This window comes from Aureimonas pseudogalii, from assembly GCF_014196835.1.
Taxonomy (GTDB): domain Bacteria; phylum Pseudomonadota; class Alphaproteobacteria; order Rhizobiales; family Rhizobiaceae; genus Aureimonas; species Aureimonas pseudogalii.
Map to the genome: position 1 here is coordinate 1,193,015 of NZ_JACIEK010000001.1, position 113,758 is coordinate 1,306,772.

General features: G+C 69.8%; 100 protein-coding genes (1 of these 100 only partly in view). 44 read left to right on the forward strand and 56 right to left on the reverse strand.

The features are described from left to right. Positions 1-2,010, reverse strand: partial view of a pyruvate carboxylase gene (gene pyc, locus GGR04_RS05730; protein ID WP_183198717.1) — the 5' portion only. It extends 1,449 nt beyond the left edge of the window; the window shows 2,010 of its 3,459 coding nt (coding positions 1-2,010); its start codon is at positions 2,008-2,010; the stop codon falls past the left edge of the window. A gap of 137 nt (positions 2,011-2,147) precedes the next feature. Between pyc and GGR04_RS05735 the strand changes: the two genes are divergently transcribed. Next, on the forward strand, positions 2,148-2,441 hold the full coding sequence (locus GGR04_RS05735; RefSeq protein ID WP_183198719.1) for a ribbon-helix-helix domain-containing protein: 294 nt from the start codon (positions 2,148-2,150) through the stop codon (positions 2,439-2,441). An 82-nt stretch (positions 2,442-2,523) separates the two neighbouring features. Here the strand turns inward: GGR04_RS05735 and GGR04_RS05740 are convergent, their stop codons facing one another. The 11 genes from GGR04_RS05740 to GGR04_RS05790 all read right to left on the reverse strand — a co-directional run bounded on the left by GGR04_RS05740 (position 2,524) and on the right by GGR04_RS05790 (position 17,573). Then, on the reverse strand, positions 2,524-2,973 hold the full coding sequence (locus GGR04_RS05740) for a pseudoazurin (RefSeq protein WP_183198721.1): 450 nt from the start codon (positions 2,971-2,973) through the stop codon (positions 2,524-2,526). A gap of 269 nt (positions 2,974-3,242) precedes the next feature. Then, entirely contained in the window at positions 3,243-4,811 is a 1,569-nt protein-coding gene (locus GGR04_RS05745; RefSeq protein WP_183198723.1) for a GMC family oxidoreductase, read from the reverse strand. Positions 4,812-4,918: 107 nt separating this feature from the next. Further along, on the reverse strand, positions 4,919-5,461 hold the full coding sequence (locus GGR04_RS05750) for a gluconate 2-dehydrogenase subunit 3 family protein (RefSeq protein WP_246392673.1): 543 nt from the start codon (positions 5,459-5,461) through the stop codon (positions 4,919-4,921). 77 nt (positions 5,462-5,538) lie between these two features. Further along, complete coding sequence (locus GGR04_RS05755) at positions 5,539-5,934, reverse strand: VOC family protein (protein ID WP_183198726.1); 396 nt, start codon at positions 5,932-5,934, stop codon at positions 5,539-5,541. 189 nt (positions 5,935-6,123) lie between these two features. Next, complete coding sequence (locus tag GGR04_RS05760; protein ID WP_183199032.1) at positions 6,124-7,014, reverse strand: DMT family transporter; 891 nt, start codon at positions 7,012-7,014, stop codon at positions 6,124-6,126. An 810-nt stretch (positions 7,015-7,824) separates the two neighbouring features. Continuing rightward, entirely contained in the window at positions 7,825-8,898 is a 1,074-nt protein-coding gene (locus GGR04_RS05765) for a Gfo/Idh/MocA family protein (protein ID WP_183198728.1), read from the reverse strand. After that, positions 8,895-9,680 (reverse strand): ThuA domain-containing protein, encoded by a 786-nt coding sequence (locus GGR04_RS05770; RefSeq protein ID WP_183198730.1) that lies wholly within the window; start codon positions 9,678-9,680, stop codon positions 8,895-8,897. Before GGR04_RS05770 ends, GGR04_RS05765 begins: the two co-directional genes overlap by 4 nt. Positions 9,681-9,786: 106 nt before the next feature. Continuing rightward, positions 9,787-12,495, reverse strand: a complete 2,709-nt coding sequence (gene treY / locus GGR04_RS05775) for a malto-oligosyltrehalose synthase (protein WP_183198732.1) — start codon at positions 12,493-12,495, stop codon at positions 9,787-9,789. Continuing rightward, positions 12,492-14,351, reverse strand: coding sequence for a 4-alpha-glucanotransferase (gene malQ, locus GGR04_RS05780; RefSeq protein ID WP_183198733.1), 1,860 nt, complete (start codon positions 14,349-14,351; stop codon positions 12,492-12,494). Before malQ ends, treY begins: the two co-directional genes overlap by 4 nt. Then, a complete protein-coding gene (gene treZ / locus GGR04_RS05785; protein ID WP_183198735.1) occupies positions 14,344-16,227 on the reverse strand; it encodes a malto-oligosyltrehalose trehalohydrolase in 1,884 nt (627 codons plus the stop codon). Before treZ ends, malQ begins: the two co-directional genes overlap by 8 nt. Before the next feature lie 206 nt (positions 16,228-16,433). Further along, positions 16,434-17,573 carry a zinc-binding metallopeptidase family protein gene (locus tag GGR04_RS05790; protein WP_183198737.1) on the reverse strand — a complete coding sequence of 380 codons (1,140 nt, stop codon included), beginning with the start codon at positions 17,571-17,573 and terminating at the stop codon, positions 16,434-16,436. A 201-nt stretch (positions 17,574-17,774) separates the two neighbouring features. Here GGR04_RS05790 and GGR04_RS05795 point away from each other — a divergent pair, with 201 nt between their 5' ends. The 4 genes from GGR04_RS05795 to GGR04_RS05810 all read left to right on the forward strand — a co-directional run bounded on the left by GGR04_RS05795 (position 17,775) and on the right by GGR04_RS05810 (position 25,711). After that, a complete protein-coding gene (locus GGR04_RS05795) occupies positions 17,775-21,089 on the forward strand; it encodes a transglutaminase family protein (RefSeq protein ID WP_183198739.1) in 3,315 nt (1,104 codons plus the stop codon). After that, positions 21,079-23,535 carry a circularly permuted type 2 ATP-grasp protein gene (locus GGR04_RS05800; protein ID WP_246392674.1) on the forward strand — a complete coding sequence of 819 codons (2,457 nt, stop codon included), beginning with the start codon at positions 21,079-21,081 and terminating at the stop codon, positions 23,533-23,535. The genes GGR04_RS05795 and GGR04_RS05800 overlap by 11 nt, the downstream gene beginning before the upstream one ends. 7 nt (positions 23,536-23,542) lie before the next feature. Then, positions 23,543-24,430, forward strand: a complete 888-nt coding sequence (locus GGR04_RS05805; RefSeq protein ID WP_183198740.1) for a transglutaminase family protein — start codon at positions 23,543-23,545, stop codon at positions 24,428-24,430. Positions 24,431-24,538: 108 nt separating this feature from the next. After that, entirely contained in the window at positions 24,539-25,711 is a 1,173-nt protein-coding gene (locus GGR04_RS05810) for a GGDEF domain-containing protein (protein ID WP_183198742.1), read from the forward strand. A gap of 34 nt (positions 25,712-25,745) precedes the next feature. Here GGR04_RS05810 and glgB read toward each other — a convergent pair whose 3' ends face one another. The 4 genes from glgB to GGR04_RS05830 form a co-directional block, all read right to left on the reverse strand. Then, positions 25,746-28,034, reverse strand: a complete 2,289-nt coding sequence (gene glgB / locus GGR04_RS05815) for a 1,4-alpha-glucan branching protein GlgB (protein ID WP_183198745.1) — start codon at positions 28,032-28,034, stop codon at positions 25,746-25,748. Further along, positions 28,031-31,366 carry a maltose alpha-D-glucosyltransferase gene (gene treS, locus GGR04_RS05820; protein WP_183198746.1) on the reverse strand — a complete coding sequence of 1,112 codons (3,336 nt, stop codon included), beginning with the start codon at positions 31,364-31,366 and terminating at the stop codon, positions 28,031-28,033. Before treS ends, glgB begins: the two co-directional genes overlap by 4 nt. A gap of 74 nt (positions 31,367-31,440) precedes the next feature. Continuing rightward, positions 31,441-33,495: an alpha-1,4-glucan--maltose-1-phosphate maltosyltransferase gene (locus GGR04_RS05825; RefSeq protein WP_183198748.1), complete on the reverse strand. Its 2,055-nt coding sequence runs from the start codon at positions 33,493-33,495 to the stop codon at positions 31,441-31,443. Between the two features lie 146 nt (positions 33,496-33,641). Continuing rightward, positions 33,642-34,490, reverse strand: coding sequence for a fumarylacetoacetate hydrolase family protein (locus GGR04_RS05830; protein ID WP_183198750.1), 849 nt, complete (start codon positions 34,488-34,490; stop codon positions 33,642-33,644). Between the two features lie 160 nt (positions 34,491-34,650). Between GGR04_RS05830 and GGR04_RS05835 the strand changes: the two genes are divergently transcribed. Beyond that, on the forward strand, positions 34,651-35,067 hold the full coding sequence (locus GGR04_RS05835) for an ABZJ_00895 family protein (protein WP_183198752.1): 417 nt from the start codon (positions 34,651-34,653) through the stop codon (positions 35,065-35,067). Positions 35,068-35,199: 132 nt separating this feature from the next. Here the strand turns inward: GGR04_RS05835 and guaD are convergent, their stop codons facing one another. The 10 genes from guaD to uraH form a co-directional block, all read right to left on the reverse strand. Then, complete coding sequence (gene guaD, locus GGR04_RS05840) at positions 35,200-36,615, reverse strand: guanine deaminase (RefSeq protein WP_183198754.1); 1,416 nt, start codon at positions 36,613-36,615, stop codon at positions 35,200-35,202. A gap of 24 nt (positions 36,616-36,639) precedes the next feature. Beyond that, the gene (locus tag GGR04_RS05845) at positions 36,640-37,899 is read right to left on the reverse strand and encodes a urate hydroxylase PuuD (protein WP_183198756.1); all 1,260 of its coding nucleotides are present in this window, start codon (positions 37,897-37,899) and stop codon (positions 36,640-36,642) included. Positions 37,900-38,138: 239 nt separating this feature from the next. Beyond that, entirely contained in the window at positions 38,139-39,239 is a 1,101-nt protein-coding gene (locus tag GGR04_RS05850; RefSeq protein ID WP_183198758.1) for a BMP family ABC transporter substrate-binding protein, read from the reverse strand. Positions 39,240-39,268: 29 nt separating this feature from the next. After that, the gene (locus tag GGR04_RS05855) at positions 39,269-40,192 is read right to left on the reverse strand and encodes an ABC transporter permease (RefSeq protein ID WP_183198761.1); all 924 of its coding nucleotides are present in this window, start codon (positions 40,190-40,192) and stop codon (positions 39,269-39,271) included. Beyond that, entirely contained in the window at positions 40,189-41,331 is a 1,143-nt protein-coding gene (locus GGR04_RS05860; RefSeq protein ID WP_183198762.1) for an ABC transporter permease, read from the reverse strand. Before GGR04_RS05860 ends, GGR04_RS05855 begins: the two co-directional genes overlap by 4 nt. Next, positions 41,331-42,857 (reverse strand): ABC transporter ATP-binding protein, encoded by a 1,527-nt coding sequence (locus GGR04_RS05865; RefSeq protein WP_183198763.1) that lies wholly within the window; start codon positions 42,855-42,857, stop codon positions 41,331-41,333. The genes GGR04_RS05860 and GGR04_RS05865 overlap by 1 nt, the downstream gene beginning before the upstream one ends. Next, positions 42,841-43,743, reverse strand: coding sequence for a xanthine dehydrogenase accessory protein XdhC (gene xdhC / locus GGR04_RS05870; protein WP_183198765.1), 903 nt, complete (start codon positions 43,741-43,743; stop codon positions 42,841-42,843). Before xdhC ends, GGR04_RS05865 begins: the two co-directional genes overlap by 17 nt. A 2-nt stretch (positions 43,744-43,745) precedes the next feature. Next, a complete protein-coding gene (gene xdhB / locus GGR04_RS05875; protein WP_183198767.1) occupies positions 43,746-46,148 on the reverse strand; it encodes a xanthine dehydrogenase molybdopterin binding subunit in 2,403 nt (800 codons plus the stop codon). Continuing rightward, positions 46,148-47,587 (reverse strand): xanthine dehydrogenase small subunit, encoded by a 1,440-nt coding sequence (gene xdhA, locus GGR04_RS05880; protein WP_183198769.1) that lies wholly within the window; start codon positions 47,585-47,587, stop codon positions 46,148-46,150. Before xdhA ends, xdhB begins: the two co-directional genes overlap by 1 nt. A 3-nt stretch (positions 47,588-47,590) precedes the next feature. Then, on the reverse strand, positions 47,591-47,962 hold the full coding sequence (uraH, locus tag GGR04_RS05885) for a hydroxyisourate hydrolase (RefSeq protein ID WP_183198772.1): 372 nt from the start codon (positions 47,960-47,962) through the stop codon (positions 47,591-47,593). A 155-nt stretch (positions 47,963-48,117) separates the two neighbouring features. On the opposite strand from uraH, the gene GGR04_RS05890 reads away from it, so the two are divergent. The 6 genes from GGR04_RS05890 to GGR04_RS05915 all read left to right on the forward strand — a co-directional run bounded on the left by GGR04_RS05890 (position 48,118) and on the right by GGR04_RS05915 (position 54,582). After that, positions 48,118-48,336, forward strand: a complete 219-nt coding sequence (locus GGR04_RS05890) for a type II toxin-antitoxin system PrlF family antitoxin (protein ID WP_183198774.1) — start codon at positions 48,118-48,120, stop codon at positions 48,334-48,336. A 10-nt stretch (positions 48,337-48,346) separates the two neighbouring features. Next, positions 48,347-48,679 (forward strand): type II toxin-antitoxin system PemK/MazF family toxin, encoded by a 333-nt coding sequence (locus GGR04_RS05895; RefSeq protein ID WP_312857414.1) that lies wholly within the window; start codon positions 48,347-48,349, stop codon positions 48,677-48,679. A 94-nt stretch (positions 48,680-48,773) separates the two neighbouring features. After that, positions 48,774-50,210: an allantoinase PuuE gene (gene puuE, locus GGR04_RS05900; protein WP_183198776.1), complete on the forward strand. Its 1,437-nt coding sequence runs from the start codon at positions 48,774-48,776 to the stop codon at positions 50,208-50,210. Next, positions 50,207-51,223 carry an allantoicase gene (alc, locus tag GGR04_RS05905; protein WP_183198779.1) on the forward strand — a complete coding sequence of 339 codons (1,017 nt, stop codon included), beginning with the start codon at positions 50,207-50,209 and terminating at the stop codon, positions 51,221-51,223. Before puuE ends, alc begins: the two co-directional genes overlap by 4 nt. Continuing rightward, positions 51,220-51,714: an ureidoglycolate lyase gene (locus GGR04_RS05910; RefSeq protein ID WP_183198781.1), complete on the forward strand. Its 495-nt coding sequence runs from the start codon at positions 51,220-51,222 to the stop codon at positions 51,712-51,714. Before alc ends, GGR04_RS05910 begins: the two co-directional genes overlap by 4 nt. Before the next feature lie 282 nt (positions 51,715-51,996). Then, on the forward strand, positions 51,997-54,582 hold the full coding sequence (locus GGR04_RS05915) for a glucose/quinate/shikimate family membrane-bound PQQ-dependent dehydrogenase (protein WP_183198783.1): 2,586 nt from the start codon (positions 51,997-51,999) through the stop codon (positions 54,580-54,582). A gap of 54 nt (positions 54,583-54,636) precedes the next feature. On the opposite strand, the gene ureG is transcribed toward GGR04_RS05915, so the two are convergent. The 5 genes from ureG to ureC are packed head-to-tail and all read right to left on the reverse strand — an operon-like array spanning position 54,637 to position 58,801. Beyond that, positions 54,637-55,302: an urease accessory protein UreG gene (ureG, locus tag GGR04_RS05920; RefSeq protein WP_183198785.1), complete on the reverse strand. Its 666-nt coding sequence runs from the start codon at positions 55,300-55,302 to the stop codon at positions 54,637-54,639. Then, the gene (locus tag GGR04_RS05925; protein ID WP_183198787.1) at positions 55,299-56,033 is read right to left on the reverse strand and encodes an urease accessory protein UreF; all 735 of its coding nucleotides are present in this window, start codon (positions 56,031-56,033) and stop codon (positions 55,299-55,301) included. Before GGR04_RS05925 ends, ureG begins: the two co-directional genes overlap by 4 nt. Next, positions 56,026-56,511 carry an urease accessory protein UreE gene (locus GGR04_RS05930; protein WP_183198790.1) on the reverse strand — a complete coding sequence of 162 codons (486 nt, stop codon included), beginning with the start codon at positions 56,509-56,511 and terminating at the stop codon, positions 56,026-56,028. The genes GGR04_RS05925 and GGR04_RS05930 overlap by 8 nt, the downstream gene beginning before the upstream one ends. Positions 56,512-56,551: 40 nt before the next feature. Further along, positions 56,552-57,046, reverse strand: a complete 495-nt coding sequence (locus GGR04_RS05935) for a DUF29 domain-containing protein (protein ID WP_183198792.1) — start codon at positions 57,044-57,046, stop codon at positions 56,552-56,554. Positions 57,047-57,088: 42 nt separating this feature from the next. Further along, positions 57,089-58,801 carry an urease subunit alpha gene (gene ureC, locus GGR04_RS05940; protein ID WP_183198794.1) on the reverse strand — a complete coding sequence of 571 codons (1,713 nt, stop codon included), beginning with the start codon at positions 58,799-58,801 and terminating at the stop codon, positions 57,089-57,091. 151 nt (positions 58,802-58,952) lie between these two features. Here ureC and GGR04_RS05945 point away from each other — a divergent pair, with 151 nt between their 5' ends. Both GGR04_RS05945 and GGR04_RS05950 read left to right on the forward strand, forming a co-directional pair. Beyond that, on the forward strand, positions 58,953-59,405 hold the full coding sequence (locus GGR04_RS05945; protein WP_183198796.1) for a hypothetical protein: 453 nt from the start codon (positions 58,953-58,955) through the stop codon (positions 59,403-59,405). 127 nt (positions 59,406-59,532) lie between these two features. Then, positions 59,533-60,030 carry a hypothetical protein gene (locus GGR04_RS05950; protein ID WP_183198798.1) on the forward strand — a complete coding sequence of 166 codons (498 nt, stop codon included), beginning with the start codon at positions 59,533-59,535 and terminating at the stop codon, positions 60,028-60,030. 112 nt (positions 60,031-60,142) lie between these two features. On the opposite strand, the gene GGR04_RS05955 is transcribed toward GGR04_RS05950, so the two are convergent. Continuing rightward, positions 60,143-60,454 (reverse strand): urease subunit beta, encoded by a 312-nt coding sequence (locus tag GGR04_RS05955; protein ID WP_183198799.1) that lies wholly within the window; start codon positions 60,452-60,454, stop codon positions 60,143-60,145. Next, complete coding sequence (locus GGR04_RS05960; protein ID WP_183198800.1) at positions 60,455-61,030, reverse strand: HupE/UreJ family protein; 576 nt, start codon at positions 61,028-61,030, stop codon at positions 60,455-60,457. A gap of 626 nt (positions 61,031-61,656) precedes the next feature. Between GGR04_RS05960 and GGR04_RS05965 the strand changes: the two genes are divergently transcribed. Continuing rightward, positions 61,657-61,872, forward strand: coding sequence for a hypothetical protein (locus GGR04_RS05965; RefSeq protein ID WP_183198802.1), 216 nt, complete (start codon positions 61,657-61,659; stop codon positions 61,870-61,872). A 178-nt stretch (positions 61,873-62,050) separates the two neighbouring features. Here the strand turns inward: GGR04_RS05965 and GGR04_RS05970 are convergent, their stop codons facing one another. From GGR04_RS05970 to pncB, 8 genes are all read right to left on the reverse strand, one after another. Next, positions 62,051-62,353: an urease subunit gamma gene (locus GGR04_RS05970; protein ID WP_183198804.1), complete on the reverse strand. Its 303-nt coding sequence runs from the start codon at positions 62,351-62,353 to the stop codon at positions 62,051-62,053. Positions 62,354-62,398: 45 nt separating this feature from the next. Beyond that, complete coding sequence (locus GGR04_RS05975) at positions 62,399-63,268, reverse strand: urease accessory protein UreD (protein ID WP_183198806.1); 870 nt, start codon at positions 63,266-63,268, stop codon at positions 62,399-62,401. A 54-nt stretch (positions 63,269-63,322) separates the two neighbouring features. Further along, on the reverse strand, positions 63,323-63,970 hold the full coding sequence (locus tag GGR04_RS05980; protein WP_210291628.1) for an amino acid kinase family protein: 648 nt from the start codon (positions 63,968-63,970) through the stop codon (positions 63,323-63,325). A gap of 128 nt (positions 63,971-64,098) precedes the next feature. After that, a complete protein-coding gene (locus GGR04_RS05985) occupies positions 64,099-64,971 on the reverse strand; it encodes a dihydroneopterin aldolase (RefSeq protein WP_183198810.1) in 873 nt (290 codons plus the stop codon). Positions 64,972-65,013: 42 nt separating this feature from the next. Next, complete coding sequence (locus tag GGR04_RS05990; RefSeq protein WP_183198812.1) at positions 65,014-65,262, reverse strand: Lrp/AsnC family transcriptional regulator; 249 nt, start codon at positions 65,260-65,262, stop codon at positions 65,014-65,016. A gap of 67 nt (positions 65,263-65,329) precedes the next feature. Then, on the reverse strand, positions 65,330-66,178 hold the full coding sequence (locus GGR04_RS05995) for an alpha/beta hydrolase (RefSeq protein ID WP_183198814.1): 849 nt from the start codon (positions 66,176-66,178) through the stop codon (positions 65,330-65,332). Positions 66,179-66,267: 89 nt separating this feature from the next. Further along, positions 66,268-67,104 carry a ferredoxin--NADP reductase gene (locus GGR04_RS06000; protein ID WP_210291630.1) on the reverse strand — a complete coding sequence of 279 codons (837 nt, stop codon included), beginning with the start codon at positions 67,102-67,104 and terminating at the stop codon, positions 66,268-66,270. Positions 67,105-67,237: 133 nt separating this feature from the next. Beyond that, a complete protein-coding gene (gene pncB, locus GGR04_RS06005) occupies positions 67,238-68,542 on the reverse strand; it encodes a nicotinate phosphoribosyltransferase (protein ID WP_183198816.1) in 1,305 nt (434 codons plus the stop codon). Positions 68,543-68,753: 211 nt separating this feature from the next. On the opposite strand from pncB, the gene GGR04_RS06010 reads away from it, so the two are divergent. The 9 genes from GGR04_RS06010 to GGR04_RS06050 all read left to right on the forward strand — a co-directional run bounded on the left by GGR04_RS06010 (position 68,754) and on the right by GGR04_RS06050 (position 77,259). Next, entirely contained in the window at positions 68,754-69,797 is a 1,044-nt protein-coding gene (locus GGR04_RS06010) for a M23 family metallopeptidase (protein WP_183198818.1), read from the forward strand. A gap of 125 nt (positions 69,798-69,922) precedes the next feature. Continuing rightward, on the forward strand, positions 69,923-71,668 hold the full coding sequence (gene ggt, locus GGR04_RS06015) for a gamma-glutamyltransferase (RefSeq protein WP_183198820.1): 1,746 nt from the start codon (positions 69,923-69,925) through the stop codon (positions 71,666-71,668). A gap of 320 nt (positions 71,669-71,988) precedes the next feature. Next, the gene (locus GGR04_RS06020) at positions 71,989-72,675 is read left to right on the forward strand and encodes a GGDEF domain-containing protein (RefSeq protein ID WP_183198822.1); all 687 of its coding nucleotides are present in this window, start codon (positions 71,989-71,991) and stop codon (positions 72,673-72,675) included. A gap of 213 nt (positions 72,676-72,888) precedes the next feature. Next, positions 72,889-73,578 (forward strand): DUF2161 domain-containing phosphodiesterase, encoded by a 690-nt coding sequence (locus tag GGR04_RS06025; protein ID WP_183198824.1) that lies wholly within the window; start codon positions 72,889-72,891, stop codon positions 73,576-73,578. Between the two features lie 161 nt (positions 73,579-73,739). After that, complete coding sequence (locus GGR04_RS06030) at positions 73,740-74,342, forward strand: YciE/YciF ferroxidase family protein (protein WP_183198826.1); 603 nt, start codon at positions 73,740-73,742, stop codon at positions 74,340-74,342. A gap of 89 nt (positions 74,343-74,431) precedes the next feature. Continuing rightward, entirely contained in the window at positions 74,432-74,983 is a 552-nt protein-coding gene (locus GGR04_RS06035; RefSeq protein ID WP_183198828.1) for a sigma-70 family RNA polymerase sigma factor, read from the forward strand. Continuing rightward, positions 74,973-75,749, forward strand: coding sequence for an anti-sigma factor (locus GGR04_RS06040; protein WP_183198830.1), 777 nt, complete (start codon positions 74,973-74,975; stop codon positions 75,747-75,749). Before GGR04_RS06035 ends, GGR04_RS06040 begins: the two co-directional genes overlap by 11 nt. 58 nt (positions 75,750-75,807) lie before the next feature. After that, positions 75,808-76,524, forward strand: coding sequence for a Bax inhibitor-1/YccA family protein (locus GGR04_RS06045; RefSeq protein WP_183198832.1), 717 nt, complete (start codon positions 75,808-75,810; stop codon positions 76,522-76,524). An 81-nt stretch (positions 76,525-76,605) separates the two neighbouring features. Next, the gene (locus GGR04_RS06050) at positions 76,606-77,259 is read left to right on the forward strand and encodes a DUF2076 domain-containing protein (RefSeq protein ID WP_246392675.1); all 654 of its coding nucleotides are present in this window, start codon (positions 76,606-76,608) and stop codon (positions 77,257-77,259) included. A 408-nt stretch (positions 77,260-77,667) separates the two neighbouring features. Here the strand turns inward: GGR04_RS06050 and GGR04_RS06055 are convergent, their stop codons facing one another. The 3 genes from GGR04_RS06055 to GGR04_RS06065 all read right to left on the reverse strand — a co-directional run bounded on the left by GGR04_RS06055 (position 77,668) and on the right by GGR04_RS06065 (position 79,485). Beyond that, the gene (locus GGR04_RS06055) at positions 77,668-77,856 is read right to left on the reverse strand and encodes a ribosome modulation factor (protein ID WP_183198836.1); all 189 of its coding nucleotides are present in this window, start codon (positions 77,854-77,856) and stop codon (positions 77,668-77,670) included. Positions 77,857-78,046: 190 nt separating this feature from the next. Beyond that, positions 78,047-78,313 carry a hypothetical protein gene (locus tag GGR04_RS06060; RefSeq protein WP_183198838.1) on the reverse strand — a complete coding sequence of 89 codons (267 nt, stop codon included), beginning with the start codon at positions 78,311-78,313 and terminating at the stop codon, positions 78,047-78,049. Positions 78,314-78,480: 167 nt separating this feature from the next. Further along, positions 78,481-79,485: a hypothetical protein gene (locus GGR04_RS06065; protein ID WP_183198840.1), complete on the reverse strand. Its 1,005-nt coding sequence runs from the start codon at positions 79,483-79,485 to the stop codon at positions 78,481-78,483. A gap of 233 nt (positions 79,486-79,718) precedes the next feature. Here GGR04_RS06065 and GGR04_RS06070 point away from each other — a divergent pair, with 233 nt between their 5' ends. Then, a complete protein-coding gene (locus tag GGR04_RS06070) occupies positions 79,719-80,390 on the forward strand; it encodes a response regulator transcription factor (RefSeq protein WP_183198842.1) in 672 nt (223 codons plus the stop codon). A gap of 65 nt (positions 80,391-80,455) precedes the next feature. Beyond that, entirely contained in the window at positions 80,456-81,958 is a 1,503-nt protein-coding gene (locus tag GGR04_RS06075; RefSeq protein WP_210291631.1) for a sensor histidine kinase, read from the forward strand. Between the two features lie 149 nt (positions 81,959-82,107). Here the strand turns inward: GGR04_RS06075 and GGR04_RS06080 are convergent, their stop codons facing one another. Both GGR04_RS06080 and GGR04_RS06085 read right to left on the reverse strand, forming a co-directional pair. Beyond that, positions 82,108-83,460, reverse strand: a complete 1,353-nt coding sequence (locus GGR04_RS06080) for an anion transporter (protein WP_183198846.1) — start codon at positions 83,458-83,460, stop codon at positions 82,108-82,110. 13 nt (positions 83,461-83,473) lie between these two features. Beyond that, positions 83,474-84,742, reverse strand: a complete 1,269-nt coding sequence (locus tag GGR04_RS06085) for an MFS transporter (RefSeq protein ID WP_183198849.1) — start codon at positions 84,740-84,742, stop codon at positions 83,474-83,476. 325 nt (positions 84,743-85,067) lie between these two features. Here GGR04_RS06085 and GGR04_RS06090 point away from each other — a divergent pair, with 325 nt between their 5' ends. Genes GGR04_RS06090 through GGR04_RS06100 form a run of 3 tightly spaced genes read left to right on the forward strand, consistent with a single transcriptional unit; the run spans position 85,068 to position 87,963 of the window. After that, positions 85,068-85,877, forward strand: coding sequence for a (Fe-S)-binding protein (locus GGR04_RS06090; RefSeq protein ID WP_246392676.1), 810 nt, complete (start codon positions 85,068-85,070; stop codon positions 85,875-85,877). Further along, entirely contained in the window at positions 85,874-87,325 is a 1,452-nt protein-coding gene (locus GGR04_RS06095; RefSeq protein ID WP_183198851.1) for a lactate utilization protein B, read from the forward strand. The genes GGR04_RS06090 and GGR04_RS06095 overlap by 4 nt, the downstream gene beginning before the upstream one ends. Further along, positions 87,322-87,963 carry a LutC/YkgG family protein gene (locus tag GGR04_RS06100; protein ID WP_183198853.1) on the forward strand — a complete coding sequence of 214 codons (642 nt, stop codon included), beginning with the start codon at positions 87,322-87,324 and terminating at the stop codon, positions 87,961-87,963. The genes GGR04_RS06095 and GGR04_RS06100 overlap by 4 nt, the downstream gene beginning before the upstream one ends. Positions 87,964-88,020: 57 nt before the next feature. Here the strand turns inward: GGR04_RS06100 and GGR04_RS06105 are convergent, their stop codons facing one another. Further along, positions 88,021-88,419 (reverse strand): response regulator transcription factor, encoded by a 399-nt coding sequence (locus tag GGR04_RS06105; RefSeq protein WP_183198854.1) that lies wholly within the window; start codon positions 88,417-88,419, stop codon positions 88,021-88,023. Between the two features lie 119 nt (positions 88,420-88,538). Here GGR04_RS06105 and GGR04_RS06110 point away from each other — a divergent pair, with 119 nt between their 5' ends. The 12 genes from GGR04_RS06110 to galE all read left to right on the forward strand — a co-directional run bounded on the left by GGR04_RS06110 (position 88,539) and on the right by galE (position 101,359). Further along, a complete protein-coding gene (locus GGR04_RS06110) occupies positions 88,539-90,182 on the forward strand; it encodes a histidine kinase famiy protein (RefSeq protein WP_183198856.1) in 1,644 nt (547 codons plus the stop codon). Positions 90,183-90,270: 88 nt separating this feature from the next. Continuing rightward, positions 90,271-91,677 (forward strand): anthranilate synthase component I family protein, encoded by a 1,407-nt coding sequence (locus tag GGR04_RS06115; RefSeq protein ID WP_183198858.1) that lies wholly within the window; start codon positions 90,271-90,273, stop codon positions 91,675-91,677. Beyond that, positions 91,674-92,333 carry an anthranilate synthase component II gene (locus tag GGR04_RS06120; RefSeq protein WP_183198860.1) on the forward strand — a complete coding sequence of 220 codons (660 nt, stop codon included), beginning with the start codon at positions 91,674-91,676 and terminating at the stop codon, positions 92,331-92,333. The genes GGR04_RS06115 and GGR04_RS06120 overlap by 4 nt, the downstream gene beginning before the upstream one ends. A gap of 96 nt (positions 92,334-92,429) precedes the next feature. Beyond that, on the forward strand, positions 92,430-92,891 hold the full coding sequence (locus GGR04_RS06125; protein ID WP_246392677.1) for a MarR family winged helix-turn-helix transcriptional regulator: 462 nt from the start codon (positions 92,430-92,432) through the stop codon (positions 92,889-92,891). Positions 92,892-93,138: 247 nt separating this feature from the next. Continuing rightward, on the forward strand, positions 93,139-94,785 hold the full coding sequence (locus tag GGR04_RS06130; RefSeq protein ID WP_312857403.1) for an OpgD/OpgG family glucan biosynthesis protein: 1,647 nt from the start codon (positions 93,139-93,141) through the stop codon (positions 94,783-94,785). Further along, the gene (locus GGR04_RS06135; RefSeq protein WP_183198862.1) at positions 94,782-95,159 is read left to right on the forward strand and encodes a hypothetical protein; all 378 of its coding nucleotides are present in this window, start codon (positions 94,782-94,784) and stop codon (positions 95,157-95,159) included. Before GGR04_RS06130 ends, GGR04_RS06135 begins: the two co-directional genes overlap by 4 nt. Positions 95,160-95,228: 69 nt before the next feature. Continuing rightward, entirely contained in the window at positions 95,229-97,031 is a 1,803-nt protein-coding gene (gene mdoH / locus GGR04_RS06140) for a glucans biosynthesis glucosyltransferase MdoH (RefSeq protein WP_312857404.1), read from the forward strand. Positions 97,032-97,046: 15 nt separating this feature from the next. Continuing rightward, entirely contained in the window at positions 97,047-98,243 is a 1,197-nt protein-coding gene (locus GGR04_RS06145; RefSeq protein ID WP_183198866.1) for an OpgC family protein, read from the forward strand. Between the two features lie 205 nt (positions 98,244-98,448). Next, positions 98,449-99,750, forward strand: coding sequence for an OFA family MFS transporter (locus tag GGR04_RS06150; RefSeq protein WP_246392853.1), 1,302 nt, complete (start codon positions 98,449-98,451; stop codon positions 99,748-99,750). A 13-nt stretch (positions 99,751-99,763) separates the two neighbouring features. After that, positions 99,764-99,886, forward strand: a complete 123-nt coding sequence (locus GGR04_RS24250) for an MFS transporter small subunit (RefSeq protein ID WP_281383031.1) — start codon at positions 99,764-99,766, stop codon at positions 99,884-99,886. A gap of 149 nt (positions 99,887-100,035) precedes the next feature. Then, positions 100,036-100,272, forward strand: a complete 237-nt coding sequence (locus tag GGR04_RS06155; protein ID WP_183198870.1) for a DUF3329 domain-containing protein — start codon at positions 100,036-100,038, stop codon at positions 100,270-100,272. A 97-nt stretch (positions 100,273-100,369) separates the two neighbouring features. Next, positions 100,370-101,359: a UDP-glucose 4-epimerase GalE gene (galE, locus tag GGR04_RS06160; RefSeq protein WP_183198872.1), complete on the forward strand. Its 990-nt coding sequence runs from the start codon at positions 100,370-100,372 to the stop codon at positions 101,357-101,359. Positions 101,360-101,445: 86 nt separating this feature from the next. Here the strand turns inward: galE and GGR04_RS06165 are convergent, their stop codons facing one another. Beyond that, positions 101,446-102,987 carry a GGDEF domain-containing protein gene (locus tag GGR04_RS06165; protein WP_183198874.1) on the reverse strand — a complete coding sequence of 514 codons (1,542 nt, stop codon included), beginning with the start codon at positions 102,985-102,987 and terminating at the stop codon, positions 101,446-101,448. Positions 102,988-103,206: 219 nt separating this feature from the next. On the opposite strand from GGR04_RS06165, the gene GGR04_RS06170 reads away from it, so the two are divergent. Together GGR04_RS06170 and GGR04_RS06175 are read left to right on the forward strand one after the other, a co-directional pair. Continuing rightward, complete coding sequence (locus tag GGR04_RS06170; RefSeq protein ID WP_183198876.1) at positions 103,207-103,722, forward strand: hypothetical protein; 516 nt, start codon at positions 103,207-103,209, stop codon at positions 103,720-103,722. 260 nt (positions 103,723-103,982) lie between these two features. Next, a complete protein-coding gene (locus GGR04_RS06175) occupies positions 103,983-104,126 on the forward strand; it encodes a DUF1127 domain-containing protein (protein ID WP_183198877.1) in 144 nt (47 codons plus the stop codon). 248 nt (positions 104,127-104,374) lie between these two features. Here GGR04_RS06175 and GGR04_RS06180 read toward each other — a convergent pair whose 3' ends face one another. Further along, positions 104,375-104,596, reverse strand: coding sequence for a hypothetical protein (locus tag GGR04_RS06180; RefSeq protein WP_183198879.1), 222 nt, complete (start codon positions 104,594-104,596; stop codon positions 104,375-104,377). Positions 104,597-104,630: 34 nt separating this feature from the next. Then, a complete protein-coding gene (locus GGR04_RS06185) occupies positions 104,631-104,903 on the reverse strand; it encodes a hypothetical protein (RefSeq protein ID WP_183198881.1) in 273 nt (90 codons plus the stop codon). Positions 104,904-104,966: 63 nt separating this feature from the next. Here GGR04_RS06185 and GGR04_RS06190 point away from each other — a divergent pair, with 63 nt between their 5' ends. Then, positions 104,967-106,247 (forward strand): MFS transporter, encoded by a 1,281-nt coding sequence (locus GGR04_RS06190; RefSeq protein WP_183198883.1) that lies wholly within the window; start codon positions 104,967-104,969, stop codon positions 106,245-106,247. A 13-nt stretch (positions 106,248-106,260) separates the two neighbouring features. Here GGR04_RS06190 and sthA read toward each other — a convergent pair whose 3' ends face one another. From sthA to GGR04_RS06220, 6 genes are all read right to left on the reverse strand, one after another. Continuing rightward, positions 106,261-107,706, reverse strand: coding sequence for a Si-specific NAD(P)(+) transhydrogenase (gene sthA / locus GGR04_RS06195; RefSeq protein ID WP_183198885.1), 1,446 nt, complete (start codon positions 107,704-107,706; stop codon positions 106,261-106,263). A 110-nt stretch (positions 107,707-107,816) separates the two neighbouring features. Continuing rightward, positions 107,817-108,503, reverse strand: coding sequence for a glutamine amidotransferase (locus GGR04_RS06200; protein ID WP_246392855.1), 687 nt, complete (start codon positions 108,501-108,503; stop codon positions 107,817-107,819). Between the two features lie 82 nt (positions 108,504-108,585). Further along, positions 108,586-109,050 carry a tellurite resistance TerB family protein gene (locus GGR04_RS06205; protein WP_183198889.1) on the reverse strand — a complete coding sequence of 155 codons (465 nt, stop codon included), beginning with the start codon at positions 109,048-109,050 and terminating at the stop codon, positions 108,586-108,588. Between the two features lie 16 nt (positions 109,051-109,066). Beyond that, positions 109,067-110,548, reverse strand: a complete 1,482-nt coding sequence (locus tag GGR04_RS06210) for a heme biosynthesis protein HemY (RefSeq protein ID WP_246392678.1) — start codon at positions 110,546-110,548, stop codon at positions 109,067-109,069. A gap of 1 nt (position 110,549) precedes the next feature. Beyond that, positions 110,550-112,106, reverse strand: a complete 1,557-nt coding sequence (locus tag GGR04_RS06215) for a COG4223 family protein (protein ID WP_183198891.1) — start codon at positions 112,104-112,106, stop codon at positions 110,550-110,552. 422 nt (positions 112,107-112,528) lie between these two features. Then, entirely contained in the window at positions 112,529-113,590 is a 1,062-nt protein-coding gene (locus GGR04_RS06220; RefSeq protein WP_183198893.1) for a Na/Pi cotransporter family protein, read from the reverse strand. Positions 113,591-113,758 lie beyond the last annotated feature (168 nt).

Sequence of the window (113,758 nt, forward strand, 5' to 3'; positions counted from 1 at the left end):
CAGCACCGCGTCGATGGAGACGCGCATGTTCTCCACCCAGTTCAGGCAGTCGAACACCCGGAAGAGATCGACGCCGCCCTTGGCTGCCTCGTGGACGAACTGCTTCACGACGTTGTCGGGATAGTTGGTGTAGCCGACGCCGTTGGAGCCGCGCAGTAGCATCTGCAGGAGGATGTTGGGGGCGCGCTCGCGGATCAGCGCGAGGCGCTCCCACGGATCCTCGGTGAGGAAGCGCATGGCGACGTCGAAGGTGGCGCCGCCCCAGCATTCCAGCGACAGAAGCTCAGGCAGCGCGCGGGCGTAGGCGTCGGCGATGCCGGCGATGTCGTGGGTGCGCACGCGGGTGGCGAGCAGCGACTGGTGCCCGTCGCGCATCGTCGTGTCGGTGACGAGGACGGGCTTCTGCGCGAGCATCCAGGCGGCGAAGCCCTTCGGCCCGAGTTCGTCGAGGCGCTGGCGCGAGCCCGGCCGGACGGGCGCGTCGAAGACCGGCGCCAGCGGGCGGCGCGCGTCGGCCGGGGGCTTGGGGCGTCCGCGCGTCTCGGGATGGCCGTTGACGGTGACGTCGGCGAGATAGGTCAGAAGCTTGGTGGCTCGGTCGCGGCGCTTCACCTGCGCGAAGAGCTCGGGCGTCGTATCGATGAAGCGCGTCGTGTAGCTGTTGTCGGCAAAGGCCGGGTGCGTGATGATCGCTTCGAGGAAGGTGAGGTTGGTCGCCACGCCGCGGATGCGGAACTCGCGCAACGCCCGGTGCATGCGCGCGATCGCCTCCTCCGGCGAGGGCGCCCACGCCGTGATCTTTTCCAAGAGCGGATCGTAGAAGCGCGTGATGATGGCGCCCGAATAGGCCGTGCCGCCGTCGAGCCGGATGCCGAAGCCGGTGGCGCCGCGATAGGCGGTGATGCGCCCGTAGTCGGGAATGAAATTGTGCTCGGGGTCTTCGGTGGTGATGCGGCACTGGAGGGCGTGGCCGTTGAGGCGGATGTCCTCCTGGCGCGGCACGCCCGATCCGGCCGTTCCGATCGCGTGGCCGTCGAGGATGTGGATCTGCGCCTTGACGATGTCAATGCCCGTCACCTGCTCGGTCACGGTGTGCTCGACCTGGATGCGCGGGTTCACCTCGATGAAGTAGAAGGCGCCGGTATCGGCATCCATCAGGAACTCGACCGTGCCGGCGCCGACGTAAGCCGTGGCCGCGCAGATCTTGCGCGCATAGGCCGAGAGCTCGCGGCGCTGGGCGTCGTCGAGATAGGGCGCGGGGGCGCGCTCCACGACCTTCTGGTTGCGGCGCTGGATCGAGCAGTCGCGCTCGAAGAGATCGACCACCGTGCCGTGCGTGTCGCCGAGGATCTGCACCTCGACGTGGCGGGCACGCTCCACCAGCTTTTCGAGATAGACCTCGTCCTTGCCGAAGGCGGCCATCGCCTCGCGCTTGGCCTCGGTCACCTCTCGGGCGAGATCTTGCGGCGCGCGAATGGCGCGCATGCCGCGCCCGCCCCCGCCCCAGGAGGCCTTCAGCATGATGGGGTAGCCGACGGTCCCGGCGAGGCGGCGCACCTCCTCCATGTCGTCCGGCAGCGGCTCGGTGGCGGGCACCACGGGCACGCCCACCTCGATCGCGAGATTGCGCGCGGCGACCTTGTTGCCGAGGCGGCGCATCGTGTCGGGCGTCGGGCCGATGAAGGTGATGCCGGCTTCTGCGCAGGCATCGGCGAATTCCGGGCTCTCCGACAGGAGGCCGTAGCCGGGATGGATGGCGTCGGCGCCCGAGAGCTTCGCGACCCGGATCACCTCCTCGATCGACAGGTAGCTCTCGATCGGCCCGAGATCGCGCTTGAGATGCGCGCCGCGCCCGATCGGGTAGCTCTCGTCGGCCTTGAAGCGGTGGAGGGCGTATTTGTCCTCCTCGGCCCAGATCGCCACCGTCTTGATGCCGAGTTCGTTCGCCGCGCGGAACACGCGGATGGCGATTTCCGACCGGTTGGCCACCAGAATCTTGCGAATCGCCATGTCGTTCCCCCGATTGCCGAACCCGGGGTGGGAGTGAACGCGAACTCGCTCGCCGTTGCAATGCAGCACGAGACGCCGATTGTATCGAGCCGCAAAGTTCCCATACTGGAATGATTCCAGGGCGGAAGGGATCGACCATGTGCCATCTGTTTTCGGGGATCCCGGTGGCGGAATACGAGAGCGAGACGCGCTCGGTGCGGCTCGGCGGCCACGCGACCTCGATCCGGCTCGAAGCGGTGTACTGGCGGGCTCTGGAGGAGCTGGCGCGCTCGCAGGGCATGTCGCTGCCGCGCTTCCTGACCGTGCTCTACGACGAGGTGCTCGACCTTCATGGCGAGGCCCGCAACTTCACCTCGCTGCTGCGCTGCGCCTGCCTGCAGCAGGCCGAGCGCCAGGGCGCGGTGCGCGCCCCCGTGCGCGTCGCCGCCTGATCGTCGCGCATAGAGCGACGGGCCGTCCCGACCGTGGGCTCCCGAGTCTCCGGCTCGGCCCCCTTGCTGTCCGAAGCCGACGTCAGTTCGCGCCGGCCTGCGCCAGCAGTTCGGCGAAGACCGGCTGCGCCTTGCCGGGATGCTTCACCGCCTTCGCGGCATCGAGGTTGGCGGGTGCGCCGACCACGACCAGCGCCACCATGCCCATCCCGTAATGCGGCGTGCACTTCACGCCGTAGAGCCCCTCCGTGGTGACGCTGAGCGTGTAGGGCTTGTTGAAGTCGCCGCGAAACGGTGCGACGCCGTCCGGCAGCATGCCCTTGATGCCCTCGACATTGTGGCCGGGCTGGGTCGGCACAAAGGTGACGGTGTCGCCGGGCGCGGCCGTCACGAAGTCGGGCTCGAACACCATCGGCCCCTTCGCGCCGAGATTGAGCATCTTCACGACGTGGTCGGCGGCGTCCGCGCCGCTGGCGGACGCGCCGAGCAGAAGAGCGGTCGCGGCGACGAGAATGCGGGCCTGCGGGATCATGGGTCGTTCCGGGTTTCGTGCGGGAATGGGATGAGGACTGGCGATGAGCGCGCGGCCGTCTCCGCCTTGCGCCCGTTGCGAGGTTCGGGCGACGACGACCGGGGCCGCAGGCGGGGAGGAGCCGCGCACGGTCCCGGCACGGCGAGCGGACACCGACCGTCGTCGTCGCGGAGCCCGGCCGCCGCGAGCGGCGACCGGGATCGAGGGCCCGGCGTGCAACACGGCGAGCGACGCTGCCGCCCGCGTTGCGCGGGCCGGCAGAATGCCGCCTACAACTCGCCGCGCCCGATGCGCCCGGCGATGTGGTCGGCTTGGCGCAGCGCCAGCGCCACGATCGTCAGCGTCGGGTTCTCGGCGGCGCCCGTGGTGAACTGCGAGCCGTCGGACACGAAGAGGTTGGGGATGTCGTGCGTCTGGCCGAAGCGGTTGACGACGCCGTCCTGCGCCCGCTCGCTCATCCGGTTGGTGCCCATGTTGTGGGTGGAGGGATAGGGCGGCGTGTGGATGGTGCGGATCGCACCCACCGCATCGTACATGGCGGTGCCCTGCCGGTAGGCGTGGTCGCGCATCGCCGTGTCGTTCTCGTGGTCGTCGAAATGGACGGAGGCGACGGGCATGCCGAAGGCGTCCTTCTCCTCGGCCAGCGTGATGCGGTTGTCCTCGCGCGGCATGTCCTCGCCGACGATCCACATGCCCGCGAGGTTCTTGTAATTGTCGAGCGCGTCGGAGAAGTCGCGCCCCCATTTCAGCGGGTCGAGGAAGGCGGCCATGAAGGGCAGGCCGAGCGACAGCGTCTCGAACTCGTAGCCGCCGGCAAAGCCGCGGCTCGTGTCGTGGCGCGCCTCGTCGCGCACGATGCCGGCCATCGTGGTGCCCCGGTACATATGCACCGGCTTGTCGAAGAGGCCGTAGACCGTGCCCGTGGTGTGGCGCATGTAGTTGCGCCCCACCTGCCCCGAGGAGTTCGCGAGACCGTCGGGAAATTTCGCGGAATGCGAGTTGAGGAGGAGGCGCGGGCTCTCGATCGAGTTGCCAGCCACCGCCACGGCACGCGCCTTCTGGCGCTGCTCGACGCCGTCGGCATCGGCATAGACGACGCCCGTCACCTTGCCTGACTCGTCGTGTTCGATGCGCAGCACCTGGCAGCTCGGGCGCACCTCCAGCCTGCCGGTCGCCTCGCCCTTCGGGATCTCGGCCACCAGCGTCGACCATTTGGCGCCGGACTTGCAGCCCTGGAAGCAGAAGCCGAGCTGCATGCACGAGCCGCGATCGTCGCGCGGCTCGGAGTTGATCGCCATGTTGCCGGTGTGGACTTCCTTGTAGCCGATCTTGCGGGCGCCGGCCTCCAGCACCTTGAAGTTGTTGTTGCCGGGCAGTCCCGGAATGCCGTTGGTGCGCGTCACGCCCATGCGCGTCTCCGCTTGCGCATACCAGGGCTCCATCTCCTGGAGGTCGACGGGCCAGTCAAGGAGGTTGGCGCCGGCGAGTTCGCCGTAATGGGTGCGCGTCTTGAACTCGTGCTCCTGGAAGCGCAGCGAGGCGCCGGCCCAATGAACCGTCGAGCCGCCAACCGCCTTGACGATCCAGGCCGGCAGGTTCGGGAAGCTCTTGGTGATCTCCCAGGAGCCCGACGTCATCCGCTTGTCGGTCCAGGCGAGCTGGGCGAAGCTGTCCCACTCGTCATTGATGAAGTCCCAGGTCTCGTGCCGCTGGCCGGCTTCGAGGATGACGGTGTCGATGCCCTTGAGGGCGAGTTGCGTGCCGAGCGTTCCGCCGCCGGCGCCGGAGCCGACGATGACGAACACGGCGTCGTCGTTGAGATCGTAGGGTGCGGGCATGGTCGAACTCCTCCCCGCCCGTCGGGGTCCGTCCTCGTCTTTTTCGTCTCACGAGGTTGGGTCTGCGGGCGCTTGCTGGATGAAAGATGGAAACGGCGGCGGGCCGCTCAGGCGAGCCAGTCGATGTCGTCGAAGCCGCGTTCGAGATAGCCGCCCTTGTCGAAGGACGAGCCCTCGTAGCCGAAGACCGGCCAGAGATCCTTCTGGTTGTAGAGCCCGACCACGAGATTGCCGCGCACCTTCTGGAAGAAGGGCTCGGGCTCGATGGCCTTGAGCAGCGCCACCCGGTCGGCCTCGGCCTTCACCTGCGCGTAGGGCACGCCGTGGGCGGCCGCTGCCGCCCGGTTCAGCGCCGCCATGCCGCTTTCCAGAAGGTCGAGCTGGTCGGGCGAGCCGCGCGCGGCCTCGTCGATGATCTCGACGGCGGTGGCGTAGTGCTTGTCGGGAATCTGGTCGTGCGGGTAGCAGTCGCGCGACATCTGCACGAGCGAGGCGAAGGTCTCGGGCTTCGTCGCCTTCGGCATCTGCGCGAAGGCCTCCCCCGTCACGAGGCCGCTCGGCAGGATGGTCATCGCGACGAGCCCGGTCGCCGCGCCCTTGAGGAACCCGCGGCGGGAGAGCCCGCCGGCGGTCTGCTGCATCTCGATCATGCCCGTCCTCCCGTTCGGGGGCCGGCCGGATCGACGCCTCCCGGCGCCGGCGGCCCCTCGCCTCGTGGTCGACGCCGCTAGCGGAAGCGCCAGCCGCGCTCGAGAACCTCGATCTTGTAGCCGTCGGGGTCCTCGATGAAGAAGAAGCGCGCCACGCCGCCACCGGGGGCGTTCAGCACCTTGATGTCCTTCGGCGTCAGGCCGGCGGCGCGAAGCCGCGCGTGCTCGGCCTCGAGATCCTCCACCGACACCGCCAGATGGCCGTAGCCATTGCCGAGATCGTAAGGGCCGGACTGGCCCCCGTTGACGGTGAGTTCCAGCTCGAAGCCGCTCTCGGCGTTGCTCATGTAGATCAGCGTGAACCCGTCGAACGCGATGCGGTCGGCGACCTCAAGCCCGAAGGCCGCCTCGTAGAAGGCGAGCGAGCGCGCCTCGTCGAGAACCCGGATCATCGAATGGATGAGCTTCGCCACGCTGTCTGCTTCCCTGCCTTGGCCGACCCCATCTGGCGGGCGCCCGTCCCTGACCCTCAGCCTAGGGCGCGACGCAAACGGCCGGGTAGTAGCTGGATACGACAGCGCAAGCAGGCCGTGCGGCAGTGCAAAAACGAAGGGCCCGCCGCAGATGCGACGAGCCCTTCAAACCCCGGAAGACGCGAGAGATCAGGCCTTGCGCAGCCGCAGGAAGCGGTTTCGGGCGGGCTTCGCCGCGGCCGCGTCGCCGCCACTGAGCGTCATTACGCCGCAGAAGCCGACGAGCGCCATGCCCGCCACCGCGATCGGATCGGGAAACTCGCCGAAGATCGCGGCGCCGAGGATCGCGGCCCAGACGATCTGGCTGTACTGCGCCGGGGCGATGCGGCTCGCCGGCGCCAGACGCGCCGCCGTCACCATCGCGATGTGCCCGATGCCGGCCGCGAGACCCCCGGCGACGAGGATTGGCCAGTGCGCGGCCGTCGGCGCGACGAAGCTCGGGATCATCAGGACGCCGTTCACCACCGTCGCCGCGACCAGCACGGCGCCGACCAGCGTCAGGCGCTTCTCGGTCGGCCCGAGCTGGCGCAGCAGGATGGACGTGAGCGCGCCGGAAAAGGCGCAGGCGAGCGCCGCGAGATGGCCGAGCGTCAGCGCGTTGAAGCCGGGCCGCACCACGAGCATCACGCCCGCCAGACCGCCGAGCAGCGCCACCCAGCGCGACAGGCCAACGACCTCCTTGAGGAAGAGGCCGGACAGAACCGCCACGAAGACCGGCAGGAGGAAGATCAGCGAATAGGCCTCGGCCATCGGCAGATGGGTGAAGGCGTAGACCGCCGAGATGCCGCCGAACGTGCCGGTGCCCATGCGCGCCAGCACGAGTAGCGGGCGCTTGGGGGCCGCGAGCGCGCGCCAAGTCTCGTCGGCGCGCTTCAGAAGCAGCGCGGGCGCCAGCGCGATGAGCGACATGAAGAAGCCGATCTCGAAGATCGGGAGCTGCGCTCCCAGCATCTTCCCCGCGGCGTCGGAACAGGAATAGGCGAGATACGCCGCGAAGGCGAGGAGGATACCGGACTGCATGGCGAGCGACTTTTCATCGAATTTTGACAAGCCGGCATCGCGATCGGGCGATCGTTTGCTCTCAGGAGAGCGCGTCTTCGTGTGGAGGCGGTCGGCAGCGCACCATCGCGCAGAACGGTTGATAGAACCTTTAAGCCTGCCCGATCAATCGGACCAACCCGCTGATTCCGATCATATTCTCTTACCGAAGAGACACCGGCGTGATCGTGCTGCGTCGCGAAGAGATTGCGTCGATTTCGTGGACGATCGGGCGGCGAAAATAAGAATTAGCCGGTGTCGCCGATCGGCACGAGCATTTGTGTTCGCAGAGATGCCGGTGCCTCTTCGACCGACGACAAAGGCCGGACGGGTTGCCGGCGAGACGACGCCGAAAGGTCAGGGGCGCTCGTCGCCCGGCCTCTCAGGCGTCGGCTTGAGACCATCCGCACCAGGCGAGGAGGGCCTCCCTAACGGTCTCGGATGCCACGTCCGCCGCGATCGACGCCATGTCTCCAGAGAGCGGAAGACGTGGACGGCGGCACGCAGGCCGAAGAGGACGACGGCGATACGGCACCAGAAGGTCAGGGCCTCCCATAGGGGAAGGGTCTCCACTTGGCCGGAGAGCCAGGGCGCGAAGGGGATGACCCCGACGAGCAGCACGATCTTGACCCGGGACAGCCAACGCCTGCGTCGCATATGTCGTGCGAAGCCCGTGGGCGCGTCGCGCATTCCTTCGACCCTTTGTCCGTCTGCTCGCCCGCGAGACTGACAGGAGGCGGGATCGCGGAGAAGAGCCAGCGGGACGAAACCTGCGAAGGTTGTTAACCCCGCTTAGTCCACGATCAGCATCCGCCCCTCGCGGTCCGAGACGAAGCAGAGGTCGAGCAGCTTCTGGATCTCGGCGGCGCGCCGGAAATCCGGCTGGCCGTTGTCGCCACTCATCATCGCCATGGCGAAGCGGTGCTCGTTGCGCGGGGTCACCGGGCATTCCACACGGGACCAGGTGGCCGTCTCGATGTCGGCGCCCAGACACACCTCCAGCCGCGAATCCAGCTGGTTGGCCCAGATCCGCAGCGCCCCTCTCTCGCCGTAGAGAATGAGATGCAGATCGTTGAGATTGCCGGTGGCGTAGCGGCTCATGTGGATGACTCCGAGCGCGCCGTTCGTCATCTCCACCGTCATCGCCACGCTGTCGTTGACGTCGAGCGTGTAGTCGCCGATCCGCCCGCCCTCGGCCTTGTCGAACACCTTCATGCGCGCCTGCAACGCGGCGATGTCGAGACCGGACCCGAAGGTCGCGAAGTCGAGGATGTGGATGCCGATGTCGCCGAGCACGCCCTTCGAGCCGTGGTCCGAGGACAGGCGCCAGAGCCAGCGCTCTTCGGTGCGCCAGTCGCCCCAGTGCTGGCCGGTCAGCCAGCTCTGCAGATAGCTCGCCTCGAAGTGCCGGATGGTGCCGATCCGGCCCTCGTCCACCATGCGCCGCGCCATCTGCAGCGCGTGGGCGTTGCGATAGGTGAGGTTGACCATGTTGACGAGCCCGGCGGCCTCGGCGGCCTCGGTCATCTCGAGGGCGTCGGGATAGTCCACCGCCAGCGGCTTCTCGCAGAACACCGGCTTGCCCGCCGCCATCAGCGTCAGCGTCGTCGCCTTGTGCACGCCGTCCGGCGTCGAGTTCACGGCAGCGTCGAACCGCCCCCAGGCGATGGCCTCGTCGAGGCCTGTGAAGGCCTCCGCGATCCCATGCTCAGCGGCGAACGTCCGGGCGCGCTCGATGTTGGTGTCCACCGCCGCGACGACGCGGCAGCCCGGGATGGAGGAGAAATGCTCGGCGTGGCGATGGGCAATGCCGCCCGTGCCGAGAATGAGGATGCGAAGCTCCTTCTTCACCGCGTCCGGGCTCATCGGTATCCGGCCTCGCCGGCCTTGTGCAGCGAGCCCCCCTTGCGCTCCAGCTTTTCGCGCGCCGTCTCGATCGGCACGTTGGGCGCCTCCGACACGTCCTTCCAGGGCTTGGCCGGATTGTAGGCCCATCGCACGGCGTTACGCAGCACCGTCTGGATCTGCGGGTCGTGATAGATCGGGTAGGTCTCGTGGCCGGGCTCGAAATAGAAGATGCGCCCCGCCCCGCGCTGGTAGGTCAGCCCCGATCGAAACACCTCGCCGCCCTCGAACCAGGAGACGAACACGGTCTCCAGGGGCTCGGGCACGAGGAAGGGCTCGCCGTACATCTCGGAGTTCGGCAGCTCGATCGCCTTGTCGATGCCTTGCGCGATCGGATGGCTGGGATTGATCACCCAGAGCCGCTCGCGCTCGCCCGCCTCGCGCCAGCGCAGCGAGCAGGGCGTGCCCATCATCCGCTTGAAGATCTTCGAGAAATGGCCGGAATGGAGGACGACGAGGCCCATGCCCTCGTTCACCCGCTGTTGCACGCGGTCGACGACGGCGTCGGACACCTGCCCATGCGCCTTGTGCCCCCACCAGAGCAGTACGTCGGTCTCGTCGAGCCGGTTCTGGCTCAGGCCGTGCTCGGGCTCCTCCAGCGTCGCGGTGGTCGCCGTGATCTCGCCGTCTTCGCGCAGCGCCCGCGCGATCGTCTCGTGGATCGAGTCGGGATAGACCGCTTGGACGACGGCGTTCTCCTTCTCGTGGATGAACTCGTTCCAGACGACGGCGCGAATGGTCATCGGGGCTTCCTCCTGCCTGTCCTGATGTCTCATGTCAGAGGTGAGATAGGGCCCCGGCCGGCAACCTCCCGTGCCGGCCGAGACCTTAAGGTCGAGCAATTCCTCGTCAGTCGGCGAGAAGCAGCGCCACCGGCAGCGTCGCCAGAACCTCGGACAGGCGCAGGGTCGCGCCGCCCGTCACCGGCCGCTCGCCGAGGATGTCGTCGAACCGCGCGCCCGCCAGATGCGAGGGCAGGCGCACCGCCGTGTCGCCCCAGCCGGCGGGATCGAGCATCGGCACCGTGGCGTCCTCGCCCAGAAGCTGCAGCGCGAGGCGCGGCACGATGGTCACGGCGGCGCGACCCTCGCCGTCGGTGCGCGCGAAGGCGACGACGTGATCCTTCTTCGCGCCCTCGACCTCCAGCGGCAGGTAGCGGCCGGTGGTGAAGAGCGTCGGCGAGGCGATGCGCGCCTTCAGCGCCGCCGCGGTGAGCTTGGCCTTCACCGCGCCGTCGCGCCAGTCGGGCAGCGCCTCGGCCACCTTGCGCCCGTCGCTCATCGCCCGCTCGCGCGCCGCGAAGTCCACCTTGCGGCGGTTGTCGGGATCGACGAGGCTGAGATCGTAGAACTCGGTGCCCTGGTAGATGTCGGGCACGCCCGGCGCGGTCAGCTTCACCAGCGTCTGCGCCAGCGAGTTGAGGGCGCCCGCCACCACGAAGGGCTGCGCGCTCTTCCAGAAGCCGGCGAGGAAGTCGCCGGTCTCGCGCTCGGACATCACCGCCTCGACGAAGCGCTTCAGCGCGGTCTCGTAGGGCTCGGCCGGCGAGGTCCAGGAGGTGAAGCGCTTGGCCTCGCGCACCGCCTTTTCGGCGAAGGCCGTGAGACGCGCCGCGATCTCCTTGCGCGCCTCGGCGTCCGCCGGGTCGAAATCGGCCGGCAGCACGCCGAGGAGCGACTGGTAGAAGCCCCATTCGGTGGCGGGATCGGGCGAGACGTGCCCCTCGCCCACCGGCTCGCGATACGCCTTCAGCGTCTCGGCGGCCTTCGTGACGATCGCAGTCCAGGCGTCCGGTGCCTCGCTCAACGTGTAGAGCCGGGCGCGGGCGTCCTCGCCGCGCTTGGTGTCGTGAGTGGAGGAGGCCATCAGCCCGTCCGGCTGGTCTTCCAGCCGGATCGCCATCTCCGCATGGAAGGCGCTCGCGTCGGTGCCGTAGTGGTCGGGCTCGCCGCCCACCTCGTTCAGCGCCACCAGCCGGTTGTAGCGGTAGAAGACGGTGTCCTCGACGGCCTTGGCCATCACCGCGCCGGTGGTCTGCTGGAAGCGCCGGGTGAAGTTCAACGCGCCGGTGATGTCGCGCCCGTCCTCGAAGGCGAGCTTCAGGAGGCGGCCGACGAAGGCCACGGGCTCCTTGGCCTCAACCGCGCGGCCTGCCTGCGCCATCGCCACGGCGTCGTCGATGACCTCGACGTCCTTCTCCGGCACCCCGTCGACGCCGACATAGGTGCGGTAGACCGGCAGGTTCGCGGCGACCTCGACGATCGAGCGCGAGAGGTCGTCGCGGCCGAAGTCGCGCGTGGCAAGACCCCGTTCGGCCACCGCCATCGCCTCGTCGGTGAGGACGGTGAGTTCGCCCGCGAGATTGTGCGTGAAGATCGCCCGCTTCTGCTCGGCGATCATGGCGCGCAGGTCCTCGCTCTCGCCGAGGAAGCCCTCGTAGGCCGCCGTCATCGCGTCTTCGCGGCGGCCGTCGACGAAGAGCCCGGCGACGGCGGTGATGAACTCGTAGCCGGTGGTGCCCTCGATGTCCCACGATTTGCGCAGACGCTCGGGGCCGGTCAGGATCTTCTCGACATGAATGGTCACGTCGCGGCGCAGCGACTGGAAGGCTTGGTCGAGCTCCTGCAGGTAGCCCTTGGGGTCGGCGACACCGTCGACATGGTCGATGCGGATGCCGTCGAGACGGCGCTCGCGCGCCAGCCGCAGCACGGTGCGGTGCGACTCGCGGAAGACGCGGCGCATCTCCTGGCGCACGCCGATGAGGTCGGCGATCTCGAAGAAGCGGCGGTAGGACAGCTTCTCGCGCGCCAGCCGCCACCAGGCGAGGCGCCAGGCCTGCGCCTCGTGCAGCGCGTGAAGGGCTTGGTGGTCGGTGTTGACGGCCTCGATGCCCTGCTTCATCGCCGCCAGGAAGGTCGGGTCGGCGATATGCTCGGCGAAGCGTTCGCCGAGCTCCTCGCCGTCGGCCGGCACCGCGGCCGAGAAGCGGCGCACCAGCCGGTCGCGCTCGCCATGCTCGACGAAGGCGAAGACGTGAGAGAGCGTGCGCGGGTCGAGCGGCAGCTCGTAGCCGGCAGCCGAGAAGCGGATCTCGGAGCGCGACGCGTCGAACACCACGGAGAGATCGCCCTCCTCCAAGGCCTGCCCATAGGGCTTGCCGAGCGTCGGAATGAGGATCTTCTCGGCGTCCCAGGAGATGTCGAACGTGTCGGCATGCCGGCTCTCGCGGCCCCAGCGCAATACGTCCTCCCACCAGAGATTCTCCGGCGAGACGCCCATGTGGTTGGGCACGAAGTCGAGGATGAGGCCGAGATCGGCCGCCATCAGCTTGTCGCTCATGGCGTTGAAGCCGGCGTCGCCGCCGAGGTTCTCCTCGAAGCGGTTGTAGTCGACGACGTCGTAGCCGTGGGTCGAGCCGGGCGAGGCCGAGAAGATCGGCGAAGCGTAGAGATGCGAGACGCCGAGCGTCTTCAGGTAGGGAACGAGCGCCTCGGCCTCGGCAAAGCCGGTGCCCTCGCGGAACTGCAGGCGGTAGGTGGCGACAAGCGGTCGGCTCATGGGGTCTCCGGTCTCTCGTCGCGCATCGCGCGGGCCATCGCCTGGAATCGTTCGTCGGCTTCGAGGTCCTCGAGCCGGATGTCGGAGCGCACGCGCCAGTTCGGATATTCGTCGGTGGTGCCCGGCAGGTTGGGCTGCCGGTGCGAGAGGATCATGTCCTCCACCTGCACCGCGAAGAGCATGGAGCGGGTGCGCGCGCCGAAGCGGTGGACGGCGATCGCCAGCTCGCCGGAAATCTCCGTCGGCAGGTCGCGCTCGCCCTTCGCCATCGCCTGGAAGTCGGGCGCGAGCAGGTTCTCGTGGTGGAGCGCGGCCAGCAGCGTGCGCCGGTCGCGGTCGCGCTCGGCCAAGTCGCGCTTCGTCGCCGCTGCATTCTGGCGCCCGGTCTCGGCGCGCAGCCGGATGTCGGAGCCATGCCACCAGCCGGCGAGCGTCGCGAGATCGTGGGTGGAGACGCAGGCGAGCGACAACTCGGGATACGCCGCCGTCTCCTTGAACAGCCCGTCCTTCCAGCGCTCGAAATAAAGCACCTTGTAGGAAAGGATCCGCGCCTCCTCCATCGTGTCGCGGAAGCCCTCGGGCACCGTGCCGAGATCCTCGCCGATCACCAGGCAGCTGCGGCGCTGCGAGACGTCGGCCACCGCATCCACCATCGCGCCGAGGGGATAGCGCATGTAGCCCCCGCCGCCGGACCGGGCGCCCTCGGGAATCCACCAGAGCCGGGCGAGGCCCATGGCGTGGTCGATGCGCACGGCGCCGGCATGCTCCATCAGCGCGTCGTAGGCCTCCGACAGCGGCCGGTACTGGCGTTCGGCCAGCGCCCGCGGCGAGAGCGGCGCGAGGCCCCAGTCCTGCCCGTCGGAATTGAACATGTCGGGCGGCGAGCCGACGCGCGCGTCGCGCACGGTGAGCGCGGGATCGGCCCAGGTCTCCGCGCCGTCGGGCGAGACGCCGACGGCGAAGTCGAGATAGAGGCCGATGGGCATGCCGGCCGCGCGGGCGCGGCGCTGCGCCTCGGCGAGCTGGCCGTCGGCGACATATTGCAGCCATTCGTGGAAGCGCACGGCCTCGGCGTTCTCGCGCTCGAACGCGAGCACCTCGTCACCGTTGCGCTTGTGGAAAGCCTCCGGCCAATTGTGCCAGCCGGCGCTGCCGCCCTCCTTCACCATCGCCGCCGAGATCGCCTCGAACAGGGCGAAGTCACGCAGGGGCGCGCCGCCCTTCTCGGTGAACTCGGCAAAGGCGGCATCGGCGTCGAGCGAGGTTTTCGCCGTCTCGAAGAGCGTACGCAGCAGCCGCGCCTTCAGCGCCCCAGCGGCCGCATAGTCCACGAGTTCGCCGCCGAGTTCCTCGAAGAGCGACGGGTCTTCCCCTCGCAGGGCTTCGACCGCCGCCGCGCCGCCGCCCAGCGCGTCCACCGCGATGTAGAACGGGTTGAGAAAGCGCCGCGTGGACGGCGAATACGGGCTGTAGCGGCCGGGATCGGAGAGGAAGAGCGCGTGCAGCGGGTTGACGCCGACGAAGGCCGCTCCGACGGCACCGCCGATCTCGGCGAGCCTTGCCAGATCGGCGAAGTCGCCGATGCCGAGCGTGCGATCGGAGCGCAGCGCGTAGAGCTGGCAGGTGATGCCCCAGCTTCGCTGGCCCGACAGGCTTTCGGGCATCGCGCAGCGATGCGCCGGCACCTGCTGGCTCGACCCGAAGTCGCCGGGCTCGCCGTCCGTCCCGTCCACGCCGAGAACGGCGAGCAGCGCGTGCTTGGCCTCGTCCTCGATCGCCTGCGCCTCGCCCATCTCGGAGACGTAGCGCGTCTGGATGCCGTGGCTCGTGGCGAGGTCGTCGAGCCGGTCAGTCATGGGCGGGCTCCTCGATAAGCTGAGTGTCGGACAGGAGGAAGACCACGGACGTGCCCGGCAGCACGCCGTTGCGCAGATCGTCGGTGGCGCCCTTGTGGTTGGAGTAGACGCGGGTGGCCTCGGCGATGGCGGGCGAGAGGAGCCCGTCCTCGATCTCCCAGGGCGCATCCTCCAGATTGGCGAAGAGGTGGTAGAACCGGCCGGGCTGCAGCTCCCAAGCCACGGCGAAGGCCCGGTCCTCGACCAGCGCCATGCCGCAGTTTCCCTGCGCTCCGTCGAGCAGCGGCATCAGCATCTCGCGCCGCGTCTTGAGGAGATGGCTCGTCACCTGCAGCCGCCGCTTATGGATGGGCTGGGCGAGCTGCGACCAGTCGAGGCGCGAGATCTCGAAGGTCATGTCGTCGTTGGGATCGGGGAAGATCGCCTGCGCCTCCTCGTCCTCGAAGGCAGCGAAGTTCTTGAACTCCTTCTTGCGCCCGCGCGACACGGCGTTGGCCAGTTCGCCGTCGAAGTCGGTGAAGAAGCAGAACGAGTTGCAGTCGCCGAACTCGTCGCCCTGGAACATCAGCGGGATCTGCGGCGACAGAAGCAGGATCGCCTGCAGGCAGTCGTAGATGCGCCCCGAGGCGAGCGAGCGCAGCCGGTCGCCGAAGGCCCGGTTGCCGATCTGGTCGTGGTTCTGGATGAAGTTGACGAAGGCGGTGGGCGGCAGATAGGCCGATTCCGAGCCGACGTCTCGGTCGCGATGCTCGGAGCGCTGCCCCTGGAAGACGAAGCCGGTGGCCAGCGCCGTCGCCATCTGCTCGGCCGAATGCGGGTCGTAGTCGCGGTAGTAGCCTTCCTGGTCCATCGTGCCGAGAACGTGGGCGCAATGGTGGAAGTCGTCGTTCCATTCGCCCGAGACGAGCGGGATCGTCCCGTCGCCGGCACGATCGATGTGCCAGGTGATGTTGCGGTCGTCCTCGGTGGTGATGTGGACGTGTCGGCCGGCGAGCTGGACGCGCACGCGCTCGGCCAGTTCCTTCACGAAAGGCGTGTCGGTCGTGTCCTTGATCGAGTCGATGGCGTCGAGCCGCAGGCCGTCGATGCGGTACTCGGTCAGCCAGTAGAGCGCGTTCTCGATCATGAAGTCGCGCACCGGCTTCTCGTCATAGGCGATCGCTGCACCCCAGGGGGTGTGGATCTCCTGATGGAAGAACTCCGGGATGTAGGAGGGGATGTAGTTCCCGTCGGGTCCGAAATGGTTGTAGACGACGTCGAGGAACACCATCAGGCCGCGCTCGTGCGCGGCGTCGACGAGATGCTTCAGCCCCTCCGGCCCGCCATAGGCCTGATGCGCGGCGTAGAGCAGCACGCCGTCGTAGCCCCAGCCGCGCTGGCCGCCGAACTGCGCCACTGGCAGCAGTTCGATGGCGGTGATGCCGGCGTCGCGCAGATGGTCGAGCTTGGCGATCGCCGCCTCGAACGTGCCCTCCGGCGTGAACGTGCCGACATGCATCTCGTAGAAGACGCATTCGTGCCACGGGCGGCCCGTCCAGTCCTTCGCCTTCCACTCGTAGGCGTTGGGATCGACGAGGCGCGACAGCCAGTGGACGTCGCCGCCCTGCGCACGCGCCGCCGGGTCCGGCACCACCTTCTCGCCGTCGAGCCGGAAGCCGTAGCCGCCGCCCGGCGCCACGGCGTCGGTGCGGATCTCCCACCAGCCGTCGGCGGTCTTCGTCATCGGCTGGAAGATCTCGGGCATGTAGCGCTCGGGCTCGGCGATCGCGAGATCGATCGCCTTGGCGCTGGGCGCCCAGAGCCGGAACAGCGTCCCCGCGGGATCGTAGCGGGTTCCCCAGCTCAGGTCGAACAGGTCAGTCTGCGCACCGTCCATGCGGCAAGTCTCCGAGGGGAAGAGGAGGAAGGCCCCCGGTCCTCGTCACCTGCCTTCGCCGGCCCGGGGGGAGGAGGCCGGGGGGCGAAGAGGATCGGGGACCGGGAAATTCACGAAATGCGTAAGTGGCGCGGCGAGCGGGCGCGGGCAGTGCAGGAGAGCCTTTAATTTCACGAGCCGCGCATCGCTGCATGGCCGCAAACGGCTCAGGCGTTCTCGGTCTGGCGCGCCAGCACGCGGGCGTCGTTCGAGGTCTTCTCGGACGGGTGGGAGTGCCGCCTCTGTCCGGCCCGGCCGTGCACGAGATCGTGGATGAAGCCGAGCTTGGCGATCACCGCCGGCGAGAGCACGAACGGATAGAGATCGCCGAGGCCCATCGCGCGGTTCATCGAGTTCAGCGCCTGCGAGATCGCCAGCCAGGAATCGGCGATCTCCTCGATGGTGGTGCGGGGATCGTAGACGTCGAAGGCGAGGTCGGCGGTCAGGATGCCGTCGAGGTCGAGCTGCGGCCGGATCGTCATGCCGAACGAGCCGCCGACCTCCAGCGTGTCGACGATGTGGAGATAATGTGCCCAGGTCTCGGCGAAATCCTCCCAGGCATGCGAAGCCGCATAGGCCGAGACGTAGTCCTCCTGCCAGTTGGGCTTCGGCCCGTTGGCGTAGTGGCGCTTCAGCGCCTCGCCGTAATCCTGCGTGTCGTCGCCGAACACGGCGCGGCAGGCTTCGAGCGCGCCGCCGTCGCGCACGAGAATGTTCCAGTACCAGTGGCCGACCTCGTGGCGGAAATGGCCGAGCAGCGTGCGGTAGGGCTCGCCCATCGCGTTGCGCCGCGTCTCGCGCTCCAGATCGTCCGCCTCGGCCAGCGCCACGGTCACGACACCCTTGTCATGCCCGGTCATCACCTTCTTGGTGGAGTTCGGATTGTCGGCCAGGAACTTGAAGCCGAGGCCTTCGGGGTGCTCGTCTCGCGTGTAGAGCGGCAGCTTGAGGCGCAGCAGAGTGTAGAACAGCCGGTGCTTGGCGGCCTCCATCTTGCCCCAGAGCTTCTGGTTGAGCGGATTACTGAGGTCGGGCACCATCAGGTTGTGACGGTCGGCGAGGCAGTATTTCGCGTCGCTGCCAGCCGGAATCAGCCAGTTGCACACACCGTAGCGATAGTTGTCGCAATAGGTCCACCGGTCGCCCTGGCTCCTGCGGCCCACCGACACCCAGCCGTCGTCCGCCTTTTCCAGCGCCAGCACGCGGTTCTGGCGCGGCTCGTAGCCGAGCGCGTGGCCGCAACGCTCGCACGTGACGTTGCTGAAGAACACGACCTGATCGCAGGCCGGGCAGGAAAAGAGCTTCATCGCGGGTTTCCCCTTTTGCGCATCGCAGCGCGAAGTCCGGTCGCGCGGAGAACTGAAGGGACCGCAAAGGGTTCCTTTTTGCCCGCCGAAACCCGCGTCGCAGCTGGCAGACGGGCGATGCCGCATTGCAGTGGTTTCTTGCCGCGTTTCGAGCGACTATGCTCGCGTTCGCTCTTTCCTCGTGACAGCGTCTGGGACCCGATGCCGATCCTCGCAGCCCTCCATCACGTCACCCATTACCACTACGACCGCCCGGTGACGCTGGGGCCTCAGACCATCCGCCTGCGGCCCGCGCCGCATTCGCGCACCCGCACGCCCTCCTATTCGCTGAAGATCCTGCCCGAGAACCACTTCATCAACTGGCAGCAGGACCCGTTCGGCAACTGGCTGGCGCGGATCGTCTTCCCCGAGAAGGCGACCGAGCTGCGCATCGAGGTGGACCTCCTCGCCGACATGACGGTCTACAATCCGTTCGACTTCTTCACGGAGGACTACGCCGAGAGCTTTCCGTTCCGCTATTCGGACGAGCTGGCGGGCGACCTGAAGCCCTATCTGGCGACCGAGCCGGCCGGGCCGGCGCTGCAGTCCTTCCTCGAAGCCGTGGACCTGACGCCGCGACGCACGATCGACTTCCTCGTCGGCCTGAACCGGCAGGTGGTCGAGACCGTCGACTACACGATCCGCATGGAGCCGGGCGTCCAGACGCCCGACGAGACGCTGGAGAAGCATTCGGGCTCGTGCCGCGACTCGTCGTGGCTTCTGGTGCAGGCGCTGCGCCATCTCGGCCTCGCCGCCCGCTTCGTCTCGGGCTACCTGATCCAGCTGAAGCCCGACCTCGTGGCGCTCGACGGCCCGGCCGGCACGGCGGTGGACTTCTGCGACCTGCACGCCTGGGTCGAGGTCTACGTGCCCGGCGCCGGCTGGATCGGCTTCGACCCGACCTCCGGCCTGATGACCGGCGAGAGCCACGTGCCGCTGGCCGCGACGCCGCACTACCGCTCGGCCGCGCCGATCGCCGGCGGGGTGGACTACGCGGAGGTGACGTTCGCCTTCGAGATGGACGTGCAGCGCGTGGCCGAGGCGCCGCGCGTGTCGCATCCGTTCTCGGACGAGAGCTGGCTGGCGCTCGACGCGCTGGGCGAGGCGGTGGACGCCGACCTCACCGCGATGGACGTGCGCCTGACGATGGGCGGCGAGCCGACCTTCGTCTCGATCGACGATTTCGAGGCGGCCGAGTGGAACGCCGACGCCACCGGGCCGGCCAAGCGCGGCCTCGCCGACGATCTCCTGCGGCGCCTGCAGGCGCGCTTCGCACCCGGCGGCTTCCTGCATCACGGCCAAGGCAAGTGGTATCCCGGCGAGACGCTGCCGCGCTGGACCTATTCGATCTTCTGGCGCAAGGACGGCAAGCCGATCTGGCGCAACCCGGCGCTCATCGCCGGCGAGACGCGGCCCGAGCCCGCCACCCCCGACGACGCGCAGCGCGTGCTCGAGGACGTGGCCCGCCAGCTCGGCGTCGATCCCGCCAACGCCCTGCCCGCCTTCGAGGACCCGTCCTACTGGCTGGCGCGCGAGGCCAAGCTGCCGACGAACGTCGCGCCCACCGATTCCAAGCTCGACGATCCGGAGGAGCGGGCGCGTCTGGCCCGCGTCTTCGACCGTGGCCTTGCCCACCCCGTCGGCGTCGTGCTGCCGGTTCAGCCCTGGCAGGCGCAGGGCGTCAAGTGGATCTCGGAGCGCTGGGAGACACGGCGCGGCTCGCTGTTCCTGACGCCCGGCGACAGCGCGCTCGGCTATCGCCTGCCGCTCGCCTCGCTCGATCACCTGCCGCCGGCGCAATACCCCTACACGCATCCCGCCGACCCGATGCAGGCCTTCCCGCCGCTGCCCGAGCCCGCCGCGGCCGCGCCGCCGCAGCGTCGCATCGAGGCCTTCGATGCCGAGACCTGGTCGCCGCCGGCCGCTGGCCCCGAGACCGAGATCCTCGGCCACGTTCGCACCGCGCTCGCCATCGAACCGCGCGACGGGGTGCTGCACGTCTTCATGCCGCCGGTGGAGACCGTGGAGGCCTATCTCGAGCTTCTCGCAGCCGTCGAGGACGCGGCCGAGGCGCAGGCGCTGCCGGTGCGCATCGAGGGCTATCCGCCGCCGTTCGACCCGCGGCTCAACGTGGTGCGCGTCGCGCCCGATCCCGGCGTCATCGAGGTGAACGTCCACCCGGCGGCGTCCTGGCGCGAGGCGGTGGACATCACCGCCACCGTCTACGACGAGGCGCGCCAGTCGCGGCTCGGCACCGACAAGTTCATGATCGACGGCAAGCACGCGGGAACGGGGGGCGGCAACCACGTCGTGGTCGGCGGCGCGACGCCGTCCGACTCGCCGTTCCTGCGCCGACCCGACCTCCTGAAGTCGCTCGTCCTCTACTGGCAGCGCCACCCCTCGCTCTCCTATCTCTTCTCGGGCATGTTCATCGGCCCGACGAGCCAGGCGCCGCGCATCGACGAGGCGCGCCACGACCAGCTCTACGAGCTGGAGATCGCGATGGCGCAGGTGCCCCTGCCCGGCGAGGGCGAGGCGCCGCCACCCTGGCTGGTGGACCGCCTGTTCCGCAACCTCCTCGTCGACGTCACCGGCAACACGCACCGCTCCGAGATCTGCATCGACAAGCTCTACTCGCCGGACGGGCCGACCGGGCGCCTCGGGCTGGTGGAGTTCCGTGGCTTCGAGATGCCGCCCGAGGCGCGCATGTCGCTCGCCCAGCAGATCCTCATCCGCGCGCTCATCGCCAAGTTCTGGCGCGAGCCCGAGACCGGCCGCTTCGCGCGCTGGGGCACGACGTTGCACGACCGCTTCATGCTGCAGGCCTTCGTCTGGGAGGATTTCCTCACCGTCCTCGCCGATCTCGCCCGCTCCGGCTATCCCGTGCGGCCCGAGTGGTTCGTGGCGCAGGCCGAGTTCCGCTTCCCGTTCTGCGGCGAGATCACGCGCGAGGGCGTCAAGCTGGAGATCCGCCAGGCGCTGGAGCCCTGGCACGTGATGGGCGAGACCGGCGCCATCGGCGGCACCGTGCGCTTCGTCGATTCCTCCGTCGAGCGCGTGCAGGCCAAGCTCACCGGCTTCGACCCGGCGCGCCATCTCGTCACCTGCAACGGCCGCGTCGTGCCAATGACCGCGACGGCCACCGCCGGCGAGGCCGTGGGCGGCGTGCGCTTCAAGGCCTGGCAGCCGGCCTCGGGCCTGCATCCGACGATCCCCGTCCACGCGCCGCTGACCTTCGACATCTACGACAAGTGGTCCGGCCGCTCGATCGGGGGCTGCACCTACCATGTCGCCCATCCCGGCGGGCGCTCCTACGACACGTTCCCCGTCAATTCCAACGAGGCCGAGGCGCGCCGCCTCGCCCGGTTCGAGGAGATCGGCCACACGCCGGGCCGCACGCAGCCGATGCAGGAGATCCCCGATCCCTCCTTCCCGATGACGCTCGACCTCCGGCGGCCCGCCTTCCTTGCGCTCTGAGACGCTCGCGGCGCCCGAGGCGCAGGCGCCGATCCGCGAGCCCGTCCCGGCGGGAGCAGGCTCGGCGGCGCTCGTCGCCACCTATGCCGCGGCGCGCGCCGGCCTCGCCGGTCCCGACGAGATGCTCGGGGCCGACGGCGCGGTGCGCCCGGCCTATCGCGCGCTCGTGGACGGGCTCGCCGGCATCGCGCCGACGGAGCGCGAGGCGCGGGTCCGCAAGGCCGAACAGTATCTGCGCGAGGCCGGCGTCTTCTACCGCGCGGGCCGGGACGCGAGCGAGCGGCTATGGCCGCTGGCCTTTCCTCCGCTGGTGATCGAGCCCGGCGAGTGGCGCGCGCTGGAGGCGGGGCTGCGCCAGCGCGCCGACTATCTCGAGCGCCTTCTCGCCGACCTCTACGGCGAGCGACGTCTGGTTCGCGAGGGCATCCTGCCCGGGCGCCTCGTCGGCGCCAACCCCGAGTTCCTGCGTCCCCTCGCCGATCAGGCCGCGGGCGGGCGCACGCTGCTGCGCTTCATCGCCGTCGATCTCGGGCGCGACGCCGACGGTCGCTGGCGCGTGCTGGCGGACCGCACGCAGGCTCCCTCCGGTGCGGGCTTCGCGCTGGAAAACCGGGTCGCCACCTCGCGCGCCTTTCCCGACCTCGCCAACACGCTGCGGGTGCGCCGCCTCGCCGGCTTCTTCGGCCGCTTCCGCGAGACGCTGAACGCGCTGAACGGCACCGAGGGCGCGCGCGTCGGCCTGCTGACGCCGGGGCCGCTCAACGAGACCTATTTCGAGCATTCCTACCTTGCCCGCTATCTCGGCTTCCACCTTCTGGAAGGCGGCGACCTCGTGGTGCACGACGACGAGGCGAGGATCCGCACGGTGGACGGGCTGCGCCCGGTGCGCGTTCTCTGGCGCCGCCTCGACGCCGACTATGCCGATCCGCTGGAGCTCTTCGCGCGCTCGCGCATCGGCACGCCCGGCCTCGTGCGCGCCATCCGCGCCGGTTCGCTCGAACTCGTCAACGCGCTCGGCTCGGGCATTCTCGAAACCCCGGCCTTCGCCGCCTTCGAGGACGCGATGGCGATGGCGCTCATGGGCGCGCCGCTCTCGCTCGGCTCGGCACAGACGCATTGGGGCGCCCCCGGCGGCAATGGTCCCACGGCCGACGCGCCCGGCTGGCGCTACGCCCCGGCGCTGCCGCTGCCCGCCGGCCCGCATGCCGCGCCGAGCGAGGCCGCGATGCGCGCCGCCTTCGCGCGCCGCGACTTGCGTGCCGTGGCGGTGCGCCAGCCCGCCCTGTCGAGCGTTCCCGTCTTCTCGGCCGAGGGACTCGTGCCCCGCCCGGTGACGCTGCGCGTGTTCGTTGCCCGCGGCGAGGGCGGCTGGGAGGTGATGCCCGGGGGCTTTGCCCGCGTCGCCGACAGCCCCCGTGCCGATACGATGGCGATCGCCGGCGGCGGACGCTCGATCGACGTCTGGATTCCCGGCGAGGCGGAGGAGGCCCGCCCGGTAACGCTGCTCGGCAAGCCCGACCCGCAAGGGTTCCAGCGCCGCCTGCCGGGCTCGCTGCCCGCGCGCGCCGCCGACAACCTGTTCTGGCTCGGCCGCTACACCGAGCGCACGGAGGCCGCGACGCGGATCTGGCGCGCCGCGCGCGAGCGCAGCGGTGTCGGCGAGGTGCCCTCGCCCGTCGATCTCGCCCGCGTCGCGCTGCTGGCGCGCTCGGGCGTGGCGATGGCAGCGCCCGGCGAGGCCGGCGATCCCGCGAGGGGCCTGCGCGATCTCGCCGCCATCGCCTTCGGCATCGCCTCGCGCATCCGGGACCGCTTCTCGCCGGATGGCTGGCGGGTGCTCGCCGAGATCGTCGAGGTGCTGGACGAAGCGATCGCCGCACCGACGGAGCGGGACGACGGGGCGGTGGCGAGCCGTGTGCTGACCCGCCTCGCCGGCTTCTCCGGCCTCGTCCACGAGAACATGTACCAGTTCTCGGGCTGGCGCTTCCTCGAATGCGGGCGCCGGATCGAGCGCGCCTTCGCCACCGCGAGCACCGCAGCCGCGCTGCTCGAAGCGGGCGGCGACGGCGTCTTCGAGGCGCTGCTCGACTTCACCGACAGCCGCATGACCTATCGCCGGCGCTTTTCGGTGGAGCTCAGCTCCGAGACGGTGCTCGACCTCGCGATCCTCGATCCGCTCAATCCGCGCTCCCTCGCCTATCAGGTGGCGCAGCTGCGCCAGGTCATCGCCACGTTGCCGGGGAACCTCGCGGGCGAGAGCCTCGACAATGCGGCGCGCCGCACCGCGCGGCTGCTCGTGCGCCTGCAGACCGCGGATCCCGCCGAGGTGGACGCCGCCTTCCTCACCCGTATCGCGGGCGATGCGTGCGACATCTCCGATCTCCTGACCGAGCGCTACTTCACCGTCGGGCCGCAGGGCACGATCGAGCGCTTCGGCGCGGAATGACGACCCCATGACCCGCTACGACATTCGCCTGCGCATCGCCTACCACTATCCCGGACACGTGAAGGACGCCCGCCACATCCTGCGCGTCACGCCGCGCGAGATCGGCGGACAGCGGCTGGAGCGCGCCAGCCTCGAGATCGATCCCGTGCCGGCGGAACTCGCCAGCGAGCCCGACTTCTTCGGCAATGCCTGCGAGCATCTCTTGATCCACCAGCCGCACGACGAGCTGGCGATCGAGCTAAAGGTGCGGCTCGCCGTCGAGCGGCCGGCGCCTGATCTCGGCATGACGCCCTCGGTGGCTGCGATCTCGGCTCTCGCCGCCGCTGCGCGCGATCCCGGCGGCGACAGCCCGATCCATTTCCTCGGCGGAGGCCGCCTCGTCGCCCCCTCGCCCGAAATAGGCGCCTATCTGCGTGAGACCCTTGCGCCGGACGCGCCCGTAGCCGAGGCGATGCTGGCGCTCGCGCGGCGCATCAAGGCCGAGTTCCGCTTCCAGTCCGGCGTCTCGACCATCACCACCACCGTCGCCGAGACCTTCGAGCAGCGACGCGGCGTCTGCCAGGACTTCTCGCATCTGATGATCGCGGGTCTTCGGGCCTGCGGGCTGCCGGCGCGCTACGCGAGCGGCTTCCTGCGCACCGAGCCGCCGCCCGGCCGCCCACGGCTGGAAGGCGCCGACGCGATGCACGCCTGGGTCGAGGTGTGGACCGGCGAGGACGTCGGCTGGATGGGCTTCGACCCGACGAACGGGTGCCTGGCCAGCGAGGATCACGTGCTCGTCGCCGTCGGGCGCGACTACGGCGACGTCGCGCCGATCGACGGGGTTCTCATCACCTCCGGCCCGCAGAAGCACCGCCATTCCGTCGACATGGTCGAGGTGGTCGATCCCCGATGAGCTTGCGGCGTTAACCCGCGCTTCACCATCTGCGTCAAAGGTGCCGTGTGGTAAGGGAACATTGGCGATTGAACGCGCAGGTTGTCGGGGTCAACGGCGAAGCGGCTCATGCAGATCGATGTTCCCACCCTCTACTGCCTGATCATCGGCACCACGGCGACGGCGGCTGCGCTGACCTACTGGGAGCGCCGGACCAATACGGCGCACCGGCGCGAGCTTGGTCTCTGGGCGCTCGGCTACCTGCTGATCTCGGTCGGATGCGCGCTCCGCATTTCCGCCGTCGCCCTGCCGATCTTCCTGGGGATCGGCCTGTCCAACGTGGCGGTCTGCGCCGGATACGCCGCCATCGCTGCGGGCACGCTGAGCTTTCTCGACAGGCCCGCGCATCGGCTCTGGACGGCTGTCTTCGCTGTGCTCGTGGCGGCTTGGCTCGCGAAGGGAACGGATCTCTCCATCGCCACGCGAATCGTCGTGACGTCGCTGCCCGTCGCGGTCGTGATGCTCGCGGTGAGCGCAGCGTTGCTGCGCCGACACGCCGACGTCAAGCCCCTGCCCTCGCAGCGCCTCGCCGCGACCCTCTTCGCATTCCACGGTACGTTCTTCGCGGTCCGCGCCCTTGTCACCGCCCTCTGGCCGGGCACCGAGATCGCGCTCTGGAGCACCAACATCATGCTCACGATGTTCGAAGGTGTGCTCTGGTCGGTGTCGGCGCCGATGACGCTGCTCGTGCTCGTGCGCGAGAAGACGGAGCGCCAGCTCCTGGAGGCCTCGCAGATCGACTACCTGACCGGGCTCGACAATCGCCGCGGCCTCGTGCGCAAGGCCGAACGCGCCTTTGCGCAGTCTCTTGCGGCAGACCGACCTCTGGTCCTCGTGATCTTCGATCTCGACCACTTCAAGTCGATCAACGATCGCTACGGACACCAGACCGGCGACCGCGTCCTCGAACTCTTCAGCCGCGTTGCGGAAGCCGAGATGCGCCCGCAGGACATTCTGGCGCGGCTCGGCGGCGAGGAGTTCGCCGTCCTGTTTCCGGCCACCGAGCCCGACGCGGCCCGCAGCATTGCCGTGCGCATCTGCCGGCAGTTCGCCGCAACGGTGGCGGAGCCGGACGGCATGAACATCAAGGCGACCGCGAGCGCCGGCCTCGCCGGCACGCAAGCCGCGGCGCGCACGCTCGACGACCTGATGATGGCGGCCGACCGGGCGCTCTACCGCGCCAAGGAACTCGGGCGCGACCGGATCGAACAGGCCGCTCCGCGCGAGGCGATCGCGGCCTGAGTCCGTCCGCGTTTCCGCGGACGGACGACCCGTCTCAGACGGCGCCTTCCGCCACCGCGCTCTCGCGCGGCGCAACCGTGGTCTCCGTCGGCTCGTGCGTGATGCCCGCGCTGGCCGCACGGCGTGGCACGAAGACCACCGTCGCGAGCGGGGGCAACGTCACGGACACCGAATAGGGCCGGCCGTTGGCATGGATCGCCTCGGCTTCGACGCCGCCCATGTTGCCGACGTTGGAGCCCGCATAGATCTCGGCGTCGGTATTGAGCGCCTCCTCCCAGAAGCCCCCATGCGGCACGCCGATCCGGTAGCCGTGGTGGACGTTGGGCGTGAAGTTGCAGACCACGAGCGCCGCGCCCCCATGCTTGTCCTTGCGCAGATAGGCCAGGACCGACTGATCGACATTGGACGTGTCCACCCATTCGAAGCCGTGCGGATCGCAATCGTTCTCGTAGAGGGCGGGAACGCCGCGATACAGCGTGTTGAGATCGCGCACGAGGCGCTGCACGCCCTTGTGCTCCGGCTGGTCGAGCAGGTGCCAGTCCAGCGACTGGTCGTGGTTCCATTCCGCCGCCTGCCCGAACTCGCCGCCCATGAAGAGCAGCTTCTTGCCGGGATGGGTCCACATGAACCCGTAGTAGCAGCGGAGGTTGGCGAACTTCTGCCACCGGTCGCCCGGCATCTTGCCGAGGATAGAGCCCTTGCCGTAGACGACCTCGTCGTGGCTGAGCGGCAGCAGGAAGTTCTCGGAATAGGCGTAGACCATTCCGAACGTCATGTGGTGCAGGTGGTACTTCCGGTTGATCGGGTCTTCCTGCATGAAGTGCAGCGTGTCGTGCATCCAGCCCATGTTCCACTTGAAGTGGAAGCCGAGCCCGCCCGCATAGGTCGGACGCGAGACGTTCGGGAAGGACGTCGATTCCTCGGCATGGGTGGTGGCGTTCGGAAAGAGCGAGCCGACCTGCTCGTTCGTCTCCTTCAGGAAGGCCATCGCCTCGAGATTCTCGCGCCCGCCATGGATGTTGGGCTCCCACTCGCCGTGACTGCGCGAGTAGTCGAGATAGAGCATCGAGGCCACCGCATCGACGCGCAACCCGTCGACATGGAACCGGTCGAGCCAATAGAGGCCGTTGGCGACGAGGTAGTTCTTCACCTCGGTCCGCCCGTAGTCGTAGATCAGCGTGTTCCAGTCCTTGTGGAAGCCGCGGCGTGGGTCGGCGTGCTCGTAGAGCGAGGTGCCGTCGAAGCGGCCGAGACCGTGGACGTCGGTCGGGAAATGGCCGGGCACCCAATCGAGGAGCACGCCGATATCGGCCCCGTGCAGGGCGTCGACGAGGCGCGCGAAGCCTTCCGGCGTGCCGTAGCGCGCGGTCGGCGCGAAGAGGCCGATCGGCTGGTAGCCCCAGGATCCGTAGAACGGATGCTCGGAGACCGGCATGAACTCCACATGGGTGAAGCACATCTCGCGGACGTAATCGACCAGCTCCTTCGCAAGTGCGTCGTAGTCGAGGAAGCTGTCGCCGTCGCCCCGCTTCCAGGAGCCCAGATGCACCTCGTAGACCGACACCGGCTTCGAGGCGTCCTGCCAGTCGGCGGACTTGGCCCGGAAGGCGTCGTCCTGCCACTCGTGCTGCACGAGACCGTCAACGATCGAGGCGGTGGACGGCGCCAGTTCCTGACGGAAGCCCACGGGATCGGCCTTCAGCGGCAGGATCTCGCCATGCGGACCGACGATCTCGAACTTGTAGACCTCGCCGCGCGCCAGCGAAGGCACAAAGAGCTCGAAGACGCCGGCCTCGATGCGCTTGCGCATCACGTGACGGCGCCCGTCCCAGGCGTTGAAATTGCCGACCACCGAGACGCGACGCGCGTCGGGCGCCCAGACCGCGAAGGCGACGCCCTCGACGCCGTCCAGCGTGCGCGGATGCGCGCCGAGCTTCTCGTAGAGTTTGTAGTGGGTGCCCTCGGCCATCAGGTAGGCGTCGAGATCGGAGAGGATCGTGCCGAAGCGGTAGGGATCCTCCTCCTCCCAGGTCACCTCGCCATGGGTGAATCGGAAGCGGTGGACGGGCATGTCTCCGGCAACGAAGCCGGAGAAGAGACCTTCGGTGCCGCCTTCTTCCAGCGTGCCGAGCACCGCGCCCTTCGCGTCGATCACCTCGGCGCGGGTCGCGCCGGGCCGGAACGCGCGGACGATCGATCCGCCCTCGGTGGCGTGGCGCCCCAGCACGCCGAACGGATTCTCGTGCCGCCCGCCGCTGAGCGCCGCCGCTTCGTCCCCGTGAAGCCGGTGATCGACGGACGCGTGAGAGGAGGTCTGGCTCATGCGAGCACCTGTCGTTTCTGGAGGAGGGAGACGATGCCCCGAAGCGGGATCGACAGCCAGGCCGGCCGCATCGCGGCCTCGTAGCGCAGTTCGTAGAAGGCCTTCTGCAGCAGGAAGAGATCGAGCAGCGTCGAGTTCCCCTCGTCGGCGAGATCGACGCCCGAGGCGGCCTCCCAGGCCTTGAGGAATTCCGCGCTCGTCGCCTCGCGCCAGCCTTCCGCCATCTCGCGGATGCGGGTCAGCGTCGCCTCGTCGGCCGGGCCGACCTTGTCGCGCGCGGCGAAGGCCGCGTAGTCGTAGGAGCGCAGCATTCCCGCGACGTCGCGCAGCGGCGAGGTCTTGGCGCGGCGCTCTTCGAGCGGACGGCCGGGCTCGCCCTCGAAGTCGAGGATCGCGACGTCGTTGCGCGACACGAGAACCTGCCCGAGATGGTAGTCGCCGTGAATGCGCGTGCGCACCCCCGAAGGCTTGGCGGCGGCGAAGCCGTCGAACCAGCGCCCGATGGCATCGCCAGCGCCTGTCAGCGCCGCGATGTCGTCGGCGAGCGCGGGATCGACGCCGACGGCGCCCTGCCGCAGCACGTCGAGCGCGGCCATGGCCTCGGCCTTGGCTTCCTCCACGATCGCTTTGAGCGAGGCCGCGTCGAGCGGCTCGGGATCAAAGGCGGGATCGCCGGTCACGGTGGCGAGCGCAGCGTGCATCTCGCCGGTGCGCCGGCCGATCGTCTCGCCGGGATCGAACTGTAGGATCAACTGCGGGTCGCTCGACGCGGTATCCTCGCTCACCGGCTCGGCCGTTGCCGACCCCTCGCCATAAGCGTTGTCGCGAAGATGGCGAGCGAGCGACTCGGTGACGCGGCTCCAGGCGTCGCCCTGGTTCTCGATGCGCTCGAAGAGTGCCGCCACCGCCGAGCGGCTGCCGTCGGCGCGGTGCAGTTCCATCGAGCCGAGCAGGGCGGGCGCGGCCTCGAAGCTCGTCTTCTCGGTGAGGAACTGGGTGACCTCGAGCTCGGGCTGCATGCCGTCGCGCAACTGCCGGTAGAACTTGAGGATGCCGACGGTGCCGACCGTGATCGAGGTGTTCGACTGCTCGCCCGAGAGAGGCGAGATTTCCTCCACCGGAACCGCGGCCGCGGCGGCGAGCGCGTCGGCGCGGGCCGACGAGCGCTCCACCACGATGCGCTGCCCGTCGAACTCGAGCGTCTCGCCCTTGGCGATGAGATCGACCATCAGCTTGTCGAACTCGGGGTCGCGCGCGGCGTCCACCACCGCGCCGATCTGCGATCCCAGGCGAATCTTGGCGAGCGTGAAGGGCAGCGTCGGCGCGCCCGAGCGGAGGTGCTCCTCGCCCCATTTGGCGGCGAGCGGCAGGAAGTAGCGCTGCTCGCCCGCGGCGGTGCGGATGATCGTCTCGCCGAGGAGATGCTTGCGCGAGTTCGGCGTCGGGCCGCCGACGATCTGGTAGCTGGCGCCCTCGGGCTTGTCGTTCTTGCCGGCGAACCAGCGCTGGCGACCGACGAAGGACGGCAGCACCGCCTCGATCTCGCGGCGGTTGCGGCCGGGGATCGTGTCCTTCAGGTCGCCGGTGATCACCAGCGTCGAGAATTCCGGCAGCGGCTGGGGGATGTTGGCGCGCTCGCGCACCGTGTCGTCCGTGCCGAGCGAGAACCAGAAGAAGCCGTAGGCCTGAAGCGAAAGGTTGTAGGGGTTGGTTCCGATCGTCGGGAAGGCCGACAGGCCCAGCATCTCCACCGGCACTGCGCCGGCAAAGGCCGAAAGGTCGAGTTCCACGGCCTGCGCGGAGGCCGAGAGATTGGCGATGCAGAGAATGCGCTCGCCCTCGTATTCGCGAAGATAGGCGAGGATCTTGCGGTTCGAGGGATAGAGGAACGAGATCGTGCCGCGCCCGAAGGTCTCGCGGGTGGCGCGCACCTGCACGAGGCGGCGCATCCACGCGAGGTAGGAGGCCGGGTTGGCCGACTGCGCCTCGACGTTGATCGCCTGGTAGCCGTAGATCGGATCCTGGATCGAGGGCAGGTAGAGGCGCTGCGGATCGGCGCGCGAGAAGCCGCCGTTGCGGTCGGCCGACCATTGCATGGGCGTGCGCACGCCGTCGCGGTCGCCGAGATAGATGTTGTCGCCCATGCCGATCTCGTCGCCGTAGTAGACGACGGGTGTGCCGGGCATCGACATCAGCAGTGCGTTGAGAAGCTCGACCTTGCGCCGGTCGTTGCCCATCAACGGCGCCAGGCGCCGGCGGATGCCGAGATTGATGCGGGCGCGCTTGTCGGCCGCATAGGTCGACCAGAGATAGTCGCGCTCCTCGGCGGTCACCATCTCGAGCGTCAGCTCGTCATGGTTGCGCAGGAAGATCGCCCACTGGCAATTGGCGGGAATGTCCGGCGTCTGGCGCAGGATGTCGGTGATCGGGTGCCGGTCTTCCTGCGCCAGCGCCATGTACATGCGCGGCATCAGCGGGAAGTGGAACGCCATGTGGCATTCGTCGCCCTCGCCGAAATAGGGGCGCGTGTCCTCGGGCCACTGGTTGGCCTCGGCGAGCAGCATCCGGTCGGGATAATGGGCGTCGATCTCGGCACGGATCGTCTTGAGGACGTCGTGCGTCTCCTTCAGGTTCTCGTTGTTCGTGCCCTCGCGCTCGATCAGATAGGGGATCGCATCGAGCCGCAGCCCGTCGACGCCCTTGTCGAGCCAGAAGCGCATGGTCTTCAGCACCTCGTCCATCACCTTCGGATTGTCGAAGTTGAGGTCGGGTTGGTGCGAATAGAAGCGGTGCCAGAAATACTGGCCGGCCACGGGGTCCCACGTCCAGTTCGAGGTCTCGGTGTCGAGGAAGATGATGCGGGTGAGGTCGTAGCCCTTGTCGTCGTCGGCCCAGACGTAGAAGTCGCGCTCCGGCGAGCCCTTCGGCGCGTTCCGCGCGGCCTGGAACCAGGGATGCTGGTCCGACGTGTGGTTGATCACGAGCTCGGTGATGATGCGCAGGCCCCGCTTGTGGGCCTCGTCCACCAGCCGCTCGAAATCCTCCATCGTGCCGTAGCTCGGGTTGATCGATTCGTAGTCGGAGATATCATAGCCGTCGTCGCGCAGCGGCGAGGGGTAGAAGGGCATGATCCAGATCGCGGTGACGCCGAGTTCCTTCACGTAGTCGAGCTTCGACAGCAGACCGGCGAAGTCGCCGATGCCGTCGCCGTTCGAATCCATGAAGGTTTTGATGTGCAGCTGGTAGATGATCGCGTCCTTGTACCAGTCCGGCGCCTCGCGGTTGGGACCGCTGGAGGCCTCGGTGGACGAGATGGCAACCTGTTCGTTCATGATGGTCTCTTTCGCGTCGGGGATCCCCTGGCGGGATCGGGCGAAGCTTGCGGAAGGAAGGGGGCGCCGAGGCGTCAGACCGAGATGCGGAACACCGCATAGGGGACGTTCTCGGGCTCGAACCACCAATGCTGGACCTTGCCTGCCCAGACGAACTGCCGGTCCGCCACGAGATCCTCGACCTTCACGGTGCCGGTGTCGGGCAGGCCGAGTTCCCAGAGCGGCACCTCGAAATGCCCGCCTTGCGGGTTGTGCGGATCGAGCGAGACCATGACGAGGATGTAGGAGGAGAGATCCGCCGTGCGCTTGGCGAAGTAGAGGACGTTGTCGTTCCAGAATTCGAGGAACTGCAGGTTGCGGAAGTCGCGCAGCGCCGGCTCGGAGCGCCGGATGCGGTTGAAGAAGGCGATGTCGTCGCGGATGTTGCCTTCGCGCTTCCAGTCGAAGGCGCGGACCTCGTATTTCTCGGAATCCTTGTACTCTTCCTTGCCGACGACGAGAGGCTCGCTCTCGCACAGCTCGAAGCCGGAATAGACGCCGTAATTGCCGGCCAGCGTCGCCGCCAGCGCCAAGCGCAGTCGGAAGCCGGCGCGTCCACTCGTATGCAGGAAGAGCGGGTTGATGTCGGGCGTGTTGACGAAGAAGTTAGGGCGCATGAACTCGCCGCACTCCTCTTTCGTCAGCTCCTCGAGATACTGGCGAAGCTCCCACTTGGCGTTGCGCCAGGTGAAGTAGGAATAGGACTGGTTGTAGCCGACCTTGGCGAGACGCTTCATGAGCTTCGGCCGCGTGAAGGCCTCGGCGAGGAAGATCGCGCCGGGATCGACCGCGCGAACCTCCGCGATCATCCATTCCCAGAAGGGGAAGGGCTTGGTGTGCGGGTTGTCGACCCGGAAGATGCGAACGCCCTTGGCGAGCCAGAAGAGGACGACGTCGCGCAGCTCGATCCAGAGCGAGGGCACAGCGTCGCCCGCGTAGAAGTCGACATTGACGATGTCCTGGTACTTCTTCGGCGGGTTCTCGGCATATTTGATCGTGCCGTCCGGTCGCCAGTCGAACCAGCCGGGATGCTCCTTGATCCAGGGATGGTCGGGCGAGCACTGGATGGCGAAGTCGATGGCGATCTCCAGCCCGTGGTCGGCGGCGCGGGTCACCAACCGCTGGAAGTCGGCGAACGAGCCGAGCTCGGGATGCAGATCCTTATGGCCACCCTCCGCCGAGCCGATGGCGTAGGGGCTGCCCGGCTCGCCGGGCTGCGCCGTCACCGAGTTGTTCCGGCCCTTGCGGTTCGACTGGCCGATCGGATGGATCGGCGGGAAATAGAGGACGTCGAACCCCATTTCCTGAATGTCGGGCAGACGGGCGATCACGTCGTCGAACGTGCCGTGGCGCGTCACGTCGCCGGACTGCGAACGCGGCATCAGCTCGTACCACGAGGAGAAGCCCGCGGCCTCGCGATCGACCCAGACGGGAACCTCGGTCTCGTAGCGCGAGAGGTTCTCGCGCAACCCGACGTCGCGCATCAGCTCGGCCGTCTCGGCTTCCGCGAAGGCCGCGTAGAGCGCGTCGGCGTCGCGCTTGGCGGCGAGCTTCTCGACGCGAGCCCGCAGGGCTTTCAGCGCCTTGCCCTGGTCCTTCGTGCCGCGACCGGAGTCGGCCGCCTTTTCCAGCAGCGTCGCGCCCTCGCGCAACTCCAGCGCGATTTCGACGCCGGCGTCGCGCTTCTTCTTCGTGTCGCTGGCCCAGGTCGCGAACGTGTCTCGCCAAGCGACGATCGTGTAGCGGTAGGGTCCGGGACGCGCGAAGGCGACGCTCGCCGTCCAGCGGTCGTTCGCAAGATAGGTGAAGGGCGTCTCGCGCCAATCCTCCTCCCCCGCGCCCGCCGTGAGCAGAGCCGCGGCGATGATCTCGTGACCGTCGGAGAAGATGTCGGCCTCGACCGCCAGCGGCTCGTTCTCGGTGCGCTTCACCGCGAAGCGGCCCCCATCGATCAGCGGCGCGACCCCCTCGATCACGACGCGATCGCGTGCGAGCGCCTTCAACCGCTTCAGCGAGCCTTCCGAGACGGTGGGCTCGGCCGGCGGACGGCTCTTGCGGGACTTGGTCGCGGCGGCGTCGGACTGGGCCATGGGCGAACCTTCTCGGGTCATGGTGACGGATCGGGCCGGCGGTCATTCACAAGAATGGCCGCCGGCTGCCTTAAGGCTAGGAGGGACGACGCGGGAATCCAGTCGCGCGAAGGGGTTTCACGTGACGGCGCCCGCACGAGGTGCGGTCAGCGCGACTGCGCGCTCACCATCTGGCGCTGTTCGCCGAGATGCTCGCTGCCGAGCGTGACGATGTCGCCGTCCTTCAGGAAGACCGGCGGCTTCATGCCGGCGCCGACGCCCGCCGGCGTGCCGGTGGTGACGACGTCGCCGGGCTCGAGCGCCATGAACTGCGAGACGTAGGAGACGATCGTCCTGAAGTCGAAGATCATGTCGGCCGTGGAGCCGGCCTGCATCCGGCGCCCGTTCACGTCGAGCCAGAGGTCGAGCCTGCCGGGGTCGGACAAGGCGTCGGTCGTCACGAGCCAGGGGCCGAGCGGGCCGAAGCCGGGCGCGCTCTTGCCCTTCAGCCACTGGCCGCCGCGCTCCTTCTGCCAGTTGCGCTCCGACACGTCGTGGCAGAGCGTGAAGCCGGCGACATGGTCGAGCGCCTCGGCCTCCGACACCTGGAAGCAGCGTTCGCCGATGACGACGGCGACCTCCACCTCCCAGTCGAGCTGCGTCGAGCCGTGGGGAATGACGATCTCGTCGCGTGGGCCGGCGATCGAGGAAGTCGCCTTGGAGAAGAGCACCGGTTCCTCCGGCGGCTCGGCGCCGGTCTCGCGCGCATGGTCGGCATAGTTCAAGCCGACGGCGATGAAGTTGCGCGTGCCGCCCACGGGTGGGCCGAGGCGCTGGTTCGGATCGGTCTTCGGCAGGCTCTTGGGGTCGAGCGCCCGGATCTTGGCAAGGCCGGCCCGCGACAGGGCCTCGCCCGCCAGATCGTCGATCTCCCCGGAGAGATCGCGCAGGCGGAATTCGTCGTCGATCAGACCCGGCTTCTCGGCGCCCACTTCTCCAAACCGCACAAGCCGCATCGTCCGCCCTCCGTTGCGAGCCGCCCCCATGACGCCCGCGACATGGGGGGATAAGCCGGAGCCGCGCGCCTCGTTCCCCGCAGCGCATGCCTTTTTGGTGTTGACTTCGGGCGCACGGGCCATTGAACTGACGATCTGACCCTGACGGAACCCATCCGATATGGCGCTGAGTGATCTTGTGAGGTACGGCCTCAGATATGGTCTTTACTATCTCGCGTTGTGGGCTCTGATCGTCCTCGGAGAACTTCTCCTGCCGGGGCTGAAGAATTCCAGCGCGAACATCCTCACGATGGCGGCCAGCGCACTTGGCACATTCCATTTCTTCGTCAAAAGTGAGATGCGACTTCCAACGAGTTCTGAATACTGGAGTTTGGTTGGTGTTAGCGTATTGGTATCGCTCATCATTGAAGTCGCGATTGCATTCGGAATTCTCACTTGGTTTATCGAGCCTTTGCCTGATACCAGTTTCTGGATCATTGTGTTTGGCCTTGGCGCCGTCTTCAACTCGATAGTCGCAATGACCTGCTACTCCAAGTTCTTCGGGCGGAAGGTTCTGAAACGCGTTCAAAAGGCATAGCTGATGATGCATCGGACTCGGTTGTAGAAGCCGGATAGGATGCCGGGTCGATGACGACGCCGAAGAGCCGGTCGTCCATCGCGAGTTCGTAGAACAAGCTTCTTCGGAACCTGCTCCTGGGTTCGACGCGCGTCAGGGCGCCTGGACGCTTCCGCCTTCGCCTCTTCCGGATGCGCCCAGCGCCGGCCCCGGCTCGGCGCGCGGCGGCAGGTCGATGCCCCCGGTGCCGCGCGCATGCACCTTGCGGCCCGCCGCGTAGGTCGAGACGATGGAGCGATCGTCGCCCATCGTCATCAGCACGAAAAGTTCCTCCTCCAGCGTCTCCACCCGCTCCATGCGGCGGCGCAGCGCGGGCGTGGCGTGGGTGTCGAGGACGACGAGATCGGCCTCGAAGCCCGGCGCCACCTGCCCGATGCGGTCGCCGTAGCCGATCGCGTCGGCATTGCCGGCCGTCAGCATGTAGAAGGCGGCGTGGCCCGGCAGCGTCTGTCGGCGCAGCGCCAGCACCTTGTAGCCCTCGGCCGCCGTCGTCAGCATGGAATAGGAGGTGCCGCCGCCGATGTCGGTGGCGATCCCCGTGCGAAGGCCCGCCTCGAGCGCGGCGTCGCGGTCGAAGAGGCCGGAGCCGAGAAAGAGGTTGGAGGTCGGGCAGAACACCGCCGTCGCGCCGGCCTCCGCCAGCGCGCCCCGCTCGCGCTCGGAGAGATGGATGCAATGGCCGAACAGCGCCTTGCGCCGCACCAGCCCGTAGCGCTCGTAGACGGCGGTGTAGTCCTTCGACCAGGGAAACAGCTCGGCGACGAAGGCGATCTCGCCGGTATTCTCGCAGAGGTGCGTCTGGACGTGCATCGCCGGGTATTCGGCGGCGAGCGCCTGCGTCGCCTCCAGCTGCGCCTCGGTGGAGGTCGGGGCGAAGCGCGGCGAGATCGCGTAGGCGAGGCGCCCGTTGCCGTGCCAGCGGGCGATCAGCGCCTTCGATTCGTCGTAGCCGCGGCGCGGCGTGTCGAGCAGGGCCTCGGGCGCGTTGCGGTCCATCATTACCTTGCCAGCGACCATGCGCAGGCCTATCCGCTGGCTCTCGGTGAAGAAGCTCTCCACCGATTGCGGATGCGAGGTGCAGAAGGCGACCGCCGTGGTGGTGCCGTTGCGCAAGAGCTCGTGCAGCAGGAAGCGCGAGGCGGCGTCCGCCACCGCCGGGTCGCCGTAGCGCGTCTCCTCGGGAAAGGTGTAGCGCTGGAGCCATTCCATCAGCTCGGTGCCGTAGGAGCCGACGACCTGCGTCTGTGGCAGGTGCAGATGCGGATCGACGAAGCCGGCGGTGACGAGGAAGGGCCGGTAGTCGGCGACCGGACAGTCGAGCGCGAGATCGGGCAGGAGCGCGCCGGCCTCGCCCACCGCCTCGATCAGCCCGTCGCTGATCACCACGAGCCCGTCCTCGATGTAGCGGTGCGAGCCACCCTCGCCGACGCCGAGCGGATGGGCGTGGTAGGTGAGGACGCGCGCGCGGATGGCCAGCGTGCCGCCGGCGTCGGAAGAGAGGTTCGTCATGTGGCGAAGTCTAGCGGCTTGAGGTTATGGGCGGTAGACGGCATCGCCGGAGCGGATCCAGAGCGCCAGCGCGAGGCGCTCCTCCGGCTCCAGCCCGGTGAGGTTGCCGGGCGGCATGGCGTGCGAGCGCACCGCCTGCCGGTCGATGAGCGCGGCGTTGAGGACGATGTCGCGCTCGGTCTCCAGCAGCACCGCCTTCGGCGCATGGGCGATGCCCGGCCAGTGCGGCTGGCGAGCATGGCACATGGAGCAGCGCGACTGGACGATCGAGGAGGCCTCCGTGAAGAGCGGCGAGCGGGCGAGCGCCAGCTGCGGATCGGCGGGAAAGTCGAGGCTCTGCGCCGCCGCTGCCGGCTCCGAGCCCGGCACTGTTCGCCAGCCGGGCGCGCCCGACAGCGTGATGACGAGGGCGAACAGAAGGCCGGCCACCGCCCAGCACCACCAGAGCTGGCGCCCCGTCTTGTGCATCGTGTTGAAGAAATGGCGCACGAAGGCGCCGATGAGCAGCACCAGCCCGGCGATCGCCCAGTTCCACTGCGTGGCGAAGGCCAACGGATAGTGGTTGGAGAGCATGAGGAAGATGACGGGCAGCGTCAGGTAGTTGTTGTGGAGAGAGCGCTGCTTGGCCGCCGCGCCGAGCCGCGGGTCGGGCGTGCGCCCGGCCTTGAGGTCGGCCACCACGATCGTCTGGTTGGGGATGATGAGCATCGCGACGTTGGCGCTCATGATCGTCGCGATCATCGCGCCGGTGTGCAGCATGGCGCCGCGCCCGGAGAAGAGCTGGGAGAAGACGAAGCTCGCCGCCACGACATAGAGGAAGAGCGCGCCGAGCAGCGCCGAATCGTTATTCTTCAGCGGCGACTTGCAGATCGCGTCATAGACCACCCAGCCGAGCGCCAGCCCGGCGACGCCGATCAGCACCGCGCCCCAGGCCGGGAGGTCGGCCACAGTGGGGTCGATCAGATAGAGATCGGCGCCGAGATAGTAGACGAGGAAGAGGAGCGCCGCGCCCGACAGCCAGGTGGAATAGGCCTCCCATTTGAACCAGGTGAGGTCTTCCGGCATGTGCGGCGGGGCCACCATGTATTTCTGGATGTTATAGAAGCCGCCGCCATGCACCTGCCAGGCCTCGCCTCCCACGCCCGCCACTGGCGTGCCGTGCGGCTTGCGGAGCCCGAGGTCGAGGGCGATGAAGTAGAAGGACGACCCGATCCAGGCGATCGCGGTGACGACATGCACCCAGCGCACGCCGAACTGCAGCCATTCGGAGAAATAGGTCCACATGGGATGGCTCCGAAGCGCCGCCCCCTTGTCGCGGACGCTTCCTCTGGTGATCCGATGCGCCTTCGTCGCGCCCTCCGCCGTTCAGGAGACGGGAAGGAGGGCAGGCTGTTTCGAGGGGAACGCCGCGCGGGCGGCGGTCCCGATGCTGATGGGATGAGAGCCCGTCTAGCAAGATCGCGACGGCGGGGTGAGCCGCCAGCGGACCGGCGAGTCGCCTCGCCGGCGTCAACGGGGCGCTGCTAGTTGCGCACGCCCTCGACGTACCAGTCCATCTTCAGGAGGTCGGCGTCGGGGATGACGACGCCTGCCGCCACCTTCTCGGCGCCCGCCTGATCCTTGATCGGGCCGGTGAAGACGCTGTAGGTGCCCGCCGTCGTCTCGTCGACCACCTTCTGCGCGGCGGCCTTCACGTCGGCCGGCATCTTCTCGTTGAAGGGCGACATCTTCACCTCGCCCTCCTTCATGCCGAGCCAGACGTCGTCCTGTTTCCACGAGCCGGCGGCCACCGCCTCGACGCGGCCGACATAGTAGGGCCCCCAATTGTCGACGATCGCGGTCATGTGGGCGTTCGGCGCGAAGCTCTGCATGTCCCAGGCCTGCCCGAAGGCGACGGCGCCGCGCTTCTCGGCCTCCTGCAGCGGGCCGGGGCTGTCGGTGTGCTGGGTGATGACGTCGGCGCCCTGGTCGAGAAGCGCCGAGGTCGCCTGCACCTCCTTGGCAGGGTCGTACCAGGAATTGACCCAGACGACCTGCGTCTCGAAGGCGGGGTTCACCTTGCGCGCGGCGAGCGTGAAGGCGTTGATGCCCATCACCACTTCCGGGATCGGGAAGGACGCGACGTAGCCGGCCTTGCCCGACTTCGACATATGGCCCGCGATGGTGCCGAGCACGGCGCGCCCCTCGTAGAAGCGGGCGTTGTAGATGCCCATGTTGGCGGCCGTCTGGTAGCCGGTGGCGTGCTCGAACTTCACCTTCGGAAACTGCTTGGCGACCTTCAGGGTCGGGTTCATGAAGCCGAAGGAGGTCGAGAAGATGATGTCGTTGCCGTCCTGCGCGAGCTTGCGGATGACGCGCTCGGCGTCCGGCCCCTCCGCCACGTTCTCGACGAAGGTGGTGACGACCTTGTCGCCGAGTTTATCGGCCAGGAACTTGCGGCCCTGGTCGTGAGCGAAGGAATAGCCGAAATCGCCGACCGGGCCGACATAGACGAAGGCGGCCTTCACCGGCCGATCCAGCGCCTGCGCGAAGGCGGGATGACCGAAGGGCGTCGAGGCGAGAAGCGCGCCGCCGGCGAGGGCGGCGGCTCCGAGGAGAAGGCGGCGGCGGTTGATGGCGATCATCGAGGGCTCCTTGGGATGCGGATGGGAGGTCAGGCGGTGGCGCGGAACGGCTTGCCGAGGCAGGCCGGCGCCGCCGATCGCGTGCGGGTGCGCCCTGAGATGAGGGCGAGCACGAGGATCGTCGCGAGATAGGGAAGCGCGGTGAGGAACTCGGGCGCGAGGAACGACCAGCCGGCGGCCTTGGCCTGCAGCTCCAGCGTGATGACGGCGCCGAAGAGATAGGCGCCAAGTAGCAGCCGGCCGGGCCGCCACGAGGCGAAGACCACGAGCGCGATGGCGATCCAGCCGCGCCCGGCGGTCAGCCGCTCGGCCCACATCGGGGTCAGCACCAGCGAATAGAACGAGCCGCCGAGACCGGCCATCGCCCCGCCGAAGAGGACGGCGAGATAGCGCACCTTGAGCACGGGATAGCCGATCGAATGGGCCGAGGCGTCGTTCTCGCCGACCGCCCGCAGCACGAGCCCAGCCCGCGAATGCTTGAGGAACCACCAGACGCCCAGCGTCAGCGCGAGCGAGGCGTAGACGATGGGCGAATAGCCGAAGAGGACGCGCCAGAACGGATCGTTCGCCAGCGCCGCCGGGAAGATCGAGGTGAAGCCGGGCGTGGTGATGCCCACGAACGAGGCGCCCGCCAGCGCCGAGACGCCGGTGCCGAAGATCGTCAAGGCCAGCCCCGTCGCCACCTGATTGGCCGTCAGCGTCAGCGTCAGATAGGCGAAGATCAGCGAGGAGGCCGCCGCCGCCGCCATCGCGGCCAGTGCGCCGAGCGCGGGAATGCCGGTCGTGACGGAGACCACGAAGGCGGTGACGGCGCCGATCAGCATCATGCCCTCGACGCCGAGATTGAGGACGCCCGACTTCTCCACCACGAGTTCGCCGAGCGCGGCGATGAGGATGGGCGTCGCGGCGGTGACGATCGCGACGATGACGGCAACGGTGAAGTCCGGGCTCATGCCGCCACCTCGCCGGCCGGGCGCGCGGGAAGGGTGGGCGGCGGCGTGGGATCGGGAACCAGCGGCGCGGCCAAGGCGGGACGCCCGCCCGCCCGCAGCCGGTAGCGCACGAGAATGTCCACCGCGAGGAGGAAGAACAGCATCATCGCCTGGAACACGCCGACCGCGGCGGCGGGCAGGCCGATCGTCGTCTGCGCGCTCTCGCCGCCGACATAGGTCAGCGCCAGCACGAGCGCCGCGAGCACGATGCCGATGGGGTGCAGCCGCCCGAGAAAGGCGACGATGATGGCGGTGAAGCCGTAGCCGGTCGGGAAGGCCGGCACCATCTGGCCGAACGGCCCGGCGGCCTCGAAGATGCCGGCGAGCCCGGCGCAGCCGCCGCCGAGCAGCAGCGTCATCCAGACCACGCGCGCCTCGCGAAAGCCGGCATAGCGCGCGGCCTGCGGCGCGAGGCCGACGACGCGCACCTGAAAGCCCGCCACGGTGCGCGCGACGAGACCCCACGCCGCCAGAGCCAGCGCAAGCGCTGCGGGAATGCCGAGATGGATCAGCGTCTCCGGCACCACGATCGGCAGGGTCTGCGAGGCCGTGAACATCGCCGTCTGCGGGAAGTTGAAGCCGGCCGGATCCTTCCAGGGGCCGCGCATGAGATAATAGAGCGTCTGGATCGCGACGTAGTTGAGCATCAGGCTGGCGAGGATCTCGGAAACGCCGAGCCGGGTGCGCAGGAAGGCGGGGATCGCGGCCCAGGCCATGCCGCCGAGGACGCCGGCCACGATCATCGCCGGCAGGATCCAAGCGCCCTCGCCGTCCATCGTCAGAAGCGCGACGCCGGTGCCCGCCAGACCGCCGAGGACGTATTGGCCCTCGGCGCCGATGTTCCAGACATTGGCGCGAAAGCCGACGGAGAGGCCGACGGCGATGATCGCGAGCGGCGCGGCCTTCACCAGAAGGTCCTGCCAGCGATACCAGTCGAAGAGCGGGGTGACGAAGATCTCGCGCACCGCGCCGAACCCGTCGTAGCCGAGGAGCGTGAAGACCACGGCGCCGACCACCAGCGTCAAGACGACGGCGAGAACGGGCGTCGCGAAGAGCATCGCGCGGCTCGGCTCGCGCCGGGGCTCGAAACGCCAGGCCATCAGGCCGCGGCCTCGTGCGGGGCATCGCCGTGGACGCCGCCCATCAGCAGGCCGACGCGCTCGATGGAGATGCCCTTCACGTCCATCGCCTCCGACAGGCGTCCCTCGTTGATCACGGCGAGTCGGTCGCAGAGCTCCAGCAGCTCGTCGAGATCCTGGCTGACCACGACGATGGCCGCGCCGCGCGCGGCGAGATCGATCATCGCCTGCCGGATGAAGCCGGCGGCGCCCGCATCCACCCCCCAGGTCGGCTGCGAGACGACGAGAACCGTGGGCTCCTGCCCGATCTCGCGGCCCATGATGAACTTCTGCAGGTTGCCGCCCGAGAGGCTGCCGGCGGTGGCCTTCGGGCCGGTCGCCTTCACCGAGAAGGCGGCGATGACGCTCTCGGCGTAGCGGCGCGCGACACCGAAACGGATCAGCCCGCCCGAGGCCAGCCCCTTGCGCACGCGCGCCGAGAGGATGGCGTTCTCGGCCAGCGACAGCGCGGGCACGGCGGCATGTCCGTTGCGCTCCTCGGGCACGCAGGCGAGCCCGAGGCGGCGGCGCGCCGAGACGCCGAGCCGCTCCACCGCGCGACCCTCGATCGCGATGGTCCCCGAGACGCCCTCGCTCGTTTCGCCCGAGAGCGCGGCCAGCAGTTCGTTCTGCCCGTTGCCCGCGACGCCGGCGATGCCGAAGATCTCGCCCGAGCGCACCGTGAAGGCGACGTCGCGAAGGCTGGTGCCGAAGGGCGGCTCGCCGACCACCGAGAGGCCCGCCACCGCGAAACGTTCGCCGCCGTAGGTGCAGGCGGACTTGTCCGACAGATCCTTCAGCGAGCCGCCAATCATCAATTCGGCCATGGAGCGGGCGGTTTCCGCCGCGGGGTCGCAGGTGCCCGCGAGCCGGCCGCCGCGCAGGATCGTCGCGGTGGAGCAGAGCGCTTTGATCTCGCCAAGCTTGTGCGAGATGTAGAGAATGGAGCAGCCCTCCGCGGCGAGCTTGCGCAGCACGGCGAAGAGCCCGTCCACCTCCTGCGGCGTCAGGACGGAGGTCGGCTCGTCCATGATGAGGAGCTTCGGGCGGCCCAGCAGCGCGCGCACGATCTCGATGCGCTGGCGCTCGCCGACCGAGAGCGTGTGCACCTCGCGATGCGGGTCGAGCACGAGGTCGTATTGCGTCATCACGGCGCGGATGCGCGCCTCCAGCTCGCGTCGGGGCGGCGGCTCGTCCATGCCGAGGGCGATGTTCTCCAGCACCGTCATCGCCTCGAACAGGCAGAAATGTTGGAACACCATGGCGATGCCGAGCCGGCGCGCCTCGCGCGGCGAGGCGATGCGCACGGGCACGCCGTCGAAGCGGATCTCGCCCTCGTCGGCGGACTGCACGCCGTAGATGATCTTCACCAGCGTCGACTTGCCGGCCCCGTTCTCGCCGAGCAGCGCATGGATGCGGCCGGGCTCGACGGCGAACGAGACGTCGTCGTTGGCGACGACGCCCGGAAAGCGCTTCGAGATATGGCTCAGTTCAAGACGTGGCGGCATGCGGCTCCGTCCAGCGGGGATGGTTCGTCAATTTATTGCACTGAGATTGCACAGGCGCAAAGCCTGTGCAGCGGTTTTCCTCAAGGTTGTACGCGAACGTGACGAGAAGCTCGGCCGCCACCAGCGCGGCGATGACCTCCGGCCGCTTGTCGCGGATCGCCGCGCCGCCGATCGGCAGCACCAGCCGGTCGATCTCGCCGGCGCGGCCCTCGCCGGCGAGATGGCGCCGGAAGCTCTCGCGCTTCGTCGCCGAGCCGATCATGCCGACGTAAGCGGCATCTGGCCGGGCGAGCGCGGCGCTCGCAATGAGGAAGTCGAGCGCATGGTCGTGCGTCGCCACCACGAAGGCCGAGCCGGCGGACGCAGCGGCCACCTCGGCTTCGGGGATCGCCGCTTGACGGCGGGCGGTGCCGGGCGGGAGATCCGCCAGCCGGTCGGCGCGCGGGTCGATCACGAGGGTGCGCAGCGGCAGCGGCGCGAGGGCGCGGGCGAGTGCCTGCCCCGTGTGCCCGGCGCCGAAGACGAGGACGCTCGGATGGGCGGCTTTCGCGGCGGCGTCCCCGGCCTCGATCTGCGCCAACAGCGCCGGCGAGGCGCGGGCGAGATCGAGGACGACGCGCCCGCCGCAGCACTGGCCGATGGCGGGTCCGAGCGGGATGTCGAGCTTTGAAACCGCTTCGCCGGCCGCGAGCAGGCGCCGCGCCTCGGCGATGCCCTCCATCTCCAGCGCCCCGCCGCCGACCGTGCCGACGGCGCGCGCTGCCGTCACCACCATCGCCGCGCCGGCCTCGCGCGGCGTCGAGCCGCGCGCCTTGGCCACCGTGACAAGGATGGCGGGCTCGCCCGCTTCGAGCGCGGCGCGAAGGGCGGCGACCGGAGCGTCCATCCTCACCCGCCTCGCACCGCATCCACCGCCGCGAGCAGGCGCTCGGGTGTGGCGGGGGCGTCGAGATCGGGGAAGCGCCGATAGTCGCCGGCCGCGCAGACGGCGTCGTTCAACGCCGAGAACACCGAGAGCGCCAGCATGAAGGGCGGCTCGCCCACGGCCTTGGAACGGTAGATCGTGGCGGCGGGGTTGCGGCCCTTCTCCCAGAGCTTCACGCGCAGATCGTCCGGCCGGTCGTTGGCGGTGGGGATCTTGTAGGTGGAGGGCGCATGGGTGCGCAGGCGCCCCGCCTTGTCCCACCAGAGCTCCTCCGTCGTCAGCCAGCCCATGCCCTGAACGAAGCCGCCCTCGATCTGCCCGAGGTCGAGGGCCGGGTTCAGCGACTGCCCGGCATCGTGCAGGATGTCGGCGCGCAGCAGCCGGTTCTCGCCCGTCAGCGTGTCCACCACCACCTCGGCGCAGGCCGCCCCGTAGGCGAAGTAGTAGAAGGGCTTGCCGCTGGCGCTCTCGCGGTCGTAAGCGATGCCGGGCGTCGCGTAGAAGCCGGTGGAGGAGAGCGAGACGCGGGCGAGATAGGCTTCGCCGACGAGATCGCGGAAGCGCTTCTCCTCGGCTCCAATGCGCACGCGGCCCGGCAGGAACACCACCTCCTCGCGTGCCACATGGTAGCGCTGCATGGCATAATCGATCAGCCGACCCTTGATGGTGCGCGCCGCCGCCTGCGCCGCCATGCCGTTGAGATCGGAGCCCGAGGAGGCGGCAGTGGCCGAGGTGTTCGGCACCTTCGCCGTCGTCGTCGCCGTGATCTTCACGTTCGAGACGTCGATCTGGAACTCCTCGGCCACCACCTGCGCCACCTTGGTGAAGAGGCCCTGCCCCATCTCCGTGCCGCCGTGGTTGAGGGCAACCGAGCCATCCTTGTAGACGTGGACGAGCGCGCCCGCTTGGTTGAGATGGCTGGTGGTGAAGGAGATGCCGAACTTCACCGGGGTGAGCGCCAACCCCTTCTTGAGGATCGGGCTTTCCGCGTTGAAGGCGCGCACCGCCTCGCGCCGGGCGCGGTAGTCGGACGAGGTCTCGAGATCGCCGACGATCTCGGCGACGACGCAGTCCTCCACCGTCTGATGGTAGGGGGTGCGGCCGAAACGGCCCCCGCCCATCGCCGGATAGAAGTTGCGCCGGCGCACGTCGAGCGGGTCGAGCTTCAGATCGAAGGCGATGCGGTCGATCGCGCGCTCGATCGCCACCATGCCCTGCGGCCCGCCGAAGCCGCGAAAGGCGGTGTTGGAGACCGTGTGCGTCTTCAGCCGCCGCGAGTGGATGCGCGCGGCCTTGAGGTCGTAGGCGTTGTCGGCGTGAAACATCGCGCGGTCGGCGATGGCGCCCGAAAGATCCTTGGAGTAGCCGCAGCGCACGACATGGCGGAACTCGGCGCCGAGGATGCGCCCCGCCGCGTCGTGGCCGACGCGGTAGTCGGCACGCATCTCGTGGCGCTTGCCGGTCATCTCCATGTCGTCGTCGCGGTCGAGACGGCACTTGGCGGGACGCCCGGTGGCGCGCGCCACGAGCGCGCAGACGCTCGCGAAGAGGGCGGGCTGCGATTCCTTGCCGCCGAAGCCGCCGCCCATGCGCCGCACCTCCACGGTCACCGCATGGTCGGCGAGGCCGAGGGCCTTGGCGACGTTGTGCTGAACCTCGGAGGGGTGCTGCGTCGAGGAATGGACGAGCATGTCGCCGTCCTCGCCGGGGATCGCATAGGCGATCTGGCCCTCGAGGTAGAAATGATCCTGTCCGCCGGTTTCGACCGAGCCTTCGACCACATGCGGCGCAGCAGCCAGCGCAGCCTCGGCGTCGCCGAGCCGCATCTCGTGCGGCGGCAGGAGATCCTCGCCGAACTCGTCGGCGAGCCGGATCGCCTGGGGAATCGTGATCGCCGCCAGCAGGTCCTCGTAGTCGACCCGAGCGAGCTTGGCCGCCATCCGCGCCGCGTTCAGGTCGGCGGCCGCCACCGCGAAGAGCGGCTGCCCCACATAGGAGACGAGGTCCTCCGCGAAGATCGGGTCGTCGCCGAAGACCGGCGAGTAGTCGTTGACGCCGGGGATGTCGCTGGCCGAGAGCACGCAGACGACGCCCGGCGCGGCGCGCACCGGCGAAAGGTCGATCGCGCGAATGCGGGCGTGGGCGCGCGCGCTCATCGCGATGAAGACCTGCAGCGTGCCCGGCAGCTCCGGCTCGTCGTCGATGTAGCGTGCCGCGCCGGTGACGTGCTTGGTGCCGCTGTCGTGAGCGATGCCCTGCCCGACGCCACCCTTCAGCCGCGCCTGTTTCACCGGCGGGCGCTCGTCGAGGCTCTCGGGCGAGACGGTGCCCGCCATGCCCCGGTCCTGGATGCGGGTCTCGTCCATCACGCGACCTCCGCAATGCGCGTCGGCACGCCGCCGAGAAGCTCCAGCCGGAAGCGCTCGACGAGGTTGGCGGCGGTCTTCAGCCGGTAGTCGGCGCTGGCGCGCAGGTCGTCGAGCGGCTGGAAGTCGTCTTCCAGCGCAGCTGCCGCACGTGCCGTGGCGGCAGCGTCGAAGGGCCGGCCGACGAGCGAGCTTTCCGCGTTGAGGGCGCGCTTCGGGGTACCTGCCATGCCGCCGAAGGCGAGGCGCGCGGCCACCACGATTCGCCCCTCGAAGCGCAGCTTGAAGGCCGCGAGCACGGCCGAGATGTCGGAATCTGTGCGCTTGGAGATCTTGTAGGCGGCGAAGCGCTCCTCCGGCTCGATCACCGGCACCTCGACGGCGGCGACGAACTCGCCGGGCGCGCGGTCCTGCCGGCCGTATTCGAGGAAGAAGTCCTCGAGCAGCAGCGAGCGCGCCTCGTCGCCGCGCCGCAGGTGCAGCACCGCGCCGAGCGCGATGAGAACGGGGGGCAGGTCGCCGATCGGCGAACCGTTGGCGATGTTGCCGCCCACCGTGCCGGCATTGCGCACCTGCGGCCCCGCGAAGCGGCGCATCACCTCGCCGAGATCGGGATGCAGCGCCGTCCAGTGCGCCATGGCCTGCGAATGCGTCACGGCGGCGCCGAGGACGAGGCGGCCCGGCGCTTCCTCGACATGGGAGAGGTCGGCGACGCGCGAGACGTCGATCATCACGGGGAACTCGCGGTGCTGCTTGGTCACCCAGAGCCCGACGTCGGTGGCCCCGGCCACCAGCGTCGCGTCCGGGTGCTCGGCATAGGCGTCGGCGAGCGCGTCGACGTCGCCGGGCGAGAGCCAGAGCCGGCCGCCCGCCTCGTAGCGGAAGGTCTCCGCCCCCCGCATCGCGCCGAGCCGCGCCGCCGTCGCGGCATCGGCCACGCTCGTGTCGGGCTGCGCCTGCGCCGCGACGGCCACACCGGCATCGACGATCGGCCCGTAGCCGGTGCAGCGGCAGAGATTGCCGGCGATCTCGTCCTTCACCGATTGCCGGTCGGTGAGCGAGCCCGCCCGCCAGGCGGCATGAAGCTGAACCACGAAACCCGGCGTGCAGAAGCCGCACTGGCTGGCATGGCGCGCCACCATCTCGCGCTGGATCGGCGCGGGCGTGTCGCGGCCGAGATGCTCCACCGTCTCCACGGCGCGCCCGTGCAGCGCCGGCAGGAAGGTGATGCAGGCATTCACCGCGCGCCGGGCGAGGCCGCCTGCGCCGTCCGGTTGCTCGACGAGGATCGTGCAGGCGCCGCAGTCGCCTTCCGCGCAGCCCTCCTTCGTGCCGGTCAGGCGCTCGGGCCCGCGCAGATACTGCAGAACAGTGGTGGTCGGCGCGAGGCCCTCCACCGAGCGGTCCTCGCCGTTGAGCACGAAGCGGATCGGGGCCATGGCTCAGCTTCCCCGGTAGGTTGAGTAGCCGAAGGGCGAGAGGAGTAGCGGCACGTGGTAGTGCCGGGCCTCCGCGATGCCGAAGCGCAGCACCACCTCGTCGAGGAACTTCGGCTCGGGCAGCGCCAGTCCGCAACCGTCGAGATAGGCGCCGCAGTGGAAGGTGATCTCGTAGCGGCCGAGCCGGAAGGCCTCGCCCTCCATCAACGGCCGGTCGCAGCGCCCGTCGGCATTGGTGCGCGCCTCGGCCACGAGCTCGCGCCCGCCCTCCGACAGACGATGGAGCGACAGCGCCAAGCCCGCCGCGGGCACGCCGCGGGAGGTGTCGAGCACGTGCGTCGTCAGCCGGCCGGTGCCGGACGTCGTTCCTGCCATCAGGCCCTCGCTCGCTGATTTGACCATCCGGTCAGGGAGATTGCACCGCTTGGCCACGGTGCGTCCAGCGGAAAGCTCGGAACGGTTCCAGACGCAAGGGCTCGGCTTGCCGCCGGTAAGGAACTCTCTTACCTTCGAGGAGAAGGAGCACGACGATGATCACCAGCCGGTTGAGCTCGAAGTCGCAGACCACGATTCCCCAGGCCGTGCGCAAGGCGCTGAAGCTGCGCGAGGGCGACGAGTTGATGTATCTGATCGACGAGGATGGACGCGTGGTCTTGACCCGCGTTCCCGAAGGCCTGTTCGACGATCCGTTCGCCACCTTCACGGAATGGAACAGCGAGGAAGACGAGAAGGGCTACGCCCATCTTTGAGCGCGGCACGATCGTTCGGGTCCCCTTTCCGTTCGTGGAGACGAACAACCAACGCTATCGACCGGGACTCGCCGTGTCGCCCGGCGTGATCGGTGGCCGGTACCCGCTTCTCTGGGTCGTGATGATTACAGGCGCCGGCCACGAGCCCTGGCCGGACGATGTGGAAGTGGGCCCCCGGCATCTGGAATTCGGCCTTCCCATTCCCTCCCGTATTCGCGTGGCCAAGATCACCACCGCCGAGGCGCGCCAGGCCGAAAGGGTAGGGAACATCGATCCCGGCATCCTGGAGATCGTCATGGCGCGGCTGGCCCGGGTTCTCGGCATGCATCGGCTCGAAGCCTGAACGTGCGAAGCCGTCCGCGTCCCCGCTCTCTCGCCCCGCCGTCTCGTGCCCGCCGTTCCCCAGTCCATTCGCAATCCCCAGCGAGACACCGCCCATGACCACGCCCTACCCCCGCGATCTCCTCGGCTACGGCCGCCACGCGCCCGATCCGCGCTGGCCCAACCCCGGCGGCACCGGTCCGGCCAAGATCTGCGTGCAGTTCGTGGTGAACTACGAGGAAGGCGGCGAGAACGCCGTGATCCACGGCGACAAGGCCTCCGAGGCCTTCCTGTCGGAGATCGTCGGCGCGGCGCCTTGGGTCGGCCAGCGCCACATGAACATGGAATCGATCTACGAGTACGGCGCGCGCGCCGGCTTCTGGCGGCTCTGGCGCCTGTTTACCGAGCGCGCGCTGCCCGTCACCGTCTACGGCGTCGCCACCGCGCTCCAGCGCTCGCCAGAGCAGGTGGCGGCCATGCAGGAAGCCGGCTGGGAGATCGCCTCGCACGGGCTGAAATGGATCGACTACCGCGACCACACGATCGAGGCGGAGCGCGCCGACATGGCGGAGGCGCTCGCCGTCCACGAGGCGGTGACGGGCGCGCCCCCCGAAGGCTGGTACACCGGGCGCTCGTCGGAGCACACGCTGGAACTCGCCGCCGAGCGCGACTTTCTCTACGCCTCCGACGCCTATGCCGACGACCTGCCCTACTGGCAGGAGACGCGCACGAAGCCGCTGCTGGTCCTTCCCTACACGCTCGACACCAACGACATGCGCTTCGCGACGCCGCAAGGGTTCAACTCCGGCGACCAGTTCTTCGCCTATCTGAAGGACAGCTTCGACACGCTCTATGCCGAGGGCGAGGCGGGCGCGGCCAAGATGCTGAACGTCGGGCTCCATTGCCGGCTCGTCGGGCGTCCCGGCCGCGCCGCCGCGCTCGCGCGCTTCCTCGACTACGTCCGCTCCAAGCCCGACGTCTGGGTGGCGACGCGCGCCGACATCGCCCGGCATTGGCGCGAGCACTTCCCCTATCGCCCTCGCGTCCAGCCGAGCCGGCTGGAGCGCGAGGTCTTCCTCGCCATGTTCGGCGGCGTCTTCGAGCATTCGCCCTTCATTGCCGCCCGCGCCTTCGACGCCGGCCTCGGTCCCGCGCACGACACCGCCGGCGGCCTCTCGTCGGCGCTGACGGCCGTCTTTCGCCGCGCGAGCACCGAGGAGCGGCTCGGCGTCCTCCGGGCTCATCCCGATCTCGCCGGGCGCCTCGCACTCGCCGAACTCACCGAGGATTCGCAGGCCGAGCAGCGCTCCGCCGGGCTCGACCGGCTGACGGCCGACCAGCTCGCCCGCTTCACCGCGCTGAACGAGCGCTATCAGGCGCGCTTCGCCATCCCCTTCATCATCGCCGTGCGCGGGCTCGACGCGGCTACGATCCTCGCAGCCTTCGAGAGGCGGATCGAGGCCGAACCGGACGCCGAGCTTGCCACGGCGGCGCATGAGGTCGAAAAGATCGCGCGGCTTCGCATCGCCGCGATTCTCGGAGAGACCGCATGAGCGAACGCTCGATCACCGCACCACCCGCGCCCGAAGCCGAGACGCTGCTCAAGCGCTTCGTCGATCTCGCCCATCCGCGCCTCGGTACCGAGGTGACCTTCGCGACCGACGACTTCTTCGCCGACAAGAGCCGGATGCTGCAGCCGGGCCCGGCGATCTTCTATCCCGACCGCTTCGACGACAACGGCAAGTGGATGGACGGCTGGGAATCGCGCCGCAAGCGTGTCGCCGGCCACGACCATGCCGTGATCCGCCTGGGACAGCGTGGCACGATCCACACGATCGACGTCGACACCGCCTTCTTCACCGGCAACTTTCCACCCGAGGCCGAGATCGAGGCCGCCGACACCGAGGGCGAGCCGGGCGACGCCGACTGGCAGGTCGTGGTGCCGCGCTCGGCCCTCAAGGGCGACAGCCACAATCTCTTCGAGCTGAAGGCCGACGCGCCGTTCCGCTGGCTGCGCCTCCACATCCATCCCGATGGGGGCGTCGCGCGCCTGCGCGTCTACGGCACGATCGCGGTGGACTGGTCGCGGATCTCCGCGGGCGAGGAGATCGACCTCGCCGCGCAGGTGAACGGCGGCACCGCGCTCGCCTGGAACGACGCCCATTACGGCCACCCCGCCAACATGCTGGCGCCCGGCCGCGCGCCGGTCATGGCCGACGGCTGGGAGACCGCGCGCCGGCGTCGGCCTGGCAACGACTGGGCGGTCCTCAAGCTTGGCGCGCCGGGCACGATCGAGCGCATCCTCGTCGACACCCATCATTTCAAGGGCAACTACCCCGACCGCTTCACGCTTCGCGCCAAGCATCTCGGCACCGAGCCGAGCGCCGAGGTGCTGGAGGAGGCCTCCGCCGACTGGCCGCTCCTCGTCACCGAGACCAAGCTCGAGGCCGACACGGCGTTGGAGATCCGCGACCTCCAGGCACTCGGCCCCGTCAGCCACGTGCGGCTCGACATCTTCCCCGACGGCGGCGTCTCGCGCCTGCGCCTCTTCGGCCGCCGGGCATGACGACCCTGCGGGCCCGGCCGCTGACGGCGGAGGCGTTCCGCGCCTTCGGCGAGGTGATCGAGCCCGACAATTGCGCCGAGATCCGGCTGATCAACAACGGCACCACCACGCGCTTCCACGACATCGCGCCGGTGGACGTGGCGGCGGGAGGCGGCCATGCGCTGATCTCGATCTTCCGCGGCAAGCCCTTCGCGCTGCCGCTGCGCATCGCCATGCTGGAGCGCCATCCGCTGGGCTCCCAAGCCTTCATGCCGCTGGAGGGGCGCCCCTATCTCGTGGTGGTGGCGCCCGACGAGGGCGGCCGGCCCGGCGCGCCGCTCGCCTTCCTCGCCTCAGGCGCGCAGGGCGTCTCCTACCACCGGGGCACCTGGCACCATCCGCTGGTGGCGCTCGGGGAGCGCTCCGACTTTCTCGTGGTGGACCGCGGCGGCTCCGGCGACAATCTCGTGGAGTTCATGTTCGAACAGGAAATCCAGATCACCTCGGACTAGGTGCCGCGCTCTGCCGAACGCTTGCGCGCCGGACGGAGCCGACGCGAGGAGCCGCGAGCGCTTCGGTTCGCCGGGGGTGCTGCGGGCGCGGTTCCGCTTGGAAAAAACCCGACCGGAAGGCGCGCCGCGACGTTTCGGCGCGCCATCGTTCCCGCGACGGGTTGAAGACACGGGGCGGTGCAACATCTCCCCCGTGTGCCGGCCACGACACGAACGAAGCCGCTGCGCTCCCGCGCCGGCTTCGTTCGTGTCGTGGCCGAGCCGGGGACAGAAGGAACGGTCATGACGCGTCGACAGCGGCTCCCAACCCTCATCATGGCGGCGCTCCTCGCCGTCATCGCCGCGGCGCTGCTGATCGGCGGCCTCTGGCTCGCGCTGGTGGGCGGCTCGCGTTACTACGTCGTCGCCGGCGTCCTGTTCCTCGTCACCGCCATCCTTCTCTACCGCCGCAAGCCGGAAGCCCTCGCCGTCTATGCCGCGCTCGTCATCGGCACGCTGATCTGGGCGCTCTACGAGGTCGGCTTCGACTGGTGGCCTTTGGCGGCCCGCGGCGACGTGGTGTTCGTCCTCGGCGGCCTTCTCCTCCTGCCTTGGGTCACGCGCCCGCTCGGCCGGCGCAGCGTCGCCGACGCGCTCGACGGACGCGAGGTCTCGCCGACGCCGCTGCGTGGCTCCGGCGCTCTGCTCGCCGGCTCGCTCGTCGTGGCGCTCGCCGTCGCCGTCACCTCCTGGTTCGTCGATCTCCATCGCGTCGAGGGCGCGATGCCTGGCACGCGGCAGGCGCCCGGCACGGGCGAGGGCGTACCGCCCGGCGAGTGGCACGCCTACGGCCGTACCGAGCTCGGCCAGCGCTACTCGCCGCTGGCGGAGATCACGCCAGCCAACCTCTCGCAGCTCGAAGTCGCTTGGCAGTTCGAGACGGGTGACGAATCCCAGCCCGGCGATCCCGTGGAGACGACCTTCGAAGTGACGCCGCTGAAGATCGGCGACCGCCTCTTCCTCTGCACGCCGCACCAGAGCGTCATCGCGCTCGACGCCACCACCGGCGCCGAGGTGTGGCGCTACGATCCCAAGATCCAGGGTGAGCTCGCGCTCCAGCACCTGACGTGCCGCGGCCTGTCCTACCAGCCGCCGGGGGACACCACTCAGACCGCCGTCCCGGCGGCGGCGACCGAGGCTCCCGGCGTGTCGACCGAGCCGCAGGCGACCGCGAGCGAACTGTCGGCGGCGGGAGCGCTCACCGCCCCGCAGGCGAGCGGCGCGCCCGCCGCCCCCGGCACCCCGCCGGCCAGCGACGCCGCCGACCCGAACCTTCCCGTCGCCGCGGCCAGTGCCGCCACGGCGACCTGCGACGCCAAGCTGTTCATGCCGACCGCCGACGGCCGGCTGATCGCGCTCGACCCCGCCACCGGCTCGGTCTGCGCCAATTTCGGCGGCGGCGACGGCCAGATCGACCTCTGGGACCGGATGCCCAACGTCAATCCGGGGTCCTACTACTCGACCTCGCCGGCCGTCATCGCCGGCAATCTCGCCATCGTCGGCGGCACCGTCCTCGACAACGTCTCCACGAAGGAAGCCTCCGGCGTCATCCGCGCTTTCGACATCACCACCGGCGCCCTCGTCTGGAACTGGGATTCCGGCAATCCCGACCAGACCGCGCCCCTGCCGGCCGGCCAGACCTACACGCCGAACTCGCCCAATTCCTGGTCGATCATGAGTGCCGACACCGCGCTCGGCATGGTCTACGTGCCGCTCGGCAACCAGCCGCCGGACCAGTGGGGTGCCAACCGTTCGGCCGAGGTCGAGCGCTTCTCCTCCTCTGTGGTGGCGCTCGACATCGCCACCGGGCAGGTGCGCTGGGTGTTCCAGACCGTCCATCACGACCTCTGGGACTACGACGTGCCGGCGCAACCGAGCCTCGTCGATCTCACCGTCGGCGGCCAGCGCGTGCCCGCCCTCGTGCAGCCGACGAAGCAGGGTGAGATCTTCGTGCTCGACCGGCGCACCGGCGACCCGATCCTTCCCGTCACCGAGCGCCCGGCGCCCGGCGGGGCCGTCAGCCCCGACAGGACGGCGCCGACGCAGCCGAAATCCGCGCTCTCCTTCGAGCCCCCGCGCCTTCGCGAGCGCGACATGTGGGGCGCCACGATGTTCGACCAGTTGGCCTGCCGCATCGCCTATCACGGCTATCGCTACGAGGGCCGCTTCACGCCGCCCTCGCTGGAGGGGTCGCTGATCTACCCCGGCAATTTCGGCGTCTTCAACTGGGGTTCCGTCGCCGTCGATCCTGCCCGCGGCGTGATGTTCGGAACGCCCACCTACCTCGCCTTCGTCTCGACGCTGAAGCCGCGTTCGAACGACAGCGAGCTCGTGGTCAACGCGCAGCCGCCGCAGGGCGCGCTGCCGGCGCTGAACGAGAATTTCGGCGCGCCCTACGCGGTGGACCTCAAGCCTTTCGTCTCGCCGCTCGGCCTGCCCTGCCAGTCGCCGCCCTGGGGCTATGTCGCGGGCGTCGATCTCACCACCGGCGAGGTCGCCTGGCAGCACAAGAACGGCACGGTGCGCGACTCCTCGCCGGTTCCCCTGCCCTTCCGCATGGGCGTGCCCAATCTCGGCGGCCCGATGATGACGGCCGGCGGCGTCGCCTTCCTGTCGGGCACGCTCGACTATTACATCCGCGGCTACGACGTCACGACCGGCGAGGAACTCTGGAAGGCCCGCCTTCCCGCCGGCGGCCAGGCGACGCCGATGAGCTACGAGGGCGCGGACGGGCGGCAATACGTGCTCGCCATCGCCGGCGGCCACGGCTCGCTCGGCACCAAGCGCGGCGACAGCGTCATCGCCTACGCGCTGCCGAAGGAGCACTGATCCGCTCTACTAAGGGATAACTGACGGCGGCGGTGCAACAATGCGCCGCCGCCGTCAGGCCGCTGCCTCCGCGGCGAGCGCCGGCAGTCCGCCGAGGCGGGCCAGCGTGTCGAGGATTTCGGGCAGGCCCTGGCGCCGCGAGAGATCGGCGAAGATCGTCGGCAGGTCCTTGCGACCGCGAGCGGCGTCCACCTCCATGCGGGCGAGGTCGGCGCCGACATGGGGGGCGAGATCGGTCTTGTTGACGACGAGAAGGTCGGAGCGGGTGATCGCCGGCCCGCCCTTGCGGGGAATGTCGTCGCCCTGGCAGACCGAGATCACGTAGACCGAGAGATCCACGAGATCGGGCGAGAAGGTCGCCGCCAGATTGTCGCCGCCCGATTCCACGAGGATCAGGTCGAGATCGGGATGGCGCTCGTTGAGCGTGGCAATGGCGCGAAGGTTGAGCGAGGCGTCCTCGCGAATCGCCGTGTGCGGGCAGCCGCCCGTCTCGACGCCGATGATCCGGTCGGCGGCGAGCGCTTGCCGGCGCACCAGCGCCTCGGCATCCTCCACCGTGTAGATGTCGTTCGTCACCACCGCGATCGACCAGCTCTCGCGCGCGGCGAGGCAGATCTTCTCGCAGAGCGTCGTCTTGCCGGAGCCGACGGGCCCGCCGATGCCGACGCGCAGCGGCCCGTTTCGACGGCGACGGGGCGCGGAGGAAGAAAGCTCGCTCATGTGCGGAACAACCTCGTGGACAGGGTTTCGTGGCGCATCGCCGCGATCTCCGACAGGATCGCGGCCGAGCCGAGATCGTCGAGGGAACTCGACGCTGCGGCCCTCGCCGCATGCGTGACGAGGGGTTCGAGAGCGTGGAGCGCGGCCACGGCGTCGCGCTGGCCGAGCGGCACGAGCCGCACCGCGGCACCGAGGAGGTTGGCGGCAAAGGCCTGCGCGAAGGCGGCGAGCGCGGGTTCGAGGAGAAGCGCGTGGCGTGCGGCGAGCGCGCCGATCGCGACGGGATAGGGGAGACCGCCCTCCCCGCCGGCGGGATCGAACGCGGCACCGATGTCGCTTCGATCGTCCCCGCCGGACCAGGGCTCGGCAGCGGCCGCGAACGCGAGCCCGAGATCCAGTGTCTCGATCCGTCGCTCCGCCGAGCCGGCGAGCGCCGCTCCGAGTTCCGCGACCTCGCCAAGCGCCGCCGCGTCGCCGCGCGACACCGCGCGGTGCGCCTCCGCGAAGAGCACGAGATCGTTCCAGCCGCTGCCCCGGCGCAGCAACGCCGCGATCCAGCCGGACGCGTCGGCGCGCGAGCGCACGAGCCCATCGGCAATCGCCGATTCCAGCCCGTGCGAATAGGCGAAGGCGCCGACGGGAAAGGCCGGCGAAAGCCAGGCCATGAGCTTGAGAAGATCGCCCGTCGCCACCGGGTCGGACGGAGGCAACGGCCCGCGGCCGTCAGCCATGATGATGATGGTGCGACCCGGCTTCGTTCGGATCGGGATGGTGATGCCCGGCATAGGCGCCAGCAGCGGGATCGAAGGCCGCCTCGACCTCCTCGACGCCCGCGCCCAGCCCCTCCAGCATGGCGCGGATGACGTGGTCGCGCCGGATGAGAAGACGCGCTTCGCCGATCTGCGTGGCGAGATGCCGGTTGCCGAGATGCCAGGCGAGCGCCAGCAGGTGGGGGGCGTCGCGCCCCGTCACGGCATAGAGCGGTTCGGGCTTGGCGCGCACCTCCACGAGCCGCCCGTCCGAGAGGACGATCGCGTCGCCCTCCTGCAGCAGCCGCGCCTCGGCGAGGTCGAGCAGGAAGGCGATGCCGCCATCCGAGACCATGGCCATGCGGCGGCGATGGCGCTGCTGCTCGTCGAGCGTGATCGTGTCGGCGGCCTCGCCCTTCGGGCGGGCCGTCTTTTCGATGATGGTCTGGGCCTCGATCACGTCGCGTCGCTCATGGGGTCTGAAGGGAAAGCGGAGGCTGTCATGCGGCCTCGGGCAGGAACTCTGGATCGAGGATCTCCTCGATCCCGAAGGGGCAGGTGGCGGGGAAGACGGATCGCGGCATCTGCGTTTCCTTCGTGGCGGACATCACCGCGAGATCGTAGAGATCGGCCAGGATGGCGGCCGGAAACGTGCGCAGGCTCGGGCTATCGTCGATCACCATCGACAGACGTCGGCGCTGCTCGGTGATGGTGTCGCTCCATTCGTGCTTGCGTCGATCGGGCTGGAACTGCCACTTCAGGAGATGAACGATCAGCACCTCGAGACGGCTTCGCACCTCCCGCTTCTCGCTGATCCCCACGCCTTCGATCTCCTCCGCGACGTTTTCCCAATCGACGTCACCGGTTTCGGCGGTGCGCGCACGCAGCTTGGCGGCCTGATCCTGCGTCCAGGCGAAGAAGTCGCGCTCGTAGGCGGCGGACGGCGTCCGGTCGGTGGCGGTGTCCGCCGCGCGTCGTTGCACAATGGTGGTCATCTCGTGGCCTCTCGCCCGCGAAGGCTCCCCTCCGCCTCGATCCTAGAACAGGAAATAGCGCTGCGCCATCGGCAGCACCGTGGCGGGCTCGCAGGTCAGCAGTTCGCCGTCGGCGCGCACCTCGTAGGTCTCGGGATCGACCTCAATGTGCGGCGTCAGGTCGTTGAGGATCATCGAGGCTTTCGAGATGCCCGAACGGGTGTTCTCGACGGCGAGGAACGTCTTCTCGCAGCCGAGCTTGTCGCGCAGGCTATCGGCCATCGCCGCGCCCGAGACGAAGGTAACGCCGGAGGCGCCCACCGCCTTGCCGAAGGCGCCGAACATCGGCCGGTAGTGCATCGGTTGAGGCGTCGGGATCGAGGCGTTGGGATCGCCCATCGGCGCAGCGACAATCGTGCCGCCGAGCAGCACCATCATCGGCTTCACGCCGAAGAAGGCGGGGTCCCAGAGCACGAGATCGGCGCGCTTGCCGACCTCCACCGAGCCGACCTCGCGCGACAGCCCCTGCGCGATCGCCGGGTTGATCGTGTATTTCGCGACGTAGCGGCGCACTCGCAAATTGTCATTGTCGCCCGTCTCGCCGGGCAGGCCGCCGCGCTGCTTCTTCATCTTGTCGGCGGTCTGCCAAGTGCGGATCACCACCTCGCCGACGCGGCCCATGGCCTGTGAATCCGACGAGATGATCGAGAAGGCGCCGATGTCGTGGAGGATGTCCTCGGCGGCGATCGTCTCCTTGCGGATACGCGACTCGGCGAACGCGATGTCCTCGGGGATCGAGGCGTCGAGATGGTGGCACACCATGAGCATGTCGAGATGCTCCTCCAGCGTGTTCACCGTGTAGGGCCGCGTCGGGTTGGTGGAGCCGGGAATGACGTTCGGGAGGCCGCAGACCTTGATGATGTCCGGCGCGTGGCCGCCGCCTGCCCCTTCCGTGTGGAAGGCGTGGATCGTGCGCCCGCGAATGGCGTCGACGGTGTTTTCCACGAAGCCCGATTCGTTCAGCGTGTCGGTGTGGATCATCACCTGCACGTCGTATTCGTCGGCCACCGTCAGGCAGCAGTCGATCGCGGCCGGCGTCGTGCCCCAGTCCTCGTGCAGCTTCAGCGCCGCGGCGCCCGCCTTCACCATCTCCACCAGCGCCTGCGGCTGCGAGGCGTTGCCCTTGCCCGAGAGCGCGAAGTTCATCGGGAAGGCGTCGAGCGACTGGAGCATGCGGGCCAGATGCCAGGGGCCGGGCGTGCAGGTGGTGGCGAGCGTGCCGTGCGCGGGGCCGGTGCCCCCGCCGACCATGGTGGTGACCCCGGAATAGAGCGCCTCGTCGATCTGCTGCGGGCAGATGAAATGGATGTGACTGTCCACCCCGCCGGCGGTGAGGATCTTGCCCTCGCCGGCGATCGCCTCGGTGCCGGGGCCGACCACGATGGTGACGCCCGGCTGCGTGTCGGGGTTGCCGGCCTTGCCGATGGCGTGGATGCGCCCGCCGCGTAGGCCGACGTCGGCCTTGTAGATGCCGGTATGGTCGAGGATCAGCGCATTGGTGATGACGGTGTCGACCGCCCCTTGTGCCCGGCTCTGCTGCGACTGGCCCATGCCGTCGCGGATCACCTTGCCGCCGCCAAACTTCACCTCTTCGCCGTAGGTCGTCATGTCGCGCTCGACCTCGATCACGAGATCGGTGTCGGCGAGCCGCATCCGGTCGCCGACGGTGGGGCCGTACATCGCGGCATAGGTGGATCGGGCGATCGATGCGGGCATGGACGTCTCCGGCGCGGCGGGCGAACGGACGCCCGGCGTTTCTGGTGGATGGGAGATTAGGCGGATCGCGAAAGCTTGTCTGCCGTCCCGCACGCAATTTGCGACGAATCGGCCGCTGCCGCATTCTTCGGCATATGAGAAGGATCCGGCGATGACAGCGACGCTCTCGACCTCCTGCGCCCTCGCGGCGGCCATATCGGTGCTGGCCGCAGCGGCTCCCCTCGCGGCCCAGCCCTTCGAGGCGGGCCCGCCCGGCACGGTGGTGGGATCGTCGATGTCCGGCGCTCCGATCGGCGGCTACCGGCCGGTGCGCCCCTCCGTCGCGGTGCCGGGAGCGCCGGTCTTTGGCGACACCGTGGAAGAGCGGACATGGGGGCGCGACTACGACGATTCGCATCTGCGGCCGAAGGTGCCGCGCCCCGACGCCGACGGGTCGCAGACCCGCCTTCGCGCGGCGCAGGGGCGCTCGACGATCCAGTCCGACACGGCCGGCGACTTCGCGCGGTCCGACCCCTCGGTGTTGAACCAGAGCGGCGTCACCCGGGCGATCTCGCCGCCGACGCGAGCGCGGATCGTGCCGAACAAGGCCGGCCCGGCGCGCTGAGCGCCGCGGCTTAACCGTTCCGAAGGGAAAGGCGGTTTTCTGCCTGGAACGAGCTGGCGGCCGAAAGGTTTAGCGGTCAAGACGACGCGAACATGCACGAATCGCCACGGGCGACCAGGAGGCCGAGATGACCATTTCGACACGTTGGGCGGCAGCCGCCCTGACGCTGAGCCTTCTAGCAACCCCGGCCCTCGCCCAGTCGATCGGTGGTTCGTCGATCGGCGGCGGCAGCGTCGGCGGCTCGTCCGGCGGCGTTGGTGGCGGCGGCTCTTCCTCGCCCAGCCTCGGCGGCGCCTCCAATTCGGTCGGATCGTCCGGCGGCGCCATCGGTTCCAGCGCGACATCGACCCAGCAGCGCGCCACGGCGGGGTCCTCGACGATCAATTCCACCAACGCGGACGCCGTGGCGCGCTCGGGCAATGTCGGCGCCGCCTCCACGATCGGCGGCACGTCGTCGGGCATCGGCGGCGCGGGTACCGGCGCGGGCGGGTTCCAGAGCGTGTCGGGCGCTGGACCGGCCGCGCTCTACAACATTCCGAAGGCGCGCGTGAATGTCGATCTCGATGCCATCCGCTCGGCCCTGCGCCAGGGACCGAACGCGACGCCGGACCGCTACGGCAACTGAAACCGACGACACCGCAACAGAAAAGGCGCCGCGAGGCGCCTTTTCCATGAGTTGGTCCGTCGGCCGGATGGGCTCGACCCGTAGAGCAAGGTTCGGCGGCCCGGCCTGACGATCACACGTCCAGCGGACCCGTGACCTTCGCGTTGAAACCGAACACCTGCCGCGCCCCCGACAGCGCCACGAGATCGACGTCGCGCGACTGACCGGGTTCGAAGCGGACGGCGGTGCCGGCGGCGATGTCGAGGCGATAGCCGCGCGCCCGCGCCCGGTCGAAGTCGAGCGCGGGATTGGTCTCGGCGAAGTGGTAGTGCGAGCCGACCTGGATCGGCCGGTCGCCCCGGTTGGCGACGTGCAGCGTCAGCCCCTCGCGCCCTTCGTTGAGAATGATCTCGCCGTCGCGAACGAAGACCTCGCCGGGGATCATTCAGGCCACCATCAGCGCAAGGCCGGCCGCGGCCGTGGCGCCGCCTGCGAGACGTGCGCCCCACGTGCCGCCGGTGCGCGCCAGCGCCATGCCGAGACCGAGGCCCACGGCATGGAGGATCGCGGTCGAGACGGCGAAGCCGAGCGCGAAGCGCCAAGCCCCGGCGCCGCCGAGTTCGCCGCCATGGGCGAAGCCGTGGAACAGTGCGAAGACGCCGACGACCGATGCGCAGAGCGCGACGGGCAGGCGCACGGCAAGCGCCACGAGTAGGCCGAGCGCCACCACGGAGGCGAGGATCGCCGGCTCCACGAAGGGCAGCGACGCCCCACCGAGGGCCAGCGCGAACCCGGCCGTCATCACCACGACGAAGGAGGCCGGCACGATCCAGACGGCGCGCCCGCCGATCGTCGCCGCCCAGAGGCCGACGGCCACCATGGCCAGGATATGGTCGAGGCCGAAGAACGGATGGCTGGCGCCGGCAAGCATCGAGCCATGCGCGGCGGGGTCGAGATGGGCGAGAGCCGGCGCGGAGGCGGCCAGCGTCAGGGCGGCGGTGACGGAGATGCGACGGAGCATGCGTGTCCCTCTTTCAGGTCGACAGGCGCCCGGAGATCGGTCGCGCCGCCTCCCGCTTGCCACGGACGCGCCGCCCTTGGCAACGCCCGGTGCAGAGCGCGATCATGAAGTGCGCCGTTCGCCCTGTCAAAGCCGGGATCGGCCGACACCGCGAAGATCGAATGTCGTCGGCATCCTTTGGAACGGTTGCCCCACCGGCGAGCCCGAGCGCGCACGAGCCACCGCTGAACGACACGCCATGGGCACATCGCCCCTGCCCCGAGTCCTGCGCCGCGCCGCGGCGACCGGTTTGCCGACCGTCCGACGATCCGCGGTCGGTGACGCCGTCGAGGAGATGTGGAACTCGGTCCCATGCGCCTCCGGCCGCCCCGACGCAGGCGCCCGGATCGTCATCACGCATCCCGCAGCGACCGCGCCAGTGCCGGCGCACAGGCTGGTCCGCGCCTCACCGTCGCGACGCACTGCCGTCCACTTCGCAAGTCCCAACGCTCTGCGATTGGCGACAATTGTCGCGGCGCACGACACCGGGCGGCAACATCGCGGTGCTAGAAACGCGATCACGGCGAGCGGGCCGGAGGGCGCCCGGCAAGCGGCGTTTCCGTCGCCGCAGACGGGACACGCGCGACATGACAGGGCATTCCACTGTGGGAACGGTCGTCCTCGGCATCCTCCTCGCGGTGCTCGCGGTCGGTCCAGCCGGCCCCTTCGATCCCTTCCGGGTGCGGCCCGTCACGATGCAGGGGCGCAGCGGGCTCGCCTACTATTCCAGCGTCTCGCGGACCTACCGATTCACCGCCGAACCCTCCCGGGCCGATATCCCCCAGTTGGACGCGGCCCGCTGACCTCACCGCTCGCGCGACACACGCGATCGACTACCCTGATCCGCACGACCTACTCCTGCCGCACGCGCGAGGCACGCATTGCGAGCGCCTGCTGGCATGGTCGGAGAAGATGAAAGGCGGCGGCGTTCGAGCCTCGTGCGATCTCGGCTCTTGCAGGGGCCTGACGGTATGGGTCCGATCAGCGGATGGGTTCGTGGACCGTCACGAGCTTGGTGCCGTCGGGAAAGGTCGCCTCGACCTGCACATCGTGGATCATCTCGGCGATACCCTCCATCACCTGCCCCCGGCCGACGACATGCGCCCCGGCCTCCATGAGGTCGGCGACGGAGCGACCGTCGCGCGCGCCCTCGACCACGAAGTCGGTGATGAGCGCGATCGCTTCCGGGTGGTTCAGCTTGACGCCGCGTTCGAGCCGGCGCCGCGCCACGTTGGCGGCCATCGCCACGAGAAGCTTGTCCTTTTCGCGCGGGGTCAGGTTCATCGGGCGGGATCCTTCGGCATCGCAGATCAGATTCGCGGGAGCGGCTCAGAGCGACCATACCCGCGGAAGGCCAGCCTGCGCCAGACGGGCGAGCAGCGGCACGAGACGCCGGCGCAGCGCGTAGCCACCGGGCGCGGCGAGCCGGGCGACCCCGAGGCCCGAGACGACGCTGGCGCCGCCCGTCCCCTCGCTCTCCCGGTCGAGGATCGCGCGCACGTCCGCGAGGTCGGTTCCCGGTGTCGCGTTCTGCCAGAGCACGGTGGCGAAGGCGCGGTAGGGCCCGAGCGCTGCCGGCACTGCCAGAAGCCCGGTCTCGTCGGCGTCGATGTCGAGATCCTCGGCGAAGACGAGGCGCCCGTCGCGGCGGATGCGCCAACGGTCGCGCAGCCGACCGCTCGCGACCGTCTCGCCCATGGCGTGGCGACCGAGGATCGCGGCCTCGACGAGAAGCAGACGGCTGGAGCCCTCGCACTCGACCTGAAGCGAGCGCCGCAGCCGCCCGCCGTCGAAGAGGATCGTCTCCTGCGGCAGATAGGCGAAGGCGGCCCCCGCGCCGACCTCGATCCGCGTCTCCACGGTGGCGTCGCCGTCGATCGACCGGTAGACGCGCTCGCAGGCCTGCGTCGTCACCGCCAGAGCGCCGGCGGGCTCGACGGTGAAGCGCTGGCGCAGGCGATCGCCGCCCGCGAGGCCCCCGGCCGTGTTGACGAGGACCGCCTCGGCGGCGGCACCCGGCAGCCGGGGAAAGCGCAGCTTGAGGCATCCGGCCTGGTGCAGAGTGCGAATGCGCGTTGCCGAGCCGGACGCGCCGGCGACCGGACCGAAGGTCACCGACGCCTCGCCGACCGCCCGCTGCGGGCGAGGCGGCAGGGTTTGGCTCGCGGGATCGAACGCGAGCGCGCCGGTCGCGATCATGCGAGCGCCAAGGGCAATGCGGGCTTCACGAAAAGTCGGGGCCGGTCTGCCGGCCTACTGGGCCGCTTCCACGAAGCTGGCGCCCCGCGCCTCGGAGCCGATCTCGCGACCGGGCGCGACGCCCTCGGCGAGACGGCGCGCCGCCAGCGGCAGGTCGGAGGGGCCGGCGACGAAGACGCGCGTCGAGGGGTGGAGCAGCGCGGCAAAGGCGGAATCGACGACGCCGGCGGCCGAGATCGCCTGGATGCTCGATCCCGCGGGCAGGTCGATCTGCTTGATGAGGCAGAGGGTCGAGCCGGGAATGCGGCTGGCGAGCCAGGCGGCGAGGCTGTCGGAGGTGACGCTCCAGGTGTGCTCGATCTCCTCGGCCCGCAGCACGAGCTTGGCGGGCATCCAGACGGGGACCTGCCCACGCCCCTGCGCCGCCTCGATCGCCTCGATCGTGCTGGCGGCGACGAGCTTCTCGCCGAGGCTCACCAGCGCGTGGCCGAACTGCTCGATCGCCAGAATCGCCATGCGATGCGCGGCGTCGGCGTCGTAGCCGATGCGGGTCTGGAACTGGCGTACCGTGTTGGCGAAGGGGCCACCGCCCGGCACGACGACGAGAGGACGGGTCGAGCGCTCGATCGACTGCACCCATTTGCGAAGATCGGGAGAGGCGATCGAGCTTCCGCCGAACTTGACGATCAGCATGTCCTTCATCACCGCTTCTCCGATCTTTCCGTCATACGCCACAGCAAGCACACGTCGCGCGCCCACTTTGGACAAATTTCCGGCGCTTTGCAAAGTTCCAACCGAACGTCGCTGCGCTACAGCATTCTCTCGTCGTTTCAAGCCGTTATCCGGTCGTCCCTATCGCGCCGGATCTCGATACCGACGGCTTCGGGGCCGAGATCGAGCTTCTCGACGCGCACCGTCACGGCGGCCACCCGCCCGTCCATCAGAAGCTCGGCCGCCAGTTCCTCGGCCAGCGTCTCCACCAGATCGGTGTGGCCGCGCTCGGCGAGGCGGCGGATCGCGTCGGTCACGATGTCGTAGGAATAGACCTCGTCCATGCGGCGCGGCACGCCGCCGGGGCGGCGCACGTCGGCCTCGACGCAGAAGCGCAGGCGCTGCGTACGGGCGTGCTCGAACCCGTAGGCCCCGATCTGGAAAGGCACGGTGAAGTTGGTGACGAGCACCCGGTCGGTCGGCGCCGCGGCGTCGAAGCGCCGGTCGGCCGAGACGATGCGCCCGGCCGCGGCCAGCGTCTCGCCGTCCAGCCCCTCGAAGACGAGGGCGCCCGGCCGCACTACGAGAAGCCGCGGCACGTCGGGCAGCTCGAGCGCGCCGCCGAGCCAGGCCTCGACGCCGGCGCGCGCGCAGGCCGCGACGAAGCCGGCCACCTGCTCCAGCGTGAAGACGCGCAGCAACGCGCGTTCGGGATCGAGAAGCACGGCGGCATAGCCCCCGCCCTCCACGCCGGCGAGCGCCTGCAGGCTGCGGATGCGCGCCACGCGCAAGGGCTCGGCCGGCATCGTCTCGTCGCCGGCGATGGCGAAAAGCAGTTCGGGCTCGTCCGGCTCGGCGAGGCGATCGGGCACCGCGAAGCGCGGGCGCTCGCGCCGCGCTGGCGCCAGCACCAAGTCCGCGCCGTTCTCAAGCGCTTGGCGCGCCTCCTCGGGCGAGCCGACCGCGACGGCGAGACGCGAGCGCCGGCTCATGCGGCACGGCCCCGGCGGGAGCGGCGGATAGGGCGCGTGCGCTCAGCCACGTCCGAAGGCCTTGAAGGCGACGGTGGTGAACGTGTCGGACACGCCGTCGAGCGTCTGCAGCCGCTCGGTGACGAAATGGCCGATGTCGCGGTCGGGCGCGAGGTAGAACTTGGCGAGGAGATCGTACTGGCCGGAGGTCGAGTAGACCTCGGAAATCTCCTCGACGCCTTCCACGAGCGCGTCGGCGACGGCATAGGCACGCCCCGGACGGCATTTGAACTGAACGAAGATGGCTTGCACGACGGCGCTCCCCGAAAGACGGCGCGAGGCGCCGCGCCTCATGGCCCGGCCCTGATGGCGCTCCCTATCAGAGCGTCGCGCCCCCCGTCAAAAGCCGGGTGATCTGCGAGGCAGCGTTCTCGAGATCCTCGACGATGTCGAGATGGTGGCGGCCGGGAATTTCCGTCGCCCCGGCGCGCGCGCCAAGCCCGGCCCACGAGGAGCCGAGAAGCGCCGTCTGGCGGCGCAGTTCCGGCAGCTCGTCGCCGCCGACGACGGCCACGATGCGGGCATCCACTAGCGGGTCGTTGAGGAGCGGGCTCTCGGCCCGCGCCTCCGCGGCATCGATGGCGAGAATGTCGTTCATCCGGGTGCGGCGGATCGGCCGGAGGTCGTGGAGGCCCGAGATCGGCAAGACGAGCTCGACGCGCTGCGCCACGGGGTCGGCGAGCGACGAGCCGGTGGCGACGAGCCGCGCCGCGAGCTGGCCGCCGGCCGAATGGCCCGCGAGGCGGATCGGCCCGTCGACCATCCGCGCGGCCTCGCCGACGGCCCGCGCGGCGTCCTCGGCGATGTCTGCGAGCCGCACCTCCGGCGCGAGACGGTAGGTCGGAATCGCCACCGCGAAGCCGGCATCGAGCGCGCCGCGCGCGACATGCGAAAAGGCGTCGCCGTCGTTGGCCTTCCAGTAGCAGCCGTGCAGGAAGACCACGAGCCCGAGCGGCGTGTCGCGTTTGGGCCGGAAGAGATCGAGGCGCTGGCGCTCGTGCGGCCCGTAGACCCGGGCAAGCTCGGCGAGGCCGCGGGCGGCCTGGACCTCGCGGAACGCCGCCGCACGGGACCGCCATCTCGGCGCGAAGGCGGCGGAACCGGGAACCGCCGCGAGATTGTCGTAGGCGACGTCGAAATCCACGAGGCGTGCCTGCGGCTGCGTCATTCCATCATCTCCTGCCGATGCGATGCCGGGAGAGATAGGCGAGGCCCGCCCCGAGCGAAGGTCGTGCAGACCGGGAAGGCCGCGCCTTGTCAGTCGACGAAGGCGCGCTCCACCACGTAGGTGCCGGGCTTGGAATTGGCGCCCTCCTCCAGGCCGAAGCGCTCGCAGAGCGCCGCGGTGTCCTTCAGCATGTCCATCGAGCCGCAGATCATCGCGCGGTCCACCGCCGGGTCGATCGGCGGCAGGCCGAGATCGGCGAAGAGCTTGCCGGTCTCGAGCAGCGTGGTGATGCGCTCGCCCTTGTGCTCGCCCTCGCGGGTGGCCGAGCCGTGATAGAGCAGCTTGTCGCCGACGATCTCGGCGAGGATTTCGTCGGTCTTGATCGCCTCCACCAGCTCTTCGCCATAGTGCAGCTCGGCTAGGGTGCGGGTGGTGTGGGTGAGGATGACCTGCTCGAACTTCTCGTAGGTCTCGGGGTCGCGGATGACCCCGGCGAAGGGCGCGACGCCGGTGCCGGTGGAGAAGAGGTAGAGTCGGCGACCGGGGATCAGCGCGTCGAGCACGAGGGTGCCCGTGGGCTTCTTGCGCATCAGGACCGTGTCGCCCGGCTGGATCTTTTGCAGGTGCTCGGTGAGCGGGCCGTTCGGCACCTTGATCGAGAAGAACTCGAGTTCCTCGTCCCAGGCGGGGCTGGCGATCGAATAGGCGCGGAACACCGGCTTCTCGGCGTTGGGCAGGCCGATCATGGCGAATTCGCCGGTGCGGAAGCGGAAGCTCGCGGGCCGCGTCATGCGGAACTTGAAGAGACTGTCCGTGTAGTGCTTCACCTCCGTCACCGTCTCGGCGAAGACGTTGGCGGGAATCGGGAAGACGGGGGGCGCGGCAGACGTGTCGTCGATCCCAGCGGTCTGGACGGTGGCGTTCATCGAGCGGCCCTTTTCGAGGCGGAAGGTCGGTGTCGGCCCGGAAGATAGGCCTGTTGCGGCGCGCCGGAAGACGCGCGGCCGGTTCAGGCCCTCGTTTGCCGCATCGCGGCGCCGGTTTGAAGGTCGGATTTGCTCAAACCGCGACGGCGCGGGGAATTTCCGCCGCCGTGCCGAAGACGCGGCGATAGCGTTCGATCTCGGCGGCCGTGCCGGTGGCCTTGGCCGGATTGTCGGAGAGCTTCACCGCCGGGCGTCCGTCGGCGTCCATCACCTTGCAGACCAGCGAGATCGGATGGAGGCTCGGCCGCTCGTCGGGCGCGACGCCCCGGAAGTCGTTGGTGAGGTTGGTGCCCCAGCCGAAGCTCATGCGCACCCGGCCCTCGAAATGGCGGTAGGTCTCCTCGATCGTGTCGACGTCCATGCCGTCGGAGAAGACGAGGAGCTTCTCGCGCGGGTCGATGCCGAGGCTGCGCCACCACGCGATGATCGCCTCGCCGCCCTCGATCGGGGGCGCGGAATCGGGCCGGAAGCCCGTCCAGTCGCCGACCCAGGTCGGCGCGTTCTTCAGGAAGGCGCCGGTGCCGAACGTGTCGGGCAGCACCACGAGAAGGTTGCCGCCGTACCAGCTCTGCCATTCCTTCAGGATCTCGTAGGGCGCGGCGCGCAGCGCCTCCTCGGTGCGCGCCAGCGCGGCGGCCACCATCGGCAGCTCGTGGGCGTTGGTGCCGATGGCCTCGAGATCGGTTTCCATCGCCAGCAGCACGTTGGAGGAGCCGATGAAGCGGTTGCCGAGCTTCTCCTTCAGCGCCTCCACGCACCAGCGCTGCCACAGGAAGGAGTGGCGGCGGCGGGTGCCGAAGTCGGAGATGCGGATGGAGGGCAGCTTGTCGAGCCGCTCCACCTTCTCCCACATCTTGGCCTTGGCGCGGGCATAGAGAACGTCGAGCTCGAAGCGGCCGCAATCCTTCATCGCCGAGCGCGAGCGCAGCTCGTTGATGATGGCGAGCGCGGGGATCTCCCACATCATCGTGTCGGTCCAGGCGCCGCGGAACATCAGCTCGTACTGGCCGTCGCGATGGCTGAGCTCGTAGGGCGGAAGCTGGAAGTCCGTCAGCCATTCGAGGAAGGCCGGCCGGAAGATCTGCCGCTCGCCGTAGAAGGTGTTGCCGGCGAGCCAGATCATCTCGCGCTTGGAGAAGCGCACCGTGCGGGCGTGGTCGAGCTGGGCGCGCAGCTCGCCCTCGTCGATCTCGTCGGCGATGCGCACGCTCTTCGTGCGGTTGATCAGGCGGAAGGTCACGCGGCGGTCGCGATGGAGACCCCAGATCATCTGCAGCATCAGGAGCTTGTAGAAGTCGGTGTCGAGCAGCGAGCGCACGATCGGGTCGAGCTTGAACGTGTGGTTCCAGACCCGCGTGGCGATATCGGTGGCGACCATGCTTTGGTCCCTTTCGAGAGCCGATTTCGGACAGCGGGCCGATGCTTAGCCGATGGCGGGCGCGGGAAACAGGGGCGTGCGCGGCTTTCGGACGCAGCGACGGCCCCGCCGCCGGGGGACGCAGGAAGCACCGAACCCGCGAGGCGGCCATCATGCCGGCGGGTTTGCGCGGGATGGGCACGCGGGCAGGACCGCCATCGGAGACCCCGCCATGACCACGCGCCCGCCGCTCGCCCGCCTCGCCGCCCGGTTCCACCCGCGCATCCGCCTCGCGTCCGCCGCCGCGCTCCTCGCCGCGCTCGCCGGCCCGGCGGCGGCGCAGGCGCTGCCCCCGCTCGAACTTCCCGTCACCTGCGCCGTCGGCATCGACTGCTTCGTGCAGCAGCTGCCGGACATGGATCCCGGTCCCGGCGCGAGCGACCCGTTCTGCGGCTCGGCCGCCTATGACGGGCACGACGGCGTCGACATTCGCCTGCGCTCGATGCGCGACGTCGCGGGCGGCGTGCCGGTGGTGGCGAGCGCGGCGGGCACGGTGCGCGGCGTTCGCGACGAGAAGCCCGACCGGCTGGCCTCGACCCCGCAGGCGCGCGACGCCGTGAAGGGCACCGAATGCGGCAACGGCGTCGTGGTCGATCACGGCGACGGCTGGGAGACGCAGTACTGCCACATGCGGCGCGGCAGCGTCGCGGTGAAGCCCGGAGAGCTCGTGGCGGCGGGCACGAAGCTCGGCGAGATCGGCGCTTCCGGCCTGGCCGAGTTCCCGCATGTCCACCTCTCGGTGCGCCGCAACGGCGAGAAGATCGACCCGGTGAGCGGGCGCACGGTCGGCGGCGGATGCCTCGCCACCGCGACGGAAGCCGCGACGCTCTTCGCCCCCGCGCCGGCGGCCATTCTCGCGCGCTCCACCACGGCGATCCTCGACGCGGGGCTCGCAGGTGGGCCGATCGACTACGCCAGACTGGTGATGGAGGGCGCGCCGCCAGTGCCGAAGGCCGGCGGCGAGGCTTCGATCGTCTGGGGCTGGTTCGCCAACCTTCGCGCCGGCGACACCGTCGCCTTCCGCATGAGCGACCCCGCGGGCGCCGTCTTCTTCGAGGGATCGAGCGAGCCGCTGCCGGGCAACAAGGCCGCCTATTCCGCCTTTGCCGGCCGCAAGCGCCCGCTCCAAGCCGGGCGCTGGAGCGTGGCGGTGGAGGTGCTGCGCGAGGGCGTCGCGGTGGCGCGCACCGAGCGCACGATCGACGTCGCGGGCTAGGGGCGTACGCCCGGCGCGGGCCAAAACCCGCCGCCGCGTGGCCGGGGCGGGGTGACACGGCGGCCATCCTGTCGCAGTCTCGCCCCCTCACCCTCGACCGCGAGGGCGAAACGGGGAGACACGCCATGGGCCACCGATCCCTCACCGCGCGGCTGACGGGCGGTTTTCTCGCCGCCCTTCTCGCGCTGCCGATCCCCGCGCTCGCCGCCTCGCCCGCCCCGGTCGCCGCCGAAAACGGCATGGTGGTGACGGCGCAGCGGCTCGCGAGCGAGGTCGGCGTCGCCGTGCTGAAGGACGGCGGCAACGCGGTGGATGCGGCGGTGGCGGTCGGCTACGCGCTCGCCGTGGTCTATCCCACCGCCGGCAATCTCGGCGGCGGCGGCTTCATGACGATCCGCCTGAAGGACGGCCGCACGACCTTCCTCGACTTTCGTGAGCGCGCCCCCGGCCGCGCCACGAAGGACATGTATCTCGGACCCGACGGCAATCCCGTCGACGGCCTCTCCACCGACGGCTATCTCGCGGTCGGCGTGCCCGGCTCGGTCGCCGGGTTCGAATATGCGCGGGAGCATTACGGCACGAAGGAGCGCGCCGCGCTGATCGCGCCCTCGATCGCGCTGGCGCGGGACGGGTTCGCGCTGTCGCCCGGCGACGTCGAGAGCTTCCTCGCGGGCAACGCGGATCTCGCCAAGGATCCGGCCGCGGCCGCCGTGTTCCTGAAGGACGGCACCGAGCCCTACCGCGTCGGCGAGCGGCTGGTGCAGGCCGATCTCGCCGCCACGCTCCAGACGATCTCCGACCGCGGGCCGGACGGCTTCTACCGCGGCCCGGCGGCGTCCGCGATCGCGCAGGCGAGCGCCGCGAACGGCGGCATCCTCGAGGCGCAGGACTTCGCCGACTACAAGGTGCGCGAGCTCGCCCCCGTCACCTGCGACTACAAGGGATACCGCATCGATAGTTCGCCCCCGCCGAGTTCGGGCGGCGTCATCATCTGCGAGATCCTCAACATCCTCGAAGGCTATCCGCTCGCCCATACCGGCTTCGGCTCGGCCGAGACCGTGCACTGGATGGTGGAGGCGATGCGCCATGCCTTCGTCGACCGCAACTCGGCGCTCGGCGACCCCGACTTCGTGACGAACCCGGTCGAGACGCTCCTGTCGGACGACTACGCCGCTTCGATCCGCGCGAAGATCTCGCCCTACCGCGCCGGCGTCTCGGCCGATCTCAAGCCTGCCGGCATGGGCGAGAGCTTTGAGACCACGCATTATTCGATCATCGACCGCGACGGCAACGCGGCGGCCGTCACCTACACGCTGAACGGCTCCTTCGGCGCGCGGGTGATGGCGGCGGGCACGGGCGTCCTCCTCAACAACGAGATGGACGACTTCACCCAGAAGCCGGGCGTGCCCAACCTCTACGGCCTCGTGCAGGGCGAGGCGAACGCGATTCAACCCCGAAAGACGCCGCTCTCCTCAATGAGCCCGACCATCCTCTCGAAGGACGGCGCGCCGGTGATGGTGATCGGCAGCCCCGGCGGCTCGCGCATCATCACCATCACGCTGGAGGCCATCCTCAACGTGGTCGAACACGGCATGACGATCTCCGAGGCGATCGACGCGCCGCGCATCCACCACCAGTGGCAGCCCGACCGCGTCACGATCGAGCCGCGCGCCCTCTCGCCCGACACGATGCGGCTTCTCGCCGACATGGGCTACGACGTCCGCGAGGACCCGGACTGGCCGATTTGGGGCGAGGCAGCCGGCATCCTCGTCGGCGGCCCCAGCCTGCGCGCGCCCTCACCGAACGGCACCGACCGCTATTTCGGCGCCATCGACAGCCGCGCCACGGCCGGGGCGGCGATCGGGTATTGAGGAGGTGATCGACTGAGGGTCTTGCAACGCTGAGTGACAGGCAGGTTTAGACCCATGGAGGGGCTCGTCGGCCCCAGGCGCCATGAGCGGACATCCGTCCCCCACGATCGCCATTCGACAGAGCGGGCATGGTGCATGCCCGGAACGACATCGGAGCAACCGTCACCAAGCCGAGCCTGAAATGCAGGTAGAATCGCCAAGCGGTTCGCCACTTGTCCGCAACGCTCATTTTTCAACAATGATTTCCAGCTAATGATTGCTAGCTAACGATAGGATCGGTGTGAGGGGCAATGTTCAGGGTCAAGAGCTGGCTTGACGTTTTGATCTACGCGAGCTTGATCAGCCTCGTGGCGATGAGCTGTACCGGCGGCTTCGTCCACCTCGTGACCTACTCGTTGCTTCCTCCCCCTGAATACGCTTTCGCCATGCTTCTGGCGGTCGGTCTGCCACTGATCATCGCCTTTCCGATCTCGATCCTGGCGCTGCGCATCGTCAAAATCATCACGGATGCCGTCGAGCGGATCGAGACGTTCGTTAAGTTTGACGCCTTGACCGGGGTCCTCGCCCGTTCCTATTTCATCGAGACGGCCCGCCAGCGCTTCGCCGAAGGCGGCGCCCTGTTGCTCATCGATGCCGACCACTTCAAGCGCATCAACGACACGCACGGCCACGATGTCGGCGACGAAGCGTTGAAGGTCATCGGTTCGACGTTGTCGCGCACCGTACCGCTGGAAGGGCTCGTCGGCCGTATCGGCGGCGAGGAATTCGCTGTCTTCCTGCCCGGCGTCGCCCATACCGAGGCGCATCGCGTCGCGGCAGCCATCTGCGCCGAGATGCGACGCAGCGGCAAGGTCGTCGCAGGCAAGCCGCTGGAGATGACGCTCTCCATCGGTCTGGCTCTGGTCGAGCCGGGCTCGACGGTGGCGATCATCCTGAAGCGAGCGGACGACGGTCTCTATCTCGCGAAGGCAGAAGGACGCGATCGTGTCGTGCAGATCCACCCGTGAACGAGGCGATGACGTGTTCACGGGAAAGCAGACCGTCGTCGTTCCACCCGTCTCCCGCACCGGCGGACGTCGCCCCACGACGATCGGCTTGGTCAAGGCCGGCACCACGGTCGGCGTGACACCGTCGATCCGTGCAACACCCCGCCTCGCTGACTTCCGCCCCGAAATGCCGTAGGTCCGGCGCTCCCGTCGTCGCCGGACCACAAGCCGCCTATGCTCGAGACCAGCCTCTACCTGCCCGTGAAGCGCTTTCTCGAAGGGCTCGGCTACGCGGTGAAGGGCGAGATCGGCGGCTGCGATCTTCTGGCCCTCGGCGAAGGCGAGCCGCCGGTGGCGGTGGTGTGCGAGTTGAAGCTGCAGTTCAATCTCGAACTCGTGCTGCAGGGCGTGGAGCGGGCGGCGGTGGCCGACGAGGTGTGGCTGGCCGCGCGGCTCTCGCTGCGCGGCAAGGGGCGCGAGGGCGACGCGCGGTTTCGCGGGCTCTGCCGACGCCTCGGCTTCGGGCTGCTGGCGGTGGATGGCGGGGGCACGGTGCATTTGCTGCTCTCGCCGGCGGCGCCCGCGCCGCGCCGCGATCCGCGCCGGCGCTCGCGCCTCGTCGACGAGCATCGCCGCCGCAAGGGCGACCCGGCGCTCGGCGGCTCGACGCGGGCGCCGATCATGACCGTCTACCGGCAGGAGGCGCTCGCCTGCGCCCGCGCGCTCGAAGCCGGGCCCTTACGCCCGCGCGACCTGAAAGCGGAGTCGGCGCGCGCGCAGACCATCCTCAAGCGCAACGTCTACGGCTGGTTCGCCAACCCCACGCGGGGGCTCTACGAGCTGACCGCCACGGGCCGCGAAGCGCTCGCGCGCTGGCCGGGCGAGGCGAAGCCGCCACAAGACTCCACGGAATCAAACCCTTGATCCCGATTCGTTTTTTCCGCTGAAACCCGTCGCGCGCGATGCGTAGCCGCGAGCGGAAATCGGGCGGCTCGGCGGGGGAACGCCGCCCCCTCTCGGCCCCTTCCCTGCCCATGGAAAACGCCGCGGAGGGCCGCGGCGACCGACATGGGGATACGACGGACATGGCCAAGGAAAAGACCCTCGCGGACGCCTTCTACGAGACCTTGAAGGACGTCTACTATGCCGAGAAGCAGTCGGTTAAGGCGCTGAAGAAATCCGCCAAGGCGGCGCAGGACGACGAGCTGAAACAGGCCTTCACCGACCATGCCGAGGAGAGCGCCACGCAGGTCGAGCGCCTGACGCAGGTCTTCGAGCTGATCGGCAAGCCGGCGCGCGCCAAGACCTGCGAGGCGATGACCGGCATCGTCTCGGAGATGGAGGAGGATCTCGAGGAGTTCGGTGGCACGCAAGCCGCCGACCAGGTCCTCATCGGCTGCGCGCAGGCGGTGGAGCACTACGAGATCGCCCGCTACGGCCTGTTGAAGACCTGGGCGACGAAGCTCGGCCATGACGAGGCGGCGGCGCTCTTCGCCGAGACGCTCGCCGAGGAGAAGGCCGCCGACCAGCGCCTCACCGAGATCGCCGAAGGGCTCGGCGACGCGGTGGCGGAGGCGGACGACACGGAGGCCGACGACGATCTCGAGATCGAAGGCGAGGACGACGACGCGGCGGACGAGACGCCGGTGAAGGCGAAGAAGCCGGCGCCGAAGAAGAAGGCGGCCTGATCCCAGGCTCCTCCGGGCGCCCTTCGCGCCATCAATGAAAAAATCGCGATGGCGGTGGATGGAAGTCCGCCGCCATCCGTATACGGGGCATGAGCGATCCCTCGCCCCGTCCCGACATCCTCTCGCAGCTGGCGCCGCTGCGCCGCTATGCGCTGTCGCTGACGCGCAACCGCGAGGATGCCGAGGATCTCGTGCACGACACGCTGCTGCGCGCCATCGAGCGCGAGGAGCAGTTCCGCCCCGGTCGCAACCTCCGCACCTGGCTCCTCTCCATCCTGCACAACCGCTTCGTCGACGGCGCGAGAGCCCGGCGCAGCGAAGCCGCCCGCGACGCCGAGTTCGCGCAAGGCACCCCGGCCGCAATGCCGGGGGCGCAGGAGCCCGCGCTGCGGCTGGCCGAACTTCGCCGCAGCTTCGCGGCGCTGCCCGAGGAGCAGCGCGCCGCGCTCCATCTCGTGGTGGTCGAGGGGCTGTCCTACGAGGAGGCCGCCGAGACGCTGGGCATTCCGCAGGGCACGCTCGTCTCGCGCCTGTCGCGCGCCCGCGTCCGGCTGCGCGCCGCCGACGAAGGCGAGGCGGAGAGCGAGACCGTCACGAACGTCATCCCGCTGAAAACGAGAGGAGGCCCGGATGTCTCTTGAGACCGACCCGATCCTCGAAGCCGATCTCGTCGCCTTCGTCGACCGGCAGCTCGCACCCGAGCGCCGCGTCGCCGTCGCCGCGCATCTCGCCGCCCACCCGGGTGAGGCCGCGCGGGTGATGGCCGATCTCGGCGATCGCGAGGCCCTGCGGCTGGCGCTCGCCGGCATGCCCTTCGTCGGCCGTGCCGCGACCGCCCAGGCCGCGCGCCGGCTGGAAGGGCGCCTGCGCCGTCGCCCGATCATGCGCCGCGTCCGCCAGATGGCGGCGCTCGCCTCGCTGGTCGCGATCGGCTGGTTCGCCCATGCCGAGATCGGCCCCCTCGGCATTCGCGAGAGCGTCGCTTCGGCGCCGGCGCCCGCCTTCGTGGCCGAGGCCGTCGCGGCGCACCGCACGGCGGCGCTGCGCGCCGGCATGAGCTCGCAGCCGGAAGCCACCCGGTTCGACGCCGCCGAGATCCTCGCGGCCACCGCCATCGCGATGCCGGCCCTGCCGGGCGACTGGCGGGTGCGCGACGTGCAGATCTTCCCCTCGCCGGGGGGCCCGAGCGTCGAGATGGCGGTGGAGACCGAGGATTTCGGTGCGCTGTCGCTCTTCGCCGTGCGGCCCGGCCGCTTCGACGTGATCGCCGCCGACGTCACCGCCGCCGAGGGCGCCACCGCCGCCTACTGGCAGATCGGCGACGTCGCCTATGCGCTGGTCGCCGACCGCGCGGAGCGTCGCGACCTGGAGCGCGCCGCGCAGACGCTGGCCGGCACGCTCTACTGACCCCGCGCGCCGCGTTCGCGCTCGCGTTTCCTTCCCCCCGCATGATGGAGATTGACCCATGAACACACCGCACCAGGGCTGGGGCGTTCGCGCCGCGCCGGTCGATGGCGCCCTCTTCGACGAGGGCCTGCGCCAGCACATGCTGCGCGTCTTCAACTATATGGGTCTCGGCCTCGTGGTCACCGGGCTCGTGGCCTTCGTGGTCGGCACCACGCCGGCGCTCTACGTGCCGATCTTCTCCTCGCCGCTCAAATGGGTGGTGATGCTGGCGCCGCTCGCCTTCGTGCTGGTCTTCTCGTTCAAGATCCAGACGATGTCGGCCGGCGCGGCGCAGGCCGCGTTCTGGGCCTTCTGCGCTGTCATGGGCCTGTCGCTCGCCTCGGTGTTCCTCGTCTTCACGGGCACGAGCATCGCCAACACGTTCTTCATCGCAGCTGCGATGTTCGGCGCCACCAGTCTCTACGGCTACACCACCAAGCGCGACCTCACCAAGATGGGCTCGCTCCTGATCATGGGCCTCATCGGCGTGGTGATCGCCTCGATCGCCAACATCTTCATCGGCTCTTCGGCGCTGCAGTTCGCGGTGTCGGTGATCGGCATCATCGTCTTCGTCGGCCTCACCGCCTGGGACACGCAGACGATCAAGGAGCAGTACGCCGAGAACGTCTCGGCCGAGTCGCGCCAGAAGATGGCGGTGTTCGGGGCGTTCTCGCTGTTCCTGAACTTCGTCAACATCTTCCAGCTGCTGCTGAACTTCACCGGCGAGCGCGAGTAGCACCGCCGTCGGCCAAGCTCCCACGGCGGGCCGTCGCTTCCGGTGGCCCGCCGCTCAGACGAGAAGGATCCGAGAATGGACATGAACGACCGTCAGGCCATCGAAGGCCTGTTCACCAAGCTCGACACGGTCGAGCGCCAGGGCGCCGGCCGCGACGCGGAAGCCGAGCGCTTCATCTCCGAGCGCATCGCGCGCCAGCCCGCCGCGCCCTACCTGATGGCGCAGACGATCGTGATGCAGGAGATGGCGCTGGAGAACCAGGCACGCGAGATGGAGGCCCTGCGTGAGCAGGCGTCGAGGCCGCAGGCTCAGAGCGGCGGCTTCCTGTCGCGCATGTTCGGCGGCGACAGCACGCCGCCGCGTGCCGCCACGCCGCCGCGCGAGGGCTACGGCGCGGCGGCCGGAGCTGCGGGCGCGGCGGCCGGCGGCGCCTGGGGCGCCTCGCAGGGCCGGCCCGGCGGTGGGCCGATGGGCGGTGGAATGATGAGCGGCGGCGCGGGCGGCATGATGGCCGGTCGCGGCGGTGGCGGCGGTTTCCTTGCGGGTGCCGCGCAGACGGCGATGGGCGTCGCTGGCGGCGTCCTCCTCGGCAACGCGCTCGGCTCGATGTTCGCCGGCGACGCGCAGGCCGCCGAGACCCCGGTCGCCGAGCCGACCGAGCCCGCCGTCGAGGAGACGGCGGCCGAGGACGAAGGCGGCTTCCTCGACGGCGGCGGCTTCGACGAGGAGATCTGACCCGCCGGCACCGGGCGGCTGAAACGCGGCTACCCCGCTAGCGCATGGGAGAAGGGGCGTCCGACCGGGCGCCCCCTTTTTCTTCCGGGTCCGATGCCTCGAGCATTCCGCCCGGCGGTGCTGGCGGACGAGGCAACGAACGGCGACGCACGAGAAGCGAACGGCCACGGTGTTTGCCGAAGCCGACATCGACAGACGTCGAGGGTCGGCGGCTGCTATCGGCCGACACGAGCGCCACGTCATCGACAGCCATTTCGCGAGCACGGTCGACCTGCGATCACGACGAAGGCACGCCGTGTGGTTTCAGAGCCTATTCGGCCAATCAACATTTGCCGGCTCGGCTTCGGGCATCCCGTCTCGCACAGCGGTCAGCACGCGGAAGCGGACCCGGCCTCCGCCGGAGGCGCCCTAGTGGCGCACCTCGGACGGGGACTGCCGATCGTCCGGAGTGTCATGGGCCGGACGGGCGTTCAGCCCCTGTGTCCAGCCGTCCATCCACTGGGTTCGCAGGGTCGAGCCCTTCGGATATTCGCAGGCGGATTTCGGAATGTTGTGGGCGAACGCGGTTCGCCCCTGCTGGAATGCGTCGGTTGCCATGATCCTGGCTCCTTCCCCGTTTCCACTCGCCGTCCATGCCGGCATGAGGGAAAAAACGGGGTCGAGGCCGATCCGTTCCCGGTCGGTCGATCGGCTTCGGCCAAAGTCGGGGCGAAGCATGGCCCGGCGGCGAGACCGCGAGGGCGAAGCCCGGACCAGCCCGGTGGATGGCCGGGCCGATGCGCGCCCGTCAGATGCGCAGGCCGGTTCCCAATCCCATCGAGGCGAGCATCACGGCGCTGTCGGGCTCGGGGCCGACGACCGGCGTCGCCAAGCCATCGCGCACCGCCATGACGGCGATCTCGGCGTCGTCGGTGTCGGGCACGTCGAAGAGTTCGATCAGGTCGTCGCCGGCGTCGAGGCGTTCGACCTCGCGCATGTAGAACCGCGCGTCGCGGAGTTGGCGGAAGGCCCGGAACGTGCGGGCATCATCGGTATCCATTCTCACGACGAACATGGCGGCACCTCCGTTCGAATTGAGGAAAAGTTAAGCACGAGTCTTACACGCCGCCAAGTCAGGCAAACCGATTCTTTTCCGTCCGCTTTTCGCTCTTCGAGGAGCCGGCGACGAGGAGGGCGGGCCCTCGCGAACCCGCCCTCCTCGTCTCGATCGCCAGTGTCGAATTAGCTGTCGAAGCGCTCCTTGCGCAGCGAGCCGTCCGCGTTGATCTCGACGCGCACCGACTTGCCGGCACCGTCCTTGGCATCGGCTTCGACGTGATCCTTCCGGGTCTCGAACTCGCCGACATAGGTGTAGCCGAGCCGTTCGATCGCGGCCTTGGCGGCCTCCTCGGTCATCGGCGCCCGGTAGGGCTCGCGCTCCGCCACGGCGTTGTCCTCGTCGACCTTCACCCGCCACGTCGCGCCGGCCGCATCCTTGGCGGTGAACTCGGCATGGTGCTTCAGCGTGTCGACGAGCTGGACGTCGGCATAGCCGGCATCGGTCAGCGCCTTGGCCGCTGCGTCCTCGTCGACGCCGCCGGAGAACCAGCCGCCGCGCGCCTCGGCGCGCTCGCCCTCCGGGCCGGGGCCACGCTCGTCGCCGGGCCGCGGGCCACCGTGGCGGCCGGGGCCGCGCTCGCCGTCCGGTCCGCGCTCCCCGCGGGGCCCACGCTCGCCGTCGGGGCCGCCACGCTCGAAGCCGGGACCGCGCGGGCCGTCACGGCCGGGCCCGTCGCGCCCCGGACCTTCGGGGCCGCGCAGCGCCACGCGCTCGCCGCCGGCCGGCGTCAGCGCGCTCGCCCGCACTTCGCCGCGACCATAGCGCCCCTCCACCGAGACGGTGTCGCCGACCTTGACGAGACCCTCGCGGGCCTCCGGGCCGGTGGTCACCAGCGTGCGGCCGGTGGCATCCTCGAGGACGAAGCGTTCGCCGAAGATCTCGACGACCCGTCCCTCCAAGCGGATGGCGTTCATGTCGCGCAGCTGGTTCACGGTGACGGCCTCGGTTCGGGGAGCGGCGGGAGCCGGCATCGTCGGCTGCGACGCGGCGGCGGGGGAAGCGGGAGGGGCGGCCGGCGCAGCGGGCGTCTGCGCGAAGGCCAGCGCCGAGCTCAGCACCAGCGGCGCGAGGATGGAGGCGGCCATCAGGCGGCGGCGGGTGGAGGCGGTCTTGGGGGTCGTCGTCACGGTCGATTTCCTTGTGGTGTGCATCGATGACCGGTTTCTAGCGCCCTGCCCGAAACCGCCCCTGAACGGCGCGGTTCAGATTGGGTTCAGCCGCCACGCCTAGAGCGGCGACACGTCTTGCCCACGCCCCTCGCGCGGCCGGGCGCATCCGCAGCGCCTTTCCATCTTGGCGCGGCCGACGCCGACGCCACCTTCCCGCCCGTGCGTTTCTCCCAGCCGAAAGCCCGCCGCCCATGCGTGTTCTCCTCGTCGAAGACGACGCCGCCCTCGCCGGCGAGATCGCGAGCGCGCTGCGCGCGGAAAACTTCGCGGTGGACCGCGCGGCCGACGGCGAGGACGGGCTGCATCTCGGCGACACCGAACTCTTTGATGCCGCGGTGCTCGATCTCGGCCTGCCCAAGCTCGGCGGCATCCAGGTGCTGAAGGGCTGGCGCGCGGCGGGACGCAACCTGCCGGTGCTCATTCTTACCGCTCGCGACGGCTGGTCGGACAAGGTCGAGGGCTTCAAGGCGGGGGCCGACGACTATCTGGTGAAGCCCTTCCGGGTGGAGGAACTGGTGATGCGCCTGCGCGCCCTCGTGCGCCGCTCGCGCGGGCACGGCGACGCGCGCATCGTCTGCGGCCCCATCAGCTTCGACGCGCAGGTCGGCACGTTCGAGCGCGACGGGCTGCCGCTCAAGCTCACGGCGCTGGAATGGCGGGTGCTCTCCTGCCTGATGCTGCGCAAGGAGATCGTGGTCGCCCGCGCCGATCTCATCGAGCGCGTCTACGAGGGCGACGCCGACGTCGACAGCAATTCCGTCGAGGTCATCATCGCGCGGCTGCGCCGCAAGATCGGCCATGCGATGATCGAGACCTCGCGCGGGCTCGGCTACCGGCTGACCGCCGAAGGCACGGCCCGGTGAAGCCCCCGGCCCGCCCGCCCGCCGCTCCCGCGCCGCCGAAGCCGGCTGCAAACGAAGGCGCCGGCTTGGCAAGACCGGCTGGCCGCAAGGACAGGCCGGCCGACTCCGGTCCGCCGCGCCCCTTGCGCTTTCGCTCCTTGCGCTCGCGGCTGGTGCTCTCGGCGGCGGTGTTCGTGCTCGCGGCAATCGTCGTCACCGGGCTGGTGATCTCCACCGTGCTCGATCGCTTCGTACGCGGCGAGGTGACGGGACGTCTCGATCTGCAGGTGGCGACGATCGCCGGCATCCTCGCCGCGCCCCCGCCCCCGCCGGAGGCACGCCGGGCATGGCCGCCCGCCGAGGCCGAGCCGGAGGCGCGCCGCGAGCCGGGCCGCCGCGAGGCGCGCGAGCGCCGACGCGACGCGCCGCCCCCCATCGCCAGCCTCGCCGATCTCGACGGGCCGCCCTTCGACCGGCGCCGCTCCGGCTGGTACTGGCGCGTGACGCGCGACGGGGTCGTGATCGCAAGCTCGCGGTCGCTCGGCGGCGGCGAGCTCGCCGATGTCGAGACGCCGCGCGAGGAGGGCCCCGCCCACCGGCTCGGCAGCGCCACCGGTCCGGGCGGCGAGGCGCTGGTGACGCGCAGCGCCCTGCTCGCCCTGCCCGGCGGCGCGGTGGAGATCGTCGCCAGCGCCCCGCACGCGGCGATCGCCGACCCCTTGCGCGACGCGACCCTCACGGTCGCGGCGACGCTGGCGCTCCTCGGCGCGGCGCTCATCGCGGCCATCGTAGTGCAGGTGCGCTTCGGCCTGGCGCCGCTCGAGCATCTGCGTCATGCGCTGGGCGCCGTGCGCCGCGGCGAGGCCGAGCGCATCGAGGGGCCGCAGCCCACCGAACTCGCGCCGCTCGCCGACGAACTCAATGCGCTGATCGAGCAGGACGCGGCGACGCTGCGCCAGGCGCGCCTGCACGTCGCCAATCTCGCGCATGGGCTGAAGACGCCGCTGGCGACGCTCTCGGCGGCAGCCGAGCGAATGCCCGACGAGGCCGCGCGCGCCGACCTTCTCGCCCTCACCGGGCTGATGGACCGCCGCATCCGGCATCATCTGCGCCGCGCCCGCTCGGCCGCGCTCGGCGGCCCGACGCGCCAGCGCAGCGATCTCGCCGCCCATGCCGGCGATCTCGCGGCGATGCTCGCCAAGTTCCATGCCGGCGCCGGCATCGCGATCGAGACCGGGCTGGAGCCGGGGCTCGCGGTCGCCGTCGACCCCGAGGATTGCGACGAGATGCTCGGCAATCTCCTCGACAATGCCTGCCGTCACGCCCGAAGCCGCGTCGTTCTGGCGACGGGCCGCGAGGGGCGCGAGGCCTTCGCGGAGGTGCGCGACGACGGCGCGGGGCTCACCGAAGGCGAGATCGAGGCGGTGCTGCAGCCCGGCCGGCGGCTGGACGAGACCACCGCCGGACACGGCTTCGGCCTGCCGATCACCGCCGAGATCGTGGAGCTCTACGGCGGCCGGCTGACGCTCTCGCGCGCGGCGGAGGGCGGCCTTTCGGCCCGACTGACGCTGCCCGTTCCCGCGGGCTGAGACGAGCGCTCGGGCGCGAACGTCGGAGACGTCCTGCGCCGGCTCCGTCGCCTCACGGCGGCAGTCGCACGCTTGCGCCTCTGTTGGCGTCCACCAAAGCGGGCGCCTTGGCTGCGGCTTTCAGCTGAATCCGCTCCTTCGCGCTGGATTCAGCTGAGGAACCAAGCCCCGAAGGCCAGCGTCGCGATCGTCACGGGAGCGCCCACCGCGAAGTAGGTCCAGAAGCCGATCTCGATGTTGTTCGCCGCCGCGCGCTCGGCCACGATGAGGTTGGCGACGGAGCCGAGCAGCGTGAAGTTGCCCGCCAGCGTCGAGGCCATGGCCACCGTGATCCAGGCCTTCGCGGGGTCGGCCAGCACCTCCACGAAGGGCCGGACGATCAGCACCGCCGGCACGTTGGAGACGATGTTGGAGAGCACCGCGGTGACGCCGGTCAGCACCCACACGTCGTCGAGGCTGAACGAGGAGACGCGCTGGATGATGTCGGGCGTCAGCACCGTGTGCTCGATCGCGGCGACCACCACGAAGAGCCCGGCGAACATGATGAGCAGCGCCCCGTCGATCTCGGCATAGACGCGCGAAGGCTTGACGCGGCGCGTGAGCATCAGCAGCCCGCCGCAGATGATCGCGACCTTGGCCACCGGCTGGCCGAGGAAGAACAGAACGATCATCGCGAGCGTCAGAAGCGTCGCCTTGATAGCCAGGGGCTTGTTCACATGGGCCTTGAGCCGAACCTCCGGCATCGTCGTCTTCGTCAGGAATTCCGAGCGATAGGCGACGACGACGATCGCGACGATGATCGCCAGCCCGACCAGCGCCACCGGCGCCAGCGATCCCGCGAACTGGCCGTAGGGGATCTTCGACACCGTGCCGATGATCATGTTCTGCGGATTGCCGGTGATGGTGGCGGTGGAGCCGACATTGGCGGCGAGCGCCACGCCGAGGAGATAGGGCACGGGATTGCGCTCCAGCGCCTTGGTCAGCTCGATCACAAGCGGCGTCATCACGAGGCAGATCGCGTCGTTGACGAGGAAAGCCGACAGGATGCCGGTCGCCAGCACCACCGCGACGAGCACCACCGCCGGCGAATGCGCCTTCGACACGGCGAAGGCGTTGACGAGGCGAAAGACGCCGGAAATGCGAAGGTTCGCCACCACGATCATCATCCCGAGCAGCAGCGCGATCGTGTCGAGGTCGATGGCCGCGAAGGCCTCCTCCATCGTCATCGCGCCGACGCCGACCATCAGCCCGGCGCCGAGCAGCGCCGCGCCCGCCCGGTCGAGCCGGGTGCCCGGCAGCTTGCCGATGGCGATCACCGCGTAGGTGGCGACGAAGATCGCCACCGCCGCTTGGGTGCGCCAGGGCGTCTGCGTCACCAGCGTCGTGAGTGCGCCGCGATAGACGAGCGCAAGCCCCGCGAGCACGAGGAGCGGCAGCGCGATCGCGACGATCGCCCCGGTGGAAAGGCCGCGAGCGCGCGGCGTCTCGAGGGTTTCGGTCATGGCGCCGCCGTCCTCAGGCCGCGCTCGGTTCGGCGACGCCGGCACCGGGTGTCTTGCCGCTCTCCGCCGCGTTCTCGCCGAGATGCGCGGTTTCCGGCATCGCGAAGAAGAAGACGAGGAGGCCGACCGCGGCGGAAGCGGCAAGGAAGAGGAAGGCCGGGCTGTAGCCGAGCTGCACCACGATGAAGCCGGCGACGGCGGTGGAGAGCGAGGCGCCGACGCCCTGCGCGGTGGAGATCGCGCCCTGCGTCACGTTGAAGCGGCCGGTGCCGCGAGTGAGGTCGGCCACGACCAGCGGGAAGAGCGCGCCGAAGATGCCCGCGCCGATGCCGTCGAGCACCTGGACGCCCACGAGCCAATAGGCGTTGTCGGAGAGGGTGAAGAGGAAGCCGCGCAGCGGCAGGATGGCGAAGCCGACGAGGAAGATCGGCTTGCGGCCCCAGACGTCGGCCTTGGCGCCGACGATCATCGCCACCGGCACCATCACCAGCTGCGCCGCGACGATGCAGGCGGCCACCAGCGTGGTGCCGAGGCCGGGAAGCTGCAGCGCCAGCTTCTGGCCGACGAGCGGCAGCATCGAGGCGTTGGCGAAGTGGAAGAGCGTGCAGCAGGCCGCGAAGATCAGCAGCGGCTTGGACTTCAGCAGCATGGCGAAGCCGGAGGGCGCGTCCGGGTCGTCGCCCTTGTCCTCCTCGCCCTTCTTCAGGCCGCGCGCGACCCCGTGGTCGATGGCGCCTGCGGGGATCTTCAGCGTCGCGGCGATCGACAGCACGGCGAGGCCGGCCATCAGCCAGAACACCACGATCGGCCCGAAGTAATAGGCAAGGACGCCGGCGAGCGTCGCGGCCACGGCATTGCCGGCATGGTTGAAGGCCTCGTTGCGCCCCACCCGTTTGGCGAAGGCCTTGGGGCCGACGATGCCCAGCGTCACCGCGGCGATGGCGGGGGCGAAGATGGCGCCGGCGCCCCCCGAGATCGCCTGCGTGATCGCCACGAAGGTGAAGTTCGGCAGCAGTGGCAGCGCGATCGAGGAAAGGGTGACGAGGATCGCGGCGATCACCAGCACCGTGCGCTTGCGCCGGGTCTTGTCGACGATGGCGCCGGCCGGCACCTGTGCCAGAAGTCCTGCGATGCCGCCGATCGTCAGCACCAGGCCGATGCTCGCCGCGTTCCAGTCCTGTTGGGAAATCAGATAGATCGCGAGATAGGGGCCGAGACCGTCGCGCACGTCGGCGAGAAAGAAGTTCAGGGCATCCAGCGGGCGTCGCGCGGTTTCGGCCATGCGGCAGTCCTTCGGCCGGACATCAGGAGTGCGATCGCGGTCCGGCCGACCGTGAACACCGTCAGGGAACATTATCGTCTCGAGAGAACTTCATCATTCGGCATGGTCAACGATTTTCGACCATGGAACGCGCCTTTCAATTGCTCGTGATCGTAATTCGTTCCCGGCGTCGGATCGTCGAATTGAATTTCGACGCCGTTCGACGGGTCGAACAGTGCTCCGGCTTGGTTCGTACGCCCCATCTTGCGCGGCGCCCCCGCTCGTTCCACAACGCCGGGGCGGGGGCCGGATGAGTTGCCGCGGCGACGACCGGGAGACGAGCGCCATGCCACCTGAGATGCCAGCCGCCGCCCGGCCAGTCCCCGCCAATCCCGCACCCACCCCGCCCCGCGTGGCTCTCTTCGTCACCTGCCTCGTCAACGTCATGCGCCCGCAGATCGCCGAAGCGACGCGCGACCTGCTGGTCTCCGCCGGCTGCGCGGTCGAGGTGCCGCTCGCGCAGACCTGCTGCGGCCAGCCCGCCTTCAATTCCGGTGACGAGGACGGCGGGCGCGCGATGGCCCGCCACCAGATCGCCGCGCTCGAAGGCTACGACTACGTGGTGGCGCCGTCGGGCTCCTGCGCCGGGACGATCCGGCACGAATACCCCGCGACGTTCCGCCGCGACCCCGCCTGGAGCGCGCGGGCCGAGGCGCTGGCGGCGCGCACCCACGAGATCACGTCCTTCCTCGTCGACGTGATGGGCTTCACGCCCGCGCCGACCCGATTTTCGGGCACCGCGACCTACCACGACACCTGCTCGGGCCTTCGCGAGCTCGGCGTCCACGACCAGCCCCGCCGCCTGATGCGCAGCGTCGAGGGGCTGGCGCTGGTGCCGCTGCCCGACGCCAACGTCTGCTGCGGCTTCGGCGGCACGTTCTGCGTCAAGTATCCCGCGATCGCCAACGCCATCGTCGACGAGAAGGCGGCGACGATCGAGGCGACGGGCGCCGACATCCTCCTCGGCGGCGATCTCGGCTGCCTCATGAACATAGCCGGCAAGCTGCAGCGGCGCGGCTCGCGCGTGCGCGCCTTCCACACGGTGGAGGCGCTGGCCGGGGGCCTTGCGGGCGCCGCGATCGGAGAGCGGCGATGATCGCAGCCCCCTTGCGTCCCGCCGCCGCCACGCCGGACTTCACCGCCCGCACCACCGACGCGCTCGCCGACGCCTGGCTGAAGACCGCGATCGACCGCACCACCGGCACCGCCCGCGCCAAGCGCGCCGCGATCGTCGGGCAATGGCCGGACTTCGCGGTGGCGCGCGAGCGCGGCAAGGCGATCAAGGATCATGTCGTCGCCCATCTCGGCCACTACCTCGCCGAGTTCGAGCGCAACGCGGCCGCCAGCGGTTCGGTGGTCCACTATGCCGCCACCGCGGACGAGGCCTGCCGCATCGTGGTCGAGATCTGCCGGAGTGCCGGGGCGCGCGAGGTGACGCGCTCGAAATCCATGCTCGGCGAAGAGATCGGCCTGCCGCATGCGCTGGAGGAGGCCGGCATCGGACGCACCGAGACCGATCTCGCCGAGCATATCGTGCAGCTCGCGGGCGAGCGCCCCAGCCACATCATCTGGCCGGCCATGCACAAGACGCGCGAGCAGATCTCTGTGCTCTTCAAGGCCCATCACACGGCCCCGCACGAGGAGGAGACGCCGGAGGCCATGGCCGCCTCGGCGCGTCGGCATCTGCGCCGGCGCTTCCTCGAAGCCGACGTCGGCATTTCCGGCGCCAACTTCCTCGTCGCCGACACCGGCTCGGTCTGCACGGTGACGAACGAGGGCAATGCCGAGATGACGACGACGCCGCCGCGCGTCCACATCGTCACGGCCGGCATCGAGAAGCTGGTGCCTTCGATGGGCCACGCCGCGATGATGCTGCGCCTTCTCGTGCGCTCGGCCACCGGCGCGGCGCTGACCCAGTACACGACCTTCCACACCGGGCCGAAGCGGGCCGGCGACCGGGACGGGCCGGACGCCTTCCACATCGTGCTCGTCGACAACGGGCGCACCGAGATGCTGGCGGGCGAGGAGATGCGCGCCATGCTCCGCTGCATCCGCTGCGGCGCCTGCATGAACCATTGCCCGGTGTTCAACCATATCGGCGGCCACGCCTATGGCGGCACCTATCCCGGCCCGATGGGCGCGGTGCTGACCCCCGTCTTCGACGGGCTGACGATGCAGACGCGCGACCTCGCCCATGCCTGCACGCTCAACGGGCGCTGCCGAGAGGTCTGCCCGGTCGACATTCCGCTGCCGACCCTCATCAAGGGCTGGCGCACGCGCTCGTGGCGCGAGGGGCTGGAGCCGCGCTCGATGCGCTCCGGGCTCGGCGTCTGGCGATTCCTTGCGCTGCACCCCGCGCTGTTTCGCTGGACGCTCGGTATCGGCGCGCGGGCGCTGCGGCTTCTCGGGCGCGGGCGCGGGCGCATCCATGCGCTGCCGGCGCTCGGCGCCGGCTGGACGCGCTACCGCGACATGCCCGAGCCCCCGCCCGGCCCGACCTTCCTCCAGGCCGAGGCCGCACGCCGGCGGGCGGCCGCGCGATGAGCGCGCGCGAGACGATCTTCGCCGCGATCGAGCGCGCCCTCGGCCCGGCGGGCGACGCACAAGCCATCCGCCGCGAGGCCGATGCGTTGCTCGCCGAGCCCGAGCGTGTGCGCCCGCGCCTGCCGGAGGGCGACCTCGTAGCGCTCTTCGCCGCCGCAGTGGCGCGCCTGCCGCCCGGCGCCAGCGTCGAGCGCATCGACTCGATCGAGGCGCTGCCGGCTGCCGTGGCAGCGCGGCTGGCTTCGCTGAACCTGCCGCCGGCGCTGAAGCTGCAGCCTGATCCCGCCATTCTAGCTCTCGACTGGGCGGGCGCCGGCCTCACGGCGCAGGAGGAAGTGGACGACCGCGTGGCGCTGTCGCTGGCGCGCACCGGCATCGCCGAGACCGCGAGCCTCGTGCTGCGGTCGGGACCGACCATGCCGATCCTCGACGCCTTTCTGCCGCTGCATCACATCGTGGCGCTGCCGACGTCCGGCATCGTGCCGCATCTGGAGGAGGCGGTGGCGGGCGCCGATCTCGCGGCCGTGCGCAATCTCGTGGTGGTCACGGGCCCGAGCGGCACCACCGACATCGAGGGCAGCCTGGTGATCGGCGTGCACGGCCCGGCGACGCTGCACATCGTCGTCTTCGAGGGATGACGCGCCCCGCGCGGCGCGATCCGCAGGCCCGAGCGGCGCGTCTTTTTCACTAGCCGGCTAAGCGGACGGCCCACCGAGAAGCGCGGCGAGCGACTGGTTGAGATCGCGCGTCGAATAGGGCTTGCGCAGGATCTCGGTGCCGCCTTCGCCGCGCCACACCTCGTCGAGAAGACCGGGATTGCCGGTGGCGAAGAGCACGGGAAGTCCTGGACGGATCTCGCGAAGCCGGGCCGCGAGCGAGGCGCCGTCCATGTCGGGAAGCGTCACGTCGAGGACGGCCGCGACGAAGGTATCGCCCGCTTCGAGACAGGCGATGGCCTCCGCCGCCTCGCCGGCCTCGCGCACCTCGAAGCCGGCCTCCTCCACCCATTCGGCCGAGAGGGCGCGGATCATCGGATCGTCCTCCACGAGAAGGATCTTGCCCCGGCGATCGGCTTCGTGTTCGGAGGCTGACATCGGCGATCACCATTCCCATCTGTGGCGGCGAACCGATCGCGGCACTGAGTTTTTGCGGGGCTGTGGGGGGAGGCATAGGCTCTTCGCAGGCCCGAAGGCAACGACATCACAAGGCTTTCATGAGCGACGCACGCGACGAACCCGCGCCCTTCGCGGGATCCAGACCGACCGTGGCGACCCGACCGACCGCGGGGAAGAATGCGCCCGCCGGTCTCGACACCCATAGCGACATCTTCTTCGCCGCCGTCGAGACGACACGCATGCCGATGACGGTGACCGACCCCTCGCAGCCCGACAACCCCATCGTCTTCGCCAACCAGGCGTTCCTGCAGATGACCGGCTACACGAGCGAGGAGATCGTCGGCTCGAACTGCCGCTTCCTCCAGGGGCCGGAGACCGATCCGGCGACGGTCGGGGAGGTGCGCCAAGCGATCCGCGAGCGGCGCGAGATGGCGACGGAGATCCTCAACTACCGCAAGGACGGCACCTCCTTCTGGAATGCGCTGTTCATCTCGCCGGTCTACGACCCGCAGGGCGAGCTCGTCTATTTCTTCGGCTCCCAGCTCGACGTCTCGCGCCGACGCGACGCCGAGGACGCGCTGCGCCAGGCGCAGAAGATGGAGGCGCTCGGCCAGCTCACCGGCGGCATCGCCCACGACTTCAACAACCTCCTGCAGGTGGTCACCGGCTATCTCGAGGTGATCGCGAGCGGGATCGAGAAGGAGACGATCGACCGCAACCGGCTGGGCCGGGCCGTCGACAACGTGCGAACCGCGGCGGGGCGCGCGGTGACGCTGACGCAGCAGCTCCTGGCGTTTGCGCGCAAGCAGCGCCTGCAGGGGCGCCTCCTCAACCTCAACAATCTCGTCTCCGGCATGGCGGAGCTGGCGCGGCGCACGCTCGGCGAGCAGGTCACCGTGGCGATGGAGCTTGACGAGACGCTCGCCAACTGCCGCGTCGACCCGACGCAGGCCGAGGTCGCCCTCCTCAACATCCTCATCAACGCGCGCGACGCGGTGGCGAGCCAGGGCGGCACGGTGGTGATCCGCACCGCCACCGTCGAGGTGAAGCCCGGCGACGACGACGTCTCGGCGGCGCTGCGGCCGGGCGCCTACGTCTCGGTGTCGGTGAGCGACACCGGCACCGGCATGCCGCGCGAGGTCCTGGCGCGGGTGCTCGATCCCTTCTTCACCACGAAGGAGGAGGGCAAGGGCACCGGTCTCGGTCTGTCCATGGTCTACGGCTTCGCCAAGCAGTCGGGCGGCACGGTGCGGATCGAATCGCAGGAGGGGCGCGGCACCCGCGTCGAGGTCCTGTTCCCGGTGGATCACGGCGAGGAGGCGACGCCGCTGCAGCGCGTGCGCGCCAGCGAGCGCTCGGGCACCGAGACGATCCTAGTGGTGGACGACCGCGAGGACGTCGCGGAGCTCGCGCGCGACATGCTGGAGGAGTTCGGCTACACGGTCTTCGTGGAGAACACGCCGGGCGGCGCGCTCAACCGGATCGAGGCGGGGCTGCCCGTCGATCTCCTGTTCTCCGACCTCGTGATGCCCGGCGGCATGAACGGCGTGGTGCTGGCGCGCGAGGCGCGGCGGCGGCGTCCGCGCCTCAAGGTGCTGCTGACCACGGGCTATGCCGAGGCCTCGCTGGAGCGCTCGGACGCCGGCGGATCGGAGTTCGATCTCCTGAACAAGCCCTACAGCCGGCAGGATCTCGTGCGCCGCGTGCGCATCGTTCTCGACGGTCCGAACGGCGTCGGCTGACGCGGCCCGAGCCGCGATGCCGTCAGGATCCTCGTTCCCCGGCTTCGGGCTTTGACGGCGACCGCCGGCTCGGGCATGGGATCGCCCCATGTGGTTCCGCCCCCTCGCCTGGTCCTTGCCGCCGGACGCCGCCGCCCGCCTGCGGCCGCTCGGCGGCCTCGCCTTTCTCGACAGCGCCGCGCCGGGCGGCCCGAACGGGCGCTGGAGCCTCGTTGCGGCCGCCCCTTCGGCCGAGTTCACCGCGAGCCTCGCCGAGACGCGTTTTGCCGGACGCCGCCTCGCCGCCGCGCCCTTCGTCGCGCTCGACACCGTGCTCGCGCGCTATCGGCTCGCCCCGCCGCCGGGCGCCCCGCCCTTCTGCGGCGGGCTGGTGGGCTTCCTCGCCTTCGAGGCGGCGCATCTTCTCGAAACGCTGGCGCGCCCGCGCGATCTCGGCGACGACCGGGCGCTCGTCTCGCTCGGGCTCTACGACACCGCGCTCGTCTTCGACCACGACAACGCCAGCGCCTGCCTCGTCTCCGCCGGCTTCGACGAGACGCTCGACGCGAGCGCGCCCGAGCCCGCGCGGCGCCGCCGCGCCGAGGCGCGGATGGACGCGTTCGAGGCGGCGCTCGCGAACCCCACGCCGGTCGAGACCGGCGGTCCGGTCACGCTCGACCCCGCCGGCTGGCGCAGCGACCGCGACGCGAGCGCCTATGCCGCGATGGTGGAGGCGGTGCGCGAGACGATCCTCGACGGCGACATCTTCCAGGCCAACATGGCGCGCCGGCTCGAGGCCGACCTGCCGCCGGACTTCGACGCCTTCGGCTTCTACCGCCGGCTGCGGGGCGCCAACCCCGCGCCCTACGGCGCCTATCTGGAACGGCCCGACCGGATCGTCGCCTCGTCGTCGCCGGAACTGTTCCTGCGCCTTCGCGGCGGGCTCGTCGAGACGCGCCCGATCAAGGGCACGGCGCGGCGCGGCGCCGACCAGGCCGCGGATGCCGCCGCCGCCGCCGCGCTCCAGACCTCGGAGAAAGACCGCGCCGAGAACGTGATGATCGTCGATCTCCTGCGCAACGACCTGTCGCGGGTCTGCGAACCTGAGAGCGTCGAGGTGCCCCTCCTCTGCGCGCTCGAAAGCTTCGCCGGCCTGCACCATCTCGTCTCCGCGGTCACCGGCCGGCTGAAGCCCGGCGTCGGCGCCGGCGCGCTGCTCGCGGCGAGCTTTCCCGGCGGCTCGATCACCGGGGCGCCGAAGATCCGGGCGATCGACGTGATCACCGAACACGAAGAGCGCTCGCGCTCGCTCTATTGCGGGTCGATCGCCGCGCTGTCGTTCACAGGCGACGCCGACCTGTCGATCGCCATCCGCACCGTGGAGTTCGCCGGCAACCGCGTCGTCTTCGGCACCGGCGGCGGCGTCACCGTCCTCTCGAACGGTGCGGACGAGTATCGCGAGACGGAAACGAAGGCGGCGCGCATCCTCGCCGCCTTCGCACCCGACCCCGCATGATCCTCGTCCTCGACAACCGCGACAGCTTCGTCTTCAACCTCGCGCGCTATCTCGAACGGCTGGGCACGAGGACGCATGTCGTGCGCTCCGACGCACTCGACCTCGCCGCGATCGAGGCGATGGCTCCGGCGGCGCTCGTCGTCTCGCCCGGTCCCTGCGGCCCGGCCGAGGCCGGCATCTCCGCGGCGGCCGTGCGCGGCTTTTCCGGGCGCATCCCGGTGCTCGGCGTCTGCCTCGGCCATCAGGTGATCGGCGCCGTGTTCGGCGGGCGGGTGGAGCGCGCCCGCGAGCCGATGCACGGGCGCGCCTCGCCCATCCTGCACGAGGGGGCCGGGCTTTTCGCCGGGCTCCCCGCCTCGCTTTCCGCCGGGCGCTACCATTCGCTGATCGTCACGCAGACGCCGGCCATGGAACACGCGCTCGCGGTCGATGCGCGCTCGCCGGCGGGCGAGATCATGGCGCTGCGCCACCGCCGCCATCCGACCTTCGGCGTGCAGTTCCATCCCGAGTCGATTCTGACGCCGGACGGCGCCGCGCTGCTCGCTGCCTTCGTGCAGCGGATCGCCCCCCGAAGCCGATCGAGCGAGCCTGACGGCGCGGCAGCGACCGGTCCCGCGCGTCATGTCGCAGGGCTTGCCGACAGAATCGTTGGTTAGCTGATAAATGGTTTAATGCAGTCGGGCAGGTTCGTCGGGCATAGACTCGGGATGAACGAACGCTTCCCGCCTCTGGACATGCCTGTAACGAACGTCTTGAACGCACCGGCGCTCGCCGCCGACGTCGGCGGAGGGCTCGTTCCTTCGCTCCTCTCCATCTCCAAGTCGACGCGCGCCTTTCTGGCACTGCTGCTCGTCGAGATCGATCTGCATCCCGGCCAGGACCAGCTCCTGATGCGGCTCGACCCCGGCGAGCCCGTGAGCGTCTCGGCGCTCGCCGAACTCCTGGCGGTGCGCCCCTCCACCGTCTCCAAGATGCTCGACCGGCTGATCGAGAAGCATCTCGTGCAGCGGGCCTCCAACAGCGCCGACGCCCGGCGCACCATGGTGTCGCTGACGCCGGCCGGCGAAGAGGTGAAGGCGCAGGTCGGCGCCGTCTGGGCCAAGCTCGAGACGGAACTCGCCTCGGCTCTTTCGTCGGACGACGCCGCGCGCATGGTCAGCGCGCTGCACCAGGCCGACCAGCTTCTGGCGACGAAGCTGCGACGGCTTCGGTGAGGTGGGGACGTCCGCGCCGAGGCGCGGGACGTCCTCGCATCCTTCGGTGGACGGCCATAGTTTGGCTGCCTCGTTCGTCCTAAAGACCTTTGACAGGAATCGCGCGACCGGCGAAGGGTCAACGCGACGTCGAAGCGTCGTGCCGCCCGCGAGGGTGGCGCGGCGGTGGATGAGCTAGGCAGCTTCGGGCTTCTCGCATATGCTCAGTGACCTCGCGCTGCCGAACAGGAAGAAGACCGACATTTCCGTGACGAGATCGACCCTCACCTCCCGACGCACGACGCTGAAATACGGTCTGGGCGGCGTGATCGCCCTTCTGTGGCGCCAAGCCCACGCCCAGACGCCGGCGGCGCCCGAGCCCGCGCCGCCCGTCGACCCCGCCGCGCCACCGGCGGCCGAGGTGCCCGCGGCGCCGCCCGTCGCCGTCGATCCCGGCCAGTTCAGCTTCGACGCCCTCTCGGCCGCCATGCGCAACCGCGCCGCCGTGCCCTATCAGGCGCCCTCCGACACGTTGCCCCAGCCGATCGAGGATCTCGACTACGACGGCTACCGGCGCATCCTCTATCGCCGCGACCAGACGATCTGGGCGAACGAGCCGCTGAACTTCCAGATGCAGGCCTACTTCCCGGGCTTTCTCTACAAGGACACGGCGCGGGTCTTCATCGGCAACGGCACGCAGTTCCAGCCACAGGTCTTCTCCGGCGCCAATTTCGAGTTCCTCGCCCCGCTCGACCCCTCGAACTACCAGAGCCTACAGCTTCCCGGCGTCGCGGGCTTTCGTCTGAACTATCCGCTGGACCGGCCCGACCTCTACGACGAGCTCGTGTCCTTCCTCGGCGCGTCCTATTTCCGCGCGCTCGGCATGAACAACCGCTACGGCCTGTCGGCGCGGGGTCTGGCCATCAACACCGCGACTTCGGTGGCCGAGGAGTTCCCGCGCTTCACCGCCTTCTACATCGTCAAGCCGCAGCCGGGCGAGGAGACGATCCAGATCTTCGCCGAGCTCGACAGCCCGAGCCTGGCCGGCGCCTATTCCTTCGTGCTGCGGCCGGGCACGCAGACCGTGATCGACGTGGTCGCCCGGCTCTACTTCCGCAACGAGGTGGAGCGGCTCGGCGTGGCGCCGCTCACCTCGATGTACCATTTCGGCGAGAACGACCACAACAACCGCGAGGACTTCCGGCCCGAGGTGCACGACAGCGACGGATTGTTCCTGCTGCGGCCGAACGGCGAGCGGCTGTGGCGTCCGCTGAAGAACCCGGACGAGCTCGCCCTCTCCTATTTCGGCGAGACCTCGCCGAAGATGTTCGGCCTCCTGCAGCGCGACCGCGACTTCACGCACTACCAGGACGTCGAGGCTCATTACGAACTGCGGCCCTCGCTGATGATCGAGCCGATGGGCGACTGGGGCCGCGGCCTCGTGCAGCTCGTGGAGATCCCGACCGAGTCCGAGATCAACGACAACATCGTCGCCTTCTGGGTTCCCGAGGAACGGCCGAAGGCGGGCTCGCAATTCGAGTTCCGCTACCGGATGCACTGGGGCTTCCTCGACGAGATGACGAACCATCAGGCGACCGTCGCGGGCACCTATGCCGGCGTCGGCGGCAACGGCGCCGACACGGTGGACACGGCGTTGCGCCGGTTCGAGATCAACTTCGCGGGCGGCACCGCCGAGAACCTGCCGCCGGACGCTGTGGTGGTGCCGGTGGTCGACGTGCCCGACAGCGCGCGCTTGGTCCATAGCGGCATCGCGCGGCTGCCCGGCGGCGGCTGGCGCCTGTCGATCGAGCTCGAGAAGCTCGACGCCCTGCCGGTGGAGCTGCGTGCCAAGCTCACCTTCGGCCAGCGCATCGTCAGCGAGACCTGGCTCTACCAGTGGACGGGCCGGCCGTGACGATCCGTTCATCGCACCTCGCGCAGGGCGCCGGGATCGCGCCGGAAACGCCGGGCTCGACGGGCACGCCCCCCGCCGAGGCGCTGGCGCCACCGATGGAGCGGCCCTTCGACACGCGCCCGGTGGGCGACCTCGTCGGCCGCCCCGACCTCTCGGAGGAGACGGTGCTGAAGGCGATCGCCGAGCGTCTCGCCTTCGACGGGCGCACCGGACCCGAGCCGCAGGTGGTGATCGAGGCGGCGCGGCTCGGCAAGCGCAAGGCGCTGGCCTTCCTGCGCAAGCTCGTGCTGCCGCCGCCGCGCGGCAGCCTGGCGATGCCCGTGCAGCCGATCCTGCGCGAGCACCTGACGCAGGGAACCGATGGCTCGCACTGAGAGCCCCGGCCGCCCGATTACCGTCCCGCCCGCCGGGACGGCTCCATGCCCCTATCCGCGAGACCGCCCGTGATCGCCATCGCCCGCCTTCTGTTCGCCCTCACGGCCGTCGTCCTGGCGGTGGTGGCGGGCGTCCTCTTCGCCGTGGTGATCACCGCCAACGGCACGACCTGGCTGCATGTCGTGCAGGTGCTGCTGCTGATCGTCTGCTGCCTCTGGCTCGCCTGGGGCTTCAACACCGCGGTGGTCGGCATCTTCTCGCGCCGCGGCGTGCGCTGGACGGCCGAGACGCCGACGCGCCGCTCGGCCAGCCGCACAGCCATTCTCATGCCCGTCTACAACGAGGACGCCGAGGCCGTGCTGGCGCGCGTCGCCGCGATGATCGAGGGCCTGCAGTCGATCCGCCGCATGGGGCAGTTCGACGTGCACGTGCTCTCCGACAGCACCAAGCCCGAATGCGTCGTGGCCGAGCGCCGCGCCACCTTCCTCGTCGCGGCCGGCCTCGAATGCGGCGGTCAGATCTTCTATCGCAACCGCACGAAGAACACCGGGCGCAAGGCCGGCAACATCGCCGACTTCGTGACCAACAGCGGCGGCGCCTACGACTACATGCTCATCCTCGACGCCGACTCGCTGATGCGGCCCGAGACGATGCTTGAGATGGTGGCGCGCATGGACGCCGACACCGAACTCGCGCTCCTGCAGACGCAGCCGCTCATCATCGGGCGCCGCACCCTCTTTGGGCGCGCGCTGCAGTTCTCGGCGGCGCTCTACTCGCCCATCTTCTCGCGCGGCATCGCCTCGCTGCAGGGGCGCGAGGGGCCGTTCTGGGGCCACAACGCGATCATCCGCACCCGTGCCTTCGCCGACCATTGCGGCCTGCCCAACCTTTCGGGCAAGCCGCCCTTCGGCGGCCACATCCTCTCCCACGACTTCGTCGAGGCCGCGCTGCTCGCCCGCTCGGGCTTCAAGGTGCGCGTCGATCCCGACCTCCAGGGCTCCTTCGAGGAGGCGCCGACCAACCTCATCGAATACGCCAAGCGCGACCGGCGCTGGTGCCAGGGCAACCTGCAGCATGGCCGGCTCATTCCCGCGCCGCGTATCCGGCTGTGGAGCCGCATCGCCATGGTCTCGGGGATCATGGCCTATGCGGCCTCGCCGATCTGGCTGATGTTTCTCGTGGTCTCGCTGCTCGACCCGATCATGGGGCCGCAGCCCAACTACTTCCCGGCCGACTCGCTCTTCCCCGTCTTCCCGCAGCCCGAGACCGGCAAGGCGCTGCTGCTGCTGCTCGGCATCTTCCTGCTTCTGCTGCTGCCCAAGACCCTGATCGCCTTCTCCACCGCCTTCTCGCGGCGCGGGCGCACCTTCGGCGGCGCGCTGACGGTGCTCGGTGGGGCGACGCTGGAACTCGCCATGACCAGCGCCCTCGCGCCGATCATGATGATGTTCCAGTCGAAGGCCGTGGCCGAGATCCTGCTCGGCCTCGACAGTGGTTGGCCCTCCACCGACCGCGACGACGAAGGCTTGCCCTTGAAGCCGGCCTTCCAGGCGTCCTGGTGGATGGTGATCGCCGGCGCGGCACTCCTCTTCACCACCTTCTTCTACGCCTTCGAGCTGTTCTTCTGGGTCTGCCCGATCGCCATCCCGCTGCTCGTGGCACCGCTCTTCATTTCGCTGACCGCCGATCCCGCGCTCGGCGACCGGGTGCGTGTCACGCGGCTGCTCTCGACCCCCTTCGAGCTCGATCCCGAGCCGGTGATCCGCGCCTCCGAGCGCTGGCGCCACCGCCTGATGGACGAGGTGGCCGCCCGCCTGTCCGCGCCCGCGGGCGAGAGCGCGCCGGCACGGGTTCCCCTTCCCGCGCACTGATCCATCTTCGTCAGCATGACTGAGCAACGAACGGGTCCCGCGGCGGGAACGCGCGACCATCGGGTCGATTTCTATCGGGGCATCGCGCTCCTGATGATCTTCGTGAACCATGTTCCCGGCATCACGCTGGAACAGTTCACGACGCGCAATTTCGGCTTCTCCGATTCCGCCGAACTCTTCGTCTTCCTCGCCGGCTTCGCCTCGGCCTTCGCCTATGGACGCGGGTTCCTGACGCGCTCGCGGCTGGTCTTCACGCTGAAGGCGATGCGGCGGGCGGGCGTGCTCTATCTCGTCCACATCACCCTGACGATGCTCGCCGTCTCGCTCTTCGCCCTGGTGACGCTCGCCACCGGCGACGGGCGCTACATGATGCAGCTCGGTCTCGGCACCTTCATGACCCAGCCGCTCGACGCGCTGGCGGGCGTGGCGCTGCTCGGGCACCAGCTCGCCTATCTCAACATCCTGCCGCTCTACTGCGTGCTCCTCCTGCTCCTGCCGCTGCAGCTCGCCGTCGCCCGGCGCTTCGGGCTGGCGGCGATGCTCGGCGCCTCCGGAGCCCTATGGCTGGCGGCCGGCCTGTGGCGCCTCAATCTGCCGAGCCATCCCGACGCCGGCGGCTGGCACTTCGCGCCCTTCGCCTGGCAGTTCGTCTTCGCGATCGGCCTCGCCTGCGGCCTCGCCAAGCTCGGGCGCCAGTCGCTCGTGCCCTTCCGGCGCGGGCTCTACATCCTCGCGGCGCTCTATCTCGGCTGCGCCTACGGCTACATGGCGCTCGCCATGCAGGGCGTCGAACAGGCGCTGCCGCTGCCGGCCTTCGTGCGCGACATCGACAAGACCTTCGTGTCGCTGCCGCGCCTCCTGCATCTCCTGGCGCTCGTCTACGTCTTCGCCCATGCGCCAGCGAGCTCGCCCTTCCAGCGCATCGCGGCCGGCAACCCGCTGGCGCGACTCGGCCGCCATGCGCTGCCGGTCTTCGCCACCGGCACGATGCTGTCGCTTGTGTGCCAGATCGCGCGGCTCGACCGCGACAACGGCCCCCGGATGGACGTCGCGCTGATCGCGATCGGGATCGCCGTCCAGTTCGGGCTCGCCGCCGTCCTGGACTGGTGGCGGCAGGCCAGCGCCACCGCGAGCGGCACCCGTGCCCGCATCGAGAACCGCATCGAGGCGCCCGCCGGCTCCGAGCGCGCCTTCGCGCGCACCACTCGCTAGCCGATACCAACCGCCGATCCCGCTCGGCGCGTTTTCCCCGCGTCGCATTTCATCGTGCGAAAGGCATTGAGGCCGCCGGCGAAAGATGAAACGCTCGCCGAAAAATGGGAGGATACGCATCGTGACGACTTTGACGGGGGAACACGGGTCGGCCGGCTGGCTGTCGCGCGAGCGCACGGTGGCCGAGCCCGGCTTCAATCGCTGGATGGTGCCCCCGGCCGCGCTCTGCGTGCATCTGTGCATCGGGCAAGCCTACGCCTTCAGCGTCTTCAACCTGCCGATGACCAAGCTGCTCGGCATCACCGAGCCGGCGCCGGGCGACTGGGCGCTGACGCAGATCGGCTGGATCTTCTCCATCGCGATCGTCTTTCTCGGTCTCTCGGCGGCGTTCGGCGGCGCCTGGGTGGAGCGGGTGGGCCCGCGCCGCACCATGGCAACCGCCGCGGCCTTCTTCGGCGGCGGTTTCCTCGTGGCTGCGGCGGGCATCGCCACGCACCAGCTCTGGCTGGTCTTCCTCGGCTACGGGGTGCTCGGCGGCACCGGCCTCGGCCTCGGCTACATCTCGCCGGTGAAGACGCTGATGACCTGGTTCCCGGATCGGCCGGGCATGGCCACGGGCATGGCGATCATGGGCTTCGGCGGCGGCGCCTTCATCGCCTCGCCCCTGTCGGTCTGGCTCATGGGCCTCTACGCCTCGCCGACCTCCGCGGGCGTCTTCGAGACCTTCGTGACGCTCGGGATCGGCTATTTCCTGTTCATGATGGTGGGCGCTGCGATCGTGCGCGTGCCGCGCGCCGGCTGGGCCCCGGCGGGCTTCGTGCCGAAGACCGTCTCGTCCGGCCTCGTCACGGCCGCCAACGTCCACGTGGACGAGGCGATGAAGACGCGCCAGTTCTGGCTGCTCTGGGGCATTCTCTGCCTCAACGTCACCGCCGGCATCGGCGTGCTCGGCCAGGCCTCGGCGATGATCCAGGAGATGTTTCCGGGCGTCATCACGGCGGCCGCGGCGGCCGGCTTCGTCGGCCTGCTCTCGCTCTTCAACATGGGCGGGCGCTTCGTCTGGGCCTCGACCTCCGACTATATCGGCCGGCGCGCCACCTACATGATCTTCTTCGCGCTCGGCCTCGTGCTCTACGCCTTCGTGCCGACCTCGGGCCGCATGGGCTCGGTGGTGCTCTTCGTCGCCTTCTACGCCGTGATCATGTCGATGTATGGCGGGGGCTTCGCGACCATCCCCGCCTATCTCAAGGACATTTTCGGGGTGCGCTACGTCGGCGCCATCCACGGGCGCCTGCTCACCGCGTGGTCGGTCGCCGGCGTCCTCGGCCCGGTGCTGGTGAACTACATCCGCCAGTACCAGATCGACCAGGGCGTCGCGAAGGCCGACGCCTACACGGTGACCATGTACATCATGGCCGGACTTCTCGCCGTCGGCCTCGTGCTCAACCTGATGATGACGCCGGTGGACGCCAAGCATCACCTGCCGCCCGAGCCGGCGCGGACCTGAAAGGACGACGACCATGGCGCACGAACCCTCCACCACGCCCACGCCCAAGATCGCCCTCGCCTGGGGCTTCGTCGGCATTCCCCTCCTCTGGGGCATCGTGATGACGCTGCGCAACGCGCTGCAGCTCTTCCAGTAGACGTCGGGCTCGCCCGGCCGCCCCCATCACGAGGGCTTGCCCGCCGGCGCGATGGCGCCGGGGGCTGCCGGCGCGCTATAAGCGGAGCGAACGAGCCAGGATCGGCCCGCCGACGACACGGGCGGGCCGCCACACGAATGCGAGCGACGATGGCCTTCAAGGATGCCCAACACCCTTTCTTCCGCCCGCTCTGGCGGCGGATCGCCGTCGTCGCGGCCTGCCTCGTCTGGGCTGGCGTCGAAGCGGTGGCGGGCGACCCGACCTGGATGGTGATGACGCTCGCCATCGGCGCCTACGCAGCCTGGACCTTCCTCCTGCGCTATGAGCCACCGGCCGAGACCGCACCATCAGTGGATGCGTCCGACGCGGGGACGCCGCGAAGCTGACCGGCGAGCCCTTGCCGGCCCAGCGGAACCTGCCCTATGCCTCGGGTGGCCCACCGGCGCTCGGTCAGGCTTGGCGGATGGCGGGAAGGCTTGAGCGATGACGGTTCTGGTGACGGGCGGCGCGGGCTACATCGGCAGCCACATGGTCTGGGATCTCCTCGACGCCGGCGAACGCGTGGTGGTCCTCGACCGGCTTTCCACCGGTTTCGAATGGGCGGTGGCGCCTGAGGCGACGCTGGTGGTCGGCGAGATCTCCGACCAGCTCCTGGTCGAAGGGCTGATCCGCGAGCACGGGATTTCCGAGATCATCCATTTCGCCGGCTCGATCGTGGTGCCGGAATCGGTGGCCGACCCGCTCGGCTACTACGCCAACAACACGGTGGCCTCGCGCGCGCTTCTCGAATCGGCCGTTCGCTGCGGCGTGAAGCACTTCATCTTCTCCTCAACCGCCGCGGTCTACGGCTCGCCGCCGCACATGCCGGTGGCCGAAGATCAGCGGCCGGCGCCGGAATCGCCCTACGGCACCTCGAAATGGATGACCGAGATGATGCTGCGCGACACCGCCGCAGCCCATCCGATCACCTACGCCGTGTTGCGCTATTTCAACGTCGCGGGGGCCGACCCGAAGGGCCGCACGGGCCAGTCCACCAAGGGCGCGACGCATCTGATCAAGGTCGCCAGCGAGACCGCGCTCGGCAAGCGCGGGCATATCGACGTGTTCGGCACCGACTACGACACGCCCGACGGCACCTGCGTGCGCGACTACATCCACGTCTCCGACCTCGCCGATGCCCACCGTCAGGCGCTCGGCTACCTGCGCGCCGGCGGCGCCTCGATCACCGCCAATTGCGGCTACGGCCACGGCTATTCCGTGCTGGAGGTGCTCGACACCGTGCGCCGCGTCGCCGGCCATGATTTCGACGTGCGGATCGCCGGCCGCCGGGCAGGCGACGCCAGCGCGATCGTCGCCGATGCCGCTCTCGCCCGCCGGGCCTTCGGCTGGACCCCGCGGCACGACGATCTCACCGGCATCGTGGAGGACGCCTTCCGCTGGGAGCGCGATCTGGAGCGTCGCAACGCACGCTAGAGCACGTCCCGGCGTGAAGGCCGGGTGGGCTTTCACGCCCGGCCGATGCGCCGACACGGCAATCGCAGCCCGGCGCGGCGTCGGCGTCATGCCGCGTCGGCGACCACCGGCGTCGCCATCTCGTCCGGCCGGGCCGCGGTCGGCAGCGGCGCCTGGCACACGCAGTTGCGCCCCTCGGCCTTGGCCCGGTAGAGCGCCTCGTCGGCCGCCTTCACCAGTTGGGCCAGACCGTCCGCGCCGGCCTCGCGCGGAACGATCGACGCGACGCCGATGCTGACGGTGGCGACGCCTTCCAGATTGCCCCGGTGTGGCAGTTCGAGATTGCGCACGGCGATGCGGACATGATCGGCGAGGAGCAATGCAACCGATGGGGTCACGTCGATGAGGAGGAGCGCGAACTCCTCGCCGCCGTAGCGCGCCAGCCGGCCGAGAACGCCGAACACGGTGGTTCCCAGCGTCTGCGCGATCCGCCGCAGGCAGGCGTCGCCCGCAGGATGCCCGTAGGTGTCGTTGAACGACTTGAAGTGATCGACGTCGAGAAGCAGCAGCGACACCCCCTGCCCTTCTGCCGCGGCGCGTTCCCATTCCTCCCTGCAGGCTTCGTCGAACGCGCGCCGGTTGCCGAGCCCCGTCAGCGCGTCGGTGACGGCCAGATGCTGCATCTCGACCGTCGCCGAGCGGTTCGAGGCGAGGTAGCGCTCGAGGAAGAGGCTTCCGCCGACGAGCAGCACGACGAGGCAGACCGTGCCCGTCGCTACCAGCAAGGTGGACGGCAGCCAGCCGGCGAGAACCGTTTCGTAGCTGAGGCCCGCGAACACGACGAGCGGCAGGTTGCCGACATGCTGGTAGGCCTGGATCCGCCAGACCCCGTCGATCGGCGACGGCCGGCGGAACGTTCCCCTCTCGTAGAGACGCACGTCGTCGAGCGACGGCGAGAGCCCCTTCAGGCGCCCGATGCGCTCCGGCGCGAACGGGTATCGGGCGAGAAGCGTGCCGGTCTCCGTCATCAGCGAGATGCCCGCATGCCCGTCGACGTCGAACTCGTGATAGAAGAGGGCGAGCGCCTCCGAGGAGAGGCTGGCGACGACGACGCCGCCGAAGCTGCCGTCGGCCTTGTTCCACCGCCTCGACAGCGGAATGATCCAGCCGTCGCCGTTCGCCGCCTGGATGGGCTCCCCGATGACGAGGCCGCTGCCGGGAGAGAAGCGCCGCTCCAGAAAGAACGGCGCCTCGGCAATTCCGGTCCACTCCGAGAGACCGGGCTTCGGCCGGGTCAGGCGTTGCCCCTCGGCGTCGTAGGCTTCCAGCGATCGAACGAGCGGGAAACGCGCGAGTTCGTGTCGCACGCGCAGATCGACGGTGCGGTCGGGATCGGCATCGGCGGAGGCCGCCTGTGCGGCGTCCGCGAGATCGGAGGACATCAGGTCGGCGATGAGGAAGAGGTCGGCGGCATGGCGGGCGAGCGAGCGCGCCAGGATGCCCGCGTCCCCCTCGGCCTTGGCGACGCGGTGCTCGCGGTCCGCCCACCGGGTCCAGCCCGCGCTCGCCAGCAGCAGCACGCAGAGCGAGGCCACCACGAGGCGGAGCCAGACGGTCGGCAAGTGGGAGGGGCGGGTGTTCAGCGTCATGGCGCCGCGGTTCGCTCTCGAGGAACGGTCACGGTAACGGCCGGCCTTTAAGAATGCGTTCGTAGACCATGTCCGCCGGTGATTCTTTCTGTCGCCAACCTCTCCCCCGCCAACCATTTCGTCACGACGTTGCGAGGCAGGGAGGCCGGACATGGATCCACCCGGCGAATGCTGCGACAACCGAGATCCCGTCGTCCTCGATGAGCGAGCGTGCCCGTGATGCCGAAATCGATCGTCCTTGCAGGGCTTCTGTTCGCCGCCGCACCCGGCGCCACCCTCGCCCAGAATGCCGAGGAGACCGCTGCCTTCCTCCTGTTCGGCCTCGAAGACATGGAAGCGCCCGGTCCGAACGGCCTCGTGCGCGTCACCCAGACCGCCAAGTCGCCGGCCGAATACGTCGTGGATCTCGCCGGCCGCACCGGCGTGATCAAGGTGGCGCAGATCTCCGACGAGAAGTGCCGGTTCACGGCCGAGCGCACGAGCGCGGGCGGCGAGACGCCGGTGCGCACCAATTTCAGCTTCGAGCGCGCGACATTGGTCGAGGAGACGCGTCCGGGACTGGCGCCGCGTCTCGTCTTCGCGGGCCTCCAGTGCCGCGCGCTCGACGAGACCACGCGCGGCCTGACGAAGTCCTGCCCGGCGGACGCGGCGACGCCGCCCTACGGCGACGCGACCCGCCTGCGACGCGCCTTCGACTTCTTCCGCTCGTCCTTCTGCCGCCCGCTGGCGTTCTAGAATCCCCGTGGGGCGGCCTCCGGCGTCAACTGGTTCGCCGGCAAATCACCGGTGGGTAACGGCCGACAATACATGGCTCTGCGCCCATCACCGCGTTCGCGCATGGCAGCTTCGCAGCTGCGAGATAGCTGGGAACGCGAGGGCTGCCATGACGAGCGAGCGCTGCTGCATCGCGAGCGGTTGGGCTAGTGTGTCCTTGTCGAAACGAACCAAGCCGAACCGGCATCCACCGACGAGATGCCGCCGAGAGGACCACACCGATGAACCTGACCCGCTCTTTCCAGACCTGGCGCCAGATGCGCAACACGGCCGCCGAGCTGAACCGCCTGTCGCAGCGCGAGCTCGCCGATCTCGGCCTGTCGCGCTCCGACATCCCGACCGTCGCCCGCCAGTCGGTGCGCTGAACGATTTTTCATTCGCTGCGGCCGATCCTCCCGACGGCCGACGCGGACATGCCACGCGGGTTCCTCCCACCCGCAAGGCGACCCAAGGCGCCCTCCCGGTCCTCCCCCGGTGAGGGCGCTTTCGTTTTGTGCTCGTGCCCCGGCCTCGGCGCCCTTCCGTCGACACGTCTTCACCGGATGGGCTCCCGAATCCTTTGGCCTCGCATCGCCCGGGCGTGAAAGCCGACGCGGCTATCACCGGACATGCTCTAGCGAAGCCGGCGGCCGCCCGGTGGAATGAACGCGGAGGCGGCCGACGACGGCGCCGCCACCTTGCCGGCCGCTAGCATCGCCAGAACCGCATCCAGACTGCGCAGCGCGCGTTTGCGCAGAACACGCGACACCTGCTCCTCGGTGCCGACGCCGAATCGCGGAACCGGCATGGCGGAATGAGGATATCGGGCAGGCGGCGGAGCGGGCTCGCGGCGCATGATGGTTTCCAAAGCGTTGACGACGCATCGATATCTACCCCGGCGAACCGGAGAAGAGGAGTCGGGCCCGCCCCTCTTCGTTCCGCAAGGTAAAGACCGGCCGTACCGTCGAGAGAAAGCCCGAGCCGAAGATGGGCGTCCGGGTCGAAACGCTCGCGGCGCGCAGCGGATCGCCGCACCATCGCAGATTGCCCCGGTCGCGGGACGGCCCGGCACCCGTCATGACGGCATTCAACCACGCGCTTAGCCGGGCCGCGCGCTTGACGGAGCGACGCGGCAGGACCATGACAGGGCCGTCGATGGCCATGGCATCCCTGCGAATGGCCGATCGCCGCCCGGTCCCATCCCGCTCTCCCGTTCGAAGCAGCCCTTGACGTCGTCCGATCCGCTCACGGCCCGAACCGACCCCGAAGCGGGCGGCCCTCCCGTTCCCGACGAGGACCGGTTCGCCGCATTTCGCAACCCGCGGTTCCGGCGCTACTGGCTGGCGCGTTTCTTCGGCTCCTTCGCCACGCAGATCGTCTCCGTCTCGGTCGGATGGCAGATCTACGAACTGACGCGCAATCCCCTCGATCTCGGCTTCGTCGGCCTCTGCCAGTTCCTGCCCGCCCTCCTCCTGGTGCTCGTCACGGGCGCGGCGGCCGACCGCTATTCGCGGCGCTGGATCATGGGCCTGTCGCTGGCGGTGGAGACCGCGGCGGGCGCGGCGCTTCTGGCGCTCACCTTCTTCGAGCTCGTCTCGCCGGCGCCGGTCTTCGCGCTGCTCGTGGTCTTCGGGGTCGCCCGCGCCTTCTTCGGGCCGTCGGCCTCCTCGCTCGTGGTCAATCTCGTCAGCCGCGACGAACTCGCCAACGCCATCGCCTGGAATTCCTCGTCCTGGCAGATCGCATCGATCGTCGGGCCGGTGGCGGGCGGGCTGCTCTACGGCGTCTCGGCGCATCTCTCCTACGGCGTCGCCGTGGCGATGTTCGCGGTGGGCGCCGCGCTCGTGCTCTCGATCCATGCGCCGGCCCAGCGCGGCACGGGCGAGCCCGCCAGCCTCGAGACGGTAGTGGCGGGCTTCCGCTACATCTTCCGCGAAAAGGTGGTGCTCGGTGCGATCTCGCTCGATCTCTTCGCCGTGCTCCTCGGCGGCGCTGTGGCGCTGATGCCGGTCTTCGCGCACGACATCCTCGCCGTCGGCCCCTGGGGCCTCGGGCTGATGCGCGCCGCACCCGGCGTCGGGGCGCTTGCAGTGGCGCTCTGGCTCGCCGCCCATCCGGTGAAGGACCGCGCCGGCCTCATCATGTTCGCCTTCGTCGCCCTGTTCGGCGCCTTCACGGTGATTTTCGGACTCTCCACCGTGCCCTGGCTCTCGATCGGGGCGCTGGCGCTGATGGGCGCCTCCGACATGATCTCCGTCTACATCCGCGAGATCCTACTGCAGCTCTGGACGCCCGACGACGTGCGCGGGCGCGTCAACGCCGTCAACATGGTGTTCGTCGGCGCCTCCAACGAGCTCGGCGAGTTCCGCGCCGGCGTCATGGCGCACGGCATCGGCACCGTGCCGGCGGTGGTGGTGGGGGGCATCGCGACGATCGGCGTCGCCGCGATCTGGTCGCTCGCCTTCCCGCAGCTGCGACGGGCGCGCAGCCTCGCGGCGCGCACCTGACGCCGCGGCCGCCTCAGGCCGCAGAGGCGCCTTGCACGGCGGGCGCTTCGGGCGGGGGCGCCGCCACGGGCGCGAAGGCCCGGTTCCAGGCGTCGAGCGCGGCGATCTTGTAGGCCTCGGCCAGCGTCGGATAGTTGAACGTGTTGTCCATGAAATAGTCGATCGTGCCCTTCAGGTTGAGCACGGCCTGGCCGATATGGACGAGTTCCGTCGCCCCCTCGCCGATGATGTGGACGCCGAGCAGGCGCCGCGTCTTCTTCGAGAAGATCATCTTCATCATGCCGGTCTGCAGGCCCATGATGTGACCGCGCGAGGTCTCCCGAAACCGGGCCACGCCGCATTCGTAAGGGATGGCGCGCTTGCGCACCTCCTCCTCGCTCATGCCGACCGTCGAGATCTCCGGCACCGAATAGATGCCGTAGGGGAAGTATTCGGGCGGCGGCGGCGGCTGCAGGCCGAAGGCGTGACAGGCCGCGAGGCGCCCCTGCTCCATCGAGGTCGAGGCGAGCGAGGGAAAGCCGATGACGTCGCCGGCGGCATAGATGTGCGGCACCGCCGTCTGCAGCGTCTTGCCGTCGACGGCAAGGCGCCCGCGATGGTCGCTGGAGAGACCGGCCGCCTCGAGGTTCAACCCCTCCGTCGCGCCCATGCGCCCGGCGGCGAAGAGCAGCACCTCGCTGGTGACGTCGCGGCCGGTGGCGAGATGACAGACGGGCCGGCCCTGCCCGTCGAAGTCGATCTTCGACACCTCCGCCCCGAGACGCAGGGCGACGTTGCGGTCGCGCAGCTCGTGGACGAACTCCTCCATCAGCTCCTTGTCGATGAAGTCGAGAAAGGACGAGCGTGGCTCGATGAGCGTGACCTGCACCTCCAGCGCCGAGAAGATCGTGGCGTATTCGACGCCGATGACGCCCGCGCCGATCACCGCCAGCGAGCGCGGCAGCTTGGGAATCGCGACGATCTCGTCGGAATCGAAGACGTTCTCACCGTTGAAGGGTACGTAGTCCGGGCGGAACGGATGGGTGCCGACGGCGATGAGGACGTGATGGCCCGTCACGATCCGCTCCTCGCCGTCCGGCAGGGCCACCGCAATTTCGTGCGCCGAGCGGAACGACGCCGCGCCGCGCAACGTGCGCACGCCGTTGCGCGCGAACTGGTGTTCGAGCACGTCGACCTCGTGCTCCAGCGTCATCTCCATGCGCGACTGGATGTCCGCGGCCGAGATGTCCTGCTTCACGCGATAGGCGCGCCCGTAGAAGCCGCGCTCGCGCCAGCCCGACAGGTTGAGCACGGTCTCGCGCATCGTCTTGGAGGGAATGGTGCCGGTGTGCACCGAGACGCCGCCGACCTTGGCGTGGCGCTCGATCACCAGCACGGACCGGCCGAGCTTGGCGGCCTGGATGGCGGCGCGCCGGCCCGACGGCCCGCTTCCGATCACGACGAGGTCGAAGGTCGACATGGCTGGGGATCCCGGTTCCGCGCTGGGGGACGCCGCGTTGAGGCGTCGCGTCTGCTGCATAGCGAAAGAGGCTTTCGCGAGGCGATCTTGCGAAGCGCCGGAGCCGCCGCCTAGGCGGCGGGCCGGCCGAAGATGCGGGCGAGGAACTGCCCGAGCCAGCGCTTCACCGCGGCATCGTGAAGAGCACGGCCGTCGAAATGCTGGCGCCGCGCCTGCGCGCCCGGGAGCGAGAGCCGCGCGTGGCCGTGCGTCGTCCAGCGATGCATCATCGCCAGCGTCAGCTCGGCGTGGAACTGCACGCCGAAGGCCTGGTCGCCATAGCGGATCGCCTGGTTCGGAAAGCGCTCGCCGGTGGCGAGCAGCGTCGCGCCCTGCGGCAGCGAGAAGCCCTCGCGGTGCCACTGATAGACCATGTCCGGCCAGTCCGGCAGCAGCGCCCGGCCCTCCGGCGTCGCTTCCAGCGGATAGTAGCCGACCTCGACCAACGCCTCGGGATGCGGGGCGACGGTGCCGCCGAGATGCTTCACCAGCATCTGCGCGCCGAGGCAGATGCCGAGAAACGGCCGGTCCTCGCGCAGCGGCACGTCGAGCCAGTCGATCTCGTGGCGTAGATGCGCATCCGGGTCATTGGCGCTCGGCGGGCCGCCGAAGAGGATGGCGCCGCGATGCGCGTCGAGCGTCGGCGGCAGCCGCTCGCCGAGCACGGGGCGGCGGATGTCGAGCGCGATGCCGGCGGCCTCGAGCACCTGCCCGACCCGGCCCGGCGTCGAGGTTTCCTGATGCAGGACCACGAGCATGGGTCGACGTTCGCCGGGATCGCGCAGGGCGAAGGACGGTGTGGTCGAAGGCCCCGCGGCCGGCGGCCGTTCGAGAGCGGCCTCAGACATCGCGCTCCTGCCGCCGCGCCGCGGCCTCGCGCTTTCCCAGCATCCGATCGCGGGCGGAAACGCCGAGAAGCTCGGAGATCCGCCAGACCACGTTGTCCTCGAGCTCGTGGACGGTGCCGTCGACGAAGACGACCTCCCACAGGAGCTCGACGAAGCGGACACGCTCGGTCTCCGAGAGATGCTGCATGAGCACCTGCGTGAAGCGGAAGAGATCGACGGCATCCTGGTCGGCCTCGCGCCCGGCCGCCACGACCTCCACCGCCCGCGCGGGCTCGATGCCATAGGCCTCGACGAGCAGGGACTGAAGCCGGATGCGCTCCTGCGCACTCACCGCCCCATCTGCCTCGCAAACGTGGTGGAGAAGCGCGGCGGCGGCGATCACCGGATCGTCGCCGGCCGAGCGGGCGTCGTCGATCGGCGCGATGGAGCGCAGGAAGTCCTTCAGCGTGTCGAACATGTCCGCCTTCGCGCCGTCAGACGCCGGCCGGCATCTCGCGCCGATCCGTCTCCGACCCCGCGACGAGCGGAGCGACGATCACGGGACGCGCATCCGACGATGTGGAGGACGGGGCGACGGGCCTGCCCGCGGCCGGCGCGGACTCGGCGGAGCGTGGGTAATGGTCGGTGATGACGCGCATGGGATCGCCACCCGGTGCGGCGGACGGGGCGGTAGCCTTCGGCGTCGACCACTGGAAGGCGTCGAGCCGCCCGGTCGTCGGCGACACCGGCAGCCACTGCGCCCCCGGCGCGCCTTCGGCGCTCCAGGACGGGTCCTTCGGCGCATGCAGGGCGCGGCTCATCCACTGACGGACGAGTGCCTCGTTGCCGGTCTCGCCGTCCTCGATGTCGGCCAGGAGGAGGTAGACGCTCTCGCGCGGTCCCTTGTCGGCCGCCGCCAGCGCCTCGGTGCGGGCGAGTTCGAACTCGCGCGCGTCGAGCGCCGCATGCGCGACGGCGAGATGCGACTCGACATGGCCGGGCTGCAGCGCGGCCAACGCGCGGGCGCGCTTCAGGCGCTCGGCCACCCCATCGCCGGGCCGTACGTGAATGTAGAGCGCGGCGAGTTCGGGATGCGGCTCGGCCTTCCAGGCCGTCTCCAGCGCCTTGGTGGCACCCTTGGCGTCGCCGAGACGGATCATCGCCTTGGCGGCGACGACCGCTGCGGGCACGAGCTCGGGGGCAAGCTTCTGCGCCTCGCGGGCTGCAGTCTTGGCGCCCGTCGGATCGGCGTCGGCGAGCTCCAACGCCTTGCCGGTGAGGAGCACGGCGCGCAGTCGCCGGCTCTCGGCCTTGTCCACGAGCCGCGAATCGCGCTGTGCTTCGAGAATGGCGAGCGCGCCGTCGTAGTCGCCCTGCGCAGCCTTCAAGTCGAGCACGGCGCCGCCGGCCCAGGGCACGTGCGGCGCGATGCGCACGGCGCGCTCGGCGTAATTTCGGGCCGCCTCGCGGTCGCCGAGGCGCTCGGCCTCGAGGAAGAGCCCGCGAAGGCCGACGAGCCGGGTCTCGGGATCAGATTCCAGCGTCTCGAAGATCGAACGGGCGCGGGCATGGTCGCCTTCGATCAGCGCCGTCTGCGCATCGAGGAAGCGCAGCATCGGCTCGCGCCGGTTGACCAGCAGCTTCTCGGCCTGCTTCGTCATGCGCCGCGCGATCAGCGCGTCGCCCGCGCCGGCGGCGATCATGCCGGCCGAAAGCGCCCGGTAGCCCTTGTCGCGACGCCGGTTGGAGAAGAAGCGCGAGACGCGGTCGGGCGCCTTGAAGAAGCCGCGCACCAGCCAGAACGCGAAGGCGGCGGCCACCACGAGCGCCAGCTCGAGGATCACGAAGACGGTGAAGCTCGTGCCGACCTCCTGGCCCTGCCAGACCAGCGAGACGGAACCGGGATTGTCGGCGAGCCAGGCGAAGCCGAGACCGGCCGCGAGGACGATGAGGAAGAAGGCGAGGATACGCAGCATGTCAGCCCTGCGACGCGGAGGCGCCGACGGCGCTGTTGATGGTCTGCTCGATGATGCCATCGGCCGCCACGCGCGCCTTCACGCGGGTCGCGAAGCTCTCGGTGGCCGATCGCGCGGTGTCCGGCAGCCCTTCCCACTCGCGGATCCAGGCGGCGTAGTCGCCCTGCGAGATCGCCGTATCCATGCGGGCGACCGCGGCCTGCGGGCCCGGCGCGTCGGCCGAGACCGCCGTGCCGGCGGGTCGCACGGTGACGAGCGAGCGCAGGCCGGAAAGAACCTGCGACCCCATGTCGGCGGTCGGGTCGGCGGGGCGGAGCGCGGCGAGGATCTCGCCCTCGGCCTCGCTCCAGCCCGCGTTCAACGTCGCGGCGGTCGGCACGCCCGCGGCGGCGAAGTCGCGCAGCGAGGCGACGGCGGCCGGATCGCCGGAGGCGCCGGCAAAGCTTTCGAGCTCGGCCATGAAGGGCGTTCCGCGGTCGATCGCGGTCTTCAGCGCAGCCGCCGAGAGCGCGATGCCGGCGCGGCGATTGCCCTCCTCGATCGCCGCGAGGCGCGTCGCAAAGCCCTCGACCTGCGTGCGTGCCTCGCCCGCGGCGGTCTGGGCGTTCGCAGCGGCCTGCTGGGCCGATTGCGAGGCCTGCTGAGCGCTGTCGGCTGCGGTCCGCGCGCCATCGGCGGTCTCACGCGCCGCGTTGGCGGCCTGCAGCGCCTGGCCTGCGGCGTCGCGCGCGGCATTGGCGGTCTCGCCGGCCGAAGCGGCGGCGCTCGAAGCGTCGCCCGCCGAGGCGCCGCCGGTCTGCACGGCGCGCTCGGTGGCGGCCACGCGATCGGCGAGCTGCGTGAAGTCGGAGGACGAGACCATGCCGGACCCGGCGCCGCCGGCCGCCTGCGCCGACTGCAGCTGCTCCACCGTGCCGCGCAGGGTCTGCACGTCGCCGCCGATCTGCTGTACCTCGCCGGCCGTGGCGAACTGCTGGGGATTGACCGCGGGCGTCTGCGTCGCGGCGACGGGAATGGCGCCGGAATAGAGAAGCGCGCTCCCGGCCGCGACGGCGATCGCGGCGCCGAGAAGGCCGGCTCCAAGGAGCGAACCGAAGCCGGGACCGCGAGAATGCTCGTCGGGCGCCGCGCGATAGGGGCTGGTGGCCAGCGGATCGGGCCCGGCGGGCTCTGCCTCGGCATGGGGAACTGCCACGTCGTCGTCTTCGAACTCGCCGAGATCGCGGCGCGGCAGTGCATCGCCGCCGCCGATCGGCTCGTGCGCCTCGGTCTCGGGATGGATGCGGTCGGGGCCGGTCTCCGCGGCGGCCGGAGCCACGAAGCCTTCTTCGCGCGCGAAGTCCTGCTCCGCGGCGCCCGCCGGGTCGTCTCCCGAAAGCTCCGGCGCAACGCCCGCCTGAGCGGCGGGAGACGAGCTCGCGACGCTCTGGCCGAGCATGGCCGGCGATCCGACGCTGGCCGCCGGTGCGATCGCCGCGTCGTCGCGCTCGGGCTTCAGGGGGGACCGATCGGTTCCGGTGTCACCGCTCATCGTCTCGATCTGCCCTTTCTCGGCCATGATGGGATCCGTCGCCTCCCCGATTTCAACCGACCCGCCGCGTTCACCGATCGGCGCATTCGAAGGCGCGACCCTCTCGGCACCGAGATCGATCGTGGTGTCCGGCCTGCCGCCGGATTTCGATCGCCGTGGGCGATTGGCCATCGGGAACTCCTTCGCATCACGGTCGGTCCGGGCGGTCCGCAAGGCGGCGCCGCTCGGGTGACACGCCGGTCGGGCACGTCGGTGAACATGATTTAGCGTGCGCCGCGCAAGCTGCAACGGAGATTATCCAACTTGGCGCACGCAGAGCGTGGCCGGATCGACCGCCGGGCGTGTCGGAGCCCCGCGGCGGCATGGCGAAAGCCCGACGATGCGGGCCGTGCGCCACGCGACGCGGCCAGCTTGCGGGCAGCGAAGATCGGCGAAGTCGGCGGCAGCGCTCAGGCGGCCACGGGGTTCCCCACCCGTTCGGGCACCGCCCGCTCGATCAACCGCCCGACGATCCGCACGAACCCGATGAAGAGCAGCGCGCCGCCGAGGTTGAAGGCGACATGGGCGTTGGCGATCTGCTGCGCGACGTCGTCGGAGGTCCAGCTCGCGAAAAGGACGATCTGTTCCACCAGCACAGCACCGATCAACACGGTGACGACGTTGAACAGAAGGTGGAACAGGCCCACTCGCAGCGCATCGCGCGAGCGCCCGATCGTGGCGACGAGCGTATCGGCGCAGGTGCCGATCTCCGCCCCCAGCATCATCGCGATCCCGGCCTCGAGCGGAATGATCCCCTGCCCCGCGAGCGTGATGACGATGCCGAGCATGGCCGAGGAGGACTGGATGGCGACCGTGATCGCCGCGCCCGCGAGAATGCCGTAGACGGGCGTCGCCATCGTCTTCAACCAGTCCGTCACGGCCGGCTGGTCCTTAAGCGGCTCGGCCGCATCGCCGATCGTGTGGAGCCCGAAAAGCACGAGACCGAGGCCGAACAGCGCCGCGCCCCAATCCTTGGCGTGGTGCTTCTTCACCGTCATCCGCAGCAGGAACCCGGCGAGCATCAGCACGGGCGCGTACGCGTCGATGCCGATCGCGAAGACCTGGCTCGAGAAGGTCGTGCCGATATTGGCGCCGAGGACGACGGGAAGCGCCTGCACGAAACTCGCCAGGCCGGCATCGACGAAGGTGATGAGGAGGATGATCGTCAGCGACGAGGAATCGAGAAGGACGGTCGCGAGCGTGCCGGCACCGAGGCCGCGGAAGCGATCGCCCGTCGCCCGGCCGATCACCGCCTTCATTCGCTCGCCCGCCACCGCCTTCAGCGCATGCGAAAGCTCGTGGACGCCGTAGAGGAAGAGAACGAGGCCGCCGACCGCGCCCATCGCCAGCTCGATCCAGTCGACCGCCTCGGGCGCCGCGCCCGGCGCCTGCGCGAACGCCGCTCCTGGCACCAGCAGGGACACGAGAGCGAGGAGGGCGGATCGTTGCAGGATCGACATCGGCGGTCTCATCGACGCGGCACTCCCGGGGGATCGGACAAGACGGGGCTCGACGTCGTGACGCGCGAGACCGGCCCCGCATTCGGCAATCTTCGACAGAGACCCAGACCTGGGTCTCTACGCCGCCTGCGTGACTGTGGGATGACGCAAGGCCCTCCGGCCATTGGCCTTGGCCTCTCT

Excerpts from the sequence above, each read along its gene's own strand:
- GGR04_RS05735 (WP_183198719.1), top strand. The coding sequence starts at position 2,148 with ATGTGCCATCTGTTTTCGGGGATCCCGGTGGCGGAATACGAGAGCGAG.
- GGR04_RS05740 (WP_183198721.1), bottom strand. The coding sequence starts at position 2,973 with ATGATCCCGCAGGCCCGCATTCTCGTCGCCGCGACCGCTCTTCTGCTC.
- GGR04_RS05745 (WP_183198723.1), bottom strand. The coding sequence starts at position 4,811 with ATGCCCGCACCCTACGATCTCAACGACGACGCCGTGTTCGTCATCGTC.
- GGR04_RS05750 (WP_246392673.1), bottom strand. The coding sequence starts at position 5,461 with ATGATCGAGATGCAGCAGACCGCCGGCGGGCTCTCCCGCCGCGGGTTC.
- GGR04_RS05760 (WP_183199032.1), bottom strand. The coding sequence starts at position 7,014 with ATGCAGTCCGGTATCCTCCTCGCCTTCGCGGCGTATCTCGCCTATTCC.
- GGR04_RS05765 (WP_183198728.1), bottom strand. The coding sequence starts at position 8,898 with ATGAGCCCGGACGCGGTGAAGAAGGAGCTTCGCATCCTCATTCTCGGC.
- GGR04_RS05770 (WP_183198730.1), bottom strand. The coding sequence starts at position 9,680 with ATGACCATTCGCGCCGTCGTCTGGAACGAGTTCATCCACGAGAAGGAG.
- treY (WP_183198732.1), bottom strand. The coding sequence starts at position 12,495 with ATGAGCCGACCGCTTGTCGCCACCTACCGCCTGCAGTTCCGCGAGGGC.
- malQ (WP_183198733.1), bottom strand. The coding sequence starts at position 14,351 with ATGACTGACCGGCTCGACGACCTCGCCACGAGCCACGGCATCCAGACG.
- treZ (WP_183198735.1), bottom strand. The coding sequence starts at position 16,227 with ATGGACGGTGCGCAGACTGACCTGTTCGACCTGAGCTGGGGAACCCGC.
- GGR04_RS05790 (WP_183198737.1), bottom strand. The coding sequence starts at position 17,573 with ATGAAGCTCTTTTCCTGCCCGGCCTGCGATCAGGTCGTGTTCTTCAGC.
- GGR04_RS05795 (WP_183198739.1), top strand. The coding sequence starts at position 17,775 with ATGCCGATCCTCGCAGCCCTCCATCACGTCACCCATTACCACTACGAC.
- GGR04_RS05805 (WP_183198740.1), top strand. The coding sequence starts at position 23,543 with ATGACCCGCTACGACATTCGCCTGCGCATCGCCTACCACTATCCCGGA.
- GGR04_RS05810 (WP_183198742.1), top strand. The coding sequence starts at position 24,539 with ATGCAGATCGATGTTCCCACCCTCTACTGCCTGATCATCGGCACCACG.
- glgB (WP_183198745.1), bottom strand. The coding sequence starts at position 28,034 with ATGAGCCAGACCTCCTCTCACGCGTCCGTCGATCACCGGCTTCACGGG.
- treS (WP_183198746.1), bottom strand. The coding sequence starts at position 31,366 with ATGAACGAACAGGTTGCCATCTCGTCCACCGAGGCCTCCAGCGGTCCC.
- GGR04_RS05825 (WP_183198748.1), bottom strand. The coding sequence starts at position 33,495 with ATGGCCCAGTCCGACGCCGCCGCGACCAAGTCCCGCAAGAGCCGTCCG.
- GGR04_RS05830 (WP_183198750.1), bottom strand. The coding sequence starts at position 34,490 with ATGCGGCTTGTGCGGTTTGGAGAAGTGGGCGCCGAGAAGCCGGGTCTG.
- GGR04_RS05835 (WP_183198752.1), top strand. The coding sequence starts at position 34,651 with ATGGCGCTGAGTGATCTTGTGAGGTACGGCCTCAGATATGGTCTTTAC.
- guaD (WP_183198754.1), bottom strand. The coding sequence starts at position 36,615 with ATGACGAACCTCTCTTCCGACGCCGGCGGCACGCTGGCCATCCGCGCG.
- GGR04_RS05845 (WP_183198756.1), bottom strand. The coding sequence starts at position 37,899 with ATGTGGACCTATTTCTCCGAATGGCTGCAGTTCGGCGTGCGCTGGGTG.
- GGR04_RS05850 (WP_183198758.1), bottom strand. The coding sequence starts at position 39,239 with ATGATCGCCATCAACCGCCGCCGCCTTCTCCTCGGAGCCGCCGCCCTC.
- GGR04_RS05855 (WP_183198761.1), bottom strand. The coding sequence starts at position 40,192 with ATGAGCCCGGACTTCACCGTTGCCGTCATCGTCGCGATCGTCACCGCC.
- GGR04_RS05860 (WP_183198762.1), bottom strand. The coding sequence starts at position 41,331 with ATGGCCTGGCGTTTCGAGCCCCGGCGCGAGCCGAGCCGCGCGATGCTC.
- GGR04_RS05865 (WP_183198763.1), bottom strand. The coding sequence starts at position 42,857 with ATGCCGCCACGTCTTGAACTGAGCCATATCTCGAAGCGCTTTCCGGGC.
- xdhC (WP_183198765.1), bottom strand. The coding sequence starts at position 43,743 with ATGGACGCTCCGGTCGCCGCCCTTCGCGCCGCGCTCGAAGCGGGCGAG.
- xdhB (WP_183198767.1), bottom strand. The coding sequence starts at position 46,148 with ATGGACGAGACCCGCATCCAGGACCGGGGCATGGCGGGCACCGTCTCG.
- xdhA (WP_183198769.1), bottom strand. The coding sequence starts at position 47,587 with ATGGCCCCGATCCGCTTCGTGCTCAACGGCGAGGACCGCTCGGTGGAG.
- uraH (WP_183198772.1), bottom strand. The coding sequence starts at position 47,962 with ATGGCAGGAACGACGTCCGGCACCGGCCGGCTGACGACGCACGTGCTC.
- GGR04_RS05890 (WP_183198774.1), top strand. The coding sequence starts at position 48,118 with ATGATCACCAGCCGGTTGAGCTCGAAGTCGCAGACCACGATTCCCCAG.
- puuE (WP_183198776.1), top strand. The coding sequence starts at position 48,774 with ATGACCACGCCCTACCCCCGCGATCTCCTCGGCTACGGCCGCCACGCG.
- alc (WP_183198779.1), top strand. The coding sequence starts at position 50,207 with ATGAGCGAACGCTCGATCACCGCACCACCCGCGCCCGAAGCCGAGACG.
- GGR04_RS05910 (WP_183198781.1), top strand. The coding sequence starts at position 51,220 with ATGACGACCCTGCGGGCCCGGCCGCTGACGGCGGAGGCGTTCCGCGCC.
- GGR04_RS05915 (WP_183198783.1), top strand. The coding sequence starts at position 51,997 with ATGACGCGTCGACAGCGGCTCCCAACCCTCATCATGGCGGCGCTCCTC.
- ureG (WP_183198785.1), bottom strand. The coding sequence starts at position 55,302 with ATGAGCGAGCTTTCTTCCTCCGCGCCCCGTCGCCGTCGAAACGGGCCG.
- GGR04_RS05925 (WP_183198787.1), bottom strand. The coding sequence starts at position 56,033 with ATGGCTGACGGCCGCGGGCCGTTGCCTCCGTCCGACCCGGTGGCGACG.
- GGR04_RS05935 (WP_183198792.1), bottom strand. The coding sequence starts at position 57,046 with ATGACCACCATTGTGCAACGACGCGCGGCGGACACCGCCACCGACCGG.
- ureC (WP_183198794.1), bottom strand. The coding sequence starts at position 58,801 with ATGCCCGCATCGATCGCCCGATCCACCTATGCCGCGATGTACGGCCCC.
- GGR04_RS05945 (WP_183198796.1), top strand. The coding sequence starts at position 58,953 with ATGACAGCGACGCTCTCGACCTCCTGCGCCCTCGCGGCGGCCATATCG.
- GGR04_RS05950 (WP_183198798.1), top strand. The coding sequence starts at position 59,533 with ATGACCATTTCGACACGTTGGGCGGCAGCCGCCCTGACGCTGAGCCTT.
- GGR04_RS05955 (WP_183198799.1), bottom strand. The coding sequence starts at position 60,454 with ATGATCCCCGGCGAGGTCTTCGTTCGCGACGGCGAGATCATTCTCAAC.
- GGR04_RS05960 (WP_183198800.1), bottom strand. The coding sequence starts at position 61,030 with ATGCTCCGTCGCATCTCCGTCACCGCCGCCCTGACGCTGGCCGCCTCC.
- GGR04_RS05965 (WP_183198802.1), top strand. The coding sequence starts at position 61,657 with ATGACAGGGCATTCCACTGTGGGAACGGTCGTCCTCGGCATCCTCCTC.
- GGR04_RS05970 (WP_183198804.1), bottom strand. The coding sequence starts at position 62,353 with ATGAACCTGACCCCGCGCGAAAAGGACAAGCTTCTCGTGGCGATGGCC.
- GGR04_RS05975 (WP_183198806.1), bottom strand. The coding sequence starts at position 63,268 with ATGATCGCGACCGGCGCGCTCGCGTTCGATCCCGCGAGCCAAACCCTG.
- GGR04_RS05980 (WP_210291628.1), bottom strand. The coding sequence starts at position 63,970 with ATGAAGGACATGCTGATCGTCAAGTTCGGCGGAAGCTCGATCGCCTCT.
- GGR04_RS05985 (WP_183198810.1), bottom strand. The coding sequence starts at position 64,971 with ATGAGCCGGCGCTCGCGTCTCGCCGTCGCGGTCGGCTCGCCCGAGGAG.
- GGR04_RS05995 (WP_183198814.1), bottom strand. The coding sequence starts at position 66,178 with ATGACGCAGCCGCAGGCACGCCTCGTGGATTTCGACGTCGCCTACGAC.
- GGR04_RS06000 (WP_210291630.1), bottom strand. The coding sequence starts at position 67,104 with ATGAACGCCACCGTCCAGACCGCTGGGATCGACGACACGTCTGCCGCG.
- pncB (WP_183198816.1), bottom strand. The coding sequence starts at position 68,542 with ATGGTCGCCACCGATATCGCCACGCGGGTCTGGAACCACACGTTCAAG.
- GGR04_RS06010 (WP_183198818.1), top strand. The coding sequence starts at position 68,754 with ATGACCACGCGCCCGCCGCTCGCCCGCCTCGCCGCCCGGTTCCACCCG.
- ggt (WP_183198820.1), top strand. The coding sequence starts at position 69,923 with ATGGGCCACCGATCCCTCACCGCGCGGCTGACGGGCGGTTTTCTCGCC.
- GGR04_RS06025 (WP_183198824.1), top strand. The coding sequence starts at position 72,889 with ATGCTCGAGACCAGCCTCTACCTGCCCGTGAAGCGCTTTCTCGAAGGG.
- GGR04_RS06030 (WP_183198826.1), top strand. The coding sequence starts at position 73,740 with ATGGCCAAGGAAAAGACCCTCGCGGACGCCTTCTACGAGACCTTGAAG.
- GGR04_RS06035 (WP_183198828.1), top strand. The coding sequence starts at position 74,432 with ATGAGCGATCCCTCGCCCCGTCCCGACATCCTCTCGCAGCTGGCGCCG.
- GGR04_RS06040 (WP_183198830.1), top strand. The coding sequence starts at position 74,973 with ATGTCTCTTGAGACCGACCCGATCCTCGAAGCCGATCTCGTCGCCTTC.
- GGR04_RS06045 (WP_183198832.1), top strand. The coding sequence starts at position 75,808 with ATGAACACACCGCACCAGGGCTGGGGCGTTCGCGCCGCGCCGGTCGAT.
- GGR04_RS06050 (WP_246392675.1), top strand. The coding sequence starts at position 76,606 with ATGAACGACCGTCAGGCCATCGAAGGCCTGTTCACCAAGCTCGACACG.
- GGR04_RS06055 (WP_183198836.1), bottom strand. The coding sequence starts at position 77,856 with ATGGCAACCGACGCATTCCAGCAGGGGCGAACCGCGTTCGCCCACAAC.
- GGR04_RS06060 (WP_183198838.1), bottom strand. The coding sequence starts at position 78,313 with ATGTTCGTCGTGAGAATGGATACCGATGATGCCCGCACGTTCCGGGCC.
- GGR04_RS06070 (WP_183198842.1), top strand. The coding sequence starts at position 79,719 with ATGCGTGTTCTCCTCGTCGAAGACGACGCCGCCCTCGCCGGCGAGATC.
- GGR04_RS06080 (WP_183198846.1), bottom strand. The coding sequence starts at position 83,460 with ATGACCGAAACCCTCGAGACGCCGCGCGCTCGCGGCCTTTCCACCGGG.
- GGR04_RS06085 (WP_183198849.1), bottom strand. The coding sequence starts at position 84,742 with ATGGCCGAAACCGCGCGACGCCCGCTGGATGCCCTGAACTTCTTTCTC.
- GGR04_RS06090 (WP_246392676.1), top strand. The coding sequence starts at position 85,068 with ATGCCACCTGAGATGCCAGCCGCCGCCCGGCCAGTCCCCGCCAATCCC.
- GGR04_RS06095 (WP_183198851.1), top strand. The coding sequence starts at position 85,874 with ATGATCGCAGCCCCCTTGCGTCCCGCCGCCGCCACGCCGGACTTCACC.
- GGR04_RS06100 (WP_183198853.1), top strand. The coding sequence starts at position 87,322 with ATGAGCGCGCGCGAGACGATCTTCGCCGCGATCGAGCGCGCCCTCGGC.
- GGR04_RS06105 (WP_183198854.1), bottom strand. The coding sequence starts at position 88,419 with ATGTCAGCCTCCGAACACGAAGCCGATCGCCGGGGCAAGATCCTTCTC.
- GGR04_RS06110 (WP_183198856.1), top strand. The coding sequence starts at position 88,539 with ATGAGCGACGCACGCGACGAACCCGCGCCCTTCGCGGGATCCAGACCG.
- GGR04_RS06115 (WP_183198858.1), top strand. The coding sequence starts at position 90,271 with ATGTGGTTCCGCCCCCTCGCCTGGTCCTTGCCGCCGGACGCCGCCGCC.
- GGR04_RS06120 (WP_183198860.1), top strand. The coding sequence starts at position 91,674 with ATGATCCTCGTCCTCGACAACCGCGACAGCTTCGTCTTCAACCTCGCG.
- GGR04_RS06145 (WP_183198866.1), top strand. The coding sequence starts at position 97,047 with ATGACTGAGCAACGAACGGGTCCCGCGGCGGGAACGCGCGACCATCGG.
- GGR04_RS06150 (WP_246392853.1), top strand. The coding sequence starts at position 98,449 with ATGGTGCCCCCGGCCGCGCTCTGCGTGCATCTGTGCATCGGGCAAGCC.
- GGR04_RS24250 (WP_281383031.1), top strand. The coding sequence starts at position 99,764 with ATGGCGCACGAACCCTCCACCACGCCCACGCCCAAGATCGCCCTCGCC.
- GGR04_RS06155 (WP_183198870.1), top strand. The coding sequence starts at position 100,036 with ATGGCCTTCAAGGATGCCCAACACCCTTTCTTCCGCCCGCTCTGGCGG.
- galE (WP_183198872.1), top strand. The coding sequence starts at position 100,370 with ATGACGGTTCTGGTGACGGGCGGCGCGGGCTACATCGGCAGCCACATG.
- GGR04_RS06165 (WP_183198874.1), bottom strand. The coding sequence starts at position 102,987 with ATGACGCTGAACACCCGCCCCTCCCACTTGCCGACCGTCTGGCTCCGC.
- GGR04_RS06170 (WP_183198876.1), top strand. The coding sequence starts at position 103,207 with ATGCCGAAATCGATCGTCCTTGCAGGGCTTCTGTTCGCCGCCGCACCC.
- GGR04_RS06175 (WP_183198877.1), top strand. The coding sequence starts at position 103,983 with ATGAACCTGACCCGCTCTTTCCAGACCTGGCGCCAGATGCGCAACACG.
- GGR04_RS06180 (WP_183198879.1), bottom strand. The coding sequence starts at position 104,596 with ATGCGCCGCGAGCCCGCTCCGCCGCCTGCCCGATATCCTCATTCCGCC.
- GGR04_RS06185 (WP_183198881.1), bottom strand. The coding sequence starts at position 104,903 with ATGGCCATCGACGGCCCTGTCATGGTCCTGCCGCGTCGCTCCGTCAAG.
- sthA (WP_183198885.1), bottom strand. The coding sequence starts at position 107,706 with ATGTCGACCTTCGACCTCGTCGTGATCGGAAGCGGGCCGTCGGGCCGG.
- GGR04_RS06200 (WP_246392855.1), bottom strand. The coding sequence starts at position 108,503 with ATGCTCGTGGTCCTGCATCAGGAAACCTCGACGCCGGGCCGGGTCGGG.
- GGR04_RS06205 (WP_183198889.1), bottom strand. The coding sequence starts at position 109,050 with ATGTTCGACACGCTGAAGGACTTCCTGCGCTCCATCGCGCCGATCGAC.
- GGR04_RS06210 (WP_246392678.1), bottom strand. The coding sequence starts at position 110,548 with ATGCTGCGTATCCTCGCCTTCTTCCTCATCGTCCTCGCGGCCGGTCTC.
- GGR04_RS06215 (WP_183198891.1), bottom strand. The coding sequence starts at position 112,106 with ATGGCCGAGAAAGGGCAGATCGAGACGATGAGCGGTGACACCGGAACC.
- GGR04_RS06220 (WP_183198893.1), bottom strand. The coding sequence starts at position 113,590 with ATGAGACCGCCGATGTCGATCCTGCAACGATCCGCCCTCCTCGCTCTC.